The 115,343-nt window shown below is 65.5% G+C and carries 101 protein-coding genes (1 of these 101 running past the window's edge); 61 read left to right on the top strand and 40 right to left on the bottom strand.

Going from position 1 to position 115,343, the window contains the following annotated elements; genetic code table 11:
• The 3 genes in view from VFO25_01595 to VFO25_01585 are tightly spaced (at most 29 nt apart) and all read left to right on the top strand, a layout consistent with a single transcriptional unit that may run on beyond the window.
• Nucleotides 1-43, top strand: partial view of a choice-of-anchor tandem repeat GloVer-containing protein gene (locus VFO25_01595; protein ID HET9341594.1) — the final stretch only. It extends 1,223 nt beyond the left edge of the window; 43 of the gene's 1,266 nt are visible here — the last part of the coding sequence; its start codon lies beyond the left edge, outside the window; the stop codon is at nt 41-43.
• A gap of 1 nt (nt 44) precedes the next feature.
• Nucleotides 45-500, top strand: a complete 456-nt coding sequence (locus VFO25_01590) for a DoxX family membrane protein (protein HET9341593.1) — start codon at nt 45-47, stop codon at nt 498-500.
• Nucleotides 501-529: 29 nt separating this feature from the next.
• Nucleotides 530-886 carry a hypothetical protein gene (locus tag VFO25_01585; GenBank protein HET9341592.1) on the top strand — a complete coding sequence of 119 codons (357 nt, stop codon included), beginning with the start codon at nt 530-532 and terminating at the stop codon, nt 884-886.
• A 25-nt stretch (nt 887-911) separates the two neighbouring features.
• Here VFO25_01585 and VFO25_01580 read toward each other — a convergent pair whose 3' ends face one another.
• Genes VFO25_01580 through VFO25_01555 form a run of 6 tightly spaced genes read right to left on the bottom strand, consistent with a single transcriptional unit; the run spans nt 912 to nt 5,191 of the window.
• A complete protein-coding gene (locus tag VFO25_01580) occupies nt 912-1,529 on the bottom strand; it encodes an ABC transporter permease (GenBank protein HET9341591.1) in 618 nt (205 codons plus the stop codon).
• Nucleotides 1,526-2,518, bottom strand: coding sequence for an ABC transporter ATP-binding protein (locus VFO25_01575; protein HET9341590.1), 993 nt, complete (start codon nt 2,516-2,518; stop codon nt 1,526-1,528). Before VFO25_01575 ends, VFO25_01580 begins: the two co-directional genes overlap by 4 nt.
• Nucleotides 2,515-3,417, bottom strand: a complete 903-nt coding sequence (locus tag VFO25_01570; protein ID HET9341589.1) for a glycine betaine ABC transporter substrate-binding protein — start codon at nt 3,415-3,417, stop codon at nt 2,515-2,517. The genes VFO25_01575 and VFO25_01570 overlap by 4 nt, the downstream gene beginning before the upstream one ends.
• Before the next feature lie 28 nt (nt 3,418-3,445).
• A complete protein-coding gene (locus VFO25_01565) occupies nt 3,446-4,078 on the bottom strand; it encodes an ABC transporter permease (GenBank protein ID HET9341588.1) in 633 nt (210 codons plus the stop codon).
• A 29-nt stretch (nt 4,079-4,107) separates the two neighbouring features.
• Entirely contained in the window at nt 4,108-4,734 is a 627-nt protein-coding gene (locus VFO25_01560; GenBank protein ID HET9341587.1) for a phosphoribosyltransferase family protein, read from the bottom strand.
• A 28-nt stretch (nt 4,735-4,762) separates the two neighbouring features.
• Nucleotides 4,763-5,191, bottom strand: a complete 429-nt coding sequence (locus VFO25_01555) for a PilZ domain-containing protein (GenBank protein HET9341586.1) — start codon at nt 5,189-5,191, stop codon at nt 4,763-4,765.
• 200 nt (nt 5,192-5,391) lie between these two features.
• Between VFO25_01555 and VFO25_01550 the strand changes: the two genes are divergently transcribed.
• A complete protein-coding gene (locus tag VFO25_01550) occupies nt 5,392-7,548 on the top strand; it encodes an ATP-binding protein (GenBank protein ID HET9341585.1) in 2,157 nt (718 codons plus the stop codon).
• Nucleotides 7,549-7,621: 73 nt separating this feature from the next.
• Here VFO25_01550 and VFO25_01545 read toward each other — a convergent pair whose 3' ends face one another.
• The gene (locus VFO25_01545; GenBank protein ID HET9341584.1) at nt 7,622-9,547 is read right to left on the bottom strand and encodes a bifunctional diguanylate cyclase/phosphodiesterase; all 1,926 of its coding nucleotides are present in this window, start codon (nt 9,545-9,547) and stop codon (nt 7,622-7,624) included.
• A gap of 240 nt (nt 9,548-9,787) precedes the next feature.
• Here VFO25_01545 and VFO25_01540 point away from each other — a divergent pair, with 240 nt between their 5' ends.
• The 3 genes from VFO25_01540 to VFO25_01530 are packed head-to-tail and all read left to right on the top strand — an operon-like array spanning nt 9,788 to nt 14,451.
• Nucleotides 9,788-11,698 (top strand): molybdopterin-dependent oxidoreductase, encoded by a 1,911-nt coding sequence (locus VFO25_01540; protein ID HET9341583.1) that lies wholly within the window; start codon nt 9,788-9,790, stop codon nt 11,696-11,698.
• Nucleotides 11,699-11,701: 3 nt separating this feature from the next.
• Nucleotides 11,702-13,600: an NAD(P)H-dependent oxidoreductase subunit E gene (locus tag VFO25_01535; protein HET9341582.1), complete on the top strand. Its 1,899-nt coding sequence runs from the start codon at nt 11,702-11,704 to the stop codon at nt 13,598-13,600.
• Entirely contained in the window at nt 13,597-14,451 is an 855-nt protein-coding gene (locus VFO25_01530) for a 2Fe-2S iron-sulfur cluster-binding protein (GenBank protein HET9341581.1), read from the top strand. Before VFO25_01535 ends, VFO25_01530 begins: the two co-directional genes overlap by 4 nt.
• Before the next feature lie 48 nt (nt 14,452-14,499).
• On the opposite strand, the gene VFO25_01525 is transcribed toward VFO25_01530, so the two are convergent.
• Together VFO25_01525 and VFO25_01520 are read right to left on the bottom strand one after the other, a co-directional pair.
• The gene (locus VFO25_01525; GenBank protein ID HET9341580.1) at nt 14,500-14,742 is read right to left on the bottom strand and encodes a ferredoxin family protein; all 243 of its coding nucleotides are present in this window, start codon (nt 14,740-14,742) and stop codon (nt 14,500-14,502) included.
• On the bottom strand, nt 14,739-15,533 hold the full coding sequence (locus tag VFO25_01520; GenBank protein HET9341579.1) for a type II CAAX endopeptidase family protein: 795 nt from the start codon (nt 15,531-15,533) through the stop codon (nt 14,739-14,741). Before VFO25_01520 ends, VFO25_01525 begins: the two co-directional genes overlap by 4 nt.
• 239 nt (nt 15,534-15,772) lie before the next feature.
• Here VFO25_01520 and VFO25_01515 point away from each other — a divergent pair, with 239 nt between their 5' ends.
• From VFO25_01515 to msrB, 7 genes are all read left to right on the top strand, one after another.
• Complete coding sequence (locus VFO25_01515; GenBank protein HET9341578.1) at nt 15,773-16,978, top strand: MFS transporter; 1,206 nt, start codon at nt 15,773-15,775, stop codon at nt 16,976-16,978.
• A 19-nt stretch (nt 16,979-16,997) separates the two neighbouring features.
• Nucleotides 16,998-17,414 (top strand): hypothetical protein, encoded by a 417-nt coding sequence (locus VFO25_01510; GenBank protein HET9341577.1) that lies wholly within the window; start codon nt 16,998-17,000, stop codon nt 17,412-17,414.
• 14 nt (nt 17,415-17,428) lie between these two features.
• On the top strand, nt 17,429-20,134 hold the full coding sequence (polA, locus tag VFO25_01505; protein ID HET9341576.1) for a DNA polymerase I: 2,706 nt from the start codon (nt 17,429-17,431) through the stop codon (nt 20,132-20,134).
• 85 nt (nt 20,135-20,219) lie between these two features.
• The gene (mutM, locus tag VFO25_01500; protein HET9341575.1) at nt 20,220-21,023 is read left to right on the top strand and encodes a bifunctional DNA-formamidopyrimidine glycosylase/DNA-(apurinic or apyrimidinic site) lyase; all 804 of its coding nucleotides are present in this window, start codon (nt 20,220-20,222) and stop codon (nt 21,021-21,023) included.
• A 140-nt stretch (nt 21,024-21,163) separates the two neighbouring features.
• Nucleotides 21,164-22,384: a S1 RNA-binding domain-containing protein gene (locus VFO25_01495; protein HET9341574.1), complete on the top strand. Its 1,221-nt coding sequence runs from the start codon at nt 21,164-21,166 to the stop codon at nt 22,382-22,384.
• 58 nt (nt 22,385-22,442) lie between these two features.
• Nucleotides 22,443-23,045, top strand: coding sequence for a dephospho-CoA kinase (gene coaE / locus VFO25_01490; GenBank protein ID HET9341573.1), 603 nt, complete (start codon nt 22,443-22,445; stop codon nt 23,043-23,045).
• A gap of 28 nt (nt 23,046-23,073) precedes the next feature.
• On the top strand, nt 23,074-23,565 hold the full coding sequence (gene msrB, locus VFO25_01485) for a peptide-methionine (R)-S-oxide reductase MsrB (GenBank protein HET9341572.1): 492 nt from the start codon (nt 23,074-23,076) through the stop codon (nt 23,563-23,565).
• On the opposite strand, the gene VFO25_01480 is transcribed toward msrB, so the two are convergent.
• The 3 genes from VFO25_01480 to VFO25_01470 all read right to left on the bottom strand — a co-directional run bounded on the left by VFO25_01480 (nt 23,523) and on the right by VFO25_01470 (nt 26,584).
• Nucleotides 23,523-24,323 carry a polysaccharide deacetylase family protein gene (locus VFO25_01480; protein HET9341571.1) on the bottom strand — a complete coding sequence of 267 codons (801 nt, stop codon included), beginning with the start codon at nt 24,321-24,323 and terminating at the stop codon, nt 23,523-23,525. The two genes, msrB and VFO25_01480, sit on opposite strands and share 43 nt — an antisense overlap.
• Entirely contained in the window at nt 24,320-24,883 is a 564-nt protein-coding gene (locus VFO25_01475) for a hypothetical protein (protein HET9341570.1), read from the bottom strand. Before VFO25_01475 ends, VFO25_01480 begins: the two co-directional genes overlap by 4 nt.
• A 111-nt stretch (nt 24,884-24,994) precedes the next feature.
• Nucleotides 24,995-26,584 carry a D-aminoacylase gene (locus tag VFO25_01470; GenBank protein ID HET9341569.1) on the bottom strand — a complete coding sequence of 530 codons (1,590 nt, stop codon included), beginning with the start codon at nt 26,582-26,584 and terminating at the stop codon, nt 24,995-24,997.
• A gap of 130 nt (nt 26,585-26,714) precedes the next feature.
• On the opposite strand from VFO25_01470, the gene VFO25_01465 reads away from it, so the two are divergent.
• Together VFO25_01465 and VFO25_01460 are read left to right on the top strand one after the other, a co-directional pair.
• On the top strand, nt 26,715-27,020 hold the full coding sequence (locus tag VFO25_01465) for a hypothetical protein (protein ID HET9341568.1): 306 nt from the start codon (nt 26,715-26,717) through the stop codon (nt 27,018-27,020).
• Nucleotides 27,021-27,054: 34 nt separating this feature from the next.
• Nucleotides 27,055-28,155, top strand: coding sequence for a bifunctional phosphoglucose/phosphomannose isomerase (locus VFO25_01460; GenBank protein HET9341567.1), 1,101 nt, complete (start codon nt 27,055-27,057; stop codon nt 28,153-28,155).
• Between the two features lie 330 nt (nt 28,156-28,485).
• Here VFO25_01460 and VFO25_01455 read toward each other — a convergent pair whose 3' ends face one another.
• Together VFO25_01455 and lnt are read right to left on the bottom strand one after the other, a co-directional pair.
• Nucleotides 28,486-29,130 (bottom strand): hypothetical protein, encoded by a 645-nt coding sequence (locus VFO25_01455; GenBank protein ID HET9341566.1) that lies wholly within the window; start codon nt 29,128-29,130, stop codon nt 28,486-28,488.
• Nucleotides 29,127-30,689, bottom strand: coding sequence for an apolipoprotein N-acyltransferase (gene lnt / locus VFO25_01450; protein ID HET9341565.1), 1,563 nt, complete (start codon nt 30,687-30,689; stop codon nt 29,127-29,129). The genes VFO25_01455 and lnt overlap by 4 nt, the downstream gene beginning before the upstream one ends.
• Between lnt and VFO25_01445 the strand changes: the two genes are divergently transcribed.
• Complete coding sequence (locus tag VFO25_01445; GenBank protein ID HET9341564.1) at nt 30,688-31,536, top strand: hypothetical protein; 849 nt, start codon at nt 30,688-30,690, stop codon at nt 31,534-31,536. The two genes, lnt and VFO25_01445, sit on opposite strands and share 2 nt — an antisense overlap.
• 19 nt (nt 31,537-31,555) lie before the next feature.
• Here VFO25_01445 and VFO25_01440 read toward each other — a convergent pair whose 3' ends face one another.
• From VFO25_01440 to VFO25_01425, 4 genes are all read right to left on the bottom strand, one after another.
• Nucleotides 31,556-33,904: a hypothetical protein gene (locus VFO25_01440; protein ID HET9341563.1), complete on the bottom strand. Its 2,349-nt coding sequence runs from the start codon at nt 33,902-33,904 to the stop codon at nt 31,556-31,558.
• A 3-nt stretch (nt 33,905-33,907) separates the two neighbouring features.
• Nucleotides 33,908-35,149 carry an LptF/LptG family permease gene (locus VFO25_01435; GenBank protein HET9341562.1) on the bottom strand — a complete coding sequence of 414 codons (1,242 nt, stop codon included), beginning with the start codon at nt 35,147-35,149 and terminating at the stop codon, nt 33,908-33,910.
• Between the two features lie 4 nt (nt 35,150-35,153).
• Nucleotides 35,154-35,672 carry a lytic transglycosylase domain-containing protein gene (locus VFO25_01430; GenBank protein ID HET9341561.1) on the bottom strand — a complete coding sequence of 173 codons (519 nt, stop codon included), beginning with the start codon at nt 35,670-35,672 and terminating at the stop codon, nt 35,154-35,156.
• A gap of 234 nt (nt 35,673-35,906) precedes the next feature.
• Nucleotides 35,907-36,230, bottom strand: coding sequence for a zinc-ribbon domain containing protein (locus VFO25_01425; protein HET9341560.1), 324 nt, complete (start codon nt 36,228-36,230; stop codon nt 35,907-35,909).
• Nucleotides 36,231-36,365: 135 nt separating this feature from the next.
• On the opposite strand from VFO25_01425, the gene VFO25_01420 reads away from it, so the two are divergent.
• The 19 genes from VFO25_01420 to VFO25_01330 all read left to right on the top strand — a co-directional run bounded on the left by VFO25_01420 (nt 36,366) and on the right by VFO25_01330 (nt 57,896).
• Entirely contained in the window at nt 36,366-38,021 is a 1,656-nt protein-coding gene (locus tag VFO25_01420; GenBank protein ID HET9341559.1) for a TlpA disulfide reductase family protein, read from the top strand.
• 219 nt (nt 38,022-38,240) lie between these two features.
• Nucleotides 38,241-38,681: a division/cell wall cluster transcriptional repressor MraZ gene (gene mraZ, locus VFO25_01415; protein HET9341558.1), complete on the top strand. Its 441-nt coding sequence runs from the start codon at nt 38,241-38,243 to the stop codon at nt 38,679-38,681.
• A complete protein-coding gene (rsmH, locus tag VFO25_01410) occupies nt 38,668-39,624 on the top strand; it encodes a 16S rRNA (cytosine(1402)-N(4))-methyltransferase RsmH (GenBank protein ID HET9341557.1) in 957 nt (318 codons plus the stop codon). Before mraZ ends, rsmH begins: the two co-directional genes overlap by 14 nt.
• Complete coding sequence (locus tag VFO25_01405) at nt 39,615-40,052, top strand: hypothetical protein (protein HET9341556.1); 438 nt, start codon at nt 39,615-39,617, stop codon at nt 40,050-40,052. Before rsmH ends, VFO25_01405 begins: the two co-directional genes overlap by 10 nt.
• Complete coding sequence (locus tag VFO25_01400) at nt 40,037-41,845, top strand: penicillin-binding protein 2 (GenBank protein ID HET9341555.1); 1,809 nt, start codon at nt 40,037-40,039, stop codon at nt 41,843-41,845. Before VFO25_01405 ends, VFO25_01400 begins: the two co-directional genes overlap by 16 nt.
• 16 nt (nt 41,846-41,861) lie before the next feature.
• A complete protein-coding gene (locus VFO25_01395; GenBank protein HET9341554.1) occupies nt 41,862-43,328 on the top strand; it encodes a UDP-N-acetylmuramoyl-L-alanyl-D-glutamate--2,6-diaminopimelate ligase in 1,467 nt (488 codons plus the stop codon).
• The gene (murF, locus tag VFO25_01390; protein ID HET9341553.1) at nt 43,325-44,737 is read left to right on the top strand and encodes a UDP-N-acetylmuramoyl-tripeptide--D-alanyl-D-alanine ligase; all 1,413 of its coding nucleotides are present in this window, start codon (nt 43,325-43,327) and stop codon (nt 44,735-44,737) included. The genes VFO25_01395 and murF overlap by 4 nt, the downstream gene beginning before the upstream one ends.
• Entirely contained in the window at nt 44,734-45,456 is a 723-nt protein-coding gene (locus VFO25_01385) for a coenzyme F420-0:L-glutamate ligase (GenBank protein HET9341552.1), read from the top strand. Before murF ends, VFO25_01385 begins: the two co-directional genes overlap by 4 nt.
• A complete protein-coding gene (mraY, locus tag VFO25_01380) occupies nt 45,453-46,442 on the top strand; it encodes a phospho-N-acetylmuramoyl-pentapeptide-transferase (GenBank protein HET9341551.1) in 990 nt (329 codons plus the stop codon). The genes VFO25_01385 and mraY overlap by 4 nt, the downstream gene beginning before the upstream one ends.
• 18 nt (nt 46,443-46,460) lie before the next feature.
• Nucleotides 46,461-47,840, top strand: a complete 1,380-nt coding sequence (gene murD / locus VFO25_01375; GenBank protein ID HET9341550.1) for a UDP-N-acetylmuramoyl-L-alanine--D-glutamate ligase — start codon at nt 46,461-46,463, stop codon at nt 47,838-47,840.
• Nucleotides 47,837-49,069, top strand: coding sequence for a putative lipid II flippase FtsW (ftsW, locus tag VFO25_01370; GenBank protein HET9341549.1), 1,233 nt, complete (start codon nt 47,837-47,839; stop codon nt 49,067-49,069). Before murD ends, ftsW begins: the two co-directional genes overlap by 4 nt.
• Complete coding sequence (locus VFO25_01365) at nt 48,981-50,219, top strand: glycosyltransferase (protein HET9341548.1); 1,239 nt, start codon at nt 48,981-48,983, stop codon at nt 50,217-50,219. The genes ftsW and VFO25_01365 overlap by 89 nt, the downstream gene beginning before the upstream one ends.
• 63 nt (nt 50,220-50,282) lie before the next feature.
• A complete protein-coding gene (gene murC, locus VFO25_01360) occupies nt 50,283-51,701 on the top strand; it encodes a UDP-N-acetylmuramate--L-alanine ligase (protein HET9341547.1) in 1,419 nt (472 codons plus the stop codon).
• A 77-nt stretch (nt 51,702-51,778) separates the two neighbouring features.
• Nucleotides 51,779-53,629 (top strand): hypothetical protein, encoded by a 1,851-nt coding sequence (locus VFO25_01355; protein HET9341546.1) that lies wholly within the window; start codon nt 51,779-51,781, stop codon nt 53,627-53,629.
• A 129-nt stretch (nt 53,630-53,758) separates the two neighbouring features.
• On the top strand, nt 53,759-54,679 hold the full coding sequence (gene murB / locus VFO25_01350; protein HET9341545.1) for a UDP-N-acetylmuramate dehydrogenase: 921 nt from the start codon (nt 53,759-53,761) through the stop codon (nt 54,677-54,679).
• Between the two features lie 68 nt (nt 54,680-54,747).
• On the top strand, nt 54,748-55,671 hold the full coding sequence (locus tag VFO25_01345) for a D-alanine--D-alanine ligase (GenBank protein HET9341544.1): 924 nt from the start codon (nt 54,748-54,750) through the stop codon (nt 55,669-55,671).
• A complete protein-coding gene (locus VFO25_01340) occupies nt 55,668-56,375 on the top strand; it encodes an HAD-IA family hydrolase (GenBank protein HET9341543.1) in 708 nt (235 codons plus the stop codon). The genes VFO25_01345 and VFO25_01340 overlap by 4 nt, the downstream gene beginning before the upstream one ends.
• Complete coding sequence (locus tag VFO25_01335; GenBank protein ID HET9341542.1) at nt 56,376-57,140, top strand: zinc-ribbon domain-containing transport protein; 765 nt, start codon at nt 56,376-56,378, stop codon at nt 57,138-57,140.
• A gap of 42 nt (nt 57,141-57,182) precedes the next feature.
• Nucleotides 57,183-57,896 carry a TIM44-like domain-containing protein gene (locus tag VFO25_01330; GenBank protein HET9341541.1) on the top strand — a complete coding sequence of 238 codons (714 nt, stop codon included), beginning with the start codon at nt 57,183-57,185 and terminating at the stop codon, nt 57,894-57,896.
• A gap of 104 nt (nt 57,897-58,000) precedes the next feature.
• On the opposite strand, the gene VFO25_01325 is transcribed toward VFO25_01330, so the two are convergent.
• Together VFO25_01325 and alr are read right to left on the bottom strand one after the other, a co-directional pair.
• Nucleotides 58,001-59,533 (bottom strand): stalk domain-containing protein, encoded by a 1,533-nt coding sequence (locus VFO25_01325; protein ID HET9341540.1) that lies wholly within the window; start codon nt 59,531-59,533, stop codon nt 58,001-58,003.
• 105 nt (nt 59,534-59,638) lie between these two features.
• Complete coding sequence (gene alr, locus VFO25_01320; protein ID HET9341539.1) at nt 59,639-60,715, bottom strand: alanine racemase; 1,077 nt, start codon at nt 60,713-60,715, stop codon at nt 59,639-59,641.
• A gap of 209 nt (nt 60,716-60,924) precedes the next feature.
• Here alr and groES point away from each other — a divergent pair, with 209 nt between their 5' ends.
• The 4 genes from groES (at nt 60,925) to VFO25_01300 (ending at nt 65,387) form a co-directional block, all read left to right on the top strand.
• On the top strand, nt 60,925-61,233 hold the full coding sequence (groES, locus tag VFO25_01315; protein HET9341538.1) for a co-chaperone GroES: 309 nt from the start codon (nt 60,925-60,927) through the stop codon (nt 61,231-61,233).
• Nucleotides 61,234-61,250: 17 nt separating this feature from the next.
• Nucleotides 61,251-62,894, top strand: a complete 1,644-nt coding sequence (gene groL, locus VFO25_01310) for a chaperonin GroEL (protein HET9341537.1) — start codon at nt 61,251-61,253, stop codon at nt 62,892-62,894.
• 200 nt (nt 62,895-63,094) lie between these two features.
• On the top strand, nt 63,095-63,946 hold the full coding sequence (locus tag VFO25_01305; protein HET9341536.1) for a DUF4097 family beta strand repeat-containing protein: 852 nt from the start codon (nt 63,095-63,097) through the stop codon (nt 63,944-63,946).
• 214 nt (nt 63,947-64,160) lie between these two features.
• Nucleotides 64,161-65,387: an MFS transporter gene (locus VFO25_01300; GenBank protein HET9341535.1), complete on the top strand. Its 1,227-nt coding sequence runs from the start codon at nt 64,161-64,163 to the stop codon at nt 65,385-65,387.
• Nucleotides 65,388-65,444: 57 nt separating this feature from the next.
• On the opposite strand, the gene VFO25_01295 is transcribed toward VFO25_01300, so the two are convergent.
• On the bottom strand, nt 65,445-66,032 hold the full coding sequence (locus tag VFO25_01295) for a DUF4126 domain-containing protein (GenBank protein ID HET9341534.1): 588 nt from the start codon (nt 66,030-66,032) through the stop codon (nt 65,445-65,447).
• Nucleotides 66,033-66,050: 18 nt separating this feature from the next.
• Nucleotides 66,051-67,643: a hypothetical protein gene (locus VFO25_01290; GenBank protein ID HET9341533.1), complete on the bottom strand. Its 1,593-nt coding sequence runs from the start codon at nt 67,641-67,643 to the stop codon at nt 66,051-66,053.
• 134 nt (nt 67,644-67,777) lie between these two features.
• Here VFO25_01290 and ppk1 point away from each other — a divergent pair, with 134 nt between their 5' ends.
• The 7 genes from ppk1 (at nt 67,778) to VFO25_01255 (ending at nt 76,988) form a co-directional block, all read left to right on the top strand.
• Nucleotides 67,778-69,841, top strand: a complete 2,064-nt coding sequence (gene ppk1, locus VFO25_01285) for a polyphosphate kinase 1 (protein HET9341532.1) — start codon at nt 67,778-67,780, stop codon at nt 69,839-69,841.
• Complete coding sequence (locus tag VFO25_01280; protein ID HET9341531.1) at nt 69,732-70,709, top strand: CHAD domain-containing protein; 978 nt, start codon at nt 69,732-69,734, stop codon at nt 70,707-70,709. Before ppk1 ends, VFO25_01280 begins: the two co-directional genes overlap by 110 nt.
• Entirely contained in the window at nt 70,700-71,623 is a 924-nt protein-coding gene (locus VFO25_01275) for an NUDIX hydrolase (GenBank protein HET9341530.1), read from the top strand. Before VFO25_01280 ends, VFO25_01275 begins: the two co-directional genes overlap by 10 nt.
• Nucleotides 71,624-71,718: 95 nt before the next feature.
• Entirely contained in the window at nt 71,719-72,159 is a 441-nt protein-coding gene (locus VFO25_01270; GenBank protein HET9341529.1) for an Hsp20/alpha crystallin family protein, read from the top strand.
• Nucleotides 72,159-74,564 (top strand): endopeptidase La, encoded by a 2,406-nt coding sequence (gene lon / locus VFO25_01265; protein HET9341528.1) that lies wholly within the window; start codon nt 72,159-72,161, stop codon nt 74,562-74,564. Before VFO25_01270 ends, lon begins: the two co-directional genes overlap by 1 nt.
• 106 nt (nt 74,565-74,670) lie before the next feature.
• Nucleotides 74,671-75,897, top strand: a complete 1,227-nt coding sequence (locus tag VFO25_01260) for a glycosyltransferase (GenBank protein ID HET9341527.1) — start codon at nt 74,671-74,673, stop codon at nt 75,895-75,897.
• Nucleotides 75,894-76,988 carry a hypothetical protein gene (locus VFO25_01255; GenBank protein ID HET9341526.1) on the top strand — a complete coding sequence of 365 codons (1,095 nt, stop codon included), beginning with the start codon at nt 75,894-75,896 and terminating at the stop codon, nt 76,986-76,988. Before VFO25_01260 ends, VFO25_01255 begins: the two co-directional genes overlap by 4 nt.
• Nucleotides 76,989-77,140: 152 nt before the next feature.
• Here the strand turns inward: VFO25_01255 and VFO25_01250 are convergent, their stop codons facing one another.
• The 9 genes from VFO25_01250 to selD all read right to left on the bottom strand — a co-directional run bounded on the left by VFO25_01250 (nt 77,141) and on the right by selD (nt 89,807).
• Nucleotides 77,141-79,420, bottom strand: a complete 2,280-nt coding sequence (locus VFO25_01250; GenBank protein HET9341525.1) for an amylo-alpha-1,6-glucosidase — start codon at nt 79,418-79,420, stop codon at nt 77,141-77,143.
• A gap of 8 nt (nt 79,421-79,428) precedes the next feature.
• A complete protein-coding gene (gene pgl, locus VFO25_01245) occupies nt 79,429-80,175 on the bottom strand; it encodes a 6-phosphogluconolactonase (GenBank protein HET9341524.1) in 747 nt (248 codons plus the stop codon).
• Nucleotides 80,176-80,177: 2 nt separating this feature from the next.
• Nucleotides 80,178-81,278 carry a glucose-6-phosphate dehydrogenase assembly protein OpcA gene (locus VFO25_01240; protein ID HET9341523.1) on the bottom strand — a complete coding sequence of 367 codons (1,101 nt, stop codon included), beginning with the start codon at nt 81,276-81,278 and terminating at the stop codon, nt 80,178-80,180.
• Nucleotides 81,263-82,813 (bottom strand): glucose-6-phosphate dehydrogenase, encoded by a 1,551-nt coding sequence (gene zwf / locus VFO25_01235; GenBank protein ID HET9341522.1) that lies wholly within the window; start codon nt 82,811-82,813, stop codon nt 81,263-81,265. The genes VFO25_01240 and zwf overlap by 16 nt, the downstream gene beginning before the upstream one ends.
• Nucleotides 82,814-82,815: 2 nt before the next feature.
• A complete protein-coding gene (gnd, locus tag VFO25_01230; protein HET9341521.1) occupies nt 82,816-83,751 on the bottom strand; it encodes a decarboxylating 6-phosphogluconate dehydrogenase in 936 nt (311 codons plus the stop codon).
• Between the two features lie 28 nt (nt 83,752-83,779).
• Entirely contained in the window at nt 83,780-85,459 is a 1,680-nt protein-coding gene (locus VFO25_01225; protein HET9341520.1) for a hypothetical protein, read from the bottom strand.
• Nucleotides 85,453-86,577, bottom strand: coding sequence for a transaldolase (gene tal, locus VFO25_01220; protein HET9341519.1), 1,125 nt, complete (start codon nt 86,575-86,577; stop codon nt 85,453-85,455). Before tal ends, VFO25_01225 begins: the two co-directional genes overlap by 7 nt.
• An 81-nt stretch (nt 86,578-86,658) precedes the next feature.
• Complete coding sequence (tkt, locus tag VFO25_01215; protein ID HET9341518.1) at nt 86,659-88,671, bottom strand: transketolase; 2,013 nt, start codon at nt 88,669-88,671, stop codon at nt 86,659-86,661.
• A gap of 92 nt (nt 88,672-88,763) precedes the next feature.
• Nucleotides 88,764-89,807: a selenide, water dikinase SelD gene (gene selD / locus VFO25_01210; protein HET9341517.1), complete on the bottom strand. Its 1,044-nt coding sequence runs from the start codon at nt 89,805-89,807 to the stop codon at nt 88,764-88,766.
• Here selD and VFO25_01205 point away from each other — a divergent pair.
• Both VFO25_01205 and VFO25_01200 read left to right on the top strand, forming a co-directional pair.
• Nucleotides 89,775-91,073, top strand: a complete 1,299-nt coding sequence (locus VFO25_01205) for an alanine--glyoxylate aminotransferase family protein (protein HET9341516.1) — start codon at nt 89,775-89,777, stop codon at nt 91,071-91,073. The genes selD and VFO25_01205 overlap by 33 nt on opposite strands.
• Nucleotides 91,074-91,107: 34 nt before the next feature.
• Nucleotides 91,108-92,478, top strand: a complete 1,371-nt coding sequence (locus VFO25_01200) for an Ig-like domain-containing protein (protein ID HET9341515.1) — start codon at nt 91,108-91,110, stop codon at nt 92,476-92,478.
• Between the two features lie 221 nt (nt 92,479-92,699).
• Here VFO25_01200 and VFO25_01195 read toward each other — a convergent pair whose 3' ends face one another.
• The 8 genes from VFO25_01195 to infC all read right to left on the bottom strand — a co-directional run bounded on the left by VFO25_01195 (nt 92,700) and on the right by infC (nt 99,128).
• Entirely contained in the window at nt 92,700-93,230 is a 531-nt protein-coding gene (locus VFO25_01195) for a CvpA family protein (protein HET9341514.1), read from the bottom strand.
• Nucleotides 93,227-95,689 (bottom strand): phenylalanine--tRNA ligase subunit beta, encoded by a 2,463-nt coding sequence (gene pheT / locus VFO25_01190; GenBank protein HET9341513.1) that lies wholly within the window; start codon nt 95,687-95,689, stop codon nt 93,227-93,229. Before pheT ends, VFO25_01195 begins: the two co-directional genes overlap by 4 nt.
• Nucleotides 95,689-96,720, bottom strand: a complete 1,032-nt coding sequence (locus VFO25_01185; GenBank protein ID HET9341512.1) for a phenylalanine--tRNA ligase subunit alpha — start codon at nt 96,718-96,720, stop codon at nt 95,689-95,691. The genes pheT and VFO25_01185 overlap by 1 nt, the downstream gene beginning before the upstream one ends.
• 156 nt (nt 96,721-96,876) lie before the next feature.
• Entirely contained in the window at nt 96,877-96,975 is a 99-nt protein-coding gene (locus VFO25_01180; GenBank protein ID HET9341511.1) for a YqzL family protein, read from the bottom strand.
• A 95-nt stretch (nt 96,976-97,070) separates the two neighbouring features.
• On the bottom strand, nt 97,071-97,850 hold the full coding sequence (locus VFO25_01175; protein ID HET9341510.1) for an RNA methyltransferase: 780 nt from the start codon (nt 97,848-97,850) through the stop codon (nt 97,071-97,073).
• A gap of 40 nt (nt 97,851-97,890) precedes the next feature.
• A complete protein-coding gene (rplT, locus tag VFO25_01170; GenBank protein ID HET9341509.1) occupies nt 97,891-98,265 on the bottom strand; it encodes a 50S ribosomal protein L20 in 375 nt (124 codons plus the stop codon).
• A gap of 31 nt (nt 98,266-98,296) precedes the next feature.
• On the bottom strand, nt 98,297-98,503 hold the full coding sequence (rpmI, locus tag VFO25_01165; GenBank protein HET9341508.1) for a 50S ribosomal protein L35: 207 nt from the start codon (nt 98,501-98,503) through the stop codon (nt 98,297-98,299).
• Nucleotides 98,504-98,528: 25 nt separating this feature from the next.
• Nucleotides 98,529-99,128 (bottom strand): translation initiation factor IF-3, encoded by a 600-nt coding sequence (gene infC / locus VFO25_01160; protein HET9341507.1) that lies wholly within the window; start codon nt 99,126-99,128, stop codon nt 98,529-98,531.
• A gap of 340 nt (nt 99,129-99,468) precedes the next feature.
• On the opposite strand from infC, the gene VFO25_01155 reads away from it, so the two are divergent.
• From VFO25_01155 to VFO25_01130, 6 genes are all read left to right on the top strand, one after another.
• Nucleotides 99,469-101,157, top strand: coding sequence for a methylmalonyl-CoA mutase family protein (locus tag VFO25_01155; protein HET9341506.1), 1,689 nt, complete (start codon nt 99,469-99,471; stop codon nt 101,155-101,157).
• A complete protein-coding gene (locus VFO25_01150) occupies nt 101,157-101,564 on the top strand; it encodes a cobalamin B12-binding domain-containing protein (protein HET9341505.1) in 408 nt (135 codons plus the stop codon). The genes VFO25_01155 and VFO25_01150 overlap by 1 nt, the downstream gene beginning before the upstream one ends.
• An 8-nt stretch (nt 101,565-101,572) precedes the next feature.
• Nucleotides 101,573-103,135 (top strand): glutamate--tRNA ligase, encoded by a 1,563-nt coding sequence (gltX, locus tag VFO25_01145; GenBank protein ID HET9341504.1) that lies wholly within the window; start codon nt 101,573-101,575, stop codon nt 103,133-103,135.
• Nucleotides 103,132-104,472 carry a bifunctional UDP-N-acetylglucosamine diphosphorylase/glucosamine-1-phosphate N-acetyltransferase GlmU gene (gene glmU / locus VFO25_01140; protein HET9341503.1) on the top strand — a complete coding sequence of 447 codons (1,341 nt, stop codon included), beginning with the start codon at nt 103,132-103,134 and terminating at the stop codon, nt 104,470-104,472. Before gltX ends, glmU begins: the two co-directional genes overlap by 4 nt.
• Nucleotides 104,473-104,586: 114 nt before the next feature.
• Nucleotides 104,587-105,807, top strand: a complete 1,221-nt coding sequence (locus VFO25_01135) for a GGDEF domain-containing protein (protein HET9341502.1) — start codon at nt 104,587-104,589, stop codon at nt 105,805-105,807.
• 60 nt (nt 105,808-105,867) lie between these two features.
• Nucleotides 105,868-106,080, top strand: coding sequence for a hypothetical protein (locus VFO25_01130; protein ID HET9341501.1), 213 nt, complete (start codon nt 105,868-105,870; stop codon nt 106,078-106,080).
• A gap of 36 nt (nt 106,081-106,116) precedes the next feature.
• Here the strand turns inward: VFO25_01130 and VFO25_01125 are convergent, their stop codons facing one another.
• Nucleotides 106,117-106,530 (bottom strand): secondary thiamine-phosphate synthase enzyme YjbQ, encoded by a 414-nt coding sequence (locus VFO25_01125; protein ID HET9341500.1) that lies wholly within the window; start codon nt 106,528-106,530, stop codon nt 106,117-106,119.
• 114 nt (nt 106,531-106,644) lie between these two features.
• Here VFO25_01125 and VFO25_01120 point away from each other — a divergent pair, with 114 nt between their 5' ends.
• The 6 genes from VFO25_01120 (at nt 106,645) to VFO25_01095 (ending at nt 115,042) form a co-directional block, all read left to right on the top strand.
• Entirely contained in the window at nt 106,645-110,076 is a 3,432-nt protein-coding gene (locus VFO25_01120; protein HET9341499.1) for a TonB-dependent receptor, read from the top strand.
• Nucleotides 110,077-110,136: 60 nt separating this feature from the next.
• Nucleotides 110,137-111,381, top strand: coding sequence for a M48 family metalloprotease (locus VFO25_01115; protein HET9341498.1), 1,245 nt, complete (start codon nt 110,137-110,139; stop codon nt 111,379-111,381).
• 88 nt (nt 111,382-111,469) lie between these two features.
• Complete coding sequence (locus tag VFO25_01110) at nt 111,470-112,294, top strand: IclR family transcriptional regulator (GenBank protein ID HET9341497.1); 825 nt, start codon at nt 111,470-111,472, stop codon at nt 112,292-112,294.
• 93 nt (nt 112,295-112,387) lie between these two features.
• Nucleotides 112,388-113,509, top strand: coding sequence for a GGDEF domain-containing protein (locus tag VFO25_01105; protein HET9341496.1), 1,122 nt, complete (start codon nt 112,388-112,390; stop codon nt 113,507-113,509).
• On the top strand, nt 113,478-113,954 hold the full coding sequence (locus VFO25_01100) for a GNAT family N-acetyltransferase (GenBank protein HET9341495.1): 477 nt from the start codon (nt 113,478-113,480) through the stop codon (nt 113,952-113,954). The genes VFO25_01105 and VFO25_01100 overlap by 32 nt, the downstream gene beginning before the upstream one ends.
• Nucleotides 113,951-115,042 (top strand): AI-2E family transporter, encoded by a 1,092-nt coding sequence (locus VFO25_01095; protein ID HET9341494.1) that lies wholly within the window; start codon nt 113,951-113,953, stop codon nt 115,040-115,042. The genes VFO25_01100 and VFO25_01095 overlap by 4 nt, the downstream gene beginning before the upstream one ends.
• The last annotated feature ends 301 nt before the right edge of the window (nt 115,043-115,343 follow it).

Genomic DNA, 115,343 nt, shown 5'->3' with positions numbered 1-115,343 from the left:
GCCCTCGGTGCGGACGATGAAGGACGTCATCCGGGCGCACTAGCGTGAAGGCGAACAATGCGCTCGTCCTTCTTCGCTTGTTCCTCGGGGTCACTTTCGCGATAGCGGTCTACCCCAAACTCGCGGCGGGCGCGCAGTATCCGGTGATGCTGCGCGCTTTCCTCGAACGCTTCGCACTCGCGAATGCGCATCCGTTCTACGCCGCGTTCCTCTCGGGGACGGTCCTGCCGCACATCGCCACGTTCGGCGTCCTCATCCAGATCGCCGAGACGTTCGTCGCGCTCGCGCTCATCAGCGGTACGGCGACGCGGCTCGCGGCCGTGGTGGCGATGTTCCTCGTGACGAACTACATGTTCGCCAAGGGTCTGTGGTGGTGGTACCCGTCGAGCAACGACGCCGCGGACTTTATGATCGCATTAGCGCTCATCATCGGCAGCGCCGGGCGGACGTTCGGCGTCGATGCCCTTCTCGCGGAGCGCTTCCCAAAGGTACCTTGGTAGAGTGGGTCGGCGATACGACGGAGGGCCTGGTGAACGCGCGGACGACGTTTCTCGGGAAGCTGCTCGGTATCTATCTCATCATCGTTGCGATCGCGATGGCTGCGAACAAGGTTGCGACGATACAGACGGTGGAGGCGCTCGTCCGCAACGAGCCGCTCGTCTTCGTCTTGGGCCTCATTCTCGTGGCGGCCGGGCTTGCGATGATCCTCAGCCTTGGCTGGTCTTCGGGAGGTGCGCTCCTGATCGTCCTCCGACTCATAAGCTGGCTGACGCTCGCAAAGGGTCTGGTTTTTTCTCGCCGCGCCGGGCTTCGTGCTCTGGGGTTCGCCGTACGAGCAGTATTTCTATGTGCATGGCGATCGCGTTCGCCCTCGGCGCTTACCTGACGTTCGCGAGCTTCAAGGCGCGTCCTTAACGCGGCACCACGTACCGGCGCTCGAGCGCGCGAAGCAAGCCGTCAGCCGCAAGCGCTAGGACCATCGCGGCGATCGCGCCGGTCACGGCTTTCGCGTCGTTGCCTTGATCGATGCCGGCGAAGATGAGCGTTCCGAGGCCGCCGGCGCCGACCCAAGCCGCGACGCTTGCGATGCCGACGATCGATACCGTCGCGACGCGCAGGCCCGCGATGAAGACGGGAGTCGCAAGCGGACGTTCGATCCGCCAGAACAGCTGCCACGCCCCCATGCCGAGACCACGCGCCGCCTCGACGACGCCGCGATCGACGCCCGCGATGCCGGCGGCGACGTTCCGGACGAGTATCATCTGCGCGTACGCCGCGAGCGCCGTGACGGCGGTCCAAAAACCGAGGCCCTCGACCAGGACGAGCACGCCGAGCAGCGCCATGCTCGGGATCGTGTAGATCGCTCCGAGGACGCCGAGGACGGGCGCGCCGACGGCGGGCGACCGCGCGGCGAGAACGCCGAGGGGGATCGCGATCGCAAGCGCGATGACCAGCGACACGAAGGATATGAGCGCGTGCTGGCCGATCGCGAGCCAGACGTCTGGTTGATGTCCGAGGAAATACGTCATCTGCCGCGACCTCCGGCGATGCGCCGCAGCGCCGCGAGCATGTCGTCGACGCCGATGACGCCGACTCGAGCGCCGTCGCGCTCGACGGCGACGTTCGCGTCGCCGCTCTGGGCCAACGCAGAAAGCGCGTCGCGAAGCGTCGCCTCGGATGCGACGGCGGCCTGAGGCTGCGCGCTCGTCGACCCGGACGAGGCGCCGTCGAGAGCGTCGGCCACCGTGACGACCGAGAGCAGCCGAAGCGCATCGTGCGAGCCGACGAGATCTGCGACGAACGGCGTCGCCGGCCGAGCGAGAATAGCGAGCGGCGACCCCGATTGTTCGACGCGGCCATCGCGCATGACGGCGATCGTATCGGCGAGACGCAGCGCCTCATCGACGTCGTGCGTCACGAACAGCACGGTTTTGCCCAAACGTCGATGCAGCGCCGCGAGTTCGTCCTGCAGATGCGTGCGCTCGATCGCGTCGACCGCGCCGAACGGTTCGTCCATCAGGAGGATTGCCGGGTCGCCGGCAAGCGCTCGCGCGAGCCCGACGCGTTGCTGCTGTCCGCCCGACAGCTCGCGGGGAAAGCGGTCCCGATATTCCGCCGGCGGCAGGTGGACGAGGTCGAGAAGTTCGTCGACGCGCGCGGCGATGCGCATGCGATCCCACCCGAGGAGCTCGGGGACGACCGCGATGTTCTCGCGCACACGCATATGCGGGAAGAGGCCGACCGCTTGGATCGCATAGCCGATGCGACGCCGCAGGAGCACCGGCGGCATAGACATGACGTCGACGCCCTCGACATACACATGACCGCTCGTCGGTTCGAGCAGCCGGTTAGCCGTCTTCAGCAGCGTCGTCTTGCCGCTCCCCGACTGACCGAGCAGCACGCAAAACGAGCCCGCGGCCACGTCGAGCGTGACGCCGTCGACGCCGCGCCGTCCGCCGTACGCGTGGACGACTGCGTCGAAGCGAAGCGCCGGCGACTTCGCGGGCTCGCCGGTCACGCGGTAAGTCCGGCCGAGCGGAGGAAGGCGCGCGCGACGTCGGCGGGTTCTTGGTGATCGCCGTCGACGCGCCAATTCAAGTCGCGCATCGCAGCGTCCGTGATGTGCGGCGCGAGCGCGTCGAGCGCCGGCTCGATCGAAGGGAAGCGCGAGAGCGCGTCGTCGCGCACGACCGGTGCGACCTGGTACGGAGGCCAGAAGCGCTTGTCGTCTTCGAGCACGACGAGATGATCGGCGCCGATCTGACCGTCGGTACCGAAGGCGACCGCCACATCGACGTCGCCGTCGAGCAGCGCCTTGTACTTGAGCCCGATCGCGATGTAGCGGATGCTGGCGAACGCAAAGCCGCCGTACGCTTTCTTGAGTCCGGCAAGCCCGTCCGGGCGATCCGTAAATTCCGGAACCGAGGCGAGCCTGAGCTTCGGCGCTTGACGCGATAAGTCTGAGAGGGTGCGCAATCCATACTTCGCCGCGACCGCAGGCGTCGTCGCGAGCGCCTGGCTGTCGTTCATCGGCGCCGGCTTCAACCACGACAGATGGAAGCGCCGCTCGTATTCGCGCTTCACGGTTTCGAAGGTGCGGTCGCGATCCGAAATCGGCGGCAGCTTCAAGACGACGAGCAATGCGGTGCCGGTGTACTCGGGATAGAGATCGATATCGCCTCGCTCGAGCGCAGCCATCGCGACCTCGACGCTGCCGAGATCCAAGCGGCGATCGACGCGCAGCCCGGCGTGCTCGAGCGACTGCGCGTACAGCTCGCCGAGGATGAGCTCTTCGGTGAAGTTCTTCGAGCCGATCTTGATCGCCGCGCCCGCCGGGCGTGCGCAGGCAGCCGGCGCGAGCGCCAAGCCGGCGATTGCGGTGAGCGCGCTTCGCCGGCCGATCCGAAGTGGCGTCATGTGATCACGAGTCCTTTCGATCGCCGGCTCATGCGGCACGCGCAAGGCGTGCGATGCCGCCGAGCACGATCTCTGCGACGAGCGCCATAAGTGCGACGAGGGCGGCGCCCGTCAATAACATCGTGCTGTCGTCGAGCTGCAAGCCGTTGTTTATGAGATCGCCGAGCCCCCCGCCGCCGATGAACGTTGCGAGCGTCGCCGACGCGATGACCTCGACGGCGGCGGTGCGGACGCCGGTCATCGCGACTGGAAAGGCGAGCGGCGACTCGACTCGGCGGACGATCGTCGCTGCGCTCATGCCCATCGCCTTCGCCGCTTCGGTGATGGACGGGTCGACGTCGCGGAATCCGACATATGTGTTGATGATGATCGGCGGCAGTGCGAGCAGCGTCAGCGCGACGAGCGCAGGACGAAAGCCGAGGCCGAGGATCGGAAGCATGAGCGTGAGGACGGCGAGGCTCGGCACGACTCGAGCCGCGCCGGCGAAGGTCACCACCGCCGACGCGGCGCGCCGGTCATGCGCGCACCACAGGCCGAGCGGCACGCCGGCGAGCACCGCGATCGCGAGCGCCGCGCCGCTCAGGCCCGCATGCGTTTGGATGGCCGCGATGATGTCCGCACGGTGGGCCGAGATGAACGTCGCGAACGAGACGGGCGGCATGAGGCGACCGCTTCATGGAGCGCCCGGACTCACCCTCGTCCGACCGAACTTCGCAGCGCCTCGATGACCTGCCGATCGTCGACCTCTCGGAAGTCGCGATAGTATCGCCCGACGGCGAAGTCGCGTTCGCGCGCGGTGACGACGACGGCGACGTCGTCGCACCGTCGACGGATGAACTCGATGGATTCCGCCGGCGCGACGGGTGCGGCACATACGACACGAGCGGCGAGCGAACGGCGGGCGTGGGCGACGGCGCACTTCATCGTCGCGGATGTCGCTATCCCGTCGTCGACGATCACGACGTTTCGCCCCTCGATCGGCACCGGAGATGCGTCGCCGCGCACGCGCAGTTCGAGATCGCGCGCCCGCTTCGTCTGCTCGTCGAAGAGCGGCGCGACCGGACCGCTATAATATTCTTCCGCGTACGGCGCGACGACCGACTCGCCGGACGCAGACACGGCGCCGAGCGCGAGCTCGGGCTGTCGCGGGTGACCGACTTTCCGGATGACGACGACGTCGAGATCGGCGTCGAGCGCGATCGCGACAGCGTGCGCGACGATGACGCCGCCGCGCGCGATGCCGAGGATGAGGGGATCGCGCTCGGACGTGAGCAGCACTGCAAGTGAACGGCCGGCTTCGCGGCGGTCAGCGAACAAGAGGCGGCCTGCCTCTCCAGGCGGAGACTTAGGCGGGTTCGGATTCCGACGAGAACGGCCGCACGCCGAACTGGCGCCCGTACTTCTGATCGTTGATGTACGTGGCGATGCGGTTCTGGTCGTCTTGCGACAACGCGATGAAGCGCAATCCGTAGCGGCACTGGAAGCCGTGCGCGTCGGGTCGGGCGTAGACGACCCGACCATGGACGTCGAATTTATAGCCGATGCCGAGGTTCATCGCCAGATCGATCTGGTCGCCGCCGCGCATGCGGGTGTGGCTGCGGATGCAAGCCCCGCCGGTCGACAGATCCTCGAGGATAGCGGGCTGATCGCCGTCGCCGAGGGCACGGAGCCGCGCGGGAACGCTCACCATGAGACGCGGAGACGAGCGCGGGCTGCGCACGGCACGTGCCGGTGCCCCGCGGAACACGTTCAAGATCGAATCGAAGATCGACATGCGCGGCTCGGGTCTTCCCTCTCTGTCGGTCAGGGGTCGGTCGGTTTTCGCTGTCCGAGGTCGACCGGGTGCGGGCGAACGGCTGATTGTTGATGGGACCTTATGCCCATCGTGATTTCCATCATACTTTGCGGTGGTCGCAGTGTCAAGCAAAGCCGGGAGCGCTGTCCCCGTCCACAGTCTTTGCTGCCGATATATCTATGGATGAAGCACCGCACATCATGCAGCGCGCGCGATCCGCGTTGAGCGCGTCCGCGAGCCGCCAACGGCAAAGCCAACGCCACGGAATAACGATCTCGGCGGTCGCACGCGCCGCGAGCGCTGCTTCATCCGCCGGAGCACCCATCGCGCGCTTGCAGTCGCTGCTCGAAGAAGCGCTATCCGCCACAGGTGCGCGCCGCGGTTGCATCTTCGTCCACGACCGCGTCACGGGCAGCTACGGCATCGTCGCGCACTGCGGCCTACGCGAGGACACGGCATCCGGGTGGAAGCTCTCGCCGCCGACGATAAGCGATGCGTCCTTCTTCGCGCCCGAGCGCTTGCTCGCGGATCAATTCGCGCAGTCCGAGCGTATCGCCAGCGCCGTCGCATCACCCATCACGGCCCGCGGCACGATCGCGGGCGCGCTATGTTTGTTCGACCGCCCGCTCAACGGTTTTGACGTCGACGACGAAGACTTCGTCGTGGCGCTTGCCGCGGTAGCTGCCGGCGTGGTCGCCGAGCTGTCGGAGCGCCGGGAGATCGAGTCGGTCGCGGCCCGCTACGACGAGCAACTGACGGCGGTCAACGAACTTAGCGCCGCACTCGTCGGCGGCACCGATCTTGCGACCGTGCTGCCGGCTGCGGTCCAGACGCTGCTTGAAACGCTCGGCGCTGACGGTGGGCTCGTTTTCGAGCGCTCGACTACGGGCGGCGAGGCGGCCCTCGTCTGTTCGGTCGGCATGACGTCGACCGACGCCGCATCGCTCGCGCAGCGAGCGAACGATCCTCGCGCCGACAGCATCCTGCGGCGCACGATATCGTCCGGCGGCGCCATTTTCGCCGATGACCTGACGACGGACGGGCTGCCCGAATCATCGCGCCGGATCGCGCAGCGTCTTGGCATCAGACAGATCGCGTCGCTGCCGTTGCGCGACGGCGGAAGCGTCATCGGCGTCCTTCAGATATTCAACCGCTTCTCGCGACCGTTCTCGCCGACCGAACGCGAGACGCTTCGCCTGGCCCAAGGCCAATTCGCGATCGCGCTCGGTCGAGCGCGGCTCGTCGATGAGATCTGCGATCAGAAGAACACGCTCGAGCGGGTGCTCGCCGGGACCGCCGACGGCGTCTACGTCATCGATGCGAAAGGCAGGTTCTTGCTTTGGAATGCCGCGGCCGCGCGGATGACGGGCGTCGGACCCGAGGAAGCGCTTGCGATCGGCTACGAGGCGATCGGCGGCGCCGACCGTCAGGGCCGTTCGCTCGCCGACCTCGACCGGCGTGCTTTCGAGTCCGCAGTCGCCGATCCGACGAAGCGCCATAACTCGTTCTCGTATGAGGTCTACTTCGACGCGACGTCGCGCTGGGTCGGCGTTTCGGCATCGCCCTTGCGCGACCACGCGGGTTCGATCGGCGCGATGGTCCACGCGTTCCGCGACGTGACTGCCGCGCGCGAAGTCGAGCAGATGAAGTCCGAGTTCATCAGCACGGTGAGCCACGAACTGCGGACGCCGCTGACGTCGATCAAGGGTGCGACGGCTTTGCTCTTTGATCAGATCGGCAACGATGCCGGCACGACCGGCGAGCTGCTCGAGATGGTGCGCAACAACTCGGAGCGCCTGCTGCGTCTCATCAACGACCTGCTCGACTCGACGAAACTCGAAGCCGGCAAGCTCGCGATCCGGCGCCGCGCCATCGAGGCCAAGCCGCTCCTCGAACGGGCGGTCGCGAGCATGGCAGGATATGCGGAGGAATACGGCGTGATCGTGCGCGCGGACGTCGCGCCCGGTCTCGCTCCGATCGTCGCCGACCCCGATCGCGTCGAACAGATCGTGACGAATCTCGTCTCGAACGCCGTGAAGTTCTCTCATCGCGGCGACGAGGTCGTCGTGCGCGCGTGCGCCGACGGCGATTTCTTGAAAGTCGATGTCGCCGACAGCGGCGTGGGCATCGCTGAAGATGACCTGCCGCGGCTGTTCGAACGCTTCACCCAGCTCGAGCATGGACGACGCACCGGTCCGGGAACCGGTCTCGGCCTTGCGATCTCGAAGGGTCTTGTCGAGGCGCACGGCGGATCGATATCCGTGTCGAGCAGGCTCGGCGAAGGCTCGACGTTCACGTTCGCGCTGCCGTTCGCCAAACGCGCCGAAGACAAATGAGAAGCGGTCGAGACTCGTCTCGACCGCGCATTCATCTTAGGGAGCGGTCGAGATTTATCTCGACCGGCGCGACCTACGCGCGTCTGAAAGCGCCGCCTTCTCTGCTGCCGACGACGACGCGGCCGTCTAATACGAACGCGCTGCCGCGCATCGTGCGCGCCATCCGTTTGTATTGCGCGGCTCGTGCCGCTAGCCCGCCCCCGCCGCTGCCCTGAGCAGCGGTCGCGGTGACGCCCGCGGCGGCGAGCTCGATCTCCGGCGGCGCCGAGCGGACGTCGGCCCCGAGCAGCGACACTTCGCGCTGGATGTAGAGGGCGGCGGCGCGCCGCTCGAATCGCTCGATGATCGCGATGCCCATCGCCTCGACCGTTCGCTCGCTCCCGACGACGACGAAATTGACGCCTCCGAGGTGGCCGACGAGGCCTTGCGGACCTTCGATCTCTTTCGTCACGGTGACGAGGCATTCGGCGAGCGCCTTGATGACCTCGTCGCCGCGCCCGTAGCCGTGGCGCTCGTTGTACGCCCGGAAATGGTTGATGTCGACGTGGAGCAGCGCGTACGGCGCCCCGGAGTTCGCGCGGCGCTCGATCTCTTGCTGGACGAGGGTTCTGCCCGGCAGGCCCGTCAGCGGGTTCGAGTAGCGGTTGACCGATGCTTGGAACTCGGTCATCGTGTGGAGCAGATCGCGTACGGAGACGACGCCCGAATAGACGCCGTTCTCCAAGACGATGACTTCGTCGTAGATCTCCGTCCGGCGGCGATGGACGACCTTGCGGGCGACCTCGTCGATCGAATCCTTCGAGTCGACCGAGAGATACGCGTCGTCCATGACGAGCCGCACCGGCCGCTTCGCGTATATCGAGTAGCCGAATTGCCGCGACAGCCGTTCGTACAGTTTCGTACGGCTGACGAGTCCGACGGGCGCGCCGTACTCGGTGAGCACGACGCTGTCGAGGTCGGGGTTGCGCTCGAATATCTCGAGCACCTCACCGGTGTACGCCGTCGGCATGAGCGCGGGCGCGCGACGCGTGATCGTGTTGACCGCCATGCGCGTCGGCGCGGCGACGACGCGGCTCGCCGACGCTCTCTCGCGGATGAACGCCGCGACTTCCGCCTTCGGCTCGACGAAAGCGGGCGCCGGCCTCGCGAGCACGTGGCCTTGACCGTAGTCGACGCCGATCTCGATGAGCGTCGCGAGCTCTTCGACCGTCTCGACTCCTTCCGCGAGGACGCGCGCATCGATCCGCCGGGCGAACATGATGATCGCGGCGACGAGCGCGTTCTTCGCGCGGTCGCGGTCGATGTCGCGGACGAGCGCCATATCGAGCTTGATGTAGTGCGGCCGGATCTCGGTGACCGCGTGCAAGCTGTTGTGTCCGGCGCCGGCGTCGTCGATCGCGATCTTGAAGCCTTGCCGGCTATAGTGGAGCAGCGTCCGCTTGAAGAAATCGAAGTCCGCGATCGCTTCCTTTTCGGTGATCTCGAGGACGATGCGCTCGCTCGGGAGGTGATGCTGCTCGAGGACGTCATGCGTGAGACCGCCGTGGCGCTCTTCGAGGACGTTCGGACTGATGTTCAAGAACAGCGAGCAGCCCGGCGGCAAACTCGAGGCGCCGCTCAGCGCGCGGAACCGGCAGAGTCGCTCGAGCACCGGGCCGACGCCGCGACGACGCGCGGCTTCGAAGAGCGCGTTCGCGGTCTCGAGGCGCGTACCGATCGGGCCGCGCGACAGTGCTTCGTATCCGATGACGCTCCCGTCACCGAGCGAGACGATCGGTTGATACTCGGTGCGGATGCGGCCTTCGCGCAGGAGCGAATCGAAATCGTCGTCGGAGAGCTCGCCATCGGCAGCGGCATCGGCTCCTGGGAACCGCGGCGGCCGCAAGACATGCGGCAGCACGTCCTCCGGACGCTGCGTAAGACCGCTGCTTTCACCGGTGACGTAGCCGAGCAGACGGCGCAGCCGCGCGCGCACCCGATCTGCTAGCGATTCTTTCACTCGGTCGTTCACCCGTCGATGAAAAAGCCGCACCGTCTAGCGGGCGGCGGGGCATCGTACGCGCGGCCAAAGCGCGCGGATAAGATGGCCCTTATTCGTGGTGCTTCTATGGAAGACATCGGCAAACGGGAGACCTCGCATGAGGCGGACATGGCCGCCGCATCGCGGAACAGGTCGGCGATTTCGGGCGCATATGAGGCGATTCCTGACGTCCGAAACGGCCATCTGAGGTTCGTATCCATGAGGGAAACGTTCGAAAGGCTGCTCGAGCCGCTCGTCCGTGAGGACGGCAGGCTGCGACCCGCGAGCTGGGACGAGGCGCTCGATCGCGCCGCTCGAGGCTTCCGCGAGGTCGTGGCGGCGCACGGACCGGATTCGTTCGGTCTATTCAGCTGCTCGAAGGCGACGAACGAGCTCAACTTCCTCACCGAGAAATTCGCCCGCGCTGTCGTCGGCTGCAATAACGTCGACAGCTGCAACCGGACGTGACACGCTCCTAGCGTCGTCGGTCTGGCGGCGGTGTTCGGTGCCGGCGGCGGCACCAGCTCGTACGAGGAAGTCGAGGAAGCCGACTTCATCTTCTTGTGGGGCAGCAACGCGCGCGAGACGCACCCCATCTTCTTCCATCACGTCCTGAAGGCGGTGCGGCGCGGTGCGAAGCTCGTCGTCGTCGATCCTCGCCGGACGTTCAGCGCGCAGTGGGCAGACACGTGGCTCGGCCTCAACGTCGGCACGGACATCGCGCTCTCCAACGCGATGGCGAACGAGATCCTCGCTCGCGGTCTCGAGCATCGCGAGTTCATCGCCAATGCGACCTCGGGCTTCGACGCATACCGTGGGAGCGTCGCCGCCACGACGCCCGATGAGGCGGAAAAGATCACCGGTGTTCCGGCCGATGCTATCCGACGAGTCGCCGTCGAGTACGCGACCGCGAAGCGGGCGATGATCTGCTGGACGCTTGGCATCACCGAACATCACAACGCGGTCGACAACGTCTTCGCGCTCATCAATCTCGGCTTGCTCACCGGTCACGTCGGCCGTTACGGTTCCGGCTTGAATCCCTTGCGCGGTCAGAACAACGTGCAGGGCGGCGGCGACATGGGCGCGATCCCGGATCGACTGCCGGGTTTTCAAGCCGTCGGCGACGATGCGGCGCGCGGCAAGTTCGAAGCGGCGTGGGGCGTCAAGATCCCGCCGACACGAGGCAAGCGGCTCAACGAGATGTTCGATGCCGTCGAGCACGGCGAGATGCACGCGCTCTACATCGTCGGCGAGAACCCGCTCGTGTCGGAGGCGGATCGACACCGAACCGAAGACTTGCTGAAGCGGCTCGACTGCCTCGTCGTCCAAGACGTCACGCTGACGCATACGGCCAAGCTCGCGCACGTCGTGCTGCCGGCCGCCGCGGGATGGTGTGAGAGCGAAGGCACGGTGACGAACAGCGAGCGCCGAGTGCAGCGCGTGCGCAAGATCGTCGATCCACCGGGTCAGGCGCGTGACGATATCGACATCGTGTGGTCGATAGCTACGCGGATGGGAGCGAAGTGGCCGAAACCGAGCGCGCAATCGCTCTGGGATGAGCTGCGTTCGCTGAGCTCGATGCACGCGGGCATGTCGTATCCGCGGCTCGAGGCGCTCAAGGGCATCCGTTGGCCGTGCTACGACGACCAGCACCCCGGCGAACAATTCCTCCACGCGCGTTTGTGGGAGAAGCCCGCTCGCGGCACGCTTGCTCCGTTCAACGTCGTCATCCAAGACCCGCCGGTCGATGCCATCACAGCGGAGTTCCCGATCATGCTGACGACCGGACGGCGCCTCGACTCGTTCAACTCGGGCGTGCAGAGCGGCGAGTTCGAATCGCCGCTGCGGACGCGCGGCGACTGGATCGACGTCTCGCCGGAGGACGCTGCAATGCTCGGCGTCGCGGAAGGCGAAGAGGTGACGGTGACGTCACGCCGCGGCTCGGTCCGTGCGAATTTGCATATCGACCCGTCACTGCGGTTTGGGCTTGCGTTCTTCGCGTTCCACTACGATTTGCCGGTCAATTTCTTGACCATCGATGCGACCGATCCGAAATCCGGCACGGCGGAGTTCAAGGCGTCTGCGGTCCGTATAGAAAAAGTCGGCGCCGCAGTGCACGCCGGAGACTGAAGTTTGGACATCCATCTCACTGAGGCACGGGCGAGTGCGGAAGAGAAGGCGGCGATCGACGCCGTCTTGGGCGCGCCCACCGGCAGATGGGATGGCGGCGATCGATCGCGTGCAAGCGACGATCACCTCGCTGAGGGCGCCGGCCACGTGGCGCGCGAGCGCAGGCATCTGCTCTTGCCGGCGCTGCACGCGGCCAACGACCGCATCGGCTGGATCAGCGAAGGTGCGCTGAACTACATCTGCGAGCGGTTGACGATTCCGCCGGCGGAAGCGTACGGCGTCGCGAGTTTCTACCACATGTTCTCGCTCAAGCCGCGCCCGAAGAACGTCGTGTTCGTGTGCGATGACATCGCCTGCATGTGCGCGTACGCGGACCAGTTGTGCGACGAACTTACGCAGCAGGTAGGGCCCGAAGGCGAACCAGCCCGAGCGGGTACGCAAGTCTGGCTACGCAGCCCATGCCTCGGATTGTGCGATAGCGCGCCGGCAGCGCTCTATAAGCATAGCGGTGAACGACAGATCGAAGAGCCCCTTCCATTCGCCGCCCCCTCGCTTGTGCGGCGGGCGCTGGATGAGGCGTCGCTGGGGGGACATGGAAGTATTTACCTGACGGACGACGACGCCCGGCTACTTACCCACGACGGGCACTCGGTAAGACCAGAAATGATCGAGCAAGTGCGCGAACGTCTTGGTAAAGTTCCGGCGCACATGTTGCGGCACATGAGGCGTCAGGATCACGCTGCTCTTCGTCGGGCTCTAGCGCTCCCGCCGAGCAATATCATCGAGGAAGTCAAGAAGTCCAAGCTCATGGGGCGCGGCGGTGCGGCCTTCCCGACCGGACGAAAGTGGGAAGCAGTCGCAAATGAGCCAGAACGGCCCCATTACTTGGTCTGCAATGCCGACGAGTCGGAGCCAGGTACCTTCAAAGACCTGCGACTCATGGAGTGGCGCCACGAGAGCCTCATCGAGGCCATGACGATCGCTGGTTACGCTGGAGGCTGCACCAAGGGGTACATCTACGTGCGTTGGGAGTACCCGAACGCAAAGCGGCAGCTTTGGTTTGCGATCCACCGAGCGCGTCAAGCAGGCGCGCTCGGTGAAAACATCTTTGGAAGCGGATTTAACTTCGACATCGAGATAAGGCGCGGTGCCGGCGCGTACATATGCGGCGAGGAAACGGCGCTCTTCAATTCTATCGAAGGCTATCGTGGTGAGCCGCGCAACAAGCCGCCGTTTCCCGTCCAGCAAGGTTTATTCGGAAAACCGACGATAGTCAACAACGTCGAGACGCTGATTAACATACCGGATATCATCCTAGAGGGCGGCGAAGCGTACGCGAAGATCGGTACCAACGAATCGACTGGCACGAAGTTGTTCTGCCTTTCAGGGTGCGTTGCGAAACCCGATGTCTACGAGGTTCCGTTCGGCACGACGTTGCGTGCGCTTATCGATAAGGCTGGTGGCGTGCGCGGCGGACGCACGCTGCAGGCGGTCCTTCTCGGCGGCGCAGCCGGCACATTCTTGACGCCCGATGAGATCGATGTGCCGCTTTCGTTCGAAGGCGTGCGTGCGATCAAGGCGACACTCGGCTCTGGGGTCGTCATGCTTTTCGACGACCGCATCGATCTCCGCAAGATCGTCGCGCGCATCGCGCGCTTCTTCCGCGAGGAATCGTGCGGGCAGTGCGTGCCGTGCCGCGTCGGAACGGTGCGGCAAGAGGAACTGCTCGAACGCCTCGCAAGCGGTGCATCGAACGGCAAGACGCACGCCGAGCGTGCGCTGCTCGGCGAAATCGGGCAAGCTATGCGCGACGCTTCGATCTGCGGACTCGGCCAAACGGCCTCGAGCGCCGTCGAGTCGGCGATCGTGAAGTTCGATCTCTTCGGGACCAAAGCCGGATGAGCGTTCAAGTCGAGATCGATGGTAAGCCGGTCACCGTCGCAGACGGCGCGACGCTGCTCGACGCGTGCAGGCAGGCATCGATCGACACGCCGACGCTCTGCTATCTGGAAAACCTGACGCCTGTCAACGCCTGCCGGGTATGCGTCGTCGAACTCGAAGGCGCGCGCACCCTTGTGCCTGCGTGTTCGCGCAAATGCGAGAACGGGATGAAGGTGAAGACGGACAGCGACCGCGTCCGCTTGAGCCGCAAGATGGTGCTCGAGTTCCTAGCGTCGTCCGTCGACGTTTCGCTCGCGACCGACTTGCAGACGCGGATGAAGCGCTACGACGCCGATCCTTCGCGCTACGGCGAGCGGGCGCAGACGACGCATCAACCGGTGAAGATCGACAACGATCTCTACGTCCGCGACTACTCGAAGTGCGTGCTCTGCTACAAGTGCGTCGAAGCGTGCGGCACAGACGCGCAGAACACGTTTGCGATCGCGGTCGCAGGCCGTGGCTTCGAAGCACACATCTCGACGGAGTCCGACGTGCCGCTCCCCGACTCCGCGTGCGTCTACTGCGGCAACTGCATCGGCGTCTGCCCGACCGGCGCGCTCATGTTCAAGACCGAGTACGACATGCGCGAAGCGGGCACGTGGGACGAATCGAAGCAGACGCAAGGCGATACGATTTGCGCGTACTGCGGCGTCGGTTGCACGCTTACCGTCCACGCACAAGACAATCAAATCGTCAAGGTGTCGTCGCCGCTCGATCACGATGTGACGCGCGGTCACCTTTGCATCAAGGGCCGCTTCGGTTGGCAGTTCGTGGGCAAGAAGGGAAGACCGAAAGACGAACGGTCGAGCTAAAGCTCGACCGCTACATCTTACGATGGTCGAGCAAACGCTCGACCCACCTTATTTGTTGAAATAGTCAGCGTTGATCTTCGTGTATTCCGTCCACTGCTCGGGCACTTCGGTCTCGTTGTAGATCGCGTTTACCGGGCAGGCGGCGACGCAGGCGCCGCAGTCGATGCACGTCGCCGGGTCGATGTACAGCATCTTATCTTCGTCCGTGCCCTTGATGCAGTCGACCGGGCACACGTCGACGCACGACTTGTCCTTGACGGTGATGCACGGCTCGCAGATGACGTAGGTCAAGGTCGCATTCTCCCGGGTTCGTTGTCGCTGATCTCTTGATAAGCCCGCCCTTCTTCTCCCGGCGCACCTTTTGGCCCTACCGCGGACGCGGTCAAGCGAAGACGGCGAGAGAGTAAAGCCGCACCGAAAATATCCTGCATGAAATGCGCGAGCATGCACGGCACGAGCGACCCGCTTGCCAAATAAAGCATGGAATAGAGCAGCCCGGTGATCGCCGTTCCTACCATGCCGATCCGTCCCTGGTACGCGTGCCCGAGCCCGAAAGCGAGCGACGACAAGACGACACCGGCGACGACGCTGTGCGTCAACGCGGCGATCTGCGTCAGCGCATAGCCGCGATAGAGGAACTCCTCGCAGATCGCGGCGGTCGCGGCGACCCCGACGAACCAGCACCAGTCGACTGCGTCATTCGGGATGACGGGGCGGATGGCGCGTGCGTACGAGTCCGATATGTCGCCGCGTCCGGCGCCGCTCGTCGATAGCAGCACCGCGACGATGAGCGGCCCGACAGCATACCAGATGAAGTTCACCGGCGGACGCGCGCCGATATCTGCCGGCGATAGGCCATGGAGCTGAAGCGCGTAGTAAGCGAGCCCGGTCATCGTCCAAAGGACGAGCATCGTTCGCGCGTACCGCGCGCGTTTGCGCGCCGGCGTGTCCTCGACCGATCGTAGACGGGCAGCGACGAGCGCGCCCATCGCTGGAACGGCGATGACGAGCAGCACGAGCACCGCGAACAGCGCGACGCTTTCAGACGGCAGCCAACGAGGGAACCACGAAGCGGCGTTCACTCTGCCTCATTCCAGCGCAGGTTCGCCGCTCCATGCCGAGCTTCGCTCGGCCTACTACATCGGTGAACCGCGAGGCCGCGGCGGTCGAGCTAAAGCTCGACCGCTACAACATTTTCGCGCGGCGTGCGACATCGGGCCAACGACGTGGCGCGCATCTACTACATCTGTCGCGCCGATGTGATGGAGCCAATAGTGACGGTCGAAGGTCGGCACGTCTTTGTCGGCGGAGCATAGATATCATGAAGCGCCGGCCTCTTTCGTTGCTCTCGATAGGGCACCTCGTCGTCGATGTGACGGCCGGCGCCGTCCCTGCCGCGCTGCCGTTCTTGCAGCACGAGTTCGGGCTGTCGTATCTCATGGTCGCGTTCGTCGCGACGACGTACCAGGTGACGTCGTCGATCGCGCAGCCGATTTTCGGCACGTACTCCGACGCCGGCGCGCGGCGCTATCTCATCCCGCTCGGCGTTCTCCTTTCCGCTTGCGGTTTTGCCGCGCTCGGCAACGCGCCGTCGTACGCGCTCATGCTCGTCGCGATCGCGGTGACGGGCATCGGATCCGCCATCTTCCATCCTGAGGCGACCAAGTCGGCGCGCTTCGTCTCCGGTCCGATGCGCGCGACCGGCATGTCGTTCTTCACGATCGGCGGCAACATCGGCGTCGCGCTCGGTCCGCTCGTTTTCACACTGCTCGTCGATTGGGGCGGCTTGCACGCGACCGCGGCCTACGCGATCGCGGGGATCATCGCAGCGCTTGGTGTGGCCATCATCGGGCCATCGATCTCGCGCGCGGAAACGGCCCAAGCGGCCGGCCCGCGGCCGACGTCGGCGGATTCCGACAAACGCGCGATGGCGATGCTCGTCGTCGTGGTCGCGACGCGCTCGATCATCTACAGCGGCATCCTCGTCTTCGTTCCTCTCTACGCTGTGAACGTGCTTCATCACGCGCCGTCACAGAACGGACCGCTGCTCTTCGCGATCCTCGCCGCAGGCGCCATCGCGACAATCGCTGGCGCTGCGATCGGCGATCGCGTCGGCAACAAGCAGACGATGACGATCTCCTTCGCGTTCGTGCCGCCGCTGCTCGCGCTATACCTCGTTTCGCCCGGCCCGATCGGCATCGTCGCGCTCGTCCTCGTCGGTGCGTTCCTCATCGGTACGACGACGATCACCGTCGTCATGGCGCACGAGTTCATGCCGCACCGGATCGCGCTCGCGTCGGCGCTCGTCATCGGCTTCACGTCGGGGATCGGCGGCGTCGCGATCGCCGGTCTCGGACACGTCGCCGATGTCGCGGGGCTCCCAGTCGTTCTTTGGTCGCTCGTCGGCGTCTCGGTCGTCGGCACCGCGTTGACCATGCTCATGCCCGCGAGCTCGCGCCATCGTGCGCCGGAGGACGCCGTCGTGGGCGCACGGAACCTCGCCGCTTCCGTAGTCGAGCACCGTTAGATCAGGAGCAGTCTCCCGCATGTCGGTATCCCGCATCGCCCTCTGGGCGGCGCTTTGCGTCGCGCTCTTACCTGGGTGTCAACTGAAGTCGGCGGCTTCGCCTCCGAACGACTACATCACCGCAGACCCGACGACGTTCGTCATCAAAAACGTGCAGCGTTACAATGATCCGAACGGCAACACGACTGACTCGCTCATCGTCGTCATCCAAGCGACGTACACGAATCCGGAAACGCAGCCCGAGACGATATCACCTGACAAGTTCGCGCTGCTCGACCCGAACCTGATGGCGACGTATCAAGGCTTGTCGGGCGGCGGCATCTCGATCCCGACCATGGCGACCGTCCAACTCGCCGGGGGCAAACCGATGGATATCACGATCGGGTTCCGCGTGCCGGCGGCGATGAGCGCGGCGCGCCTCGTCTACAAGCCCTGAGCGGCAGCTCGCTCATGCCCGAACGACAGCGCGAACCCGAACTTCTGCTCCTCGACGTCTACGCGCTCGTCTACCGCGCGTATTTCGCGTTGCCGCCGCTGACGACATCGGCGGGCGTGCCGGTCAACGCGGTCTATGGTTTCGATCGCATGCTCAACCGCGTCCTCGGCATGGAGCGGCCGACGCACATCGCCGCGTGCTTCGATGCGGGCATACCGCAAGAGCGCTTCGACGCGATGCCGTCGTACAAGGCGCAGCGGCCGGACATGCCCGACGACTTGCGGCCGCAATTCGAGAGCGTGCGAGCGGCGCTCGACGCGTACGGCATCCGCGCGCTCCAGGTCGACGGCGAAGAAGCCGACGATTGCATCGCGACGCTCGCGACACGCGCATCGCGCGACGGCATCTTCACCTCGATCATCACGGGCGACCTCGATCTGCTCCAACTCGTCGACGACTGGGTCACGGTCGTCGTCACCCGGCGCGGCATGACCGACATGACGCGCTACGATACCCAAGCGGTGCGCGAGCGTTTTGGGCTCGATCCTAGCCAGCTTCCAGACTATCGCGGGCTCAAGGGCGATCCATCTGACAATCTTCCCGGCGTACCCGGCATCGGCGAGAAGACGGCGGCCAAGCTCATCGCTCAGTTCGGCACGCTCGACGCGTTGCTCGAACATACCGCCGAAGTGACCCCGAAGCGCATCGCCGGATTGCTCGACCAATACGCCGACCAAGCTCGTCGCTGTCGCGCCGTGTCGACGGCAAAACGCGACCTGCCGATCGACGTCGGTTGGGACGAACTCAAGTACGAGCCGCCGCCGCGCGAACGGCTCGCGAAGTTCTACGAGGCCTTCGAGTTCCGGACGCTCGCCTCTCGTACGCCGAACGGCGAGGCGAGAGGCGCCGATATTGCGGCAGGCACCTCGCCGGCGGTCGCGCCGCTCGGCGTCGAGATCCCGACGCGCTATCGAACGCTTGAAGACGCGCGCGCCGCGGAGGCAATCGACGAACTGCGCAAACAGGCGGCCGTTGGGATCGCGCTCGTCGCCGGTAACGATGGCGCCGCCGCCGGACTAGCGTTTTGCGCATCGCCCGGCGACGCGTTCGTCGTGCCGGAGAGTTCCGCGCTGCGACATGCGGCGACCGTTTCCGCGATGAAGTCGCTGCTCGACGCGAAGGCGCCGCGAAAAAGCGTTCACGATTCGAAGAGTTTTTACGCATGGGCGGACGCCAATGATCACCGCCTCTCCGACATCGGTTTCGACACGATGCTCGGAGCTGGTCTCGTCAACCCGACGCTCGGGGAACCCTCGCTAGCGGAAGCGGCGACGATGAGCGGCGCTGTCGTGGCGCTCGTCGACAAACCGAAGGCGCCCGCGGCTATGGATCTGTTCGCAGCGCCCGCGTCGCTGGACCCGGCGTTCGCGTCGGCCGCCGACGCCGTGTTCCGCGCGGCGCCCGTCCTCGAGCGCATGATCGAAGACGCCGGTGAGAGCTCGCTGCTGCGCGACGTCGAACTGCCGCTCGCTCGCATCCTAGCGCGGATGGAGTCACGCGGCTTCGCGCTCGACCTCAAAGAGCTCGACCGTATCCGCGCCGAGCTCGACGGCATGATCGCTAAAGCGAGCGTTGAGATCTTCGAGATGGCCGGCGAAGAGTTCAACCTCAATTCTCCCAAGGCCGTCGGCGCGATATTGTTCGAGAAGATGTCGCTGCCTGGCGGCATCAAGAAGAAGACCGGCTACGCGACCGGCATCGAGGTCCTAGGACCGCTCGCGGCTGAACACACCATCGCGGCGAAGATCCTCGAGTATCGCGAAGTCGCCAAGCTCAAGTCGACGTACGTCGACGCGCTGCCCGCCCTCGTGAACCCCAAGACGGGCTGCCTCCACACGACGTTCCATCAGCTCGGCGCTGCGACCGGGCGGCTATCGTCGACGAACCCGAACCTGCAGAACATCCCGGTGCGCACGGCGGCGGGCAAAGCGATCAGGCGCGCGTTCGTTCCGAGACGAACCGACATGGCGCTCGTCGCCGCCGACTACTCGCAGATCGAGCTGCGCTTGTTCGCGCACTTGTCGCAAGACGAGAATCTGCTCGCGGCGTTCGCCGAGGGCCACGACGCGCACGCGTATACGGCGCGTCGCATCTTCGGCATTCCCGACGACGCGCCGCTCGATCCCGAGTTGCGCCGCCGCGCAAAGGCGATTAATTTTGGCGTCCTGTACGGGATGGGCAGCTTCGGACTCGCGCAGAGCGCCGGCATCACGCGTGCCGAAGCGCGCGAGTTCATCGCGCAATACTTCGCGCGTTTCCCGCGCATCAAGGGGTACATCGACGCGGGCCTCGCGCAAGCGCGGACCGACGGTTTCGTCACGACGATCCTCGGACGGCGCCGTTATCTCCCCGACCTGCGATCGAGCAATCACGCCGTCCGCGCCGCTGCGGAACGGATGGCGATCAATGCACCGCTGCAAGGGAGCGCGGCCGACCTCGTCAAGCTCGCGATGGTCCGCGTCGCGCACGGCATCGAAGAAGCGAAGGTCGAAGCGAACATGCTCGTCCAGGTCCACGACGAGCTGATCTTCGAGACGCCGACGAAAGAGATCTCGCGGCTGCGTGCCGTCGTCGAGGACGCGATGGAGAACGCCATGTCGCTGCGAGTGCCGCTCGCCGTCCATTTCTCGAGCGGTCCGACCTGGGCGGATCTCGAGTGACTCGCCGAGCTTCGCTCGGCATACCACAAAACGCCGAGCTTCGCTCGGCCTACTACATTCGGATCAAAGTCAGGATGCCGAGTGAATGCCTGAGCTGCCCGAAGTAGAGACGATCGCGCGCGGCCTGGACCCGCTCGTCCGCCGGCGCGCCATCGCGAAAGCCGAGATCCTATGGGATCGGACGGTCGACACGCGAAGCATTCCGCTCGAATCGCTGCGCGGGGATTCGATCGAATCGGTCGGGCGCATCGGCAAGTTCGTGGCGATCCGCTTGCGCAGCGGACGCACGCTCACGGTCCACTTGCGGATGACCGGACGCCTCACCGTCGCCAAGGCGGACGCGCACGTCCCGTACGAACGCCTCGCGCTCGTTTTCGAAGATGGCGACAAGCTCTCGTTCGCGGATGCGCGAAAGTTCGGACGCATCCGTCTGCTCGACGACGTGAGCAGCGACGTCCTCGGCGTCGGCATCGACGCGCTCTCGGAGTCGCTCGATGTCGCGGCGTTCGCGAGCATCGTCCGAAAGCGCAAGACGCCCGTCAAGACGCTGCTCCTCGATCAGCAGCGGATCGCCGGCGTCGGCAACATCTACGCGAACGAAGCGCTCTTCAAGGCGCGCATCCGACCGAGACGACCCGCCGGGCGGCTCACCGAGCGCGAGCGGAAAGCGCTGCTCGCGGCACTGCGCCGCGTGTTGCTCCGCGCGATCGAGTCGCGCGGCTCGAGCGTCGACGACTACGTCGATGCGGAGGGTTTACCGGGCGATTTTCAGAAAAAGCTCAACGTCTACGGGCGTGCCGGCCTACCGTGCCGGCGTTGTCGGACGCCGATCAAGCGCATCGTGCTCGGCCAGCGTGGGACGTTCTACTGTCCCGCTTGCCAGCGATAATCGACGACTCGCACCACATCTCGCCTCGGTGACGACGGACCTCTGAGGGCGGAGCCTTTCGGGTTTCCGCGAATCTAGGTGTCCGCGCCCGACCGGCGGGCATGCCCGAATCTAAAAGAAACCAAGGTGATCTTTCCTCTATGGCTGATACGCACGTGCTCGAACCATCGCAAGCGGAAGACGAATTCGCCCTCGAACAGCGCCTCTATGAGGAGAGCCTTCGAACGCTCGACGAAGGTCAGGTCCTCACCGGCCTGATCGTCGCGAAGACGAACGACGAACTGCTCGTCGACATCGGCGGCAAGTCCGAAGGCATCGTCACATCCCGCGAGCTCTCGCCCGGGATGTCGGTCGCAGACCTCAAGGTCGGCGATACGCTCGAAGTGCTCGTCCACCGCATCGACGGCGACGGCGACGGCACGCTCTACCTTTCCGAAAAACGCGCGCGCGCGCTCAAGACGTGGACGAAAGTCCTCGAAGCGCACGAGCAGAACGAAGTCGTCACGGCGACAGTCACGCAAGTCGTCAAAGGCGGCGTGCTCGTCGACCTCGGCATGCGCGGTTTCGTGCCGGCATCGCAGATCCGCCGTCATCCCGTGGGCAACCTCGACGAGCTCGTCGGCAAACAGTTGCGTCTCAAGGTCATCGACCTCGACCACAAGCGCAAGCGCGTCGTCCTCTCGCAGCGCGTCGTGCTCGAAGAAGAGCTCAACCAGAAGAAGCAAGAGCTGCTCGCGACGCTCCAAGCGGGGCAGATCCGCGAAGGCACGATCGTGCGGCTCGCGGATTTCGGCGCGTTCGTCGATCTCGGCGGCATCGACGGTCTCATCCACAACAGCGAGCTGTCGTGGTCGCGCATCAAGCACCCGAGCGAAGTCGTCAACATCGGCGACAAGGTCCAGGTCGAAGTGATGAAGTTCGACCCCGAAGCGAAGAAGGTAAGCCTCTCGCTCAAGCACTCGCTCGAAGATCCGTGGAAGAACGTGCCCGACCAACTCGTCGAAGGCACGGTCGTCCCCGCGACGCTCATCAAGGTGACGCAGAACTACTTGCTCGTCGAGATCCTGCCCGGCGTCACGGGCATGGTGCCGAAGTCGGAGTTCGACGGCCGCACGCCGCCCGCGACGGGCGAAACCGTCCAGGTCCGCCTCCTCTCGATCAACGTGCCGTCGCGGCGCATCACCGCAAGCGTCACAAAGGCGTCGTCGAACGACGGCGGCAACCCCGAGGTCGCGGAATTCCTCGCGAGCCAGCAGGCGCAAGAGTCGTCGATCGGCGACTCGCTCGAGGCGAACACCACCGAACCGTCGGATGCGGCGGGCGCGCCGGAGCCGCCCGACGCGTCGACCTCCGCCTCGTAAGAGGAGTCGTGGTCAAGCGGTCTGAGGGGCGGCATCACATGCCGCCCTTTTCAGCAGCGTGATCGTCGGCCTTACCGGCGGCATCGGCGCCGGCAAATCGTCCGTGGCGAAGCTGTTGGAAAAGCGCGGCGCGACGATCATCGACACCGACGTCATCGCGCGAGAGGTGGTCGAACCGCCAAGCCCCGTTCTCGATGAGATCGCGCGCGAATTCGGCGCGTCGGTTATCGGCCGCGGCGGCGCGCTCGACCGCGAAGCGCTCGCGCGTATCGTCTTCAACGACGAATCCCGCAGGCAGCGCCTCAACGAGATCACGCACCCCGAGATACTCAAGCGCGTGCTCGCGCGCATCGGCAGCTATCCGCCGTCGGCGGTCGTCGTCGTCGTGGTGCCGCTGCTGTTCGAATCTGGCTTCGATCGCAATTGCAACGCCGTCATCGCGGTGACGGCCCCCGAGCCGGCGCGCATCGCGCGCGTCATGCGACGCGACCACATGGCCGAGGCCGAGGTCCGCGCACGGATGCGCGTACAGTTGCCCGAATCAGGGTACGATGGCAAAGCGACGTGGATCATCCGCAACGACGGCGATGAGATCGCGCTCGACGCCGAAGTAGAAAAGGTCTGGGCGGAGCTTGCGAAGGCATCCGGTCGGGCCGGCTGAACGTATACACGTACGGAGGCGCATGGAAATGGATAGGCGTTCTTTCGTATCGATAGCGGCCCTCGGCGCGACGGGTCTGGCACTCGGCATCCGGGCAAAGATCGCGCGCTCCGCGGACGCTTCGACCGTGCACTACGAAGTCGAGCATACCGATGCCGAGTGGCGCAAGCTCCTGACGCCCGCGCAGTACGCGGTGCTGCGGCAGTCGGGGACGGAATACGCATTCTCGAGCCCGCTCGACGAGGAGAAGCGCCCCGGCACGTACGCGTGCGCGGGTTGTGCGCTCGACTTGTTCTCATCGAAGACGAAATTCGACAGCGGCACGGGGTGGCCGAGCTTCTACGCACCACTCAAGAACGCAGTCCTGACGAGCCGCGACGACTCTCTCGGGATGGATCGGACGGAAGTGCATTGCCGGCGGTGCGGCAGCCATCTCGGCCACGTCTTCGATGACGGGCCGCCGCCGACGGGCCTGCGTTACTGCATGAACGGCGTTGCTTTGACGTTCAAACCGTCGTAGCGACGGCCGTCTTCGAGCAGACGCGTCACCGTCACGAACGTATACCCCTCGGAGCGCAGACGATCGATGATGATCGGAAGCGCTTCGATCGTCCTATACTGCCCGTTGTGCATGAGGATGATGCCGCCCGGCGTCGCCTGGTCGAGCGTGCGCTTGACGACGAGCGCAGGCGAGATGTCCTTCGTATCCTCCGGGCTGTCGCTCCAAAAGATCGTGTCGTAGCCCATCGCATGCGCGAGCGCGACGACCCGATGATCGAAGCGGCCATGCGGCGGGCGGAATAGCTTCAGGGGCGCGCCCACGAACGGCTCGAGCAGAGTCGCGTCCTCGGAGATCTGGGCGGCGATCTGCGGGCCCGACAGCTTCGTCAGCTTGTAGTGATTGAACGTGTGGTCGCCGACCTCATCGTCGTCGGCGACGATCCGCTTGACGAGCTCGGGGAACTCCTGCGACGAGCGGCCGACGAGGAAGAACGTCGCGACTGCGTGCGAGCGCTCGAGCTCGTGGAGGAGCAGATCCGTATAGAACGGATACGGTCCATCATCGAAGGTAAGCGCGATCTCTTTGCGCCGCATCGGAACGCGCCAGACCTCGCCGAGCGGTCCGACCCCGTCGACAGGCGACGTCCGGGAAGTTCCATCGATGCTCGTCACCGGATGCTGTGGCAGCGAGACCGGGCGTTTCGGCGCCGCGTTCGCGATCTGCGGCGCGACGGCGATACTCGCGATGATCGCGACGACGGTCGCGCGACGGATCATCGCGGCACCTCGGGCGCCACCCAGACGCGACCGAACGCGCCGAGGAAACCGAGGTCGGTCATCTGATTTCCGTCGTCGATCTTCTCGTAGACGCTGCGATCGGCGGAGACCGAGAACACCGTGTTCTCGACGGTCGTCGCTTCGGATTGCGGTACTGGCACGGTCGCCCAGATGTCGACATGCTGGACTTCCGGGAAGCGGTCGAAGGTCGTGCGGATAAGCGTGACGGCCTCGGACGCGAGCTCGTCGAGGCTCAGGTCTTCGGGCTCGTGCGGGATGCGGCCGGATATGCGGATCGCCGCCGACTCGTACCCGCCCGCGTCGAACGCGTACACCTTAAGGACGTTGTGCGTCGACAGCGCTTCGTAGGTCGCGAAGAATAGACTGTTTTCGACCGATGGATCGACGCCTTCGATCCACGGCTTGCGCTCCGTCGAAGGCCCGACGGCCGCCGGCTTCAGCGGCAGATGCGCGGCGCTCGTCTCGGACGCGAACGCGCAAGACGTCGCGACAACAAAAGCCGCGAAGCCGGCGATGACGCCCACCCAGATCGATCTCACGTTATGATAACGATTCCTTACTCGCGATAGTCGCGAGCCGCCGGTACGCTCCTAGGACTCATTATAGCGCGAGCCGCCCGCCGGTCAAGGCCGGACGAGCCGGCGAAAAGCCTACAAATCGCGTCCGCGCCGCAAGACACGGCCGCCCTTTGCTCCCGTCGAACGCCCATCGCGTACGACCGCGACGCCATTGACGAAAACGTGCGGCAAGCCTACGGGATACCGGTACGGATCCTCATACGTCGACATATCGGCGATAGCCGCCGGGTCGAAAGCGGCGATATCGGCGTGCCAGCCCTCCTTGAGCTCGCCGCGATCGCGAAGGCCGAGGCGCGTCGCAGGCAGTCTCGTGGCTCGCCGCACCGCCTCTTCGAGCGCGAGCAGCCGCGTATCGCGCACGTAGCGTTTGAAGATGCGCGGGAACGTACCGAACGCGCGGGGGTGCGGCTTGCCGCGCGCGGTTATGCCGCCCACAGAGCGCACGGATGCATCGCTTCCGATCGACGTGTGCGCGTACGACAGCACCGTCCGGACGTCGTCCTCGCACATCGTGAAGAAGATCGCCGCGACTTGCAGCCGCTCTTGCACGAGCAGATCGAGCGCGACGGCGACCGGCCGCCGCTGTTGCGATTGGGCGATCTGCTCGACGGTCATACCCTCGAACCTCCGATTCTTCTCCGTCGCGACCGCCGCGATCATGACGTCCTTCCACCGGTCCGCATATTCGAGCTCGACACGCGCCGCGACGAGCGAGGCATAGCCTTTGTCAGCCAGCCGCGTTGCAACCGCATCGGCCGAGCCGACGTTGACGTCCTTCGGCAAGATGACGTCGAGCCCGGTGCTCGAGGCTTTGTACGGGTACTGATCGAGCACGACGTCGTTGCCGGACGCCCGCGATCGCTCGACGAGCGCAAGGCTGTCATGCACTTTGCCCCAGTTCGCCTTGCCGGACGCTTTGTGGTGCGACAACTGCACGCCGACGCCGGCGCGCGCGCCGATCTCGAGCGCCTCTTCCACCGCCTCGATGAGGTCGCGACCTTCGCTTCGGATGTGCGATGCGTATAGCGGGCTGCCTGCGGCGCGAGCCGCCGATGCGAGCGCCGTCAGCTCGGCGATGTCGGCGAAGCGACCCGGCGGATAGATGAGCCCCGACGAGATGCCGATCGCGCCTTGCTCGCACGCGTCGCGCACGAGATCGCATTCGCGGCGCAGCGCCTCCTTGTCGAGCGGCGTGTCGTCGAGGCCGCCGACGGCCGCGCGAGTCTCGCCGCATCCCACGAGCGTGCAGAAGTTCATCACGGGTTCAGCAGAATCGAGCGCATCGAGAAACGCGCCGATCGTCGACGTCTCTAGATCGAATCCGTACGCCTCTTTGAAACGCTGCTTGCGACTATTGAATTCGTCTTGGGACAGCGGTCCGGGAGATGAGCCGCAATTGCCACCGACTTCGGTCGTGACCCCTTGTCGGATCTTCGCGTCGGCGAGCGGATCAACGAGGAGAATCTCATCGGAATGGCCGTGCATATCTACGAAGCCTGGCGCGATCGCGAGGCCCGTGCAATCGAGGCGTTCCGCAGCGTCGGCCGTAGAACAATCGCCGATGCGCGCGATCTTGCCGTCCTTGAGCGCGATATCTGTATGGTACCCGGGCGTCCCGGTACCATCGACGATGAGACCACCGCGAAGAATGACGTCAAACACAATATGGGACCGATTTCAGCTGCCGGTTTAGCGTCTGCCCTCTCGGGTACACGTACATTGATATCACGCGCGGGCGGTTCCTCGCCCCGCTCGATATCATTACCCTTGTTGCCGTAAGAATAGGTGATTCATGATCCGGACGAAGGAAATAGCCAAGGATCGGCTGGGCGGCGAGATGTCCGTGCGTGAAGCCGGCAAACGTGGCGGCGACGCCGTACGGGCGAAGTACGGTGCGTCGTTCTACGAAGAGATAGGCCGCAAAGGCGGGGAAGTCACCAAAGAGCGCCACGGCGCAGAGTTCTACGAGAACATCGGACAAAAGGGCGGCAATGCGGTCAAGGACAAATACGGACCCGGTTTTTACGAAGAGATCGGGCACAAGGGCGGGCAGAAAGTAAAGCGCCTCATCGAAGAGGCGAAGCGCTCGGAACGTTGACCCTTCCGCCTCCTTCTCTTCCGGATGGAGGCTCATGACGGCTCGACCTGACGGCACCGCTCTCGCGCCCGCTCGCGCGACGGACCCGCAGGATATGATGGGGGCCATCCTCGGCCTCCCGGAGCAGTGCTCGGCGGCTACGATCATCGGATCCACTGCGGATCTGGCGGCCGCCGAGCGCAAGCGATTCGACTCGCTCGTCATCGCGGGCCTCGGCGGCTCGGCGATCGGCGGCGATCTGCTCCGTGCGTGTTATCAGTCCGTGCTGCGCTGCCCGGTCGAAGTCGCTCGCGACTATCATCTGCCGGCGTACGTCGGACCCGATACGCTCGTATTCGCGGCGAGCAATTCCGGAAATACCGAGGAGACGCTCTCGGCGTACGATCAAGCGCGCCGAGCCGGCGCCACGATCGTCGCGTTCACGACCGGCGGCGAGCTCGGAAAGCGCGCGTCGCGCGACGGCGTTTCTCTCGTCACGTTTCCAGGCGGCTTGCAGCCGCGAGCATCGCTCGGCTACGGGTTCATCCCGCTCGTCGTCGCCTCGGCGCGGCTCGGCCTGTTGCCGTCGCCGCTCGTCGATGACATCGACGAGGCGGTCGCGACGATGCGCGGCGTCCGCGATCGGTGCAATCCCGACGCTCCGGGCGATGAGAACGTCGCGCGATCACTCGCGTCGAGTTGGCGCGGCAAGCTGCCCGTCATCTACGGCTCTCAAGGCGAGCGCGGTGTCGCCGCATATCGCTGGAAGACGCAGATAAACGAAAACGCGAAGGCGTATGCGATCTCGAACGTCTTTCCGGAGCTCAACCATAACGAGACCGTCGGTTGGAGCGGCGCGCACGGACAAGGCAATCCGGAGAAGGTGTTGCGCCTTTGCATTCTTCGCGACGACCGCGAACCCGCGCACATAAAGCGGCGTGTAGAGCTCACCAAGAAGATCATCGCCGAGCACGTCGACGGGATCGACGAGGTCTGGGCCACCGGCGAGAGCGCGCTCGCGCGGATGATGTCGCTCATCTACGTCGGAGATTTCGCGTCCTGTTACCTCGCGTATGCGTACGGCGAAGATCCGACACCCGTCAAAGTCATCGATTGGCTCAAGTCCGAACTCGCCAAACCCTACTTCGCATCCTGATAGTTTGGGAGCGGTCGAGATTTATCTCGACCGCCGCGGCCTTTCCAAAATAGCGCCGCGAGATGTCGCGCTCGCGGGGACGCGGCGGAAGTCGGGAAATACTTGCCTTCCGCCGCTCGATTCCGGCGGCTTTCGCCGCCTCCAACGCCCCGCTTAGCGCGACACCCTCGCACCGCTCGGAACGCAAAGTTTGTGTGCGTCGTCGGATGGCCCCAATTGCGGGGCGTCTGAGGCGCCGAGGAGGCGCCGAAGCCGAGCGGCGTTAGGTCAGTTTGCCCCGATTCAAGCCGCGTCCCCGCAAGGGGCCATCCGGCGACGAGCGGATATTCCTTAAGGGCTCGGTGATGGTACGTTTATTGGAGTGGCGATCGGGAGCGGGGCCGCGGAGACGAGCGGGGCCGGCGAGGGAATCTTGAAGTAATCGATCGTCGTGTCGCCGAGCTGCGAAGCGCCGCTTTGCAGATTGACCGTCATGTGGGTCGTGTGCATCGTCGTACCCCGATAGAGGAATGATGTCGGTCCCGGACACGTCAGCATCTGACTCGCCTGATTCCAATACGCGTCGTCGGTTTGGAGATCGTCCGGCAAAGCCTGATCCGACGACCAGACGTGGACGCCGCCCGTCGCGGAATAGTTCTGATTGCGCGAGTCGACCGTGACGAGCCCGGCCTTCAGGCGATACGCAGGGCGGCCTTCACGGAAAAACGTCGCGTTGCGGACGTCATGGTACGTCGTCGTGAAGCCGTCCGGTGAGACCTCGCTATTCGACGCCTCGAAGTACCAGCCGCTCTTGCCGTTTTGTCCTTCGCTGACGATGCCGCGCATGGTGATGAGATTCGCGCCCGGTCCGCTCGGAGCTTCGGGCGTGAGCAAGCCGGCGACGAGCAGGTAGACGAGATACGCGACCACCGCGCCGCCGAGGACCCAGCCCCAAGTGCCTGGCCGGCGCAGAGCCGCGCGAAGCGTTCCGATCACGATCGCCCACGCCTCGAACGCCAGCCGTGCGCGACGCGGCGGCGCGGATAAAGCCCCCACGCAAGCGTGGCTCCCGCGAGCACCAACAACCACCAGATGCCCCAGCGCAAGTAGGGCGCGTCGACTGGCGCGCCGATCTCACCCGCGAGAACGCCCGACGCGCCAAGACCGAGGCTTTCGACGACGCGGCCCTTCGGATCGATGATCTCGGAGATACCCGTGTCACCGCCGCGCACGAGCCAGCGGCCGGTCTCTACGGCGTCGACGATCGACATCTCGGCGTGCTGATACGGTCCGGATGTGTCTCCGAACCACGCGTCGTCCGTGACGACGATCAGCGCGCCGGCGCCGGCGTTCGCGATCTCGCGCGCGTAGGGCGCGAAAGCGGACTCGTAACATACGAGCGGTCCGATGCGCACGCCGGCCGCGTCGAACAGCTCCGGCCCGGTGCCCGACGAGAAGTGCGATGCTTCGGCGAATAGCGGCACGCCGCGCAGCGCGTGTTCGAACGGCAGATACTCGGCGAACGGCACGAGGATGTGCTTGTCGTATTTCTTCACGAATACGCCGGATGGCGATATTTCGAGGACCGAGTTGTAGAGCGTATCCGCTTGCGGCCGATCGATCGCGCCCGCGATGAGCCACACGTCGTTCGCGGTGGCGAGCCGCTCGAGGAACGCGAGCAGCGGCGGGTTTTGAAGCGGGTTCGACGTGATCGCGGTTTCGGGCCAGACGACGACGCGGGCGCCCTGCGCGGCGGCGCGATGCGTCAAGTCGGAATAGACCGCCATCGTGTGTTCGAAAACCGCCGGCGACCATTTCTCTCGCTGCGAAATGCCGCCTTGCGCGACGGCGACGCGAACCGAAGGCGGATCGACGGCGATGCGACTGCGCGCGAGATCCGCCGCGCCGACAATCGCCACGATCGCTGCGATCGCGACGATGCCGGCGGTACGTCCGTTTCGAGAACCTGCGACGATTCCGAGCAGCGCCGAGTTGCACAGCGCGATGATCGCGCTCATCGCGTAGACGCCCCCAAAAGCCGCGACGGGCAGAAGCCACTGCGCATGGGCGCCGACGAGCCCGAGCTCGCCGAAGGGAACGCCCGACGCGCCGCGCGTCCGCACCGATTCGACGAGCAGCCAAGCAGATGGAAGCGCGAAAACGGCCGTCGCACCGATCTCGCCTTGGCAGACGAGCGACGTGAGCGCACCGACACCTGCGAACGACAGGCCTTCGAGCGCGGCGAGCAAGACGCCGGCGAGCAGCTTCCACTCTCCGATGTAATCGCCGAGCGAGTTCGTCATCCACAAACACATGACGAAGAAGAAGATCGTTCCGCTCAGCCAACCGTCGAGGAACGCGCGCTTCCAGGACGACTTCGACCACGACCAGAAGAGTGGTGCCAACGAGACGAGCGCGAGCGCGCTCACGTCGAGTTTCGGGTAAGCCATCGACAGGGCGAGCGGCGGCACGATGGCGACCCCAAGGCGGAGGAGCATGCCGGCTCTCGCCGGCGCTGGGCTCCCCGCGAACAGCTCACGGGTCACAGAAGACATGCGCGTATCGTTCCGGTCGATAGGATTGGGGCTCGGCGCCGCGGTCGCGGCGGTCGTCCTTTCCTTCACCGCGTGCGGGCGCGGTCCCGTCGAGCCTATCGGGTTGCCGACGGTACCGACGATCACGCTCGAGCTCTTCGTCCAGGGCGCGATCGTGCCGAGCGAAGGCGACTACATCTTCGTCCTCAACGCGAACACCGGCGTAGCCCCGAATTTCGTCAACATCAACGTCAAAGCGGGCGAACAACCCGGCGAGCCGACCATCCTCGAAGCCTACGGGTTGCAGCCCCCTCCGTTCACCCATTGGGATCAAGCACTCGTATACGGCGATGCTCCGAGCGGGCTGCCGAACTGCGTCCTCGCTCCGGTCGGCACGTTCTTCTACTGCTACAAAGCGGTGAGCCAGAACGGCGGTCAGATAACGATCAGGTTCATCCCCATCGTCATGACGCCAGGCACGTTCACGTTCAACCCGTCCGGCAACGGCGGTTCGGGCGTCGGCAATGCGATCATCTTGCGGCTCCCGCTTTCGTGCTTGTCGATTTTCGCCGGCTCCAACACGCAGTCGTGCGACACGGTCACTTCGAACGTCACGCAGATCTACGTCAACCTCATCACGCTCGACTCGTCCGGCGTAGCACAAGACCAGCTCGCGTGCCTCTCGGGTCAGCTTTTCCCAGTCGACGTCACCGTCTCGAACACACAGGTGTTCACGAAGTCGACCACCTGCACCGGGCCGCCCGACGGAAATCAAGACCTCAACATCACCGGCGGCTTGGTCCAGGTGCAGATTCCCGGATCGAAACCCTCTCCGAGTCCAAGCCCGAGCCCAAGTCCGAGCGCGTGAAGGTGGCGTACACACGTCGCTACTGAGAGCCGAAGCTCTGCGGCAGCAGTGATCCGCCTTGGTTGGTGAAACCAAAGGTGACGCCTTCGCCAGGGAACGCGAGTAGGCTTAGGCTCAGGTCGACCTCGTGCAGCGGCTGCAGATACGACACGCGCACGAGATAACAGTTGTTGACGTTATGGGTCAGATAGTAGTTCTGGCCCTGCAGCCCGTGCAGCTTGAAGTCGTAGTTCGCGAGCATCTGGAAGTAGTCGTCCTTGCCGACCGGCGTCTGCAGCTGGATGCTCATCGGTGAGAAGCCCGTACCATGCGGATCGAAGCTCGTGCCGAGCGTCAGCGATGCGAACGGACCGGGCGTCGTCGTCAGCTGATATGCGATCGAGCCTTGGAAGTGCTGGAGCACGTCGTACGTCGACGACGCGGTGAAGCGGTAGTAACTGCCGTTGTACACATCGAGCGCTTCGGTGTACGTGTTCGACGATACGTCGCCGTCGAATGATTCGAGCGGCGTGAAGCCGCGGATGCTGTTCACGGCGTAGCCGAACGTCGTATCCGCGTGCGTGCCGTAGAGCGTATGGACCGAGAAGTCGTCGCCGAAGAGTCCACGCAGGTCGCCCGTGCCGTACGCGTCCTGACGAACCGTCGCCGAGGCGGTGAGATCCGTGTTCCCGCCGATCCGGAACAGTGCGTCCCCGAGTTGGACACCCGCTTCGAGACGCGATGTCTCGACGTGCTGCGTCGTGAAGCCGAATGTCTCGAACGGGTCGTCGTAGACGCCGCCGATGAGCGTGATATCGACCGGGATGCGCTGGTCGATCTCGAACGGGTGCGCGTTCAGCGTCAGTTCGGGCAGCTTCTGGAAGGCGGGGAGGTCGGTGCGGATGCCGCCGAGGTTCGCGTACTGATAGCCGTGGCTCGTCTCGATCGTGAGATCGCCGTCGAGCGCACGTCCGCCGAAGTGCGTGTCGGTGTTGAAACCGACCGAGTGCGAGAACGACGAGCCGAGTATGTGCGTGTTGTTCACCGAGATGTTGAACTGCTGGCTGAGGAATTCCGAGAACTGGATCGTGTGGCTGAAGAGCAGTCCGAGCGACGAGTTGCCGCCGCTGTTCTGGAACGTGAGGCCGTAGTTCGTCTGCGTCCGTGCTCCAAGATGCGCGAGCGAGACGTTCGCTTCGGTCTGCGGCGGGATGTTGCCGGTGACGAACGACTGACCCGAATATCCGAAATTGACCGTCGCGTTGAGGTGAGCTCCTAGCGGCTCTTGCGCCGACAGGCTGCTCTGGAACGTGCTCTTCTGTCCGGTGAGCAGCTGCTGCTGCGTGTTGCTCCGCAAGTCATACAGCGTGATCGTCGCCTGACCGCGGCCGTCTTGCCGGTAGAGATAGAGGTCGGCTCCGAGCCCGATGCCGACCTTTTGGTAATAGTCGACATGGTACGTGCCGTAGTAGTACGGGCTGCGGTAGAAATTGATGAACGTCTTGACGAACCAGCCGAAGGTCGAATTGTAGCCGACGCGCGGTGCGAGCGCTTCCGGATGCTGCGCCGACGCCTTCGAGAGCGGGATGACGAGGATGCCGAGCGCGGCGACGAGATACTTGCCGAGGTAGAGGTGCGAGTTGTGCGCGATGATGCGGTCGCCGGGCCGCACCTCGATCTCGTTGCCGGTGATGTGATACGCGACGTGGCTCAAGTCGCACGTCGTTATCCAGCCGTCCTCGAGGATCGTGTGGCCGTCGCGATACGACGTCGCCTTCTTGGCCTTGTAGTAGACGTAGCCTTGTATCGGCTCGCCTTGCGCGTAGAGCGACGAGCTCTGGCCGACGACGTCGGTCATCGAGACGTGGCCGTCGACGGTGTCGTAGTCGAGGGTTTGCGCCGTCGCCGTGTCGCCGTTCGCATCGACGAAGTGGACGTGTCCGGTCGCACTGATCACTTTGGTCGAGGCGTGGTAGACGGCTTGATCGGCGATGATGTCGACGTCTGCGTACTTGATGTCGACGTGCCCGAGAGCGGTGATATCGCCGGTCGGTCCGCCGTTGCCGAACATCTGATCCGCGGTGACCTTCGCCGAGCCTTGCGGCAGCGGCAACGTCGTCGAGGTCGGACCAGGCGACGGCGCGACCTCGCCCGACGGAAGCGGCGACGGGATCGGCAACGGTGAGTGGTAGATGGTGGGGATGTCGTCGGCCGGAGTCGCGTACGGATTCGCGTAGAAGGGCAGCGCGCTCGCGCCGGGCGACGGCATGGGATCCGCTACCGCGGGCGTGCGGCCCGCTTGCGCGACGAGAAAAATCCCCACGAGCCACGCCGCGGCGACGATTCCGCCGACTCGGGCGGCTCGGTCAGACGAGCGACCGAAGGTCAACCTTCAGCGCTCTTCTCGAATCAGGAGCGCGAGACCGATGACGCCGAACAGGATGTTCGGGGTCCATGCTGCGAGCCACGTCGACATGATGCCGTTCTTCCCCATCGCATTAGTGGCAGCCATGAACAAATAGTAGACGACCATCGCTGCGATCGTCATGAGAGCCCCGACGGCCCGGCCGTGCCGGCCGAAGCGCGCCGCGAGCGGCAACGCCATGATGACCGCGATGAAGCTCGCGGCCGGCATCGCGAATTTTTCCGCGAGCACCATCTCGTCCTGACGCGCGTCTTCGCCGCTCGATTTTTCCGCGTCGACCTGCTGCTTCAGCTGTTTCGAGTTCATCTCGAAAGCCGTCAGTTGACCGCCGTACAGCGCTTGCGTATCGCCGATCGGGATATCCATCTCCTTGAAACGTTGCTGCGCGTTGACGAGCCCATCCTTGCCCGTGTGGCTCTCGACGCCATCGTACAGCACGATCTTGTTCCCGGCCTGCCGCGCCGTCTGCGCCGTCCATCGGATCGGGAAGTACCCGGCCTGCATGACGAATATCTGAACGTCGTGCATGAGGCCGGTGGCCGAGTCGACGGAACCGACGAAGAGCGTGTACTGCTGCGAGCCGTTCGTCGTCTTGATTATCTGATTCGGCGCGATGATCGGCTGGCTCGAATGGTAGGCGATCTGGCGGAAGACGACGTCTGCTTGGCGCTCGGACGGCGGAGCGAGGTTCTCGTTGACGAGGAACGCGAGCCCGAACATGATCGCACCGACGACGTAGCCGGGCAATGCGATGCGGTGGAGCGGCACGCCGCTCGTACGCAACGCGGTGAGCTCGTGATCGCCGGCGAGCCGACCGAAGCCGAGCATGACGCCGCACAGCGTCGAGAACGGAAGGACGAGGTACATGAGCGCCGGCAGCTGGAGAACCAGCCAGCGCATCGTCATGTCGACCGGGATGCCCTTGCCGAATATGAAGTCGGCCGCGAGGTAGAGCATGTTGACGGTCATGAACAGCGTGATCGCGATGAAGCCGAATGCGAACGGGCCGAGCATCTCCTTGACGATGTATTTGTCGAGGATCTGGAGGCCGAACGAGAATCCGCGCCGGCGTACCTGCGGCTCCGGTTCCCAATGTCCGCCCGATAGCCAATCGAGCCGATCGGCCGCGCCATGGCCGATGTCGGCCGGCTCGGTCACCGGGCGCAGGCTTGTCGCGAACGCCGGACGGCCGGGGCGGGCGCTATCCATGAGCTTACGGATGCGACGACGAGGCGCGATAGAGCGACGTCACGTCGCGCACGTACGCCTGCGTTTCTGCGAACGGCGGAATGCCGTGATATTTCGCGACCGCGCCGGAGCCGGCGTTGTACGCGGCGAGCGCGAGGCGGACGTTCCCGCGATACTGACGGAGCAGGTCGGCGAGGAGCGCCGTGCCGCCTGCGACGTTCTGCGCGGGATCGAACGGATCGCTAACGCCGTACGCGTCGGCCGTGCCGGGCATGAGCTGCATCAGTCCCATCGCGCCCGCGGACGAGATCGCCGACGGATCTTCGCCGGATTCTTGATGGATGACCGCGCGGACGAGCTGCGGATTGACGCCGTGCTCGGCGGACTGTTGCGCGATGATCGAGTTGAGAACGGATGGCGCGATCGAGTGCGGTCCGTCGCCGAACGGAAGAAAACCGCCGCCGCTGCAGCCAGCCGCGGCCGTCGCGAAGATGATGACGAGGCTGACGACGGTGGTCCGGCCCGAAGATCTCGTGGACGCCATCCGGGTGGCAACTCCTGTCCCAATGTGCGGTCGATTCGGCGGCGTCGACCGCCCCGAAACGTATAGCAATAGTATCGGCTAACCGTCGCCCCGAAAAGGGACTTTCGGTGAGAGCAAGGTCCCGGCCCCCCGCACGGGCTGCCGCACGGCTGGTAGCCGAAGCCGAAAAGACCGCATATAAACGGCCGAGAGATGTGACCTGGAGCGCGCCCCAGCGATCAGGGGCGGATCAGACTACACTCGCGCGCGCCTGCCGGCGACAGTCCGGTAGCAATCCGGGCAATAAACCGGCTTGTCCGGGCGCGGCGAGAACGGCACTTGTGTCGCGGCGCCGCACTGCGTGCATACGGCGTCGTACATCGCCCGCTCGCCGGTCTGGGAACCGCGATCGCGCTTGCGGGCCTGACGGCACGCGGCGCATCGGGTCGGCTCGTGCTCGAAGCCCTTTTGCGCGTAGAAGTCCTGTTCACCGGCGGTGAAGATGAACTCCGCACCGCAGTCCCGGCAAATCAGGGTTCGGTCTTGATAAGCCACTAGATATTCCTCGAATTCCGCCATTTGGAAACGCAAGAATTGGCCGCGGCCAATGACGGATGGCCGCAAGCGGTAGGATGACTCTAGCATGCCGCCTCCTGAAAAGCAACCACACCGGGCGCGAGGCCGCGCCCTCTCGTCGCCGAAACGAAGCGCACTATGAACGCATCGATCGCCCGTCGGCTCGCGCCGGCATTCGTCCTCGCGCTCGCCCTTGCCGTGCCCAAGCCGGCCTGGGCAGCCTCGCCCGGCATCGGCACGCTCGCGCCGGACTTCAAATTGCAAAGCACGAGCGGCCACACGATGTCGCTCTCCGATCTGCGGGGTCACGTCGTCGTGCTGAACTTCTTCGCGACGTGGTGTCCGCCGTGTCGCGCAGAGACGCCCGATCTCGTCGCCGCCGCGAAGAAATATTCGGGCAGCGACGTCGTGTTCTTCGGCGTCGACGACCGCGAGCAGATGCCGCTCGTGCAAGTGTGGGCGAAGGGCAAGGGCGTCCGCTTCCCGCTCGTCATGGATTCGACAGGTTCCGTCGAAGAGATGTACGACGTGCGTGCGATCCCGACGACGTATATCTTGGACCGCAACGGCGTCATCCGCTACCGGCAGCTCGACCAGTTGGAATCGTCGACGCTGACCGGCGCGCTCGACGCGGTCGTCGCTGATAGGCCGGTGCCCGAGACGAAGATCGCGCAGTCCTTCGACGACACCGCGGCGTCGTCGCTGGCGACGGTGCGAGCTGCGCTCGCCGCCGGCAACCCGGCCGATGCGATCGATGCCGGCAAGAAGGGCTCGGACAAGCTCACGTCTATCCAGAGCGGCGACGGCTCTTCTTCCATAGATTACTTCAAAGCCACGCAGGAGCTCGACGCGCTCTACACGGCGCTCGGCGATGCGTACGACGCGCGGGCGAAGACCGAAACGGGCGCCCCCGCAAATGCGGATCTAGCGCAAGAAGCGCTCCAGCGCGGACAGGTCGCCGAAGATCGGGAGCAATTCGCGCAAGCGTACGCCGCATACGGTCAGGCCGTTACCCTCGATCCGTCGACCGCGAGCGACGCGTACAACGGGCTGTATCTCGCCGCGGTCGAGATGAAGGATCACGATAAGGCTGTGGCCGCGGGCAAGGCGCTTGCCGCTGCGGTGCCCGACGATCCGGAAAGCTGGATGACGCTGACCTCAGCCGACCTCGGGGCGAAAGACTATCCGGACGCGCTCGACGCCTCATCGCACGCGCTGGCGCTTGCGAGCGCGGCGTACGCGAAGAAGCCGACCGATGACAGCGCGAAGCACGAACTCGCACGCGCTTGGCTCAAGTTCGGGCGCGCGGAGATCGCCGCGGGTAACAACGCGGCGGGCCAGGCGATGATGCTTGACTCTGCGGCGGCCCAGCCTAACTCGATGGTCGCCGAAGAGGCGAACGAGCAGTATGCGGCGCTCGAGCCGGCGGACATCGCGATGACTATTTCCGGCGCCTCCGCCGCGCACGCGCTGAAGGCTTCGCCCGCGAAGCTCTGGGTGCTCGTGAAAAATCCGTCGTCAGTGGCGCGGTCCGTCAACCTCGCCGCGACCGGACTTCCGGACCACTGGCTGCTCTCGTTCTGCTACGCAAAAGTGTGTCAGCCGTTCAAGAGCACGATCAACCTCGCCGCCAACGGATCGATGCGCGTCGAACTGCAAGTCGTGCCGCTGGCCGATAGCGGCGGCCCGTGGTCGATGCACGTGAAGGCGGACGGCGGTTCGACCGCGTCGGTCACAATCGCGTCGAAGACCGCGAACGCGATCGCAACGGTCTCAGCCAAGCCCAGCACCTAGCCACATAACAGAGGGAGCGGTCGAGATTCATCTCGACCGCCGCGGCCTCGAAGTACGATTCCAAAAAGGGAGACGACCGGCTAACGCGGGTCGTCTCTCTGTAAGATCGCGGCGGTCGAGCTAAAGCTCGGCCGCTACACTCATTAAGTTTTGACAATCCGCCGATTATTGGAGTATAGTGGGTGAAAGTGGCTCAAAGTGGGGTCTGGTGCACCTTCGATGACCGCTCTCCCGAAGTTTACGGGACAGTTCGAACACTCCCTCGACGACAAGGGCAGGTTGACCATTCCCGCCCGGTTGCGGGGGCGTTTGGGCGACCACTTCGTGCTGACGATCGCGCCCCCGGAGTTGTGCCTCGCGCTCTATCCCGAGCCCACTTGGTCGGAGTTCTGCACTAAGCTCGAATCGGCGACGCGCAAGGATGCGCGTTACCGGAGCTTCGTCCGCCATCTCTTCGCGAACACCGAGGAGGTGTCGCTTGATGCTCAAGGCCGTGTCGTCGTGCCTCAACCGTTGCGCGACTATGCGGAGATCGACAAGGACGTCGTGCTCGTCGGCACGTTGACGCGTGTCGAAGTGTGGTCGGCGCCCGCTTGGCGGAAGGCCGGCGGCGCGCCCGACGGCATGGCGGATCTGATGACGGAGCTTGGACTTTACTAGCCATGCTCCGGTCATGCTGGAGGAGAGCGTCGATCTCGTCCTCTCCGAGCGCGCGCTCGGCAGCGGAGCGACGATCGTCGATGCGACCTTCGGCGCGGGCGGCCACACGAAAGAGATATTGTCGCGGCAGCCTTCCGGCCGCGTCATCGCGCTCGATGCCGATCCGGCGGCGGTCGTGCGCGCGGTCGAACTATCGAGCCGGTACCCGGGCCGCCTGACAGCGGTCCACTCGAACTTCGCCGATCTCGACGAGGCGCTCGAAGAGCTCGGTGTGGACGGAGTTGACGGCATCCTGTACGATCTCGGGCTCTCGTCGATCCAGCTCGCAGACGCCGAGCGCGGTTTCTCGTTCGCCGGCGACGAGCCGCTCGATATGCGCTTGGATCCGACGACCGGCGACCCGTCGGCGGCCGATCTGCTCAACACACTGTCCGAGCGGGAGCTCGCCGACCTCATCCATGCAAACGGCGACGAACGTTTCGCGCGCCGCATAGCGCGCCAGATCGTCACGCGCCGCGCGCGATCGCCGCTGCGCAAGACGTCGGATCTCGTCGCTGCCATTCTCGCGGCGCTGCCTCGCAACGCATCGCGCGGCAAGATCCATCCGGCGACGCGCACCTTTCAGGCTCTGCGGATGGCGGTCAATCACGATGTCGAGCGGCTTGAGCGGAGCCTCGCCGCGGCTGCGCGCCGTCTGCGTCCGGGCGCACGAGCCGTCGTCATCAGCTACCATTCCGGAGAAGACCGGTCGGTGAAGCGCACCTTCCGCCGCTGGGAACACGACGGTCTCGCGACCGTGATAACGCGCAAGCCGATGACGCCGACGGTCGAGGAGACGAAAGCGAATCCGCGCAGCAGGAGCGCGAAGCTGCGCGCCGCGGAGCGGCTTTCCGCGCAGACAGAACCGCCGCACGAGATCACGGAGGATCGAGGATGGCGCTAGCAGCTCGCGTCTATCAGCACGACGATCTCCCCGATCGGCCGTCGACCAAACCTCGCCCGCGCGTCATCCGAAAGACGCGGCTCGTCAAGGTCCGTCTCGACCGGACGGTGCGGCTCGGCCTTCTCGTCGCGCTGCCGATCGCGCTCATCGTCACGTACGTCTGGCTGACCGCGCAGCTGACGGCTCAAACCTACAGGCTGCACGACGACCAAGCATTGCGCAACGCGCTCGTCCAGCGCGACAACGAGCTCCGCCAGCAAGTCGCGCAGCTCGAATCGCTGCCGCGCCTCGAATCCGCCGCCGCGAAGCTCCACATGCACGTGCCGCAGAGCGTCGCGATCGTCGCGCCCTCACACGCTGCCACGACGAAGACCGCGACCTCGATCGCAGCCACGATCGACGGGCTACGCAAGTGGCTCCACATCTAAAGGATAAAGAACGCGTCAGGCTGCGGATCCGCTCCGCGGTCGTCTTTTGGACGTGCGCGGCGATCGCCGCGCTCTTGCTCTGCCGCCTCTACGGCGTCCAAGTCCGCGACGGCGCCGCTCTCGCGGCCGGCGCGGGCGACGAACACCAGTCGACCATCGCCGTCGACGGCAAACGCGGCGACATCGTCGATCGTTTCGGCGTACCTTTCGCGACGGATCTTCCATCGTCGGCGATCTACGCCCAGCCTACCGACGTGGAGAATCCGAAGAAGGCGGCTGCAGAGCTTGCGCCCGTGCTGCACGAGCAGCCGGCGGGAATCGAGTCGGCGTTGACATCGAAGGAATCGTTCGTCTATCTGAAGCGTGACGTTCCGAAGGACGTCGCCGCCGCCGTCGATCACCTCGATCTTCGCGGCGTCGCGACGAGCGACGAACCTCTCGGTCTGCGCGTCGATCCGCAGGGAAGGATCGGGTCGACGGTCGTCGGTTTCACCGGCGTCGACAATCAAGGCCTTGCCGGCATCGAGTACGCGTTCAACGACGTGCTGCGCGGCAAGCCCGGCCGGATCGTCGAGAGCACGGACAACGCCGGCCGGCCGATCCCGTTCGGCGGCCGCGTCGTCCAGCCGGCCGTCGTCGGCGACACGGTCGTCCTCACGGTCGACCGCATGCTCGAGTTCGAAGCCGAGGCCGTCATCAGATCCGTCGTCGAGAAATACGATGCTCAGGACGGGTGCGCGATCGTGCTCCGGGCGCAGACCGGCGAGATCCTCGCGCTCGCGAACTATCCGAACTACGATCCCAACGATTTCAGCGCATCGCCAGCGACGTCGTGGTCCGACCGCGCCATCGCCGACCCATACGAGCCGGGCTCGACGTTCAAGCTCATCACCGCGACCGCCGCGCTCGACTCGGGCAAGGTGTCGCTGACCGACACGTTCCCGGCGCTCGACGCGATCGAAGTCGGCGACCGAATCATCCACAACGCCGACGACGGGTTGATGGCATCCGGGCACAGCGAAGAGACGCTCGACGACATCATCGCGTACTCGCACAACGTCGGCGCCGCCGAAGTCGCGATGCGCGTCGGCAAACAGACGATGTACGACTACATCCGGCGCTTCGGTCTCGACGAGCCGACCGGCGTCGATCTTCCCGGCGAGAGCGGCGGACTCGTCGGCACGCCGGACACGTGGTACGGCTCGCGTCTCGCGACGATCGGCTTCGGACAAGGCGTGTCGATCACGGCGCTCCAGCTCGCGCGCGCATACGGCGCGATCGCGAACGGCGGAGAGCTCATGCGTCCGCTCATCGTGCGATCGCTCGTCGCGCCGAACGGCAAGGTCATCAAGACGTATGCGCCGCAACAACAGGGTCGCGTCATGAACGTCCAGACGGCGGCGGAGCTCTTGAAGATGCTGCGTGACGTCTTCGCGCACGGCACCGCGAGCGCGATCACTATGCCGGGCTATGCGCTCGCCGGGAAAACCGGCACCGCGCAGATGGTCGTCGACGGCTCGTACGTCCTCGGCGCCTACACCGCGTCGTTCGTCGGAATCGTTCCCGCCGATCGGCCGCAGTACGTCATCCTCGTCAAAGTGGACAGGCCCGTCGGCGCCTACTACGGCAGCATCGTCGCGGCGCCCGCATTCCGCGACCTCGCGAGCCGCGTGCTTTGGCGCGAAGGAATCCTTCCCAAACGCCCGAGCGTCTCGATCGACGATCCCGACGCGCGCGCCGTCTCGCCCGCCGCGGGTGCTCCCGCCGCGCGAGGGATTGCCCGCGGGCACTAGTTAAATGACCCCGAACATGCCGAAATCGCTGGCGGAACTCATCGCCGGCGCCGGCCAAAGCTCCCTATCCGGCAACCCCGACGTCACCATCGCTTCGATCGCCGTCGATTCGCGCCGCGTGGAGCCCGGCGCGCTCTTCGTCTGTCTTCGCGGCGCACGCGATGACGGTCACGCGCACGTCGCCGAAGCGGTCTCGCGAGGCGCCGTCGCGGTGCTCGCCGAGCGACCGATCGCGGTGCCCGCAGGCATCGCGCTCGCGCGCGTGCCAGATGCCCTTGCTTCGCTTTCGCCGATCGCGGCGACGCTGTACGATCGTCCTTCGGAGAAGCTCACCATCGTCGGCGTCACCGGCACGAACGGCAAGACGACGACGACGCACTTCGTGGAATCGATCGTGGCAGCGGCGGGGCGGCCATTCGGCCTCGTGGGGACGCTCGGCGCTCGCCTTCGCGGCGTTTTCGATACCCAACTCGAGAACACGACGCCGTTCGCGCATGAAGTGCAGCGGCTGCTTGCCGAGTTCCGCGACGCGGGCGCCGAAGGCGCGGTGCTCGAGGTGTCGAGCCATTCGCTGAAGCTCCATCGCGTCGATGACGTCGCGTTCGATGTGGCGACGTTCACGAACCTCACCCAAGACCACCTAGACTTCCATCCGACGTTCGACGACTACCGCGCGACGAAGCGCCGTCTTTTCGAGATGACAAGCAAGAGCGGCGGAGTCGCCGTCCTCAATGCCGACGATCCGGCGTTCGAACTGCTCGGCGCGCCGGTAGCGCGGCGCATCACGTTCGGCGTAAGCAATAGATCGGCGACGCTTCACGCCTCCGACATCGAGCTCGACACACGCGGTTCACGCTTCACGGTCGGCGCGGTGCGGCCGGCGCGTTTTGAGATCCGGCTGCCTGGACCGTTCAACATCTCGAATGCGCTCGCCGCGATCGCGACTGCGGTCGCGCTCGACGTCGACGTCGAAGCGATCGCGCAAGGGCTCTACGAACTCGAAGCGGTGCCTGGGCGCATGACGCGCGTCGAGGCCGGTCCGATCGGCGTCTTCGTCGACTACGCGCACACGCCCGACGGGCTCGCGAACGTGTTGCGCGCCGCGCGCGCGATCGCGACCGGGCGGCTGATCTGCGTCTTCGGCTGCGGCGGCGACCGGGATCCGCTCAAGCGGCCGCTCATGGGCAGGATCGCGCGCGAAGCGAGCGACGTCGCGATCGTCACGTCCGACAATCCGCGCTACGAAGATCCGGCGAAGATCATCGACGAAATCGTCGCCGGGATGGCGGGCCCGGGCGGCGCCTATGAAGTCGAGCCGGATCGCGAGCGCGCCATCGAGCGCGCGATCGCTGGCGCGAAGCCCGGCGACGTCGTCGTGATCGCCGGCAAAGGGCACGAGGCGTACCAGCTCGTGCGAGACGAGCGCCGTCCGTTCTCCGACGTCGCCGTCGCTCGCAGCGCGATCGCGAAGGTACGCGCGTGAGCCTGCTGACGATCGAGCGCTTCGCGCGCGTCGCGAGCGCGCGCTACGAACCTAGCAAAGCATCACACGACCGGCGCCTCACGGAAGCGGCGTTCGCGCCGTCGACGGATTCGCGAACTATCCAGGCCGGCGAAACGTTCGTCTGCCTGCGCGGTCCGAACCACGACGGGCATCGCTACGCCGACGTAGCCGCGCAGCGCGGGGCGATCGCCGTCGTGGCTGAAGAGGGCGCGTCGCTGCCGTCGGGCGTGGACGCACCCGTGCTTCGCGTCGCCGACACGAAGCGCGCGTACATGGCGGGCGCCTCCGAAGCGCGTTCTCGGGCCAAGCGTTGCACCGTGGTCGGCATCACCGGCAGCGTCGGCAAGACGACGGTCAAGTCGATGTGCGCGCAGCTGTTGCGCGAGAACCGCGCGACCATCGAAACGCCCGAGAACGAGAACAACGAGCTCGGTGTCAGCAAAGCATGCTACGCACTCGACGATTCGACTCGCGTTGCGGTCATCGAGATGGGAGCGCGCGCGCCGGGAGAGATCGCGGAGCTCGTCGACGTCGCGCGGCCGGACATCGGCGTTTTGACGAACGTCGGCGAAGCGCACCTCGAATTCTACGAAAGCCGCGAACAGCTCGCGCGGACGAAGTTCGCGCTCTTCTCGCGCGGCGCGAAGGCGGTGCTCAACGCGGCCGATGAGTGGTCGCGACGTTTGGCGCCCGAGTCGGGGGTCGAGCGATCCGCGGTGTGGGTGCGTCTGTGCGGCGACCCGCGCACGCAAGGACTCACGTTGGAGGCCGGCGTGCCCAAAGACGGGGCGGTCCCGCTCACATTTGGATCATCGCACGCCCTCGCGCGGTGGCGGCTCGTCGGCGAGCATCATCTTCGCGACGCGCTGCTCGCGGCGGGCGCTGCGATCCTCGCCGGTATGACGTTCGAGGAGGCGGCTGAACGGATCGGCGCTCTCGCGCTGCCGGCGGGCCGCTTCGAACAGCACGTCCTGGCAAGCCGCGCGATTGTCATCTACGACGCGTACAACGCGAGCCCGACGTCGGTCGCATCCGCGCTCGATGCGTTCGCGGAAGTGCCGGCGGCGCGGCGGATCGCTGTCCTCGGAAGCATGGCCGAGCTCGGCGCAGATGCGCCGGCGCAGCACGAAGTGACGGGTGCGACCGCGGCTCGATCCGGCATCGATGCGCTCTACTGCGGCGGTGTTTTCGCCGAGCGGCTCGCAGCTGGCGCTCGTGGTGCGGGGATGCCGCCCGATCGCATCTCCGTGTTCGCCGACAACGCCGGCGTCGCGGCGCGTTTGCGGGGACTGATCGGCGACGGTGACGCGGTGCTGCTCAAAGGTTCGCGCGTGCAGCGGATGGAGGAGATCCTCGCCGCGCTGCTCGGCGACGGCGAAGCATCGTGAACAGGCGCACGTTCGTCGTCGACGTCGAAGGGCTGCCGCCTCGGATCGTCGCGCTGCCGGTGCGGACCCCCGTCGTCCGGAGCGGCGATGATCTGCCGTCGCTCGTGGCCGGCTGCGTTCGCGGCATCGCATCGCCAGAGGACGTCGTCTGCATTTCCGAGACCGCCGTCGCGATCGCGCAGGGCAGGTCGATCGCAGCAGAGGCGATCCGCCCGACGATGCTCGCACGCATCTTATCCGATCGCGCCGGGCCCTACGCGACCGTCAGCCAGCCCGAGTCGATGCAGCTGGTCATGGACAGCGCGGGGACGCTGAAAGTGCTCGCTGCCGTGGCGGTGGGCGCGGCAGGCCGCCTCATCGGCCGTCGCGGCGATTTCTACCGCATACTCGGACCGACGATCTCCCAGATCGACGGCTACACCGGCACGATGCCGCCCTACGAGCGCCATATCGTCCTCGGACCCATCGATCCGGCCTCCCAAGCGACCGCGATCGCGGCCGCATGCGGCGCGCACGCGGCCGTCGTCGACGCGAACGATCTCGAGACGGTCGCGATACTCGGCGCGAGCGCCGGGGTCGACGAGGATGCGATCTGCGCGTGTCTTCGCTCGAATCCGCACGGCAACGGCGACGAGCAGACCCCGATCGTCGTGCTCAAGTATCGAGCGGCCACAGGTTCGCCGCCCGCAAGTCCACTCGTGCGAGCGGCGGCGCGATGACGTCGACCATCTGGCCGTTCGGCGCGGGTTTCATCGCATGCGCCATCATCGTGCCGTACCTCATCCAATGGCAGCACGGACGGCACCTCGGCCAGCAGATCTACGAAGACGGGCCGAAATCGCACGCCGCCAAGCAAGGCACGCCGACGCTCGGCGGGCTCGCGTTCATCGCCGCCGCGGCGCTCGGCCTCATCTTCACGAGCGGTGCCAACGACGCGAAGCTGTTCGTCCTCGCTGCGGGCGCCGGTGCGATCGGCGCCGCCGATGACTTCATCATCCTCTTCCGCCGGCGCGCGCTCGGCCTGAAGGCGCGTTGGAAGTTCGCGCTCCTCGCGCTCCTCGCCGTCGGGTACCTGTACTGGCTGCAATCGGGAACCGCCCCGCTTGGGTACGGCGAGGTTTGGTTCGGCACGATCGGTCTCGTGCTGCCCTCCTGGATCTGGTGGGTGCTGTCGCTCTGTGCGATCGTCGGCGCGGCGAACGCCGTCAACCTCACCGACGGCGTCGACGGGCTTGCGACGGGCACGGCCCTCGCACCGCTTCTGCTTTTCGGACTTGCGGCGCTGAGTTCGGTGACGCTCGCCGTCCTTGGCGCGTGCGTCGCCTTCCTCTGGTTCAATCGTCATCCGGCGAAGATCTTCATGGGCGACGCGGGGTCGCTGCTGCTCGGCGCTTTGCTCGCCGGCGCGGCGATCCAAAGCGGGTTGCTGCTTCTGCTACCGCTCGTCGGACTCGTCTACGTCGTAGAAGCGCTCTCGGTCATGGCACAGGTCGTCAGCTTCAAGCTCACCGGCAAACGCATCTTCAAGATGAGCCCGCTCCATCATCACTTCGAGTTGTCGGGCTGGAACGAGCGTTGGATCACCGCGATGTTCGTCACTGCGTCGGTCGTGATGACGCTCGCGGTGATGGTAGCCATCATCGCGACGAAGAATTTCATCGGCCCGGACGTGTTGCCGCCCGGCGGGTTGAGGCCGTCGCCATGACGAACGCTCGAGCACAGGATGTTTAACGACTCGGACTCCGTCCTCGTCATCGGAGTCGGGCGCAGCGGCATGGCCACCGCAGAAGTGCTGCGCAGCCGCGGCATCGCCGTCGTCGCGTACGACGACAGGGAAGCATCGAAGCTTCGCGACCGGGTCGACTCGCTCAAGCGGATCGGCGTGCCGCTCATCGGACACGCCGAACTCGACCAAGCCGCTCGCGCCGCGACCGCGGCCGTCCTCTCACCCGGCGTGCCGTTCACGAATGCCGCAGTGTTGGCGGTCCAGCGCCTCGGCGTGCCCGTCTACGCGGAGATCGAGGTCGCGTATCGTATCTGCGCCGCCCCGATCATCGCGATCACAGGCAGCAAAGGCAAGTCGACGACCACCGCGCTCGTCGGCCACATCCTGCGGACCGCCGGCATCGGCGCGCGCGTCGGCGGCAACATCGGCGACCCGCTCATCTACGAAGCGGCTCAGGCGACGCCCGACGAGTGGGTCGTCGCCGAGGTCTCGAGCTTCCAGCTCGAAGGCATCCGCGAATTCGCGCCGCGAATCAGCGTGCTTCTCAACATCACGGCAGACCATCTCGACCGCTATCCTTCGATGGAGGAGTACGCCGAAGCCAAGTATCGCATCTTCGCGAACCAACGCCCCCAAGACGCGTTCGTCGGCAACGCCGACGACAAGTATTGCGCGCGACTCCGAGCCGGCGCGCGCTCGATCCCGAGCGCGCAGCACTGGTTCAGCGCGGCCGGCGATCCGACCGCGGAGATGTCGCTTAACGACGGTGCGATCGTACGCCGTTCCGGTCGGAGCCGCCGACGAACGACGCTCATCACCACGGACGAAATGCGCCTGCGAGGCGCTCACAACGTCGAAAATGCGATGGCCGCGTCGCTCGCGGCGCTGCTTGCGGGAACACCGGCATCTGCGGTTCGCACCGGCCTACGCTCCTTCGCGCCGCTACCGCATCGCCTCGCGCCGGTCGAATCCGATGACGGGATAAGCTGGGTCGACGACAGCAAAGCGACCAATCCGGATGCGGTCGTCAAAGCGCTCGAATCGTTCGACGAGCCGATCGTCCTCATCGCCGGAGGCCGCGCGAAGAACACCGACTTCGCCGCCCTCGCGAACGCCGCGTCGGAGCGCGCAAAAACCGTCATCCTCATCGGCGAATCGGCCAAGGAGATCGGCGCGCAGCTGAGCGGCGTCGACGTCATCTATGCCCGCGCGATGAGCGAGGCGGTCGAGGCTGCGGCTCATGCGGCCTCTCCAGGCGACGTCGTCTTGCTCTCGCCGGGATGCGCGAGCTTCGACATGTTCGACAGCGCGGAGCATCGCGGCGACGTCTTCGCCACGCTCGTCCGCGATCGGCGCCACGGAGTCGCAGCGTCGTGAAGAAGCGGCGCGGTCCGGACCTCGGCCTGCTTGTCATCACCGGCTTGCTCGCGACCATCGGCGCGATCATGGTCTACTCGGCGTCGTCGGCCGATGCGTATCGCACGTATCACGACGCCGCGTACTACTTCAAGCGCGAGATCGTTTGGCTCGGCGTCGGGATCGTGGCGCTCATGATCGGCGCGCGCATCGACTACGCCAAGCTCCAAGCGGGAGCGTACTGGATATTCGGCATCGCGGTCGTGCTCTTGGGAGCTGTCCTCGTGCCGCATATCGGCACCGAAGAAGGCGGCGCGCAGCGCTGGTTCGCGTACGGGCCGATCTCGTTCGAGCCGTCGGAGTTCGCGAAGCTCGCACTCGTCGTGCTCCTCGCGCGCATGTTCGCGGATCGCGATGACGGCGCTCGCTCGTTCCGCCGCGCCGGCGCGCCGGCGCTCTTCGCGGTCGGCATCGCGTTCACGCTCGTCTTGCGGCAGCCCGATCTCGGCACCGCGTCTCTCTTCGTCATCACCGCGTTCGTCGTCATGTTCGCAGCCGGTGCGAAACCGATGCACCTGTTGCTCGAGGCGGTCATCGCTGTGCCGGCGATCGCTGCCTTCATCTTCTCGAGCGCGTATCGACGCGATCGCTTCACCGCGTTCCTCCACCCGTTCAACGATCCGCAAGATACGGGTTACCATATCATACAGTCGCTCTACGCGCTCGGATCCGGCGGCGTCTTCGGCGTCGGGCTCGGGCAAAGCGGACAGAAATTCGGTTACCTGCCCGAGCCGTACACCGATTTCATCTACTCGATCATCGGCGAAGAACTCGGCTTCATCGGCGCCGCGGCGGTGCTGCTGCTATTCCTCGCGCTCGCGTATCGCGGCGCGCGGATCGCCGCGGCGGCCGAAGACCGCTTCGGATTCTATCTCGCGACCGGCATCACCGCATCGATCGTCTTGCAGGCGTTCGTCAACATCGGCGTCGCGACGTCGATGTGGCCGGTCACGGGCGTTCCACTACCGTTCATCAGCTATGGCGGCACGTCGCTCGTCATGAGCCTGTTCGGCATCGGGCTTCTCGCGAGCGTGTCGCGAGGCAGGGCGAAAGCGTCGTACGGCGCGGGCAGCGACGATCTCCATCGACGAGGTGCATCGAGTGCGCATCCTTCTCGCCGGCGGCGGCACGGGGGGGCATCTCTACCCCGCGCTGTCACTAGCCAGAGCGCTCTCCGGCGCGCCCGCTGACCCCGGGCTCTGCTCGCCGCGAGCCATACCCGTCGCACCCGGCACGCCGATGCGCTTGTCGCTCGACGCGCCCGGCGATGCCGGACCCGAACTGCTGCTCGTCACCGATCGCACGGAGATCGGCGATCGCATCGCCAGCGAGTTCGAGGTGCCGATCGTCTCGGTCGAAAGCAGGCCGCTGTCGAGATCGTCGCTGCGCGCCGCGGCAGCCGGCCTCTTCGGTAACGTCCGCGGCGTGGCGCAGTCGATGCCCATCGTCTCGTCGTTCCGGCCCGACGTCGTCATCGGCGCCGGCGGCTACGCCTCGTTCCCGGTGATCGCCGCGGTCGCGATGCTCCGAACGACCGGCCCGCTGCGCCAGACGCGCATCGCCGTCATGAATCCGGACGTCGCGCCGGGCCTCGCGAACCGCGCGCTCGCCAAGATCGCGGACGAGGTCTGGTGCGCCTATGCCGCGACCGCGGAGTTCTTCGGACGCAAGTTCGTCCTCACGGGGACGCCCGTACGACCGGAGTTCTACGATCTGGCGCGACCCGAGGATGCGCGCAAGCGTCTCGGGCTCGCGCCCGGCAAGAAGACGATCCTCGTGTTCGGCGGCAGTCAAGGTGCGCGGACGATCAACGTCGCTGCGAGCGCGCTCGTGTCGCGCCGGCGGCTCCCGCCCGATTGGCAAGTGCTCCACATCGCGGGCGAACGCGACCACGAGTGGATGGCGGCCGAACGCGGTGCCGAGCCGAACGCCAACGGCTACGTCCTGCTCCCGTATCTCGCCGAGATGGCGCTCGCGTATGCCGCTGCCGACATCGCGGTCTGCCGCGCGGGCGCATCGACGCTCGCCGAACTGTCGACCGCCGGGGTGGCGTCGATCCTCGTACCGTACCCGCACGCGGCCGAAGCTCACCAGCATAAGAACGCCGTCGCGTTCGCCGACGCCGGGGCGGCGCTCGTCATGGACGACGCGGAACTCGACCCGGACGCGCTCTACTGGAAGCTCATCGAGGCGATGGACGCGACCCGGCTCGAGACGATGCGCGAAGCGGCGCATGCGCTTGCCCGCCCTCGCGCGCTCGCCGACATGGTCGAACGGATCTTGATGGGCCGCATCGGCAGCGGCGATGCGAACGCGGCTGCGACCGAAAGCACACGCTGACGGGGATCACGCTTCGACGACCGGCAAGGTGAGCAAGGCCATCAGGCCAATATGACCATATAGATGAAGCTTCATCGCAAAGTCCACTTCGTCGGCATCGGCGGCGTCGGTATGAGCGCGATCGCGCGCGTGCTGCTCGCGATGGGCGTCTCCGTCAGCGGTTCCGATCTCAAGACGACGTCGACCCTCGAGAAGCTCAGAGGTCTCGGCGCCGACGTGCGGCTCGGTCACGCGTCCGACAACATCAAGGGCGCGGACGCGGTCGTCATCTCGTCTGCGATCCCGGCAGATAACCCCGAGGTCATCGCCGCGCAGCGCGCAGGCATCCCGGTCATGCAGCGCGCTCAGATGCTCGCCGAGATCATGACCGACAAGCGCGGCATCGCGGTGTCCGGCACGCACGGCAAGACGACGACGACGTCGATGGTCGCGTCGGTCCTCGACGCGGGCGGACTGAACCCGACCGTCCTCATCGGCGGCGAAGTGAACGACATGGGCGCGAACGCGCGGCTCGGCGCGGGCGACGTCGTCGTCGCGGAAGCGGACGAGAGCGACGCATCGTTTCTGCGACTGACGCCGTGGTGCGCGGTCGTCACGAACATCGAGAACGATCACCTCGGCTACTATCGCGATCTCGAACACCTCATCGAGACGTTCTCTGCGTTCGTCGGACGCGTGCCGGAAAGCGGCGTCGTCATCGCATCGGCGGATTGTCCGGCGGTTCGCGAACTCGTGCGGCGCTTCAACGAATCGCCGCGGCTGCTCGGCGATCCGCGCATGGTGACGGTTGGCTTCGATACGGCAGCGGACGTGCGGCCCGACGTCGTGCGCCTCGCGGATTTCGGATCGACGTTCACCGTCGAGCAGCGCGGCGTCCGTCTCGGCGATATCGCCCTTCGGGTGCCGGGCCGCATAAACGTCTGCAACGCGCTGAGCGCGATCGCTGTCGGCTTGGAGTTCGGCGTCCCGTTCGAAGCGATCGCTCGAGCGCTCGGCCGCTTCCGCGGCGTCGCGCGACGCTTCCATATATTGTACGAGAGCCGAGACGCGATCGTCGTCGACGACTACGCGCACCACCCGACCGCCGTCCAGGAGACGATCGCCGCCGCTCGCGCCTACTGGCCTGGCCGGATCGTCGTCGCGTTCCAGCCACACCGGTACAGCCGGACGGCCTATCTCTTCCGCGATTTCGCGCAGGCGCTGCTGGGCGCAGACGTCATCGTCGTGACGGACATCTACGCGGCCGGCGAGGTGCCGCTCCCGGGCGTGCGCGCCGAATCGATCGTCGAATGCATACGCGATTTCGATCCGTCGAAGCCCGTGTCGCATCTGCCGAAGCCCGCGGATGCTTTGGCGTACCTGCAGCGCTCGATGCAAGGCGGCGACCTCATCCTGACGCTTGGCGCCGGTGACATCGGCGGCGTCGCACACGAGCTCGCCGCGGGGATGTCCGCGGCAGACGCGGGCGTCGGATCCGTCTGACGCGTACGGCCCGCTCGCTCCCGTCGCGTCGCATTCTCGAGGCGCTCTACCTGGCGATCATCGCGCTCGCGTGCGTCATGGTGATCCGGGCGTTTTTCGGCGAATACGCCTTCGACGATTCGTTCATCGGCTACGACACGGCGTCGGATCTCGCGTCCGGTCAGGGATTCTCGTTCGATCCGGGCGAGCGCGTTCTCAGCACATCGGCGCCGCTCGCCGTGTTGGTCTACGCCGGGCTCAACGTCCTCACGCACGTCGACGTCGTCACGATCGCGCAGATCTTCGCGGCGCTGGCGTGCCTGTTGATCGGATTTGGCACGTACGCGCTCGTCCGGACGCTTGCAGCGCCTGAGGGCGCGCTCGCCGCGTCGCTCACGCTGCTGTGCGCGCCAAGCATACTGCTCCTATGGTCGCACGAGACGTATCTATGCGTGGCGATGGTCGTCGGCGCGTTGCTTCTGCTCAGAGGTGGTCGAGCCGTCGGCGCGGCGATCGTTCTCGGGCTCGCGACGCTCATGCGCCCCGAAGCATTGCTCGTCGCGCCGTTGGCGGCGCTCGGCGTGTTCCGAACTAACGGCACGAACGCCGGCCTGAAGTTCGTCGCCGTCGCCCTTGCCCCGTTCGCTGTGTGGTGCATCGTGGCGACCGCATACTTCGGTTCGCCGTTCTCGCAGAGCATCGCGGCGAAGCGCGCCGAGCTTTCGTACAATATCGTCGGTCCGTACCTGCACGGACTCGTCGCGCTCGCGGGCCAGGCGTACGGTCTCGGCGGCGGCGCAGGAAGTTGGCTCGCGCCGCTGCTTCTCGTCGCGTGCATCGCGGCCGCCGTCGCAGCCTGGGCAGGCTCTTGGATCGACGGCGCGCCTTGGTATGTGGGCGCTTGGGCGCTGGCATACACTGCGCTTTACGCGTTTATGCGCGTGCCGTTCTTCCTTTGGTTCACCGTCCAGTTGGCGGTGCTCGCGGCGGTCTGCGCGTCGCTCGGCTGGCCGCGCGACTCGGACGGCGGCCCCGCGCGGAGATCGTGGGTGGGCGTCGCGCGCGTGGCGTCGCTGTGCATCGTCGCGGTGAATGTCTGGTTCATGATCTCCGCGACGACGAAGCCGGTCCGCATGTTGAGCCTCGGCGCGACCGTCGTCATGCCGCTGTTGAGCGACAGCGCCTACCGCGAGCTCGGCGAGTGGCTCGGAGCACATACGGGACCCGCCGACACCATCGCCTACCCCGAGATCGGGCAGCTGCGCTACTACTCCGGCCGCCCGATCGTCGATTACGAGGGACTGACGAACGCGGGCGTCGCGCCGCACCTCGCGCTCGGCGACGGGATCTGGGCGTTCAAGCAGTACCGGCCGACGGTCTACGTCGACAACGCCGCGTGGCACGCGTTCGTCGATCCGCTCGAATACGATTGGTTCGATCGCGCCTACCGGCTCAGCGATAGTCCGCCCATCACTCGCTTCCCATACGCGGTGCGCTTCGACGTCTACCGTCTCGCGCAGCCCGACGCGATCCCGCTGCCTGACGGATTGGACATCGCCGCGCGAGTCATGCCGCCGGGGATCGACCGCAAGCACGACTTCCGCATCGAGTTCACGCCGAGCAGAAACGATCTGGACCAGATCGAGCTTCGCGTGGTCGCTCCTCGCGGATGCGCACGCGGATATCTGAGCCTGCTCGAGACCAGCGGAGCAGGTCTCGCCGCTCGTCCACTCCGTATCGAAGCGTCCGAGAGGCCGCAACGCATATCCCTAACGTTCCCGCCGCTGCGCGACTCGGCCGGCCGGTCGTACTTCGTCGACCTCGACCGCTGCACGAGCGTCGATCTGGCTCCGCCGGTCGAACTGCGTCACGTAGCGGCGCTCGATTTCGGCGATCCGCAAGCGAGCGTCGGGCCGCCAGCGCTCGCTTTGTCCGTCTACGAGTTGTGACGCAAACGCCGCCACGACGATCGACCGCCGCGGCCTATCAAGATGACTGGGAGCGGTCGAGATTCATCTCGACCGCCGCGGCCCAACCATCGGAAAGAGTTGACCTATGTCGACGCCTAACATCGGCGGGTGACCACTTCGCCGTCAGTGCCGGGCAGCGCGCCATCCGCGGAGCAGATCGCAGCGCTCGCGATCGTCATCGGGCCGAGTCTCAAGACTGACGAGCCGATGGCCCCGAAGACGTCGATGCGCGTCGGCGGTCGCGCGGCCGCGTATGCGGAGATCCGCGATCCGCGCTACCTCGTCGCGGCGCTTTCCATCTGCGCCTCCGAGAACGTCGCGTGGACCGTCATCGGGCTCGGCTCGAACCTGCTCGTCCGCGATGAGGGCTTCAACGGCTTGATAGTCCGGCTCGCTGGCGACTTCACGAAAGTGACCGTCGACGGTAACCGGGTCCGGGCAGGCGGCGCTGCGCCGGTCGTCTCGCTTTGCCGCGAGGCGGCGAAGCACGGATTGAGCGGAGTCGAAGGCCTCGTCGGGATTCCCGGCACGGTCGGCGGCGCGGTTCGCATGAACGCCGGCACCGACGTCGAGATCGGCGATGTCGTCGACCGCGTCGAGGTCGTCGTGGCGGGTGAAAAACTCCAGACCTTCACGAGACCGGAGTTCGCGTACCGCCGGTCGTCGCTCGACCGCAGCGCCGTCGTCTGCGCCGCCGAGATGGTGCTCACCCCAGGCGACACGCGCGAAGTTCAGGCGGAGCTGAGAAAACGGATCGACCGGCGCAACGCGACGCAGCCGCTCGAGCTGCCCAACTCGGGGAGTATCTTCCGCAATCCGCCGGGCGACTACGCGGCTCGCCTCATCGAGACCGCGGGCTGCAAGGGATGGCGTGTCGGCGCGGCCGAGGTGTCGACGAAACACGCGAACTTCATCGTCAACCGCGGCGGCGCGACGTGCGCGGATGTCCTCGCGCTTATCGAACGCGTGCGAGGGGCCGTCCGCGAAAAGCACGGCATCGAGTTGGAGACCGAAGTCCACGTCCTCTGACCGCGCTCGCCAAAATTTCTTAACGCAGGTTCGGCGTCGGCAACTCCCTAAGGACTTCTCCCGTGTCCATGTCACACGTCGTCGTTCTCATGGGCGGCGCTTCGGCCGAGCGCGAGATCAGTCTTCAGACCGGCGCGGGCGTCGTCGCGGCGCTCGATTCGCTCGGATATCGCACCACCATCATCGACCCAAGCGACGATCTCGTCGATCGCCTCCGCGCAGCAAAGCCGGATGCGGTCTTCAACGCGCTTCACGGCGGCGCGGGCGAGAACGGCACGATCCAAGCGCTGCTCGATTGGATGGAACTCGGCTACCAGGGCTCGGGCATGCGCGCGAGCGCGGTCGCGATGGACAAATGGATGACGAAAGCGGTCATGCGGGCGTCGGATCTGCCGACGCCGCGCGCCGTCGTGATCGACGCGAGTGACGTGCCCTCGACGCCGCCTAAACGGCCGGGTGTGCCGTGCGTCGTCAAGCCGCTCGCGGAAGGATCGGCCGTCGGGGTCACGATCGTTCGCGATGAATCGCAGTGGGCGGGAGCTGTGGCTGCCGCGCGAAGCGTCGCCGATCGCATGATCGTCGAGGCGTACGTGCGGGGTCGCGAGTTCACCGTCTCGGTGCTCGGGTGCGACGCGCTGCCGGTCGTCGAGATAGCGCCGTCGGACGAGTTCTATTCGTACCACGCGAAATATACGGCGGGCGCAAGCCGGCACACGGTGCCCGCCGATCTCGATGTGCCGATCGCGGCTCGGATGCAAGAGTATGCGTTGCGCCTGCACGACGCGCTCGGCTGCCGGGACTACTCCCGCATCGACGTCATGATGGACGCGACCGACGAGTCGCTCTACCTGCTCGAATGCAATACGCTGCCGGGTCTCACATCGCTGAGCTTGTTCCCTGAAGCAGCCGCGGCGGCGGGCATCCCGTACGAGTCGCTCGTCGAAAGGCTGACGCGCTGCGCGCTCTCGCGTCAAGGGATAAGCGCCCGATGATCCGCAAGGCTCGCCGTCCTTTGCGCGCCGCACTATTCGATCTGGACGGCACGCTCATCGACTCGACCGAACTCATCATCGAATCGTACTCGCACACGTATCGCGCGCACGGGCGCATCATGACGCGCGAGCAGATCGAAGCCGACCTCGGCCTGCCGCTGTACGATACGCTCGCGCGCTACTTCCACGGCGACGATCTGAAAGCCGCGACCGCGACGTATCTCGACTTCAATCTCGCGCGCCACGACGACGACGTGCGCAACATGGCGGGCGTCGTCGACAGCGTGCGGCGCCTGCGCGCGGGCGGGTTGCGACTCGGCGTCGTGACGTCGAAGCTGCGCGATACGGCGCGACGCGGACTCGCGCTGTGCCGGCTCGACGGCATGTTCGAGCACATCGTCGCGAAAGAAGACACCTCGCGACACAAGCCGGATTGCGAGCCGCTCATCTATGCGCTCGCGCTCATGCAGGTCGACGCGGCTGAGACGGCCTACGTCGGCGACTCGCCGCTCGACGTCGAAGCGGCGGACGGCGCCGGCGTCCGCTCCATCGCGGCGCTCTGGCGCCCGATCACCGAAGACGCGTTCGGCACGCGCGAGCCCGACGCGTTCGCGCAGACTCCGGCAGAAGCTGCCGATATATTGGAGGCATGGCGCGACGGCCTCGAGTGGGGCCGCGACGCCGGCAGTCTGCGAGGGGCGTAAATGCCGGGCGGCTCGGATTTCATGGGCGATGTCTTCCGCTTCGTCGGCGACGTCCTCAACATGCTCTTCAAGCTCGACACGCAGAGCAACCCGCGCATGACGATCTGGACCTCGGACAGCATCAGCGGCGATACGATCGTTACGACCCCGCTGCCGATCGACACGTCGATGATGCCGCAACCGACCGGCGCCCAGCGCACGCATGACGAGGTCGCGACGCTCCAGCAGATCGATCCGGATTTCAACGAGATCGAGTTCCTCTCGATGGCGACCGCCCAGTATAACGCGTACGTCGCGGCCGACGGCGCGATGGACCCCGACGCACTCGCAGCGGTGGCGACGCCGGCATTCGCCGACTGCTATCGAAAGGAGGTTGCCGATTGGCGCGCGGCCGGGCTGCGTCGCGTCGTTCGCGACATGACGACGATCGGTTCTGCGATCATAAAAGTCTCAGTCGACGGCACCCGCCAGGCGGTCATCGTCCGGTTTTCGACATCCGGCGTCCGCTTCACCCAAGATGCAGATTCGGGCGTCGCGACCGACGGCAGCGCGAGCTCGACGACGTTCTCGGATTTCGTCACCTTCGTCCGCCCGCCGGGAACGACGACGCCGAAGAGCGCAGGCACCGGCGGCGCGACCCATTGCCCCTCGTGCGGCGCGCCGACCACCGCTGGGGCAGCGAAGTGCCCGTTCTGCGGCACGCAGTTGACCGGCACCGGCGGTACCTGGCTGCTCGATCACGTCAGCGCATCAGCGTACACGTAGCCGTAGGTCATGGGCAGTCTCATTCGGTTAATCCTTCTGGCCGTGATCGCGATCTATAAATTCGTCACCGAACGATCATCCGACGGGCAACACACGTGGTTCTTCAAGGATCCGGCCAAACTCGATCCTGATTTCTCGCCGACCGCTCAGGCGTGGACCGTTGCGCCACCCCCGTCGATCCAGGATCGAGTGCACGATGAAGTCACAGGACTTCAGCAGATCGATCCGGATTTCAACGACCTGCAGTTTCTCGCGCAAGCCGCTGCCTCTTATCAGACGTACCTCGCGTGCGACGCGGACATGAACGCTGACGGCATGACCGCGATCGCGACGCCACAGTGCGTCGCTGCGTATCGCGCGCACGTCGCCAACTGGAAGAGCGCCGGACTGCGCCGAGTCGTGCGCGATACGAAGATGGTCAGCTCTGCGATCATCAACGTCATGCTCGATGGCCTAAGACAAGCGATCGTCGTGCGGGTCGTCTCTACCGGCGTACGCTTCACCCAAGATATCAAAACGGGCGCGGCTGCGGTGGGGAACCCGCAGTCGGACTACTTCACCGAATTCGTGACATTCGTTCGACCGCCGGGTACGACGACCCCGAAGAGCGCGGGCGCCGGCGGAGCGACCCATTGCCCGTCGTGCGGCGCGCCGACCGCGGCCGGCGCTGCGACGTGCCCCTTTTGCGGCACCCAACTGACCGGCACCGGCGGTATTTGGCTGCTCGATCACGTGAGCGCGTCAGCCTATACGTAGTTTACCGAATCAAATTAGATCCGCGAGACCGCGGCGGTCGAGATAAATCTCGACCGCTCCCTTGCGACCGTAAAGGTCGGCCGCTCCATCTGTTTTCGATTCCGCTATTGCGGAGGTTTGCGCGGGATGACGACCGGCGCCGGCACTCGAGGGATCACGACCGGCGTCGGCGGCGGCATCACGATCGGGTGACCGATCGGGATCATCGGACGTCCGACGAGCGCAGGCTGCGGCGGAAGCATGCGCGGTATGGTCGTGATGCGAGGCTGACTGCGGCGCGCGACTGGCATCATCGTCCGAACGGGCACACGAACGCCGTGCAGCACCGTCATCGCAGAACGGCGCGAGATGATAGTCGCGCGCTCGACGCGGTTGAACGCGACCAACGAACGCGGCGTCATCGGACGGTTGACGAGTTGGCTGCGCACCGCGAAATGCAGCGATGCGGGCAGCGTCTTGCGCGTGCCGTCGATATGCAGCGGGGCGGTCGCGTGCGCGATGACTGAGCGTCCATCCGAGGTCGTGAAGTGTGCGGCGACGACGGCATTCGGTGACAACACGCCTTGCGGCACGCTGAACGATCCCCAGAAGAAACCTGGGCAGCCGAGCCACGGCGTCATGACGAATTGACCCGGCACGCCGGAGAGCGAGAAGAAGCCGGTACCGTTCGGGAAGAACGGGCTGAAGAACACGAACACGATCGGCTGACCGAAGACGAAGAACTGCGGGCCCGGCGCGAACACCGAGAAGCCGGGCGGGAAGAATCCGAAACGCGAATAGCCGAACATCGGCGCGTTGTAGCCGACGACGGACGAGACGTAGTCCGTCGACGAATACGATTGTATCCTGAACGACCACTGCGAGTCGAACGGCGTGCCGTCGTCGGATTGACCGCTGACATCGACCGTATGCGTGCCGCCGGTCATCTGATCCGTCGGCGTGTAGGCGATATAGGCTGACGATACCGTCGACTGATCGGTCACGTCGACGCCGTCGACGACGACGCGTACCGTCGCCGGATCGACCGCGGACGAGCCGCCGCCGAGGCGAGCGTAGATCTGCGGATAGTCCGTGCCGATGAGCGCGTTCGGCGATGGCTGCTGGCCCTCGACCGTCGGCGCGGTGCCGGTCGTACCCGATGCACCGTAATTAGAAGCCAGCGATGTGGACGCGTACGGCGGTGTTCCCGGACCCGCCGCGACGAAGTTGCCCGGACTCGCGCCGCTGACGATGACGACTTCGTTCGACGACGCGTCGTAGTCGACCGACACACCGAGCGCTTGAGCGACGAAACGGAGCGGCACCTCGACTCGGCCCGCGATCTCGCGCGGCGGCGTCTCGAGCGCGACGCGCGCGCCGTTCACCCATCCGACTGGATCATCGACGACGACCTTCACGGTTGTTCCGTCGCGCTGGGCGATCGCGGCATTGTCAGTCGCGTCGTAATCGACGCGTGCGCCGAAGCGCTCGAAGACGCCGCGCAGCGGAACGAGGACGTGGCCGTCGATGACGACCGGCGGCACGTCGGTCTGCACCGTATAGCCGTCGACGATGATCGTGGGTGCGTCGGCGAAGGCCGGGCACGCGAAAAGCGCGAGCGCGAACAGCGCGACGATGGGGATGCAGGTGCGGCGCATGGCGATCACCCGATGGGGAAGGTGTGCCCTAACCCTGATGATTCGGCAGCGCTCCCGTGACCCCCGCTCGCGCAAATTTTCAGTTAAGCCGGCAGCCCCGGCCTGTCACACGTAGACGCGGTCGAGCGATTCAGGAAGGCGGGCTAATACTTCGTAGGCGATCGTGCCGGCGGCTTGTGCGACGTCATCGATGTCGAGCTCCGCGACGTCGCCGCGCACGACTTGGGGCTGCACGTCGGTGACGTCCACCATGCACGCGTTCATGCAGATGCGGCCGGCGATCGGAGCGCTCGCATTGCCGAAGCGGACCTTCAGCGCGCCGTTGCCCGCGGCACGAGGAAGTCCGTCGGCATAACCCAGAGGCAGCACGGCGATCGAGCTCGGGCGTTTGGCGACGAACTCGCACCCGTAACCGACCGTCGTGCCTTCGGGCACGTCGCGCACTTGCACGACCGGTGCGAACCAGCGCAACGCATGCTCGATCGTGAGGCCGCGCGCGGAATCGACGGTGCGCACCGCCTCCGAGGGCCAGTAACCGTACAACGCGATGCCGCAGCGCACCATGTCGAGCCGCGTCGCCGGCCACATGATGGCAGCCGCGCTCGCGGCGATATGCCGCAGCGCCCCCGCGGGCGCTCGCACCGCGAGAAGCCGCTCGAGCTGCGACGTCGTGAATCGCTCATCGAGGTCTTCAGCATTCGCGAGGTGCGAGTAGACGCCGGCGATCCGCACGCCCGCGGATTCGCACAGTTCGATCGTGTTGCGCGCGCCGGTGGCCGTGCCGCCGAAGCGCCCGACGCCCGTGTCGATCTTGACGTGGACGGCCGCGCCCTTGCGGTAGCGGCTCGCGTCGAGATCGTCCGTAAGCGCGAGCTCGACGGCGAGCCCCGACAACCGCTCGATGTCGGCGTCTTCCTGCGGGCCTAGGACGATGAGGGGCGCGGCCACGCCGGCCTCGCGCAACTCGAACGCCTCGGCCGGGGTGAAGACGCCGAGTCGCAGTCCGCCGATTCCGGCCTCGGACAGCGCTTTGCCGACCGGGACAAGGCCGTGCCCGTAAGCGTTCGACTTGACGACGGCGCAGAGCGCCGAAGGGGCGACTCGAGCCGCGAGGGCGCGAGCGTTGGCGAGAAGCGTGTTCGGGCTGACCTCCAGCCAGGGCCGGGTTTTCGAGCCCGTCACGCGAGCATCCGACCTCCGCCGCAGGACCCTCTTGTCAAAGGGGCACGCAAAGGCTATAATTCCCCTAGCACTCAAGTGCCAAGACTGCTAACGCGAAAAACGCCCCGTCCGGGGCGGCATTTCCGAGAAGCAATTGTTCGTTTCGCCGCGTCGCCGGCCCCGCCGGCGCTATCAGCGTCGTCACCGACACATAAGGAGGGTTCAATCCCGTGCCAACCGCGACGAAAGTCGATATCAAACCGCTCGGTGATCGCGTCGTCATCGAGAGCGTCGAGCAAGCGCCGACGTCCGCAGGCGGCGTCATCCTTCCCGACACGGCCAAAGAGAAGCCGCAGGAAGGCATCATCCTCTCGGTCGGGCCCGGCCGCAAGACCGACAAAGGCGAGATCATCAAAATGGATGTGAAGGCCGGCGACCGCGTCATCTACTCGAAGTACTCGGGGTCGGAGATCAAGATCGAAGGCAAAGAGTACCTCATCATCAGCGAAAAAGACGTTCTCGCGATCGTCAATCGTTAAGGAGCAATCGAACACACATGGCTGCCAAAGAATTGCTGTTCGACGAGCATGCGCGGCGCGCCTTAGAGCGCGGCGCGAACCAGCTCGCCGACGCCGTCAAGGTCACGCTCGGCCCGAAAGGCCGCAACGTCGTCATCGACAAGAAGTTCGGCTCGCCCACGATCACCAACGACGGCGTCACCGTCGCGAAGGAGATCGAGCTTCCGAATCACTTCGAGAACATGGGCGCGCAGCTCATCAAGGAAGTCGCGTCGAAGACGAACGACACCGTCGGCGACGGCACGACGACCGCGACCGTCCTCGCCCAAGCGATCTTCCGTGAAGGCCTCCGCAACGTCGCCGCGGGTTCCGACCCGCTCGCGATCAAGCGCGGCATCGAGACCGCCGTCGACAAGGTCGTCGAGGCGCTCAAGAAGATGAAGCATCCGGTCGAGACCAAAGAAGACATCGCGCGCGTCGCGTCGATCTCGGCGAACGACCGCTCGATCGGCGACATCGTCGCCGACGCGATGGACAAGGTCACCAAGGACGGCGTCATCACCGTCGAAGAGTCGCGCACGACGAAGACCGAGCTCGAACTGAAGGAAGGCATGCAGTTCGACAAGGGCTACATCTCGCCGTACATGGTGACGGACCCGGAGCGCATGGAAGCGACCCTATCCGATCCGTACCTGCTCATCACGGAGCGCAAGGTCTCGGCGATCGCCGACATCCTGCCGCTCCTCGAGAAGGTCGTCCAGGTCCAAAAGCCGCTCGTCATCATCGCAGAAGATGTCGAGGGTGAAGCGCTCGCGACGCTCGTCGTCAACAAGCTGCGCGGCACGTTCACGTGCGTCGCGGTGAAGGCGCCAGGCTTCGGCGATCGCCGCAAAGAGATGCTCAAGGACATCGCCATCCTCACGGGCGGCACGGTCATCTCCGAAGAGCTCGGCCTCAAGCTCGACAAGGTCACGATCAACGAGCTCGGCAAAGCGCGGACGGTCAAGATCACGAAGGAAGAGACGACGATCGTCGACGGCGCCGGCAAGAAGGACGAGATCAAGGGCCGCATCGAGCAGATCAAGCGCCAGATCGAAGATACCGATTCCGACTTCGACCGCGAGAAGCTCCAAGAGCGCCTCGCCAAGCTGTCGGGCGGCGTCGCGGTCATCCAAGTCGGCGCGGCGACCGAGACGGAGCTCAAAGAGAAGAAGCATCGCATGGAAGACGCCGTCTCGACCGCGCGCTCAGCGGTTGAGGAAGGCATGCTTCCCGGCGGCGGCGCGGCGCTCGTGCACGCGCTGAAGACGCTCGAGACGCCGAAGAACGGTCACCCGTCCGACGAACAGGTCGGGATCAACATCGTCCGGCGCGCGCTCGAAGAGCCGCTCCGGCAGATCGCGCAGAACGCGGGCCATGAGGGCTCGGTCGTCGTCCAGAAGGTCAAGTCGCTCGAAGCGAACCACGGGTTCGACGCCCTCACCGGCGAGTATGGCGACATGTTCAAGAAGGGCATCGTCGACCCGCTCAAGGTGACGCGTTCGGCGCTTGAAAACGCCGCCTCGATCGCGGCGCTGCTCCTCACCACAGAGACGCTCGTCTCCGACAAGCCGGAAGAGAAGAAGAACGGCGGCGGCATGCCGCCCGGCGGCGGCGGGATGGGCGGATACGACATGATGTAGTGGGCCCGAGCCCACCTACACGTGACGGGGCCTGAGCAGACCGCTCGGGCCCTTCTTCTTTGGAGCGGTCGACCTTTACGGTCGACCGCCGCGGTCTCGACCGCCGCGGTCTCGACGGACGCGGCCGTTCGCACCGTTGCGCGCGGGTCGCGGGACGCCAGGGGTGAAACATTCGCGCTGGTGGAGGCGTACGCAAAGCCATGAAAGCCATCGCGATCGTGGCCGTTGCTGCCGTCGCTCTTAGCGCGCTTGTCGCGCGGGCCGGCGCATGGCCCATGCAGACGCAGACCGACACGAAGACGTACGACGTCGACTCTGACGCGCAGATCGCCGTCGACGCGACGGACGCCGACGTCAGCATCAAAGGTTGGAATTCGAGCAAAGTCGAGGTCGTGACGAAGAAGACCGCTTGGTCGAGCGGCGATTTCGCGCGCATCGATTCGACGGTCGACGCGACCTCCGATCACGTGTCGGTCTCGGAGAACGCTCGGACGGATTGCGACAACTGCGGCGTATCGTACGAACTGCGGGTACCGGCCGGCGCACACGTCACGGTATCGACTGCGAGCGGCGACGTCGACGTGCGCAGCATCGCAGGACCTGTGCATATCGACGCGATGAGCGGCGACCTCGAGATACATGACATCGGCGGTCAAGTCTATGCCAAGACGCGGAGCGGCGACATCAGCATGTCGAACGTCGCGTCGTCCGTAGCCGCATACGATTCGTCGGGTGACATCAACGCGGAGAATCTCACGAACGACACGTCGCTCGTGTCGGATTCCGGCAGCGTCGACGCCGCCTTCGACAGTCTGACGCACATCCACGAGGTACGGATCAAAAGCGCAAGCGGCGACGTTTCGATCACGGTCCCGCGCGGTGCCGGCTTCTCGATCGACGCGTCGACCAGTTCGGGTTCGATGGACAGCAATCTCCGGGTGCCGATCCAAGAACGCGATTCCGGAGCGACCGTGCACGCGCAGGTCGGCAGCGGCGGCGCGGCGGTACAGCTCGAGACCGCGAGCGGCGACATCCAAGTCACGATGCGCTGATGTGGTATGCGGAGCGCAGCTCGGCACCACACATTGTACTGCATCACATCGCGCTGCTTCGTCCCACAAAAGGAAGCAAGCTTAGGCGCGCGAACATCGCAACTATTATGGAGACCCCTCTCACGGCGTAGCGCGATCTAGCGCACGCATCAGATTCATCGGTCGGCCTAATCGGGTCGACCTTTCGCATCCGCACTACCGAGGGGTTTCTCCGATGTCAACCGTCGCCCGCGCTCAGGGCATCTTCGCGTCTCGCACGTTCAGCCTGTTCTACGCCGGCCAAGCGCTCAGCTACGTCGGAGATGGCCTGCGCACGCTCGCGATCCCGCTGCTCGTCTATCACCTGACCGGCTCCCCGCTGTCGCTCGGGGTCTCGTACGCGCTCGAGTTCCTCCCGTTCGCGCTGTTCGGCCCGATCGGCGGCGCGCTCGCCGACCGGCTCGACCGGCGCCGGATGATGCTGCTCTGCGATTTCATCCGCTTCTTGGTCCTCGCGCTGTTCGCGCTCGCGTACGCGCGCGGCGTGCTGACGTTGCCGTGGCTGTACGCCGGCATCGCGATCATCGCCACATGCGCAGCGTTCTTCATCGGCGGACAATCGCCGAGCATTCCATTCTTGCTCGGCAAGGATCGCGCGTCGCCGGCCGTCGCAGCGCTCATCGCCGCCGAGCAAGGAGCGAACCTCATCGTGCCGCCCATCGGCGGCGCGCTGTTCGCGCTCGTCGGTCCGCTGCCCGAGTTAGCGATCAACGCGTTCACGTACCTAACGTCGCAGCTGTCGCTCTACGTGTTACCGACGCTCGGTCCAGACGTACCGGGTCGGATGCCTACGGTGCGAGAGCTCGTTGCGGACGTCGCCGAGGGGTTCCGCATCGTGCTGGCGGACGACGCGATGCGCGCCGTCGCAATGCTCAGCGGAGCGCTCAACTTCTTCGGCATCATGGCGTTCGCCGTGATCATCCCGTTCTTGGAGCGCGATCTCGGCGCTTCGACGCAGCAGGTCGGGCTCGCGTTCGGCGTCATCGCCGCAGGCTCGGTGGTCGGGTCGCTGATCGCCGGCCGTTACGGCATGCGTTGGCCGTTCGGCAAGGCGCTCATAACCGCGTACGCGATAGACGCCTTCATATTCTTACCGGTCGTCTTCGCGCACGAGCTGTGGTTCGGGGTCACGTTCTTCGCGTGCGCAAGCGCGTGCGGCTCGTTCGAGATCGCGCAGATCGTCGCGTGGCGCATGCGCGTCGCGCCCGAGGACAAGGTCGGTCGCGTCTCGGCGTCCGTGCGTCTCATCGCGCTCATCGGGCTCGTGCCGGGGACGCTCATCGGCGGATGGATCGCGCAAGTGTACGGCGCACGCGACGCGATGATCGCCTCGGCGATCGGCTGGACCATCGCAGCCCTCTACGCGGCCGCCATCAAAGCGCTCCGGCACGAGGCGCGCTAGGCCGAGCTTCGCTCGGCCGGTCGAGATAAATCTCGACCGCTCCCTGGTCCTTTGACGTTAGCGGTCGCGGCGGGGGGCGAGCGCGCGGACGCGGGCGACGGTGCCGCGCGCCACGACGACGAGGAAGACGACGAACGCGAGAGCGACGATCGCGGCGGCGATCGGCTTGAAGAACGCGAGGAACAATCCGCCCGCGGTCACGCCGTCTTCGAGGAAGCTGAGCGCGGTATTGCCGAGCCCGGCCGTCGTCACGGTCGATGCGACTCGCGCGGTCGATGCCGACCCGTGGACGATGAGCGCGTTGAGGCCGCCGGCCGCCATCATCGCGTAGAGCTCCGCGCTGTTCGACGGGTGGACAGTCGCGCCGACGAGGATCGCGGCGGCGACGGGTCTCGCGACGAAATACACGGCCTGCATCGCGTGATCGACGCCGGGGAACTTGTCCGCGAGCATCTCAAGCACTGCGAAGACCGCGAGGACGATGGTCGCCGTGTCCGACCCGAGCCATGCGAACGTCGCGCTCGGATGGATCCAGCCGAGATGGACGGCGACCGAGGCGACGAGCATCGTCAAAAATCCGCGCAATCCGGCGGTCGTCGTCAGCGCATACGCAAGCGCGTACTGCGCGGTCGGGTCAAACGACATGCAAGGCCTTCCGCAGGACTAAGGGGGTCCCAGCGAGGTCGTGCTGACGACGCGCGTGCCGTCGTAGCCGATCGCGGTCACCTGGATGTAGAGCGAGCCGCGATAGTTGCGGGGCAGCGAGAGCAGCGCTGCTTCGCGGCGGCCGACGACTGTCTGCGCGACGAGCGTGCTCCGATCGTCGAGCAGCTGGATCTGCGCGCGCGCCTGCGCGTACGAACTCCAAAAGACGTGCACCTGACGTCCGCCGCGCATGTACTCGGCGCCGACGTCGCCTAGTTGGACAAGCGCGGATCGATCGAGCGGCGAGACGCGGGGGGCAGAGGCGCGCTGCGTCTGTGCCGGCGGCTCGTGCGACTGCGGAGCGCTCGTCGCGCTCGATGTCGTCGCGGCGCCTTGCGAAGGCACGGTCGTGGTCGAATCGTTTTGCACCGTGCCGGCGACCGAAGCGGTCGTCGCATGCGAAGATGGCTTCTTCGGCCGCGCCTTAGGCCTGTGAACGGGCGGCCCGCTCGGGATCGCCTTCGACGCGATCGGCACCGGAGCGGTCGAGACCGCCGAAGTGCCGGGCGACGTCCGCATGATCCAGACGAGCGCGATGGCGATCGCACTCACCGCAAGCGCGATGAGGAGCAGCGTGCTCGGCGAGATCGCGATTGTCTCCCGATCGACGGGCCGCGCGTGCGACGGCGGAACTTGGGCGGGCTGCGCTGGGTGTGTATCATGACCGGCAGGCTGCGCGCTGCGTGGTGATGCGACGACCCCTGCTTCCATCTCGGCCTGCTCGATGCGCGCGTTGTGCGATCCGGTAGCCGGCGCTGCGGGCAAGGGCTCGGGTAACTGCGTCGCGGCAAGCGGCGACATCGCCGGCGCGCCGCCGGGCTGCGTGAACTTCGGCGGCGGCGGACGGCGCGCGATGAGGGGCGATTTGTCCGCATCGGTGAGATACGGCTCGATGTGGTGTTGGACGAGATCCCAGGGAGCCGTCGCCGAGCGGCGTCCGTGTGTCACCGGCACGGCGACTTCGATCGAGCGCGGATGGTTCCAACCTTCCGGATCACGCGACGAACGATTCCAGATGATCGGCACGTCGAACGTCGACGACTCGCCGGGGCCGAGCGAGATGCGCTGCTTCTCCGGAAAATGGAGCGACGGGTGCGGTGTGAACTCGGGTTCGAAGACGCCGGGCATCGAGCTGATGCTCCGCACGGCGCACGAGAGCATGAAGCCGCGCAGACCGCCGTCGCCGCCGATCTCATCTTTCCACGCGAGCGAGACGCTGCAGTCGGTTGCGGTGGCGGCGACGAGATCGCTGACGAACGTCGCGATGACGGTGCCCGCCGCGTCGCGCGCGGTGACGACCGCCTTGCGATCGCGAAGCGTCAGCCACTCCGGCTTGAATGCGACGGACACGTTTCGAGACTCGCCGCCCTTGAGCGTGAGCGACGATGGAGTGACCGCGCCGGCGTCAGTCGGCTCGTCGAGCGTCAGCTTGCACAGCACGGCGTGATCCGACTCGTTCGCGACGGTCAAATCGTACGAATTGGAAGACCCCGGCACGAGATACCACCTGCCGGTCCTATCGGCCGCCGTGATCACGAGGCTCGAACTCATGCCACTCTCCTGATACGGTATATCGACCCGGTCAGGGCGCACCACCATCGTAGCCGCGGCACGGTTGAGAAATGATTAAGAAAACCACCTCGCCAAGGAGTGGCGCCCGTCACGCGCCCAAGACATCGGGTCCCGTGAACAATTTTTTGAATCGCGAGCTGTCGTGGTTGGACTTCAACTGCCGCGTCCTCGCCCTCGCGGAAGACCCGACCGTGCCGCTGCTCGAGCGCGTCAATTTCCTCGCGATCTTCAGCCGAAACCTCGATGAGTTCTTCCAGATCCGCGTCGCGGGCCTCAAAGAGCAACTCGGAGCCGGGCTGGCGTCGACCGCACCGGACGGCCTCGCGACCACAGAGGTTCTTGACACCATCCGCGTCCGCGTGCAGGACATGGTCGCCCGCCAAATGCGTGCTTTCGCCACCGACATCGTCCCAAGCCTGCGCGCCGAAGGCATCCGTCTAGTCGACTACGACGCGTTGTCGCACGAAGAGATCGCGTACCTCGACGGCTTCTTCGAAGAACGGCTATTCCCCGTGCTCACGCCGCTCGCAGTCGATCCCGCACATCCGTTCCCGTTCATCTCGAACCTATCGCTCAATCTCGCGGCCGTCGTGGGCGATCCATCGAGCGACGAACCGCGCATCGCGCGCGTGAAGGTGCCGCCGCTGCTGCCGCGATTCGTCGCGATCCCCGACTCCGGCGCGTTCGTAGCGCTCGAACAGATCATCGCTGCGCATCTCGCGACGCTCTTCCCGGGGATGAAGGTATTCTCGCGTCACGCGTTTCGCATCACGCGCAACACCGACTTCACGCTCAACGAAGACGACATCGAAGATCTGCTCGTCGCGGTGGAGACCGCCCTTCGCCTGCGACGCAGGTCGCCGCGCGCCGTTCGCCTCGAGACGGACGCGGCGATGCCGGCGGACGTCCGCACGCTGCTGCTCGACGAACTCGAGCTCGCAAACGACGACGTCTACGAGATCGACGGTCTGCTCGACCTGACGGGTCTTGCGGAGCTCGTCAAGCTGCGACGTCCGGATCTCAAGTACGAACCGTGGATGCCGATGACGCAGACTCGGCTCGCGCCGCCGGAAGCCGGCGCGCGAACGGATCTCTTCCGCGCGCTTCGCGCCGGCGATATCCTCGTCCACCATCCATACGATTCGTTCTCGACCTCGGTCGAGGCGTTCATCGAGCAGGCGTCGATGGACCCGGCCGTTCTCGCGATCAAACAGACCGTATACCGCACCTCGACTCCCGATAGCGCGATCGCGCGCTCGCTCATGCGCGCGGCGGAGTCCGGCAAGCAAGTCGTCGCGGTCGTCGAGGTGACGGCGCGGTTCGACGAAGAGACGAACATCGCGTGGGCCCGCGCTCTCGAAGAAGCGGGCGTCCACGTCGTCTACGGCATCGTCGGCCTAAAGACGCATGCGAAGTGCGCGCTCGTCGTGCGCCGCGACGAAGACGGGATCAGGCGGTACAGCCACGTCGGCACGGGCAACTACAACCCGACGACGGCAGCGCTCTACGAAGATGTCGGCTTGCTCTCGTGCGACGCCGACATCGGCTCGGATCTGACGGACCTCTTCAACTTCCTCACCGGCTACAGCAAGCAAAGCGCGTACCGCAAGCTCGTCGTCGCGCCGGTCGGCATGCGGACGGCGATCCTCGGTCTCATCCGTTCGCAGATGGAAAGACGCGAGGGCGGCCGGATCACGATGAAGGTGAATAACCTCGTCGATGCCGAGATCATCAACGCGCTCTACGCCGCGAGCAACGCCGGCGTCGACGTCGACCTCATCGTCCGCAGCATCTGCTGCCTCCAGCCGGGTGTGCCGAACCTATCCGAACGCATCAAAGTGCGGTCCATCGTCGGACGGTATCTCGAGCACTCGCGGATCTTCCGCTTCGGTAAGGACTCGCGAGAAGCGGTGTACCTCATCGGCTCGGCGGACCTCATGCCGCGCAATCTTGACCGCCGCGTCGAAGCCGCAGCCCCCGTCACCGACCCGGCCCTGCAGCAGCGCCTGAGCGAAGTGCTCGACATCGAGCTGAGCGACGACTGCGAGGCATGGCATCTCGGGCCGGATGGCACGTGGCGATACGACGGAACGGGCGGCGCGCGTCGCCATCCGCAGCGCGTGCTCCAAGAGCTCGCGCTCGCGCGGTCGCAGGCGCACGTTGAAGCCGCAGGCTGAGCCGTCGCCGCGAACGCCGATGGCCGGTCTCGCCGTCCGGCGTGCGATTGCGGCGTCGGTGAAGCGTCTGCTCGAGAACGAATCAGGGGCGATCTCGGGTCGCGGCATCGAGCCGGTCCACCAAGCTCGAGTCGCCGTCCGGCGGCTGCGCTCCGACTTGCGGACCTTTCGCGAACTCGTCGATGCCCGATGGAGCGGCAAGCTCCGGCAGGAGCTTCGATGGCTTGGGGGCGAGTTGGGTGCGGTGCGTGATCATGACGTCTTCCTTTCGAGACTTCGCGCTGCGGCTGCGCGATCCGGGGGTGCCGGCGACCCGAACGTCGCTGCGCTGATTGCCGCCGCCCGCAAAGCGCGTTCGGCCGCGCGCGCTCGAATGGTAGAGGCGCTGCGATCGGCCCGCTACGCGCGTTTGCGCGCGCGGCTCGAACTCGCGGCCCGATCGCCGCGACTCACGCTCGCCGCTCGCCTGACCGCTTCGCAAGCGCTTCCGCCCATCATGAAGCGACGCAAGAAGCGGATCAGGAATGCGGTCGAAAGTCTGCCGGCGCGACCGGCCTTCGCGAAACTGCATCGGATCCGCATCCTCGCCAAGCGTTTGCGCTACGCGGCGGAGGCAGTCGGATTCGTCGCGGGCGCGCGAACAAAGACCGTTGCCAAAGCCGCAGAACGACTGCAGGATGTGCTCGGCGAGCTGAACGACGCGGTCTTCGCCTGCAGGCTTCTGCGTCGCCTGCGTTCGCGCCGCGAGCTGGCGCTGGCTGCGAACGCGATGCTCGCGCTCGAGATCGAAGCGGTCTCCCGCGCACGCGCCGAATGGGAGCCCGCCTGGCAGAAGGTCAGCGCGGCGGAGTTGCCGGCATGGCGGTGAACGGCGTCGTCAGAGCGGCGGGCGGCGTCGTCGTGCGCTCGCGACCCGACGGTTCGCTCGAGGTCGCAGTCGTGCATCGGCCTTCCTATGACGACTGGACATTGCCGAAAGGCAAACTTCAAGCGGGCGAACGCGAGGAGCACACGGCCCTTCGCGAAGTCGAGGAAGAGACCGGCATGCGCTGCCGGCTCGAGCGCGCTCTCGGCTCGACGAAGTATAAGGATCACAAAGGTCGTCAGAAGATCGTCCACTACTGGGTGATGCGTGCGCTCGACGGGCACTTCAAGGCGACCAAAGAAGTCGATCAGCTCCGCTGGGTGCACGTCGCCGAAGCCGGTGACATCCTCTCGTATCACCACGATCGCCAGCTGCTGCTCGAAGGCCTCGAAGGTCATGGCGAAGACGCTGTACCCGGCGGCCGCGAGGGCAAAGTCACGATGCGAGGCCGCACTTCGGGAGCGATCTATCTCGTGCGCCACGCGAAGGCCGGCAGCCGCGCGCAGTGGGAAGGTCCGGATGAATCGCGGCCGCTCTCGAAAAGCGGCAAGCGCCAGGCGGACGCGCTCGTCGACCGGCTCGCCGCTTTCTCGATCGCTCGAATCGCGTCGAGCCCCGCAGCGCGCTGCGTCGAGACCGTGGAGCCGCTCGCGAAACAGCGAGGCTTGACGGTCGAACGCGTCGATGCACTCGTCGAAGGCAGCGATGGCGACGACGTGCTCGACTATATCTCTTCGCATGCGGACCCGCCGACGGTCGTCTGCACGCACGGCGACGTCGTCGGCGACGTCTTGACTCGCCTCGTCGATCAAGGTCTCGCCGTGGAAAGCGATGCGCGTTGGGAGAAAGGGTCGGCCTGGGTGCTCGACTTCGACGGCGAATCCTTTCTTTACGGGCGATACCTCCCGCCACCATAACTTTCAGAAAACCGGGGAGCGGTCGAGATTTATCTCGACCGGCCGAGCGAAGCTCGGCGGAAGTGGGCTGTCCCGCGTCGAAGTCTGTTGCTTCGATGTATCCAGACGAGCTTTTCCGCGAGTTCGACCGTCTCTTCGCCGAACTCAGCCTGCCTATAACGAGCCACGCCCGTCGCGGATCGTTCAACCCTAACTGCGACGTTTTCGTGACCGACCGCGGCCGTACGATCGTCGTGCGCGTCGAACTCGCCGGGGTTTCGCGCGAGAACATCAAGCTCGTCGTCGAGGGCGCCAACCTATACCTCGCCGGAAAGCGCGACCTCGACGTCAGGCGCACCGAGAGCGTCGTCCGAAAAGAGATCGAGTACGGTTACTTCTTGAAGAAGGTCCAGCTGCCGTCGCCGGTCGTCGTCGATGCCGCCAAGGCGGAGTACCACGACGGCATCCTCACGGTCAAGCTGCCGGTCGCAGACGGGTCGCGCCTGCTGCCGATCGACCGCACGGAGATCCGCATGGTCGTCCGAGGTCGCGCGTGATGGCTGAGAACGTGCGCGAGACGAGCAGCATCCCGTCGGAGCTCGCGATCCTGCCGCTGCAGGAAGCCGTGCTCTTCCCGAACACCGTCATGCCGCTCGCGGTGACCAAACAGCACGGCATCAAGCTCGTCGAAGACGCGCTGAAGAACGGCGTGCCGGTCGGCGTCGTCGCGCTCAAGGAAAAGGATGCGTCGCCGCCAGGTCCCGAGGACGTCTACACGGTCGGCACGGTCGCGATCATCCAGAAGATGATCAAAGTGCCGGACGGCACGCTGCGCTGCATCATCTCGGGAACGGTGCCGTTCAAGATCGACGAGTTCACGCAAGCGCAGCCATACCTCGCCGCGAAGATCGACTTGCTCGACGAGAACACGCTCGAAAGCGACGAGATGACCGCGCTTTCGCGCAATCTCGCGTCGCAGTACACGAAACTGCTCTCGTTCTTGCCGTCGGCGCCGAAAGAGCTCGAGCTCGAAGTCAACAACATCAGCGATCCGAATCTGCTGTCGTACTTCATCGCGTCGACGATGCGGCTCGAGACGTCCGACAAGCAGATGGTGCTCGAGGAACGCGACACGCTCGCGCGCCTGCGTATGCTCACGGCGTTCCTCACGCGCGAGCTCGAGGTGCTCGAACTCGGCCACAAGATCCAGAGCGACATCCAAAAAGAGATGGACAAGAACCAGCGCGAGTACTACTTGCGCCAGCAGCTCAAAGCCATCCAAGACGAGCTCGGCGAAGCCGATCCGACCCAAGCAGACGTCAACGAGCTGCGCGAGAAGATCGTCGCCGCGAAGATGCCGCCCGACGCCGACAAGGCGGCGATGCGCGAGCTCGACCGTCTCGGGAAGATCCCCTCGGCGAGTCCCGAGTACTCGGTCATCCGCACGTACCTCGATTGGCTCGTGACGCTGCCGTGGGCGGTGACCACCGAAGACAGCCTCGACATCGCCAAAGCGCGCAAAATACTCGACGAGGACCACTACGACCTAGAGAAAGTGAAGGACCGCATCCTCGAATATCTCGCGGTCCGCAAGCTGAAGAACACGCTCTCGGGACCGATCCTCTGTTTCGTCGGACCGCCCGGCGTCGGCAAGACGTCGCTCGGCAAGTCGATCGCGCGCGCCATGAATCGCAAGTTCATACGCTTGTCGGTCGGCGGCGTCCGCGACGAGGCGGAGATCCGCGGTCACCGGCGCACGTACATCGGCGCGATGCCCGGCACGTTCATCCGCGCGATCCGCGATGCGGGCTCGGCGAACCCGCTCATCATGATCGACGAGATCGACAAGGTCGGCGCCGATTTCCGCGGCGATCCGTCGTCCGCGCTGCTCGAAGTGCTCGACCCGGAGCAGAACAACTCGTTCCGCGACCACTACCTCGACTTGCCGTTCGACCTGAGCAAAGTGCTCTTCATCGCGACCGCCAACCAGCTCGACACGATCTCGCCTCCGCTGCGCGATCGCATGGAGATCCTTTTCCTCTCGGGTTACACGCAGGCAGAGAAGGTCGCGATCGCGCGCAAGTACCTGCTGCCGAAACAGCTCGAGGCGAACGGCCTGACGGCCAAGCAGTGCACGATCACTCGCGACGCGATCGACGAGATCGCGGCGAACTACACGCGCGAATCGGGGGTGCGCAATCTCGAGCGCGAGATCGCGACGATCTGCCGCAAGGTCGCGCGCAAGGTCGCGTCCGACCCGAAGTTCGTAGCGCGCATCACGGGGTCGAACGTCTCCGATTATCTCGGCAAACAGCGCTACTTCGGCGAGATCGCCAAACGGACGGCGGCGAAAGGCGTCGCGACCGGGCTCGTCTGGACACCTGTCGGCGGCGACATCTTATTCGTCGAGTCGACGGTGATGCCGGGCACCGGCAAGCTGACGCTTACCGGCCAGCTCGGCGACGTGATGAAAGAGTCGGCGCAAGCCGCGCTCTCGTTCCTGCGCAGCCGCTCCACCGAACTCGGCCTGTCCGACGAGTTCTTCAACAAACACGACGTGCATATCCACGTGCCCGCCGGCGCCGTGCCTAAGGACGGCCCATCCGCGGGCGTCGCGATCGCGACGTCGCTCGTCTCCGCATTCACCGGCAGACGGGTCGACGCGAGCGTCGCGATGACGGGCGAGATCACGCTGACCGGCCAGGTGCTGCCGATCGGCGGCGTCAAGGAAAAGGTGCTCGGTGCGAAGCGCGCCGGCATCAAGCGCATCGTCCTTCCGAGACGCAACGAGCCGGACGTCACCGAAGACGTTCCGCGCGAAGTCGCGAAGAGCTTGAAGTTCGTCTACGTCGAAGATCTCTCCGATGTCCTTGCCGTCGCGCTCGGCAAGCCCATCATCAAGGCGGTCGAATCCCATAACGGCCGCCGCAACGGCAAACAGCTGCCCGCAGCAGCACGCTGACCGCGCTAGGGCCCCATCGTCCCGTCCCATACTAAGCGTATTGGGACGCCAGATTCGTGGGTATAAGAACGGCAGTCCGCCTGATTCATCCCTTCATGGAGATCGCATGATCGTTCGCCCTTACGACAACGTCACTATCCGAGCATCGGAAAATGGCAGCGCGCATCCGCGTGTGCTGTTCCTAGGTTCGTATCCGCCGCGCGAGTGCGGCATCGCGACGTTCGTGGAAGACGTGCGCGGTGCGTACGACGCGATGACGGGCCTGGTCAGCGACGTGATCGCTATGAACGACACCGGCGAGCGCTATCTTTATCCGAGCTGCGTCATGGACACGATCGACCGCGACGACCTCGAGTCGTACTCGCGTGCGGCAAGATCGGCGAACGCCTCCTCAGCCGACGTGGTGAACATCCAACACGAATACGGTTTGTTCGGCGGAGAACGAGGGTCGTATCTGCTCGCGTTCCTCCGCGATCTCCACCGTCCGATCGTCCTGACGCTTCACACGACGCTGCCCGACCCCGACGAGGCGACGCTGCGCGTCACGCGCGAGCTATGCCATCGCGCCGACCGCGTCATGGTGCTCACAGAGGCGAGCAAGACGATCCTCACCGCGCGGTACGGCGTCCGTCCGTCAAAGGTATGCGTCGTCATGCACGGCGTCCCCGACGTCGCGCCGGTTCGAGGACCTCGCTGGAAGCGTCCATTCGGCCTCGAGCACGACACGGTGCTTTCGACGTTCGGGCTGCTTAGCCGCGGCAAAGGCATCGAGACGATCATCGACGCGATGCCCGCGATCGTGGAGCGCCATCCGAAAGCGCGCTACGTCCTTTGGGGACAGACGCACCCGTCGGTGAAGCGCCACGAAGGCGAACGCTACCGCACCGGCCTGCTCGAGCGGGCGCAAGCGCTCGGCGTCATCGATCGCGTCTCGTTCGTCAACCGTTACATGACCGACGACGAGGTCGTCGGCGCGCTCCTCGCGACCGACGTCTACGTCTCGACTTCCCTCGATCCGCATCAATCGGTGAGCGGCACGCTTTCGTACGCCGTGGCTTGCGGACGAGCCGTCATCGCGACAGAATACCTCTACGCGAAGGAGCTGCTCGCCGATGGGCGCGGCATCACGGTGCCGTTCCGCGATCCGCATGCGCTCGCGACGACCGTCGACGACGTGCTCCGCAACCCGGGCCTGCGCGCATCGCTCGAGTCGGCCGCGTACCGCTTCGGCCGCCGCATGACGTGGCCGCGGATCGCGGCCGGCTATCGTCAGGCGTTCGCCGATTCGCTGCTCGCAGGGCTCGACATCGCGGCCGCCAGCCTAGGCGCATGACCCCGACCGACGTCGCCGTGCAGGCGCGAGTCCATCTCGAGCACCTCCGGCGCCTTATGGCGCCGGCGGGCATCGTGCAGTTCGCCCGCGGCGAATCGCCGGATCTGCGATCGGGTACGTGCCTCGATGACAACGCGCGCGCGTGGCTCGCAGCGGTCCACGTCATGACCCGCTCGGACGCACCGGCGTACGCGCGCGAGATCGGCGATAGGGCCGCCGCTTTCGTCACTGCGGCGCAACGTGACGACGGCTGGTTCCATAATATGGCTGACATCGACGGCCAGTATCTCGACGTCGTCGGTTCGGAAGATTCGATCGGACGCACGATTTGGGCGGCGGGCACGGCAGCGCGCTGCTCGACCGTTCCGGAGTGGCGCGAGGCTGCGATCGGCCTGCTGGAACGAGCTTTGCCGGTCGTCGACGAGCTGCGCGTCACGCATGCACGCGCCTACGCGATCCTCGGCATGAGCGCGGCGCTCGCGCCGGAATCGGCGTGGCCGCTGCGAGCGGCCGGACCCGCCTTGCCAACGTCGCTTCGAGGACGGCTGAAGGACGTGTTCCTTCGCCTCGCGTCTTCGATGCTCGTCGCCCATCGCGCGAACGCCACCGCCGACTGGCCGTGGTGGTCGGATACGCTGACCTGGGGTAACGCGCGCCTGCCGGAATCGATGCTGCGCGCGGCCATCGCGACCGGCGACAAGAAGATCGAAAAGGCCGGCATGGCCGCGCTCGACTTTCTCGCATCGGTGACACAGCCGGACGATATGTTCGTGGCGATCGGAAACGACGGCTGGTACCGCCGCGATGGGCATCGCGCGATCTACGACCAGCAGCCGCTCGAAGCGTGCGGCATGGTCGATCTCTGGCACGCGGCGTACACGCTCTCAGGCGACGCCGCCTATCTCGAGCGCGCACGCACGGCCTACGACTGGTTCCGCGGCAACAACACCGAAGGCTTGGCAGTCGCCAACACGGAGACCGGCGGGTGCTGCGACGGCCTCTTGCGCGGCGAGCTCAACGGCAACCAAGGCGCCGAGAGCACGCTCTCGTACGTCCACGCAACGCTCGTCATAAACGCCGCCGCTCAGTAGGGCGATCTCAACCTAAGAGAAGATGTAGAGGTCGAGCTTTAGCTCGACCGGAGACGACCTTACACCGGGAGCCGAGCTTCGCTCGGGCTATTACATTTCCGTTGAGGAAAGGCCGCGGCGGTCGAGATGAATCTCGACCGCTCCCGGATCTGCTAGCGGGCGGCGAGTTCTTCGACGGATGCGCGGCCGGCCATGCGAAGCGAGATCGCTTTGCTGCCGCCTTCGGGCAACGAGATGCGGTGTGTCTCTTCGCTGGACGTCAGCGGAGGCGAGATCTTCAGCGTGAACGATCCGGCGCCAGCTGTGCCGATGAAGATCGCCACGCGCTTTCCTTGACGCAGCGCGACGGAGAACGGCGCGTCGCATTCGATGAAGCGGCTGACGTCCTCGTCGTAGACGTCGATCTTGCTGCGCGACCTGACCGCCATGTTCGCGTGGAGGCGGCGGCGGTGATAGAACATCGACAGGCGGCCGCCCATGACCGGCACGTCGCGCGCGCCGATCCACGACCAGTCGGCCGGGATGTGCGGATTGATGCGCAAGCCCTCGATCGTCGGCTCGAAGCCGAGCAGCCCTTCGTACACGGTCCACAGATACGTCGGGGGCATCCATGGGCTCATCGCCATGCCGCGGCTCTTGAACGAATCTCCGGACAGGCGCTCTGGGAAGAGGCCCGGCACGACGTTGTAGTAGGCGCGCGGATTATCGACTTCGCTGATCCGCCAGATGTTGCGCAGCGCCGAGGCGAGCCGGCGCGGCGAGTAGTAACGGCCGCCGAAGCCGACCCATGCGGTCAGGTTCGGCCACACGCCGCCGAGCAGTTGGATGCCGTAGTCCGGATCGTATTCGTCTTGGTGCTTGCCGACGGTGCGCACGCCGAACTGCGTCCAAAACTCGGGCGTGTAGAGCAGGTCGAGCACTTTGCGCCTTCGCTGTTCGTCCGCTACGCCGAAGAGCACCGGAAAGATCTGGTCGCCGGTCAGGTCGTGATGCTTCTCGCCCTCCGGATCGATGTTGAGCAGATAGAGCCCGGTCTTCTCGCTGACGAGCCTCGTGTTGATGGCGTCCTTGAGCACATCGGACGCCTCGGCGTAGCGCTCCGCGTCCGCTTCGGCACCCATGAGGCGAGCGAGCTGCGCGCCCAAGCGCAACGCGTACGCGCACTCGGCGTTGATCTCCGTCACCCAGCCGGAGATCTGCCCCTGCGGGATGATGTTGCGCCAGCCCGAGATGCCCCAGACGTTCGACTCGCGCGAATCGGAGAAGACGAGCCCGTCGACCATCTGCGCGAGGATCCATTCGATCGCGTTGCGCGTCATCGGCCAAGCGCGGTCGAGCGCCGACCGGTCGCGCGTCACCGCGAAGTGGTGGTAGACGGCGCCGACGATGAGCGGGGTGTCGTCGTTGATGTTGAGGTCGTAGTCGGATCGCGTCGGCGGATCGGCGCACGCGTTGATGAACTCGGTGATCTTGCCGCCGGGCTCGATGCCGAACGCGGCGACGAGATCGAGCATTCCGCGCGAGAAGTCGGGCGTGATGTAGTCGGAGCCCGTCACGAACCACGCCACGTCGCGCGTGACGACGATGTCTTGCGAAGGATCGTTCGTGAATCCGAAGCCGGACGGGAAGCGGTGCTCGACGCGCACCGTGTTGATCTTCGCCCAATCGAAGGCGCGATTGATCGCCGCTTCGGGCGTGCGTACGACGCCGTTGCGATGGACGCGCTCGTACTCCGCCTCGGTCTTCGCGAGCGCTTCACCCGAGCGCGGTGCATGCCGATACGTCTTGATGGCGTCGTCGTAGCCGCGATGGCTGAACGCCATCGATATCTCGAGCGCCGCCTTCGCGCGTGCCGGCACTTCGATCCGGTACGTCCGTTGAAAGCCGCGATCGGTGAGATTCGTCGACGCGGGCTCGGCGTCGGCGCCGAACACGCGGACCTCTTTGTCGTTGCCGACGGTGGCGCTGACGATGACACCGTCGATCTCTCGGTGCGCGACGCGTTTGTTGCGCTGGGCCATCTCAGGTATCTTGTACATGCCGGGCCAGACGAACGCTGGGAAGTGCACGTCGCAGACGACGGTCGCCGCGAGCGGCTTGTCGGTCGTGTTCTCGAACGCGATCGGCATGTGCATGATCTGGAGCAGATCATCGCGGACGGGGAGGAACGCGAGCTTGCGGATGTTCAGACCGGCGCAGCGGTAGGTCGTGTCCTGATATGCCGGCGCGTGCGTCGTCTCGACGGCGGTCGCGCGCTCGCGATCGACGGAGAACGTCGTCACCCAGCGGCCGCAATAGATCTGGTTGTCGACCGCGCTCCACAAGCCGCCGACGTCGGAAAGCGACGTCAGCTTGAGGAAAAGCTCCCAATTGCCGAGGTTTGCGCCCGTGAGCAGCCGCTCCGGCGGATACGTGTACGAGTTAGCAGGCACGGAGTTCCTTATCCGTCGGTCAGCGATGAAGCCGGGAGGTTCGCGGCGGCCGCGGAGTCGACCAGCCAGACGAGCTCACCGTCGGTCGGCGCGATGCCTTGGGCGGGATAGCGCCGCACGTCCTTCTCATTCCCGAGAACGTTCGCGAGAATGTCCGATTTGTCCGCGCCTTCGACGAGAAAGATGATGCGGCGCGCGGCATTGATCGCAGGATATGTGAGCGTCAAGCGCCACGGCGAAGCGACAGGCGCGCTCACCTGGTTCGCCGCGCACCACACGTCGGTGACTCCCAAAGCAGCGGTTCCCGGAAAAAGCGATGCCGTGTGGCCATCCGTGCCGAGGCCGAGGAACAGGAGATCGAAGACCGGAGCACCCGCGCCGAAGAACGCGCGCAGCTCGGCGTCGTATGCAGACGCACCGGCCAAAGGATCGAGCTCGCCGCGCATCCGGTGGACGTTGCCCTTCGGCACCGCGATCTTCGATAGCAGTGCGTTGCGCGCCATGCCGTAGTTGCTGCTCGGGTCGTCAGGGGCGACGCAACGCTCGTCGCTCCAGAAAAAATGGATCGACGGCCAATCGAGGGTGCGAGTCGCGAGCGTCTCGAGCATCGCGTGCGGCGTCTTGCCGCCGGAAAGAGCGACGGCGAACCGCGCTCGTTCGTGCAGCGCAGCCGAGGCCGACATCGCGAACTCATCGGCGGCGCGCTTGGCGAGGAGTAGCGGATCCGCGACTTTGACGACCCGCGTCGCGCCCAAGCCTATCCGACCTCCAGCGCCGCCTCGAGCACCGGATCGGGCGACATCGAATCGATGCAGCTGTAGAGCAGGTCGGCCTCGTCTTCCGGGTCCGGCTCGAATCGCCAACGCCGCATCGGAACGCCGCCGGCGCCGAACGCCGTCGCGTCGATGCCGACCTTATCGCTCTTCCACTCGATAGAGACGCCCGCTCGGGATGCCGACGACCGCAGGCGCAGCGCGACGATCGCGCCGTGCGTCGCCCAATCGCTCGGCACGCCGCTCAGATCTCCGTGGCCGGCGATCGCGGGCATGCGGCTGACTATCCAACCGGCGAGCAGCAGCGACCGGGCCGAGGGCGGAGAATCGCCGCCTTGCGGTCCGAGCGAAAACTCGATCTCGCTTTTGTCGATCGACGGCAGGAACGCGAGCACGGCGGGATCGTCGAAGCACGCCGACAGCGTCGAACGCCACGTCGCGATGCGGTACCAATTCATGTCGGCGATCGGCGCGCGATGACGCGCACGGTCGCGTCCATCCGAGCGCGCTCGACGATCGCTCCAAGCAAGCCGATGGAGCGTATCGAGGGCCGCCGGGCCGTCTCCGAAGCGGATAGAGTCGACGACGATCTTATCGGCGAGCGGTGCGAGCCCTCTGAACAAGCGGCTGAGATATGGCGAGTCCGATCGCCACCACAGGGCGACCGGAAGATCGGCGACGAGCAGCGCGAGTACGGTCGAAACGATCCTCGCCGAGGCATCCGGATTGCCGCGCAGGACGATCTGTTCGCTGCAGACCTGGCCGCAATCGGAGCATTCGACGTCGACCCACGTCTGCACGCGATCTGCAGGCGCGCCCGAGTCGAGCGTGACGAGCAAGACGCGCATCGGATGTGAGGCTTCGAGCGCACGGATCGCCTCGGCGACCTGCATGATCTCCGACGCGCGCTCGACGTAGACGACGAGATTGAGCGTGCAGGCGCGCGACGGCGCTTCGCCCGCAGCCACGCCGCTGTCGGCGAGCCGTTTCGTCAGTTCGGCCTCGACCTGCGCGGGTGCGACCGGCTTGAGCCCATCGAACGCCGGCGCCGCGACGCCGTCGCCGCGTTTCACAGCCTGCGCCATTGACGGCCGTCGCGCTCGATGAGCGCGTCCGCCTCGGCCGGTCCCCACGTGCCGGCGGCGTAATTCGGAAACACGGTGCTGCGGTCGGTCTGCCACACGGCGAGAACGGGATCGATAAGCGCCCACGCCGCCTCGACGCCGTCGGCCCGGTCGAACAGCGTCTGATCGCCCTTCATGCAGTCGAGGATGAGACGCTCGTACGGCGAGGCATCCTCGCGGCCGAACGTCTCGCCGTAGCCGAAATCCATGTTGACCGATCGGATGCGCATACTTGGCCCCGGCACCTTGGCGCCGAACCGAAGCGTGATCCCCTCATCGGGTTGGATCCGCAAGGCCAGGACGTTCCCCGAAAGCTCGTCGACCTGGCTCTTGCGGAACGGGAGATGCGGCGCGCGCTTGAACTGGATCGCGATCTCTGTGAGCCGCTTCGGCAACCGCTTGCCGCTGCGGACGTAGAAGGGCACATCTGCCCAGCGCCAGTTGTCGACGAAGAAGCGAAACGCGCCGTACGTCGGGGTGATCGAATCCTTGGCGACGTTCTGCTCGTCGCGATACGCCGGCACGTCGTCGCCGTCGACGAAACCCGCGCCATACTGGCCGGGAACGCACGACGCACGAAGATCTTCGACTGGGATCGGACGAATGGCTTCGATGACCCGGATCTTCTCGTCGCGGAATTCGCGCGCGTCGAACGTCGTCGGCGGCTCCATCGCGACGAGCGACAAGAGCTGGAGCGCGTGGTTTTGGATGATGTCGCGCACCACGCCGGTCTCTTCGTAGAAGTTGCCTCGCCCCTCGATCCCGAGGCTCTCGGCGACGATGATCTGCACGTGGTCGACGTAGCGGCGGTTCCAGATCGGCTCGAAGATGCCGTTCGCGAAGCGCAGGACGAGGATGTTCTGGACGGTCTCTTTGCCCAGGTAGTGGTCGATCCGATAGACCTGGTCTTCGGAGAGATACTTGAGCAGTTCCGCGTTGAGCAGCTTCGCGCTCGCGAGGTCGCGACCGAACGGCTTCTCGACGATGATCCGGACGAAGCGATCGGCGGAATCGGCGGCGGCAAGTCCGGCATCGTGGAGCTTCTCGACGATGTCGCCGAACAGACTCGCCGGCGTCGCGATGTAGAAGATGAGGTTGCCGCCGGTCGCATATTCCTTGCCGTACTTTTCGATCGCGGCCTTGAGCCGGTCGTAGGAGGCCGGATCGTGAAAGTCTCCGCCGACGTAGTGCGTGCGCTCGACGAGTCGCGCGAGCACCGCATCGTCTTTGACCCGCACGTCGCCGCTCGTTGCGACCGCGTTGCGCAGTTTGTCGCGGAACGATTTCTCATCGAGCGAGTCGCGGGCGAAGCCGATGACCGAGAACGAGGGCGGCAAGAGGTCGGCTTGCGCGAGATTGTAGATCGCGGGCAGCAGCTTGCGATTCGTGAGATCGCCCGACGCGCCGAAGATGACGAGCTGGCATGGAGCCGTCGCGCGATCGGTCCTCAGCCCTTCGCGGAACGGATTGACGAGGTCGGCGGGCGTCGTCGCCATCCTTACGCCTTCGCCTTGCCGTCGCCGGCGGCTGCCGGTTCGGCGTAGACCGCATGGCCGCCGAACTGGTTGCGCAGTGCCGCGATGACCTTGGCCGAAAACGAATCTTCCTGGCGCGAACGGAATCGCATCATGAGCGATAATGCGATCGTCGGTGCCGGAACCGCGAGGTCGATCGAGTCCTTGACCGTCCACCGGCCCTCACCGGTGTCGTCGACGTAACCCTCGATCTTGTCGAGCTTCGGATCGGCCGCAAAGGCGAGCTCCGCGAGCTCGAGCAGCCACGAGCGGACGACGCTGCCCTGGTTCCACAAATGGGCGACCTTGCCGAGATCGATGCCGTCGCCGAACTCCGACGCTCGGATGAGCTCGAAGCCTTCGCCGTACGCCTGGAGCATCGCGTACTCGATACCGTTGTGGACCATCTTGACGAAGTGTCCGGCGCCCGGCGGCCCGACATAGAGGTATCCGTCTTTCGGCGCGAGGGTGAGGAAGATCGGTTCGAGGCGTTTGCAGGTGGCGGCCACGCCGCCGACCATGAGGCAATAGCCGACCTTCAGGCCCCACACACCGCCCGACGTGCCCGCGTCGACGAGGTCGACGCCCTTGGTCTTCAGCCGCTTCGCCTGCTCTTGTCCATCCTTCCAATACGAGTTGCCGCCATCGATGACCGCATCGCCGGGCGAGAGCAGATCGCCGAGCTTGTCGATCGTCTGGATCGTCGGCGGTCCCGACGGCACCATCACCCAGACGGCGCGCGGCGGCGTCAGCGCCTTGACGACTTCTTCGAGCGACGCGCAGCCGGTAGCGCCCTTGCCGACCGACGCTTTGACGGCGTCGGCGCTGCGATCGTAGACGACGACCGAGTGGCCACCTTCGAGCAGGCGCTCGACCATGTTCGCGCCCATCTTGCCGAGGCCGATCATCGCGATCTGCATTGAAACGTTCTCCTGGATACGCGGCGTTTTACGGCGCCGGCGCTAGGTGAGGTGCGATCTTGTCGACGGTCTTCGCGAACGCCCCGAGACCGGCGTCGATATCGTCACCGAGGTCGATCGAGATGACCCGGCGGCCGTGAGCCTTCAGCGACTGCAAGTCGCCGAGGGATTGCGCCGCGATGAGCGTGCCGAAATCGAAGGGAGCACCCGGGATCGCGACGCTCCCGCCCTCGGTTCCGACGAGCTGCACGAAGACGCCGGTGTTCGGTCCGCCTTTGTGGAGCTGGCCGGTCGAATGGAGGAAGCGCGGCCCGTAGCCGAACGTCGTCGCGGCGTTCGTCGCGTCGCGCAACGCCGCACGCGCACGCTGTACGACGTTCGTGCGGGCCTGCGTCGGCATGACGAACGCGTGGAGCGCGAGGTAGTCGCCTCGGCGCAGCTGACCGACGTGCTGCGCGAGCGCCTTCTCATCGGTCGGCGCGATGCGCGAAGGATCCGCTTTCACGCCTTCGCCGAGGATCCGGTTCGTGTTGTCCTTGCTCTCTTGCACGTTCGGCTCGTCGAAAGAATCGATGCCGAGCAGCGCACCCGCGGTCGCCGTCGCGAATTCCCAGCGGAAGAATTCCTCCGCGACGTCGAGCGGATCGCGCAGGTGGATGCGCGTCACCGGATGCCCGGCTTCCTCGAGCGAGCGGCACAGCGCCTCATGCGCGCTGTCGTCGCCGCACTTGATCGAGACGAACGAGCGGTCGTCACCGTATGCGCCGGGCGGTCCCACAGGCTCGTCGGCGATCGGGATGAGACCTTTGCCTTCCTTACCTGTGCTCTCGGCGATGAGCTGCTCGAGCCACATGCCGATCGTCGCGATCTGCGGCGAGGCGAGGAACGTGATCTTATCGCGGCTGCCATGGAACGCCGCCTGCGCGAGCGCGGTGCCGAGCGTCGCCGCGGGATGGCGGTCCGCCATGACGCCGACGGCGCACGCCTGAGCCATACGGAGCGCGCGCGTCAGAAGGCCGGCCACGTCGACCCCGGCGACGGCGCCGGGAACGAGTCCGAAATACGAGAGCGCAGAGTACCGTCCGCCGATGTCCGGCGGATTTTCGAAGACGCGCCGATAGCCGCGATCACGCCCGGCGGTAGCCAACTTCGTACCGGGGTCGGTGATGCACGCGAACCGCTTCGCCGCTTGCTCGGACGAGCCGAACGCCGCGGTCGCCTTCGCCAGGAAGTACTCGGCGAAGCTGTGGCTCTCGAGCGTCGAGCCCGATTTGCTCGCGTCGATGAAGAGCGTCGCCTTGACGTCGATCTGCTTCTCGACCGCCGTCACGGCGGCAGGCGACGTGCTGTCGAGGACGATGAGCTCCGGGTAGCCGGAACGCACGCCGAAGGTCTCGCGCAACACGATCGGGCAAAGGCTGCTGCCCCCCATGCCCATGAGGACAGCGTGCTTTATGCCGTCGCGATGCACGGAATCGGCGAACCCCACGATGTCGTCGAGACACGCTTCCATCGTCTCGGGGACCGTGAGCCAGCCAAGGCGGTTCTTGATGACCTTCGCGTGTGCGGCGTCGCCGGGCTTCCAAAGATCGGGATCGTGTTGCCAGACGCGGGCGACGAGCCGTTCGTCGTCGAGCCTGGTGAGCGCGCCGCGAAGGTCGAACGCGTCGAAACCCGCGAGACGCTGCCGGTCTATCGCGTTTAGCACAGCGCCGCGACTTTGTCTTCGAGGACCGAGAACAGCTCCTGATACGACTTCTCGAACGAGACGAGGCCGTCGGCGAGGAGCTTTTCGGTCACATCGGCGAGCGAGATCCCGAGCGATTCGAGCCGCGCGATCGTGGCATCCGCCTCGTCGTAGCCCGCGTCGAGCGTCGCGGCGACCTTGCCGTGATCTCGGAACGCGTCGATCGTGGCGGGCGGCATCGTGTCGATCGTGTCCTCGCCGATGAGCGCTTCGACGTAGTAGGTGTCGGGATACTTCGGATTCTTCGTCGACGTGCTCGCCCAGAGCGGGCGCTGACGGCGGGCGCCGGCCGCAGCGAGCGCCTTGAACCGGTCCGATTCGATCGAATCCTTGTACAGGCGATAGAGACGTTTTGAATTCGCAATAGCGACCTTGCCGAGCAGCGACTGCGCGGCCGATGTACGGCCTGCTTCCGCACCGTCCGTCATCGCGGTAAGGCGCTTGTCCGTCTCCGTGTCGACGCGGCTTACGAAGCACGACGCGACCGACGCCACTTGCTGAAGCGGCAGACCCTTGTTATGGCGGTCCTCGAGACCGCTCATATACGCGTCGATGACCTTCGAGTAGTACTGCTCGCCGAACATCAGCGTGATGTTGATGTTGAGCCCCTGTGCGATGAGCCGCCGGATGACGGGAATACCTTCATCCGTCGCCGGCACTTTGACCATGAGGTTCGGGCGGTCGACGAGCGACCAGAGACGCAGGCCCTCTTTGATCGAGGCGTCCGTGTCTTTGGCGAACTTCGGCGGCAGCTCGATCGAGACGAACCCGTCGCTGCCCTTCGTCGAATTGTAGAGATCGCGAAAGACGTCGCACGCCTCGCGGACGTCGTCGGTCGTCAGCACATCGTAGACATCGGCCGGCGTCTTCTTCGCCGCGACGAGCGTCTTGACGGCGTCGTCGTAGTCGTCGCTCTCCGCGATCGCCTTCTCGAAGATCGTCGGATTCGACGTCTCGCCGCGTAAGCCGTCGACGTCGATGAGCCGGCGCAGCTCACCGCTGCGGGTGAACCCCCGGCGGATGTTGTCGAGCCAGAAGCTCTGTCCGAACTTGATGAGGTCGTTCAACGGACTAGGCATTTGCTAACCTCGAAGTTACTTGGGAGCGGTCGAGATTTGTCTCGACCGGCCGAGCGCAGCTCGGCCCTGCAAACCACGGCCTCAAAGGAGCGATCGCGCGCGTTCGGCGACGCGCTCGGGCGTGAATCCGAATTCCTTGAAGAGCGTCTCCGCAGGCGCCGACGCGCCGAAGCGGTGCATTCCGATCACGGCTCCCCGATCGCCGACGTAGCGCTCCCAGCCGAAGACGGATGCGGCTTCGACGGCGACGCGCGCATGGACCGTGGGCGGGAGGACGTCGTCGCGATACGCGCTTTCCTGCGCGTCGAAGATCGACCAGCACGGAAGACTGACGACGCGCGTCGGGATGCCGTCTTTCTGGAGCAGATCGCGGGCGGCCATGCAGACATGCACTTCCGAGCCGGTGCCGATGAGGATGACGCGCAAATCGCCTCCGCTTTCGCGTGCGAGCGTGTAGCCGCCGCGCGCCGCGCCGGCGACCGATGCGGCAGCGTAGACCGGCAGCTTTTGGCGCGTGAACGCCATCCCGACCGGCCCGCCCTTGTGTTCGACGGCGATACGCCAGCAGATGACGGCTTCGTTCGCATCGGCGGGGCGCATCATCGTCATGTTCGGGATCGCGCGCAGACTCGCGACCTGCTCGATCGACTGGTGCGTCGGACCGTCCTCGCCGAGGCCGATGCTGTCGTGCGTCCAGACGTAGATGGGATTCGCGCCTTGCAGCGCGGCGAGGCGGATCGTCGGACGCATGTAGTCGGAGAAGATAAGGAAGGTGCCGCCATACGGGCGCAAGCCGCCGTGGACCGCCATCCCCGTGAGCGCCGCTCCCATCGCGTGCTCGCGAACGCCGAAGCGAAGATTGCGTCCTGCGTAGTCGGTCGGCTCGAAGTCGCCGCAGTCTTTCACCGACGTCTTGTTCGACGTCGCAAGGTCGGCGGCACCGCCGATGAGCGCCGGCACCGTGAGGGCGAGCGCGTTGATCGCCTTCTGCGATGCGTCACGAGTCGCGACCGCACCGTCCTCCGGTTTGAAAACAGGCAGGGTGTCCGCCCAACCTGACGCGAGTTTTCCCGCCTGCTCGTCGAGGAATTGCTTCGCAAGCGCCGGGCGTTTGCTTTGATATGCGTCGAAGGCCGCTCGCCATTTCGACTCGAGCTCTGCGCCGCGCGCGATCGCGGACCTGAAGTGAGCGAGGGCATCGTCCGGTACGAGGAACTGCGCGTCGGGATCCCATCCGTACGTGAGCTTCGCGGCGCGCACTTCGTCGGCGCCGAGCGGCTCGCCGTGTGCGGCGGACGTATCCTGCTTGTGCGGCGCGCCGTAGCCGATGTGCGTGCGTACGCGGATGAGCGACGGCCGCGGATCCGCCTTTGCGGCGACAAGCGCCTGGTCGATCGCATCGATGTCGTTGCCATCAGCCACGAACTGCGTGTGCCAGCCGTATGCGTCGTACCGCTTCTGCACGTCTTCGTTGGTGAACGAGAGACTCGTCGGGCCGTCGAGCGACACGAGGTTGTCGTCGTAGAGCACGATGAGCCTACCGAGCTGGAGATGTCCGGCGAGCGACGACGCCTCCGACGCGACGCCTTCCATCATGTCGCCGTCGCTCGCGATGACGTACGTGCGATGGTCGACGATCGAACCCTCGGCGTTGTTGAAGCGCGCGGAGAGGATGCGTTCGGCCATCGCAAGACCGACGGCGTTGCCGACGCCTTGGCCGAGCGGACCCGTCGTCACCTCGACGCCCGCTGTGTGGCCGCGCTCGGGATGCCCGGGTGTCTTCGACCCCCACTGGCGGAACTGCTTGAGGTCGTCGAGCGTCAGGTCGTAGCCGGTGAGGAAGAGCAGCGCATAGAGCAGCATCGACCCGTGGCCGGCCGAGAGGACGAAGCGATCGCGATCGACCCAATCGGGGTTGCGCGGATTGAACCTGAGGTGGCGCGTCCACAGCGTATATGCCATCGCGGCGGCGCCCATCGGCATACCGGGGTGGCCTGAGTTCGCCTTCTGGACCGCATCGATGGCGAGCGTGCGGATCGTATTGACGCAGAGCAGGTCGAGCGACGGCGAAGCGACGGCGGTTGGCGATCTCACTCGTTGGCCTCCGGGAACGTGTCGTGGGTGGGTCCCGCGCGACGCGGACGGCGTCCTTGGGCGATCCGCAAAGCGGTCCCTGTGTCGCGCCGCTAGCGCACTTTCAGGCCTTGCTCACTCGTGATACGGCCGACGACGGCCGCTCGGTTCACACCGCCACGGACGAGTTCGTCGAGCAACGCACCGGTGCGTTCCTCGGGCACCGCGATGAGCAAGCCGCCGGACGTCTGTGCGTCGCAAAGAACGAGCTGAAGCGCCTCGGGCACGGATTCGAATGACGAGCCCAGCGCGAGCGCGCGTTCGAGATTCGACTTCGAGCCCCCGGGCGCGTGACCGAGCGCGGCGAGTTCGAGCGCGCCGGCGAGGAGCGGCACCGAACGAGCATCGATCGAAGCGCCGACGCCCGACCCGTCGATCATCTCGCGCAGATGGCCGACCAAGCCGAAGCCGGTGACGTCGGTCGCGGAATCGATGCCGACCGAGAGCATCGCCTCGCAAGCCGCACGATTGAGCGTCGTCATGCTTTCCACAGCCGCCGCGAGTTCCGCATCGCCGATCGCATCGCGCCGCCGAGCCGTCGTGATGATGCCGGTACCGAGCGGCTTCGTCAAGACGAGAGCGTCGCCGGCCCGCGCCGTCGAGTTGCGCACGATCTTGTCTGGGTGGACGAGGCCGATGGCACAAAGGCCGTACTTCGGCTCCGGGTCCTTCACCGTGTGACCGCCGATGATCGCGATCCCCGCTTCGCGCGCTTTCGCAGCGCCGCCGGCGAAGATCGCCCCGAGAACGCTCTTGTCGAGTCCCCTCTCGGGGAAAGCCGCCACCGCGAGCGCCACGACCGGTTTCGCACCCATGGCGTAGAGATCGGAAAGCGAGTTGGCGGCGGCGATCGCGCCGAACGTCGCCGGGTCGTCGACGATCGGCGTGAAGAAGTCGACCGTCAGCGCGAGAGCGGTATCGGACGCGATGCGATAGACGCCCGCGTCGTCGGACGTTTCGAATCCGACGAGGACGTTGGGATCATCGGGCGGCGGCATGACGCGCAGGACCTGCGCGAGGACGCCCGCGTCCATTTTGGACGCTCAGCCTGCGCAGTCGACGACGTGCGTCAGGCGAGCGATGTCGGATGCAGACATGACGTCGATTGCTTTGGTGCGCCGACGAAGGCGACCTTTGGTGCGGACAAGAACGATGCGCGCGCGAGAGGTGCGAACGACGTGTCAGAGATCTTGTTGATTCCGGGTCCGGTCGCCGTTTCCGAAGACGTGCTCGCCGCCGCTGCCGCGCCGATGCAAAACCATCGCGGCCCACGCGCGCGCGCCTTATACGAACGGCTCTACGAGCGTTTGCGCGAGATTCTCCAAACATCAAAGCGCATCGTGCTGCTCGGAAGCTCCGGGACCGGCGCGCTCGAGTCGATCGTGGTCAATCTGTTCTCTCCCGGCGACAAGCTGCTCAGCCTGAGTGTCGGATCGTTCGGCGATCGGCTCGCCGCGATCGCGCGAGCATACGGCGGCGACGTCGAATCGATGTCCGAGCAATGGGGTTGGGGCAACGACCCACAGCGGCTTCGCGATCGGCTTCGAGCGGATACGGCGGGTGTGATCAAGGGCATCCTCATCACTCACAACGAGACGTCGACCGGCGTCGGCAACGACCTCGAAGCGCTCATGAAGGCGAAAGGCGATCATCCGGCTCTCACGGTCGTCGACTCCGTCAGCGGCGCCGGCGCGGTCGAGCTGCGTACGGATGAATGGCGCATCGACGCGCTTGCGACCGCCTCGCAAAAGGCGCTCGCGGCCCCTCCCGGCGCGGCGATCGTCGTCCTGAGCGACCGCGCGTGGCAAGCGGCCGAGCAGGCCAAGATGCCGCGCTTCTACCTCGACCTTCTCAAGGCGCGCAAAGCAGCCGACGACGGCGCGACCCCCTGGACACCCCCTGTCCCGATACTAACGGCCCTCGAACGGGCGTCCGATAACTACTTGAAGGAAGGCCGCGAAGCCGCGCATGCGAGGCATGCGCGCTATGCCTCTGCCGTCCGTGCCGGGTGCATGGCGGTGGGGCTGACGCTCTTCGCGCAGCCGCGTTGGTACTCGCAGACGGTCACGGCCGTCCGAGTGCCGGCGGGTGTCGAAGCCAAGGCACTTCTCAGCCGCCTTCGAGAGCGCTACGGCGTCGTCGTCGGCGGCGGACAACAACAAGTGGAAGGCAAGATCTTCCGCATCGGCAACATGGGAGCGCTCGCAGAGCGCGATCTGATCGGCGCGATGGGAGCGCTGGAGTTGGCGCTCGGAGACTTGGGCGTGAGAGTGGCGCTGGGATCGGCGAGTGCCGCGACAGCGCGCACCCTCGCCGGCGCGGACGGGAGCGTCCGAGCGGCGACAGCCAGGGCAGCGATGTAGCCCGATCGGTTCGACTGGGGGAAGGGACTCTTCGGTGAGACTTATAGTGAGCGTTCGTGCGCTGCAGCGTCTTGCGGCGTGCGTCATCGGATTGGCGATCATCGGCGCGGTCGCGGCGCCCGCATCATCACCGGCGCGTGGCGACGGTACGACGGCCATCGCCGTCCAATCGTTCTCGAACGAAGCCGGCGCAAGCGGCACCATCGCCACCGACTTCAGCAACGCCGCGTATCGCGCAGTATCGTCGACTTCGGGGTTTTCGGCGCGCGGCGGCGGCCCGCTCGGTCTTCCGAAGACGTTGACTGACGATCCGTTCGTGGGTGCGCTGAGCAGCGCAGCTAAGGTGGGCGCGGATGAGCTGCTTCTCGGCAGCATCGTCCAAACATCCGGCGGACAAGTGTACTACCGCCTGTCGCTCTATCGCGTCGCACCGATGGCGTTCATCAGCTCGCAGGTGTTCTCGCAGCCGTATCCCGGCAACGCCGGTTCGCTCGCTGCGGGGATCTCGAGCAACCTCGCGGCGCTCGCCGCCGGTCATCGCGGCATCGGCACGATCTACTCGACGACGACGGGCGCGAGAGCCGACTTGGGAACCGAAGATGGGTTCTCGCTCGGCGACACGTTCACGGTCACGCGCAACGGCCAGCAGATGGCGGGTGCGACTATCACGAGCATCACCGATGACGACGCGCTGGTGAGCTTCTCGAACGCGGTTCCCGGTTATCAGCCGCAAGTCGGCGACGCGCTGACGAGCACGAAGTCGATGGCACCGCTTCCGGCGCAGCACTCGCGCGGCGGCTTCAACGTTTTCGCGTTGCTCGCAGCTGCCGGCGGCGCACTGCTCGCGATCGGCCACCACGGTCAGCCTGGCGCGTTTTGCGCGACCTGCGTCGCGCCGTCGCCGAGCGCCGGGACTTTTGCCATCACCGGATTCGCGCCGAATGGCGAACCTCCGACCGGCACTATCACGTTCTTCTTTTCGCAGCCGGTGAACACGACATCGCAGACCGGTATTACCGGTAATAGCACCTACGCGTCGTTCACGCTCCAGCCTGGCGGCGCCGGCGCTACGACGCCCCCCGCTCCGCTTTCGTCCTTCGGCCAAGTATCGTTCGACCCGACCGGCACGGTGATGACCCTCGGCGAGCAGGGGTCGGGTTTGGTCCAAGGCGAGGGCTACCAGATCACATTCACGACCCTCGTCACGGACACGTTCGGTCAAGCGCTTCCCTCAGACTTCACGACGGGCATGAAGATATTCTCGATCTTCCATCGCGCCGTCAGGGTGAACCAGCCGAAGAGCGGCCCCGTCGCCGTACCCGTCACCCCAGGCAAGCCGGGCAATCCGAAGAATCCGCCGCCGGGACCAAAGCCACCGCCGGCAAACCCACCGATCCCACACTAGTCGAAAACCGTGCCACCAAAGAGCACGCCGGACCAAGGTCCGGCGCTCTTATTTTCCCACGGGAAGCGTCTCGATCTTTGCGCGCGTTGTCGCGAGAGGATCTCGCCCTAAGCGGGTGTTTTGAGGCCGCGAGAGAGTTAGTCTCCCGCATCTCTGTGTTCACACTCAGGCAAAACCGCGGCGGTCGACGATAAACGTCGACCGCTCCCACCCCTATGCGCCTAAAGTCGATGATGTTTGAGGATCGACGAGGCGACGACGCGGACCGAGCGCGGCAGCGCGCTCTCGAGCATCGCATACGCGGGCGTGTCGAGGGAGTCGATGGCTCTCGCGCTCGGTGACGAGCGCATCGCGGTGCGAACCTCGGCCGACATCGGGAAGAAGAGCGCGACGAACAACAGAAACCACAAGAGCAGAGCGGATTTCGCCGCCGCGACGATTCCGCCGCCGATGCCGCTGACGACCTTGATGATCGGCAGCGATGCGAACTTCTCGAGCACCCATCCGCCGGCGCGAACCGCGGCGAAGACGACGAGGAAGAGCAGCCAGAAGCCGATGAGGTGCGCGACGGAGACCGAGACGCCGAGCTGCACGCCGAGCGCATCGGAAAAGGGTCCCGCGAACGCACCGGCGAGCACCCATGCGATGACGATCGCCGCGAGGCCGATGAGTTCGCGGACGACGCCCGCTCTATAACCGCCCCAGAACGCCACGGCCAGCGTCAGGAACACGAGCGCGTCGATCCAGTTCACGTCGCTGGACCGCGAAGTTCCGCGCCGAACCTGTCGCGCAAGAGAGCGACCGCGCCGGCGACCGACGCATCGGCCTGCGCATCCGTGATCGTCGTATCGTGACGCCGCAGCCAGATGGCGAGCGCGATGCTCTTCTTGCCGGGCGCGATCTGCGGACCGACGTATTCGTCGAAAGCGGCTACCCGCTCAAAGGCGTGGATGCCCGCGCCGACGATCGCATTCATGAGATCGCCTGCGGTGACGTCGAGCCCGACGACGACTGCGATGTCGCGTCGCGTGCCCGGGAACTTCGGCAGTGGAGCGAACGGCAACGCGGGTCGGATGTGAGGCAATTCTTCCATATAGAGCATGAACGCATACGTGGTCGCCGGGAGTTCGTACGCATTCGCGAGCCGCGGATGGATCCGCCCGAACTTCGCGACCGTCTTGGCCCCGATCCTAAGGTCCGCCGATGCGAGCGGATGGAGGTAATGGCGCGGCGCTGGAATGGTGTCCGGCACCACGCCAGCCAGTTCGGCGACGAGCTTTTCGGCATCGCCCTTTACCGCGAGCAACTGCCGGTCGAGCGCGCCGCTGGAGTCCTCGCTGCCGAACACCGCGAGACCGCAGAGCGACGGCCACTCGACCACGCCGTTGTCGACGTACATGCCGTCGTGCGAACGCGATGCTCCCTTTTCGTCCGAAGGATCAAGCGCACGAAAGACGTGGCCGACCTCGAACAGACGAAGCGATCCGTTCGCACGAGGCCACGCGCGGCTCGCTGCCGACAGCAGTCCAGGCAGCAGGCTCGGCCTGAGAAAGCGCTGATCGTCCGAAAGCGGATTGTCGACGGTCGCAAGACCGGTCCAAAATGGGAGCCCTGAACGCTCCCACGCTTCGATGACGCGCGTGCCTTGCAGGGCGATCGACACGATCTCTAAGTACCCGAGCGCCGCGCTCGAGCGCGCCAGCTCGCGGTCTTGATCGAAGAGGGAGTCGTCGACGGTCTGCGGCGCAGCGACCGACCGGCGCTCGGCGATGCCGTCATAGCCGATGCTGCGAGCGACCTCCTCGACGATATCGACCTCTTCGACCAGATCGGGCCGCCACCACGGTGTCGTGACGACGAGCGAACCGGCTCGATTCTCGACCTCGAGTCCGATCGGCTCGATCGCCGCGACCATCTTCGCGGTATCGTAATCGGTGCCAAGTAGAGCATTCGCGCGCGCAGGCCGCAGCGAGATCGTCCGCGCCGCGCCGGGTCGTTCGCCGGCCTCGACGACGGCACTCGGCTTAGCGCCGGCGGCGATGAGCACGTCGGCGGCGCGCCGACGGCCGAGTTCTGGCAGTTCGAGCGGCAGATTGCGTTCGTGCCGCATGCCGCCCTCAGTCCGAAGGCCGAGCGCGATGGCGGCGCGGCGAATGCGAGGACCGACGAAGTTCGGCGATTCGAGGAAGACATCGGTCGTCGTCGGCTTGACGCTCGCATCGCGCCCGCCGAATATGCCTGCGATGCCTACGAGGCGCTCACCGTCAGCGATGACCGGTGTGCCGTCCGGCAACGCCCGATCGATGTCATCGAGCGTGACGACACGTTCGCCCTCACGCGCGGAACGCGCGATGATGCGGCCGCCTTTGATGAGCGATGCGTCGTAGAAATGAAGCGGCTGACCCGTCTCGAGCTGGACGTAGTTCGAAACGTCGACGATCAAATCGATGCTTCGGACGTTAGCGGCGTGAAGCCGCAACGTCATCCAAAGCGGCGCACGGCGGTTGACTAGGCCGGTGAACAGCTGCCCGATGAGCCGGCGGCATACCGCCGGATCGCCGATCTCGACCCCGATGGGAGATCGATCAGGCCCCGTGCCGTCGCCCCAAATCGGCTCCGAGAAACGGGCCCCGAGGCCCGCGGCGGCCTCGCGTGCGAGTCCTATGACGGAGAGGCAGTCGGCGCGGTTGCTCGGCACGTCGACGTCGAGCACGGCGTCGCCGAAGCGAACGGTCGACCAAAACTCGGCGCCGACCGGCGCATCGGCGTCCATGATGAGGATGCCGTCGTCGAATTCGCCCGGCAGCGCGAGCTCGTTTGCGGACGCCATCATGCCGTTCGACTCGATACCGCGCAGCTTTGCCTTGTTGATCGCCTTCGTCTCGGGCTCGCCGTCGGGGCCGGCAGCACCGGTGTAGACGATCGATCCGACGAGCGCGATCGGCACCTTGTCGCCGACCGCGACGTTGCGCGCCCCCGTGACGATCTGGAGCGCGCCCGAGCCTCCGACGTCGACCGTACTCACTTGGAGCTTGTCGGCGTCCGGGTGCGGCGCGAGCGTCTCGATGCGACCCACGACGATGTTCTCGGGCACAGGCTGCGGCTCGATTCCGTCGACCGTGAAGCCGCGCGACGTCAAAACATCGGCGATTTTCTGCGGGGTCGCGTCGGTCGCGACGAAATCGCGCAGCCACGAAACGGGAAGCCGCATCAGCCGAATTGCTCCAAGAAGCCGAGATCGTTCTCGAAGAAGACGCGGATGTCGTCGATGCGATGGCGCAGCATCGCGATGCGGTCGAGCCCGAGGCCCCACGCCCAGCCGGTGAATTCCTCGGGATCGTAGCCGGCTGCTCTCAGCACGTTCGGGTGCACCATGCCGCTGCCGCCCATCTCGAGCCAACCCGATCCTTTGCACGTACGGCACCCGGCGCCGTCGCAGGCATGACATGAGACGTCTACTTCCGCCGACGGTTCGGTGAACTGGAAGTATGACGGCCGAAAGCGCGTGCGCCGATCCGCGCCGAAGAGATGCCTGCAAAGATCGGTCGCGAAGCCCTTGAGGTGGCCGAACGTGACGCCGCGGTCGACCTGCAGCCCTTCGATCTGATGGAACATGAACGAATGGCTCGCGTCGAGCGCGTCGCGCCTGTAGACCTTGCCCGGTGCGAGCACGGCGATAGGCGGCGGATGCGCGAGCATCGCGCGGATCTGCATCGGCGACGTGTGCGGCCGCAACAGTCCGCCGCGCGGCAGATAGAACGTGTCCATGTTGTCGCGCGCCGGATGATCGGCCGGGATGTTCAGCGTCTCGAAGGCGTGGTATTCGTCTTCGACCTCGGGCCCGGTGAGTATCGCGAAGCCGCGCGATCCGAAGAAGTCGACGACGGCGTCGAGCGTGTGACGCAGAAGGTGAAGGCCGCCCGCGTGCGGCGGTATCGCCGGAAAGGTGACGTCGTAACGGTGGGAGAGGGCCAGGTCGAGACTGGCGCCCTCGACACGTCGTCGCGCTCGGTCGAGTTCTTCTTCGATCGCCCGCTTCGCGTCGTTGACGTGTTGGCCGAACTCGGCTTTTTCATCCTTGGGGATCTTCGCGAGTCCCGCCATGAACTGCGATAAGCGGCCGCCCTTGCGGCCGAGCACTTCGGTCTTGAGCGCGTCGATGGCGTCGACATCGTTCAGCCCCGCCGCGCGCGCGCGGACTTCGGCGACGAGCGCTTCGAGTTGGTCGCTAAGGTCGCTCACGTGGCGTTTCCGGTCGGAATCGAACGCCCCGCCATCATGGCCGGTCGTCCGGGGAACGAAATGGGCCGCATCGCTGCGGCCTCGATTTCCTTTACGATAGAGCGGTCGACCTTGTAGCGGTCGAGCTTTAGCTCGACCGGAATCGACCGCCTTGGATCAGTGGGAACCCTGGGGGACCATCCGCTTATAGAGCAGATAGGCCTGGATCGAGCCCGTGGACTTGAAGAATTTCCAGAACACGTCAGGAGAGAGCATCGCAGACGCTGGCCTCCTTCATCCGTTTCGTGGATCGCTACGCACGAGTATAGCAAAAGACTTCGATTGAAACAAGTGCGCGCGGGGCTTGACATTTACGTAGCGCTCGTTCTCGCGCGGGCGATCTCATACAGCACGATTGATCCGGCGACCGCGGCATTGAGCGACTCGGCCCGCGGCGTCTGCGGAATGCCGATCCGAGCCTCGATGGCATCGTCCGGCACGCCCGTCAGGCCGTGGCGCTCGTTTCCGACGAGCAATGCGACCCGTCTTGGCAGTGTGACAGTGCGCACGTCGGGCGCGCCCGCTTCGGCAGCGACGAGCGAGATCTTCGCCGCGGCGAGCGCATCGCCGAGCTTGCTCCACTCGTCGTAGCAGATAAGGGGGATGTGGAACATCGACCCGAGGGATGCCCTCGCGACCTTCTCGTTGTAGGGGTCGACGCCGGCGGATCCGCAGCAGACGGCCGCCGCGCCGAACGCCTCGGCGGAGCGGATCAACGTACCGGCGTTTCCCGGGTCGGCGACGTCGTGCAGGACGAGGACGATGCACGGTTGCGACGCGTCGCCGGTGATCTCGATGAGCCGACTCGGCTCCTGATCGAAGAACCTAGCGACCGCAACGACGCCCTGCGGCGTTTTGGTCTGGGCGAGCGCATGCATCGTGCGGTCGTCGACGGCCATGACCTCGACGTGCCGCGAGCCGGCCATCGCAGCGATCGCGGGCGGAAGCGTCACCCGCGAATCGACGAAGATCCGATCGAGCGTGACTGCCGGCGCAGCGAGCGCCGCCTCGACTGCGGTCGGGCCCTCGACGAGAAAGCATCGCTGTTCACGGCGATGCTTCTTCAGATGGAGGCTTCTCGCGGCGCGCACCGATGGATGGTGAAAGCCCGCGGTTGGGAAGGCCAGCGGTTTAAACTCCTGCCGCGGCCTTCGGCTGATGCTTCTTCGCGATCTCCAATAGTTTGGCGAACGCAGCCTGGTCATTGATGGCGAGATCGGCGAGCACCTTACGGTTGATCGCGAGACCTTCTTTCTTGAGGCCGCTCATGAGGCGGCTGTAGGAAAGGCCTTCTTGGCGTGCCGCCGCGTTGATGCGCGTGATCCACAGCGCGCGGAAATCGCGCTTGCGAACTCGCCGGTCGCGGAACGAGTAGATGAGCGAGTGGAGCAGCGCCTCGTTCGCAGCTTTGTAAGTCGTGCCGCGGGCGCCGCGAAAGCCTTTGACCGCTTTGAGGACCTTGCGTCGCTTCTTCAGCGATATCATCCCGCGTTTGACGCGTGCCATTTCGGGTTCGTCTCCTTCGTCGAGTCGTGCGCTATTGCGAGTAGGGCAACTGGCGCTTCAGGCGTGCCACGTCGGTCTTGTCGGCGACGACCTGCTTGCGGAACTTGCGTATGCGCTTCGGCGACTTCTTCGTGAGGATATGGCTGCAGCCCGAGAACTGTCGCTCGCGCATGAACTTGCCGGTTCCGGTCACCTTCACGCGCTTCGCCGCGCCCTTGTGCGTCTTGAGTTTCGGCATCGGTTTCCTCGTCGTCTGACTGTCTTTAGATCGTCGCGTCGCCCGCTTCGGCAGCCGCGATCGGGTGATGGTTCGCCGCATCCGCCGCGGCACGGGCCGCCGCCTTGGCCGCCGCTGCCTGGACGATCTCGTGGCGCGGCGATAGGATCATGAACATGTTCCGGCCCTCGACGCGCGGCTCGCGTTCGACGACGGCGATCTTCGTCGTGTCGGCGGCGACGCGATCGAGCAGTCGTCGTCCGTGCTGCTGGTAGGTGATCTCGCGACCGCGGAACATGATGGTCACTTTCACTTTGTCGCCGCCTTGCAGCAGCCGCTCGGCGGTGCGGAACTTCACCAGGTAGTCGTGCTCCTCGATCTTCGGCCGGAGCTTGACTTCCTTGAGTTCCATATGGTGCGCTTTCTTGCGCGCCTCTTTGTCGCGTTTGCTTTGTTCGTATTTCAGTTTGCCGAAGTCGGAAAGCCGGCAGACGGGCGGGACCGCGTTGGGCGAGACCTCGATGAGGTCGACGCCGCGCTCGCGCGCGAGCGCGAGGGCCTCGAAGGTCGCCATTACTCCCAACTGAGCGCCGTCGTCCGCGATGACGCGGACCTGTGGTGTACGTATCTGCTGGTTGACGCGCAGTGGCTTGCTAATCTGGTGCGTGCTCCTTCCTGGTGCTGTCGAGCCGGGCTCGACCTGCGGACGTAAAAATAGCCCGCTTCGTGCAGGCTACCCGATGAAAGACGTCAGTTGAACGATTGAAGATGCGTTCTGCCTTCGTCTTTCGGACCGATCTGACTGCCTGGAGGCGCCGAACGGTGCGAAGGGTAGTCGCGCTACCGGTGCATTATACCAATGAACGGCAGTAGGGTCAACGCTGGAGGTCGGGACCTCGTCCGCAGGCGCGACCCAGCCTCTGGCCGAAGAAAGCGGGACAGGCGGCGGTGCGCCTCTCAAAGCTATATCCAAGGAAGATACCGACGTGGCGAAGTTGATCGGCGGCGAGCCGGATTCGAAGAACGGCCAGGCGCCAAAGGGTGACAAGGCTCTTTGGGAAGCCCAGTTCGAGTCGGCAGCCAAGCTGCCGGGCGCGAACGACCGGACGATTTCCGACCATCCCCTAAAGCCGATGTATGACCCTGAGGACGTAAAGGGCATCGACTACGCAACAGAGGTCGGCTACCCGGGCCAGTTTCCGTACACGCGCGGCATCCACCCGACGATGTACCGCAGCCGGCTTTGGACGATGCGCCAGTTCGCCGGCTTCGGCACGGCGACGCAGACGAACGAACGTTACAAGTTCTTGCTGTCGCAGGGCCAGACGGGTCTCTCGGTCGCGTTCGACATGCCGGCGCTCATGGGCTACGACTCCGATCATCCGCGCGCGCTCGGCGAGGTCGGCAAATGCGGCGTCGCGATCGCGACGCTGGCGGACATGCAAGACCTCTTCGCCGGCATCGACCTCGGCAAGATCACGACGTCGATGACGATCAACTGCACGGCTCCGGTCGCGCTCGCGATGTACATCGCGACGGCCGAATCGCAGGGCGTGCCGCAAGAAAAGCTCGGCGGCACGCTCCAGAACGATATGCTCAAGGAGTATATCGCGCAGAAGGAGTGGATCTACCCGCCCGAGCCCTCGATGCGCATCATCACCGACATGATCGCGTATTGCTCGAAAAACGTGCCGAAGTGGAACACGATCTCCATCTCGGGCTATCACATCCGCGAAGCCGGATCGACCGCAGCGCAAGAGCTCGCATTTACGCTCGCGGACGGATTCGCGTACGTCGAGGCGGCGGTGAAAGCCGGGCAAGACGTCGACGAGTTCGCGCCGCGCCTTTCGTTCTTCTTCAATTCGCACTCCGACTTCTTCGAGGAGATCGCGAAGTTCCGCGCAGCGCGTCGCATTTGGGCGCGCCACATGCGCGATCGGTATCACGCGAAGAACCCGCGTTCGTGGACGCTGCGCTTCCACACGCAGACCGCAGGCTGCTCGGCGACAGCTCAACAGCCCGAGAACAACATCATGCGCACTGCGTTCCAAGCGATGGCGGCGGTGCTCGGCGGCACGCAATCGCTTCACACGAACTCGCTGGACGAAGTGCTCGCGTTGCCGACCGAGAAGAACGTCCAGATCGCCCTGCGCACGCAACAGGTTCTCGCGTACGAAACGGGCGTGACGAACGTCATCGATCCGCTCGGCGGCTCGTACTTCGTCGAAAAGCTCACCAATGAGATGGAAGAAGCAGCCGAAGACTACTTCCGCCGCATCGACGAGCTCGGCGGCGTCATCCCGGCGATTCACGCCGGCTTCTTCCAAAAAGAGATCGCAGACGCGTCGTATCGCTATCAGCGCGAAATCGAGAACGGCGAGCGGATCATCGTCGGCGTCAACGAGTTCATCGTCGAGGAAGAACAACAGATAGCACTGCTCAAGATCGACCGCGAGATGGAGCTGGAGCAGTGCCGGCGCGTCAAGGAGTTCCGCGCAGGCCGTGACGGAAGCGCGGTCGAGTCTTCGCTCGCGGCGTTCAAGCGCGCGGCCGAAACCGATGAGAACCTCATGCCGCACTATCTCGATTGCGTGCGAAAGAAGGCGACGCTCGGCGAGATCTCGGAAGCGCTCGTGCCGATCTTCGGCCGCTACCGCGAGCCGGCGTTCATCTGATGCCGCGACCGATCCGCATCCTCGTAGCAAAAGCCGGGCTTGACGGCCACGACCGCGGCGCGAAGGTCATTGCGCGCGCGCTGCGCGATGCCGGATTCGAGGTCATCTACACCGGCTTGCACCAGACGCCCGAGCAGGTCGTCGAGGCGGCGATCCAAGAGGACGTCGACGGCATCGGACTCTCCGTGCTCTCCGGCGCGCACATGACGCTCTTCCCGCGCATGAAGCAGCTGCTCGACGAGCAGAACGCCTCCGACATCATCCTGTTCGGCGGTGGTACGATCCCGAACGAGGATATCCAACCGCTGCTCGATGCAGGCGTCGCGGCGGTTTTCACGCCGGGCACGCCGATCGCGACGACGATCGACTTCGTGCGCAAAGCCTGCGGGAAGCGGGTCGAGGCGTAACTTCTGCCTTGAAGACCGAACGCGTGCGGGTGCGGTTCGCTCCGAGCCCGACCGGCTTTCTCCACGTCGGCGGGGCGCGAACAGCGCTCTTCAATTGGCTTTTCGCGCGCCACCACGGCGGCGCGTTCGTCCTCCGAGTCGAAGACACCGATGCCGCGCGCTTCAAGCCGGAGTTCACGGCCGGCATCTACGACGCGTTGCGCTGGCTCAAGCTCGACTGGGACGAGGGTCCTGATGTCGGCGGTCCGCACGCGCCGTACGTGCAGAGCGAGCGACGCGAGCTTCATTCGCAGGCCGCTGCGAAGCTCGTCGCCGACAGGCGCGTCTACGAATGCTTTTGCGTCAAGCCTATCGCAGGCTCGACCGAACCCGATGACGAGTCGGCCGACGACGAACCCGACGACGACCTGGGTGGAGCGGTCGACCCCGGTCGAGCTAAAGCTCGACCGCTACAAGACCGGGCTGCGCCGGCCTGTACGTGTGGCGCGCTCACGGATGCCGAGCGTGCGAAGCTCCGCGCAGAACGCGGCGGGGCGGCGCTCCGCTTCCGGGTCGACCCGGCGCGCGCCGTCACAGTCAACGACGTCATCCGCGGCGACGTGACGTTCCCCGCCGGCACCATCGGCGACTTCGTCATCGTCAAGAGCGACGGGGTGGCGCTCTACAACTTCGCGGCCGTCATCGACGACCACGCGATGGAGATAACCCACGTCATCCGCGGCGAAGAGCACCTCGCGAACACGCCGAAGCAGCTGCTCTTGTACGAAGCGTTCGGCTGGGAACCGCCTGTCATGGCGCACCTGCCGATCATCCTCAACGAGCAGCGGCGTAAGTTGAGCAAGCGCGACGGCGCGACGTTCGTCAACGACTATCGCGAGCTCGGTTACCTGCCCGAAGCGCTCGTCAACTTTCTCGCACTTCTCGGCTGGTCGCCAGGTGAGAACCGCGAGATCATGCCGCTCGAGGAGATCGTGCGGGCGTTCACGCTCGCCGACGTCGTCAAACATCCGGCGATCTTCGACCTGAACAAGCTCGGCTGGATGAACAAGGAATACCTCAAGAACGAACCGCTCCACATCGTGGCCGATCGCGTCGCCGCGCTCTTGCGCAAGCGCTTGCCGTCGGCGACTCGAACCGATCCAAAGCATATCGAGCGCGTCACCGGACTGCTCGTCGATCGTGTGCGCACGATCGCCGATGTCATCGACCTCGGCGCGTACTTCTTCACGGACACACCCGTCGATCCGACGCCCGAGGCGCTCGAGAAGCACTGCAAGGCACCGGAGGCGGTCGAGCGGCTTCGCGCCGTTCGCGATGCGCTCGCGGACGCGCCCGGATTCGGCGAAGCGGACATCGAAGCCGCGATCCGTGGGCTTGCGGAAAAACATGGAGTCAAAGCGGCTTCGTTCATCCATCCGCTGCGCGTCGCGTTGACCGGGCAGGCGGTGAGCCCGGGCATCTTCGAGGTGACGAGCATCGTCGGACGGCAGACGAGCCTCGCACGGATCGACGCGCTGCTCGAGCGGCTGTCGTCGGCAAAGCCAGCCGCCGCGTCGGGTACGTCCGCGTGAAGACGCGCGCGATCATCATGGCTGCCGGTAAGGGCACGCGGATGAAGAGCCGCACGCCGAAAGTGCTTCACGAGCTGTGCGGCAGGCCGATGATCGAGCACGTCCTCGACGCCGTGCGTGGCGCCGGCGCTGACGAGATCGCGGCGGTCGTCAGCGACGAGCTGCGTCCAGCAGTCGAGGCGCTCGGCGTCGCCTGCGTCGTCCAAGAGCCGCCGAACGGCACCGGCCACGCGATGCAGCTCGCGATGGCCGCGTTGTCAGAATCGGACGGACAAGTCCTCGTCGCCAGCGGCGACATGCCGCTCGTGCCCGCTTCGCTCCTTCGCGACGTCATGTCGGCTCGCTCGGCGAGCGGCGCGCCGGCTGCGCTCGTGAGCGCACGCGTCTCGCTGCCGACGAATTTCGGCCGCATCGTGCGCGAGAACGGCCGGGTGGCGCGGATCGTCGAGAACGTCGATGCGTCGGAATCCGAGCGCGCGATAGACGAAGTGAACACCGGTATCTACTGCTTCGATGAGCGCTCTCTGCGCGACCATCTCCGGCGGCTGAAGCCCGACAACAAGCAGGGCGAACTGTATCTCACCGACTGTATCGCGTCGATCGTCGCCGATAAAGGTTTGGTCGAAGCCGTCATTTGCCGTGACGCCCGGCTCGTCATGGGCGTCAATAACCGGGTCGAGCTTGCCGCAGCGCGCGCCGTCATGCAGCGTCGCATCCTCGATGAGCTCATGCTCTCGGGCGTGACGATCGTCGATCCGTCGACGACCTACGTCGACGCGCAGGTCGCCTCCGGCAACGATACCGTCATCTTGCCGAACACGCATCTGCGCGGGAAGACGAGGATCGGCATGGGCTGCGTCATCGGTCCCGACTCGATGCTCGACAATGCAGAAGTCGGGGATCGGGCGCAGATCTGGTATTCGATCGTCCGCGACAGCTCGATCGGTGCCGGCGTCACCGTCGGACCGTTCGCGCACATCCGCATGGGCGCCCAGATCGCGGATGATTCGCGGATCGGCAACTTCGTCGAGCTGAAGAAGACGATCATGGGGAAAGGCGTGAAGGCGCACCATCTATCGTATCTCGGCGATGCGGAGATCGGCGCCGAAGCGAACATCGGTGCGGGTACCATCACGTGCAACTGGGACGGCAAGAACAAGAACAAGACGAAGATCGGGCGCAAGGCGTTCATCGGTTCGAACTCGTCGCTCGTCGCGCCGGTGACCATCGGGGATGAGGCGCTGACCGGAGCCGGTTCTGTTGTCATCCGCGACGTGCAGGCGGGTGAGCGGGTCGCGGGTAACCCCGCGAAACCGCTGAAGCCCAAAGACAAATAAGGATTGAGGGGAGCGGTCGAGATTTATCTCGACCGCCGCGGTCTAGCTAAGAGAGATTGGGAGCGGTCGAGATTTATCTCGACCGCCGCGGTCTCCCGAGTCGGATGGGAAAGCGTGAGCATCTCCCAGTGGGTGCTGACGATCGTGACCGTCGCCGGCGCGGCGGCTATCGTCATGCTCGCGTTGCGCAATCGCTCGCTCGCGGCGCGCGCCGTCGCAGCAGAGCGACGCTTCGATCTCCTACAACACCTCGTGCCGTCGCTCACCGACGCCGTCACCGATTCGACCGCTGCGACCTGTGCGCGCATCCTCGACCGCCTCGGCGTCTTCGTACCGTCGCAGACGATGCTCTGCTTCTACATCGACGACGGCCGCCTCGTGCTTGGCGCGCGCGCCGGCGACGGCTACGCGCGCTTCTTGCGCGAAGGTTCATCGTACGAGGGCGCTTCGATCATCGAGATGGCACGCGACGCGAAGACGTCGATCGCCGTCGGACCGACGCGGCTCGACATCCCGGCCGACGTTGAAGTGCTCGATGCGTCATCGCAGCCGTGGTCCGACAAGGTCGGACCGGCCGCAGGCAGCCGCGACCGCGTGTGGGCGCTCGCAGTTCCGCTCGTCCGCTCTCGTGGACGCGGACTATCGCCGGAAGTCATCGGCGTTCTCTACGTCGAGCGCGTGCTCGACGCACCGTTCGCGGCGGACGACCTGCGGACGGTGCTCACCGTCGCGCGGCTCGCGTCCGATTCGCTCGAACGTGCGCGCTTCGCCGACGTCGTCCGACGCGATTCATCGGTCGACGGCCTTACCGGGCTCATGACGCCGATCGCGTTTCGCAAACGGTTGCGCGATGAGGTCGCCGCGAAGCGCGACCTCGCGCTGTTCTTCGTCGACACCGATCGATTCAAGCTCTACAACGACACGTTCGGTCACGCCGCGGGCGATAGGTTGTTGCGCTCGCTGGCCGCGCTCTTCGGGGACATCGCGGACAAGAGCGGCGGCTTCGCCGGTCGCAACGGCGGCGACGAGTTCTGCATCGCGCTCGTCGACCGTACGAAAGATGCGGCCGTCGAGATCGCCGAACGCGTCCGCGCGAACGTCGACGCGACGGGATTCGGCGAAGCGGTGAAGATCACGGTGAGCATCGGCGTCGCGCACTACCCGGTCGACGTTCCGAGCGACGATCGCCAGCCCGCCGATAGACTGCTAGAAGTGGCCGACGGTTTGATGTACGAGGCGAAGCGATCCGGACGCAATCGGATCGAGTTCCTGCGATTTCGCGCGCAACCGCGATACGCCGGTCATCCTGGCGAGGGTCCGATCCCGCGACGATAGGGCTCGCGCGAAGCTCGGTTGAACGTCGCGCCTCGATCCGAACTTAGCGGGAGGTTGCCCTTGTCTAACGGTGGTGATGCGACGGTCGTCGAATATGCTGCTTCGATGCGTGCGTGCAAGATGCAGATGAGCGATGGCACGACGCTTACGGGCGTCATCGTCAAGTCGGGATCGGCGTGGCAGATCTGCAAGGCGAAAAGCGCCACGGGCGATTGGGTGAACTGCACGACCTTCGATCCGGATAGCGTCGTCTCGATCGTACCAGCCGGCTAAGCTCGCACGGCGAAGCCGCTCACAATCATCTCGGATTCACTCCCCTAGCGCCTTGAAGAGGACGCGCTTCGGCCGTTTGCCGTCGAATTCGCCGTAGTGGACGCGCTCCCACGGCCCTAGATCGAGCTTGCCGTCGGTGACCGGCACGAGCACTTGATGGCCGAGGAGCATCCGCTTGAGGTGCGCATCAGCGTTGTCCTCGCCTGTCTGATGATGCCGATAGTCGAGGCCGTGCGGCGCGAGCTTCTCGAGCCACGCCATGATGTCGTGCCAGAGGCCGGCTTCGTGATCGTTGACGAAGACGCTCGCGGTGATGTGCATCGCGCTGACGAGCACGAAACCGTCACGCAACCCGGCGCTCGCACGGACTTTCTCGACGCGGTCGGTGATGTCGATGATCTCGTAGCGGTTTTTCGTGTTGAAGGTGACGTATTCGGTGTGCGCGATCATCGCCGGCCTCCAATGATACTGCCGTAGGACAATACCGTTCGAACAAGAACGTCCCACGCATTCAACGGGCGCCGACGTATTCCGTCGTCCGTCACGGTAGAAGGGGAGTTCGTCATGCGTGCATATCGAGTGCGGCTTTCCGCTTTCGCGATAGCTCTTTGCGCGACCCTGGCGCTCGGCGCACCGGCACTTGCCGGTACGACCGGCGCTATCGGCGGGCACGTCGTCGATTCCGCGACGCAGCAGCCGATCGCAGGCGTCAAGGTCTCGATCACGTCGCCATCGCAAACCGAGGCGACGACGACCGACGCGACCGGATCCTACGCGTTTGTCTCGCTCGCGCCCGACACGTACACAGTCACGGCGTCGCTAGCGGGGTATGACTCGACGACGCTTCCCGGGGTCAACGTACTCGTCGACCAAAACCAGACGCTGACGATCGCCCTCAAAAAGACCGCCGCCGTTATCGGCCGCGTCTCCGTCACGGGAGCCGGAGGACTCGTCCGCGCAGGCGTCACGAGCAATGTCTACTCGGTGAGCGGCGCGCAAGGACAAGCCGCCTCTGCTCTCGCGGGCGCAGGCAACCTGAACACCGCATACGGTCAGATGGCCTCGGTGCCGGGCGTGTCCGCAGTGCAGGGCCAGCAAGGCTGGTACCAGCCGATCTACATCCGCGGCGGCGATCTCGACCAGGTCGGTTGGGAGTTCGACGGCATCCCCGTCAACAGGACGTACGACAACGCGCCGCAGACGTTCTTGTCGAACCTCGGGCAGCAAGAACTCCAGGTCTACACGGGCGGGACGTCGCCGAACGCCGACGCATCCGGCATTGCCGGTTACGTCAATCAGGTCATCAAGCGCGGAACGAATCCCGGCTTCCAGACGCTCGACTTCGGCATCGGCGGACCCACGCAGTACAACAAAGTGAGCTACGAGGTCGGCGAAGCGACGCCGGACCAGCGCTTCTCGTACTACATCGGCTCTGCTTATGTCCGTCAAGGCTATCGGTATATCGACCAATTCAACGGCGCGAGCTTCATCAACCAAGGGTTTTTCTACCCGATCAATACGACGTACTTCGGCAATAGCTCGAACGTGTTCACGCCGGGCAACGCATACGGCATCGCCGACACGGAAGACCACGAGAACGTCGTCAACATCCACCAACGCGTGGGGGCGTCGGACGACGTCCAACTGCTCTACATGACGAGCTACCTGTGGAACGACTACTACAGCTCGCAGAACGATCTCGGCGGACCGCAGTTCCTCCTGAACAACAGCGCCTCGACGACGTTCGGCGACGGCTTCGTATACACCGGGCCGATGATGCAGGCGCCGAACCTCAACGACGTGACCCAGTACCTGTTCCCGAGCACGCCGCACGCGTTCGGCGCGCCGGTGCAGCCGTTCACGCGCGACTCGAACTCGAACTCCGACACGATCATGAAGCTTCAGTACCAGCACAATTTCTCGACGAGTTCGTACCTGCGCGTCTTCGGCTTCGGCGACTATTCGAACTGGTTCATCCACGGCCCTGAGTCGCAAGCGCTTTTCTGCTGCTACGGTGCCGAGCTCGCCGACTACGAGCTGCCGTCGCACCAATACGGCGGCGTCGCGGATTACTCGACCCAGCTCAACGACAAGAACTTGCTGACCGTGTCGGCGCTCTACGAGACGACGCGCATCCAGCGCTACACGACGACCGGCAGCTTCCCGGGCGAGAGCAACCCGGCGATCACGAGCGACGTCATGAACGGGAATTGTTTCGACCCGTACAACGGCGTCCAGGTTTTCTGCGTCGCGCCGAACCATCTGCCGACCTATCGCGGTCCGTATATCGACCAGTTCGGCAATCAGGTGCAGGGGACGTCTGTCGGCCCATGCCTCGTCGTCCCGTGCAACGATCCGCTGACACTCGATGTCAATCCCGTGGTCGGTCAATGGCTCGTCACGGAGAGCGGTTATCGCGCCAACTTCAACAAAGTGAATCCGGTCTTCACCGCGCTCGGCTTGAACGACACGATCAAACCGACGGATAGGGTGACGATCAACGTCGGCGCGCGCGTCGAGAACTACAAGATCAATCTCAACGACAGTACGACGAATCCGTCGCTATACGGCGCGCGCGCGTTCTGGTATCACGCGTACAACAACGAGTTCTGCTTCGGCCCCGGCTACATCCAGCCGCTCCAGAAGACGAACTCGCCGACCGACACGTGTTCGGCCGACTGGCCGCTGACGACGGCCATGAACGAGGTCAACACGAATCCGAGCTCGTTCTCGCACACCGAATTCCAGCCGCGTTTCGGCGTGTCGTTCCAAGCCGACCAGGACAACGTTCTTCGATTCTCAGCCGGCATCTACTCGCGTCCGGCAAGCACGCGAGAGGCGTCGTGGAACGTCGTCGAACAGAACTTGCCGGCGTTCCTCGGCATCAACTTCGCGCCGTACGGCGAGTTCACGCCGAACCACGACGTGCGGCCGGATCGGTCGACGAACTTCGACCTTTCTTGGGAACACCGCTTCGCGGGGAGCGATGCGAGCTTGCGCGTCACACCGTTCTATCGGAGCACGCAAGACCAGGTCCAGCAGACGATCGTCAACGCGATCTCCGGCCTCTTCGCTTCATTCAATACTGGTCGTCAGGTTTCTGACGGCGTCGAGCTGGCGATCCAGAAGGGGAGCTTCTCGCGCGACGGCTGGGCGGCGAGCCTCGCATACACGTACACGCACAGCCAGATCAAGTACAACGACTTCTCCAACGGCCGCAACGTCATCGACAACATGAACGCGTACATCCAGCTATACAACTCGTTCACGGGCGGCTGCGTCGGCGCGACGCCGTCGAGCAACCCGACGTCGACGTGCGGCGTCTTCGGCGATCAAACGGCCGGGAGCCCGTATCTCGGCGCGAAGGCGCAGCCGCTCCTCGATCGCAACGCCTGGTACGCACCGTACGACCTCATCCCGGTTCCCTGGGCAGCCGGCAACGGCTATGAAGTGCCGAACACGGCGACGTTGCTCGTCAACTACAAGCAAGGCCCGCTGACGATCACACCGAGCTTCATCTACAGCTCCGGATCGGTCTACGGGTCGCCGTTGTCGTGGAACGATGACATCACGGGCACCGAGCACTCGACGATCTTCCCGAACCAGCTCGCCGGAAGCATCCCGCTCATGATCCCGGACCCGTACACGGGCAAGTTCGACAATTTCGGCGACTTCAAGCAGCCCTCGCGCTACACGCTCAACATGTCGCTCGGATATCAGGTCGGTCCGCGCACGCACGCGTTGCTCACCGTGTCGAACATCATCGACCGGTGCATCCAGCGAGGCTACGCGTGGGATTACGCCAACGTCTGCGCGTACTCGACGCTGCCGTCGAGCTTCCTGACGCCGACGGGCGGCACGGTCGCGAACGCGCACAACAACGGGCCGATCCAGCTCGCGTACCCGTACGCGATGTGGCTCAACAACAACAACACCGGTTTCGTCGGCGTCAAACTGCCGATCGAAGCGACGTTCGACCTCCAGTTCAAGATCTGATCTACGATCGATGTAGCGGTCGAGCTTTAGCTCGACCGGCCGAGCGAAGCTCGGCGAAAAGTGGCGGCGGTCGACCATAAGGTCGACCGCTCCATTTTCATCAGTAAAGGTCGAGCGCTCGTTCTTGTCTCATCTCAACGCATGACGCCGCTCGCGCCGGATGTCCAGCAGATACTCGACTCGATCTATCCGCCCGCCCGCCAAGCGCTCGCGGCGCAGCTGTCATCGCTCGAGCTGAAGATCTTCTTCGCAAGCGCCGCCGCCGAGCTCGTCCTCCTATTCGGCTTCTACTACAGCGCGCTGTCGGCGCGTCTGCGAACGGCGCTCGAGGCGCGCATCAAACGTCCGCTGCTCGCGACAGCTGCTTTCCTCGCGATCGTCTACGTCGGCTTCGCCGTCGTCATGCTGCCGCTCGATTGGTATGCAGGGTTCATCGTCCTGCACGGATATGGTCTCAGCCTCGAGACTCCGGCGACGTGGTTTCACGACTGGGCGGTCGCAGGGGCCGTGACGCTCGTCGTCGTCTTTGCGCTCGGTTTGCCTTTTGGACCTCTCGTCCGAAGGCTCGGAGCGCGCTGGCCGCTCGTCGCGATCGCCGTCGCGGCGCCGCTCATCGTCCTCGGCAACGCCGTTTTCCCGGCATACATCGCGCCGCTCTTCAACACGTACACGCCGCTGCCGCCCTCGCCGCTGACGAAGTCGATCCTCGATCTCGCAGCGCAGCAAGGCATCAGCGCGTCGGCCGTTTACGAGTACGACATGAGCCTGCAGACGACGGAAGGCAATGCCTACGTCGCGGGCCTCGGGCCGACGGCGCGCATCGCAGTGGGCGACAACCTATTGAAGGATCTCAAGCCGGACGAAGTGCTCTATGTCGTCGCCCACGAGATGGGGCACTACGTCCTGCACCATATATGGTGGGGATCGCTCTACGGATGGCTCGGCTCGATTGTCGCGATCCTGTTTCTCGCGCTCGCCGGGTCGTCGCTCGCGCGCCGCGGCGCGCCCCGACTTTCACGCGGCATCGACGATCCGGCGGCGATACCGATGCTCGCCGGGCTGCTGCTCGCGTTCGCGCTGGCGACCCAACCGGTCGCCAACGGCATCTCGCGCAACATCGAGCACGCCGCCGATGCGTTCGCCGCCGCTCACGTCCACATCGATCATGCAGGCGTTCGCGCGTTCGCACGCCTCGGCTCTGAAGGGCTCTCGGTCGTCCACCCGTCACCGATCATCGTCTGGTATTTCTACACGCATCCACCGCTCGATGCGCGCATCGCATATGCGGCCGCGGCCGAGAAATAGTCGGGACATTGACGGCTTGACAGGTTTTTGTCAATAGTGCTAGGATGCTTCCACATCCCAAAAAGATGCCGCGAAAGAAGCGGGCCGCATGGATATTCCGGTCGACGAAGTGACGGGCGACCGCTCCCGGCGGGAACGGACCGGCGTACAATCTGTAGAGCGCACGCTCGACATCCTCGAATCGCTCGTCGAATTCGGCACTGAAGTAGGGCTGGTCGAGATCAGCCAGGCGGTCAACTTGCCGCTCGCGACCGTCCACCGGCTTCTCGGCACGCTCATCCAGCGCGGCTATGTCAAGCAGAACCAGCACAACCGCAAGTACTCGCTCGGCTTCCGCGCGCTGCAGATGGGTCACGACATGCGGCAGCGGTTCAGTTTGCGGCTCGAAGCGCGTCCGTTCTTGCAGCGCCTCGTCCAGCGCGTCGGCGAAAGCGCGAACCTCGCGGTGCTCGACGACGGCGAAGTGGTCTACATCGATCAGGCGCAATCGTCGCGCATCTTGCGCATGTTCACTCAGGTCGGCAACCGCTTGCCGGTGCACTCTACCGGAAGCGGCAAGGCGCTGCTCGCATACCTACCATCCGACGTCGTCACCGGCATCCTCCGCCGCTTCGGCCTCACCGCTCGTACGCCGCACACGATCACCGACTCGAAACAATTCCTCGACGAGCTCGCGAAGACACGCGAGCGAGGCTTCGCGCTCGACGACGAGGAGCAAGAAGAGGGAGTCCGCTGCCTCGCCGTGCCCGTGCGAGACGCTTCGGGGCAGGTCGTCGCCTCGCTCAGCGTGTCTGGACCCGTGACGCGCCTCAACGACGAGCACGTCGGCGCTGTCACACCCGAGCTCATCGACTGCGGTGCGAAGCTCTCGACGCGCCTCGGGTACGCAGGCGAGCCGGCTTCAGTCCGCTAGAACTTCCTCCATCCGCTTCGAGGATGCGTCGTGCCGGTCGTCACAGATGGCCGCGCCCGGTTTACCGCGTAATCCTGCGGTAAGAAGGAAGTGATGGCGAAAAAACGGTCCGCACCATCGGAGCTGGACGAACTCGACTTGCGCGCGCGCATCGCCGCGCTCGAGACGACGAACGCGCATCTCGCGACCAAAGTCGCCGAGTTGTCGTTCCTCTCGACGGCGGCAGAGCGGCTGTGCACCACGCTCGACCGCGACGAGATCGCGCGTATCGTGCTCGATTGCACGTCGGTCGCCGTCGAGCAGCGGCAACGCCCCCGCTTCGTCATCGTCCGCGCCGGCAACGCCATCGCGCTCGCCGGCGTCGCGTCGCTTGCGGAGCCCGAAGCAGCCGAGGCCGTACGCACGCACGCAGCCGACATCGAGCGGCTCCTTCGCGCCGGCGACGCCGCATCGCTCGGCGGCTACCTGCTCATCCCGATCCCAGGCGATCGCCAAGAGCCGGCCCTCGGCGCGATCGTCGTCGCGGTCGACGGTCACCCGCCGCTGAGCCGCGATGCGATCAGGCGACTCATCCGGCTCTCGGCGCTGGCGGGCCGCGGTTTGACGAACGCGCGGATGCTCGCGCACAGCATCGCGGCGGGCGTCACCGATGAATTGACCGGCGCGTTCAACCGCCGCTACTTCGAGCGCCGCCTTGCCGACGAGCTGAAGCGGGCGCGCCGTCTCGGCGACAAGTTGAGCGTGCTGCTCTTCGATCTCGATCACTTCAAATCGATCAACGACATCCACGGTCATCCGTCCGGCGACCGCATGTTGTGCGCCGTCGCGGACGCGATCAGTGGTTCTGTTCGCGACATCGACGTCGTCACTCGCTGGGGAGGCGAAGAGTTCGCCGTCATCGCGCCCGGCAGCGACGGTGATGACGCGGTGAACATCGCCGAGCGCGTCCGCCAAGCCGTCGGCGAGCTCTCGCTCCAACTGCTCGACGGCTCGAAGATCGGCGTGACCGTTTCGTGCGGCATCGCGTGGGTGACGGCCGACATCCATACGCCGGCGCAATGCGTCGCGGCGGCAGACCGCTGTCTGCTCGAAGCGAAAGCGGCAGGACGCGATCGCGTCGTCGCACTGCGCGATGCTCCCGCACATCAAGGTCGAGCCGCCGATGCTCACGAACGCAATTCGCGTGAGCATCGAGGTGCGGCGCGCCGCTCCTGACGACGAGGCGTTCATCACAGCGCTCGGTTCGTCGTGCGCGACCACGAGCGTCTCACGCATCCGGCACGTCAACGCCGACACGGCAGCGCTCTCGTTCCGCCGGCTCCTCATGTTCTGCCGCGAGCGGCCCGGAACGATCGATCTCATCGCCGCCGTCGACGGCGAACGAGCCGGCTTCCTCATCCTGCTCACAGACGTTCCAGATGAAGTGACGCAGAGCGATCAGGCGTTCGTCGCGTTCATGGCGGTCGCGGAGCCTGTGCGCCGCACGGGCGTCGGGCGCGCGCTTCTGAGGGCGGCGGAGCATGAGGCAGGACGCCTCAAACTGCCGCACTTGAGCCTTATGGTGAGCGCGGACAACGCCGCGGCGCGCTCGCTCTACGCGCGCGCCGGCCTCGTCGAAGAGCGCCTGCTCCTCACGAAGTTGGTCGAGGCAAGCGCATGAACGAGATGCGCGCGCCGGAGGTCGTCGAGCCGCGCCGGTCGCCATGGCGCACGGTCATCATCCTCGTCGTGCTCGCGGCGCTCGTCTATTTCCTGACGCTGATCCCGAGGACGGTCGAGGTGTTCATCGTCGCGACGCTCATCGCGTACGGCGTCAACCCGATCGTGCGGCGGCTCGTGCGGCGCATGCCGCGTCCGGTGGCTATCGGCCTCGTGTACGCGGTGCTCGTCGCGGTCGTCGTCGTCGCGATCGTCGTCATCATCCCCGATACGGTGAATCAGCTGCAGGTGTTTTTCAGCAACGGGGGCACGTACGTCACCGGTGCGCAGAATATGCTCACCTCCCTGCAGCACTACATCGACGTGCACATCGGCTCGAAAGTGCTTCCGCCCCAATTCCAGGACATCGAAGGGCGCGCCGCGACCGAGATCGCGACGCTGCTCAACGCGGGGATCGCCGGATTGGGGAGCATCGTGCTCGGCATCGCGAACATGCTCGTCATCGGCATCACGGGCGTCGTGCTCTCCTATTTCTTCCTGTCGCACAGCGACGAGATACGCGACTCGTTCTATAGTTTGTTCCCGGAGCGCGCGCAGGACACCGCGCATCTATTCGCGCGCGAGGTCTCGCACGCCGTCGGCGGTTTCATTGTCGCACAAGCAGCGTTGTGCGCGTTCACGGGCGTCGCGACGTTTGTCGTGCTTCTCATCATCCGTTCGGATTACGCACTCTTGCTCGGCGTCATCACCGGCGTCATGTACGCGGTGCCGTACCTCGGGATCATGGTGGCGCTTTTCTGCGGCGTCATCCTCGGCGCGCTCCAGTCGTGGCCGATGGCCATCGGTACGGCGCTCGTCATCTTCATCATCACCCGGATCGCAGATCTCGTGCTCGTACCGAAGGTCATGGCTGAAAGCGTCGGCGTGTCGCCGATGGCGATCATCTTCGCGGCCTTCGCCGGCGGCGAGCTCTTCGGCCTCTGGGGGCTCGTCCTCGCCATCCCCGCCGCCGCGATATTCAAAGTCGCGTGGCGCGTCTGGCTGCACCCGTGGCTCACCGGCCGCCAACATCCCACCGTTAAGACGTGACAAAAAATTAGGATATAGCGGTCGACGTTTACGTCGACCGCCGCGGCCTCGCTCGACGGTAGCGGTCGACGTTTACGTCGACCGCCGCCGTCGTCCAACTTCAAGGTCGTCTTCGGTCGAGCTGAAGCTCGACCGCTACAAAGTGTGAACGCAAGGCCGTGGCGGTCGAGATAAATCGGCGCTTCAGGCTTTCTGGTGGCTCGGCGATAGGTCGAGGCCGCCGCAATGGAAGTAGATGGCCTGGGCAAAGCGTGCTTCGTTTCGGAAGCCGCGGGCCTGGTATTTGACCCATTGGATCTTG

The organism is Candidatus Eremiobacteraceae bacterium (assembly GCA_035710745.1).
Taxonomy (GTDB): domain Bacteria; phylum Vulcanimicrobiota; class Vulcanimicrobiia; order Eremiobacterales; family Eremiobacteraceae; genus JANWLL01.
This window is presented reverse-complemented; position numbering and strand designations above follow the sequence as displayed.

Coding starts and splice junctions, on each gene's coding strand:
- VFO25_01580 (HET9341591.1), bottom strand. CDS start 1,529: ATGACGTATTTCCTCGGACATCAACCAGACGTCTGGCTCGCGATCGGC.
- VFO25_01570 (HET9341589.1), bottom strand. CDS start 3,417: ATGACGCCACTTCGGATCGGCCGGCGAAGCGCGCTCACCGCAATCGCC.
- VFO25_01565 (HET9341588.1), bottom strand. CDS start 4,078: ATGCCGCCCGTCTCGTTCGCGACGTTCATCTCGGCCCACCGTGCGGAC.
- VFO25_01555 (HET9341586.1), bottom strand. CDS start 5,191: ATGTCGATCTTCGATTCGATCTTGAACGTGTTCCGCGGGGCACCGGCA.
- VFO25_01550 (HET9341585.1), top strand. CDS start 5,392: ATGGATGAAGCACCGCACATCATGCAGCGCGCGCGATCCGCGTTGAGC.
- VFO25_01530 (HET9341581.1), top strand. CDS start 13,597: ATGAGCGTTCAAGTCGAGATCGATGGTAAGCCGGTCACCGTCGCAGAC.
- VFO25_01515 (HET9341578.1), top strand. CDS start 15,773: ATGAAGCGCCGGCCTCTTTCGTTGCTCTCGATAGGGCACCTCGTCGTC.
- VFO25_01510 (HET9341577.1), top strand. CDS start 16,998: ATGTCGGTATCCCGCATCGCCCTCTGGGCGGCGCTTTGCGTCGCGCTC.
- polA (HET9341576.1), top strand. CDS start 17,429: ATGCCCGAACGACAGCGCGAACCCGAACTTCTGCTCCTCGACGTCTAC.
- mutM (HET9341575.1), top strand. CDS start 20,220: ATGCCTGAGCTGCCCGAAGTAGAGACGATCGCGCGCGGCCTGGACCCG.
- VFO25_01495 (HET9341574.1), top strand. CDS start 21,164: ATGGCTGATACGCACGTGCTCGAACCATCGCAAGCGGAAGACGAATTC.
- msrB (HET9341572.1), top strand. CDS start 23,074: ATGGATAGGCGTTCTTTCGTATCGATAGCGGCCCTCGGCGCGACGGGT.
- VFO25_01480 (HET9341571.1), bottom strand. CDS start 24,323: ATGATCCGTCGCGCGACCGTCGTCGCGATCATCGCGAGTATCGCCGTC.
- VFO25_01465 (HET9341568.1), top strand. CDS start 26,715: ATGATCCGGACGAAGGAAATAGCCAAGGATCGGCTGGGCGGCGAGATG.
- VFO25_01460 (HET9341567.1), top strand. CDS start 27,055: ATGACGGCTCGACCTGACGGCACCGCTCTCGCGCCCGCTCGCGCGACG.
- VFO25_01445 (HET9341564.1), top strand. CDS start 30,688: ATGCGCGTATCGTTCCGGTCGATAGGATTGGGGCTCGGCGCCGCGGTC.
- lnt (HET9341565.1), bottom strand. CDS start 30,689: ATGTCTTCTGTGACCCGTGAGCTGTTCGCGGGGAGCCCAGCGCCGGCG.
- VFO25_01435 (HET9341562.1), bottom strand. CDS start 35,149: ATGGATAGCGCCCGCCCCGGCCGTCCGGCGTTCGCGACAAGCCTGCGC.
- VFO25_01430 (HET9341561.1), bottom strand. CDS start 35,672: ATGGCGTCCACGAGATCTTCGGGCCGGACCACCGTCGTCAGCCTCGTC.
- VFO25_01425 (HET9341560.1), bottom strand. CDS start 36,230: ATGGCGGAATTCGAGGAATATCTAGTGGCTTATCAAGACCGAACCCTG.
- VFO25_01420 (HET9341559.1), top strand. CDS start 36,366: ATGAACGCATCGATCGCCCGTCGGCTCGCGCCGGCATTCGTCCTCGCG.
- mraZ (HET9341558.1), top strand. CDS start 38,241: ATGACCGCTCTCCCGAAGTTTACGGGACAGTTCGAACACTCCCTCGAC.
- VFO25_01405 (HET9341556.1), top strand. CDS start 39,615: ATGGCGCTAGCAGCTCGCGTCTATCAGCACGACGATCTCCCCGATCGG.
- VFO25_01395 (HET9341554.1), top strand. CDS start 41,862: ATGCCGAAATCGCTGGCGGAACTCATCGCCGGCGCCGGCCAAAGCTCC.
- mraY (HET9341551.1), top strand. CDS start 45,453: ATGACGTCGACCATCTGGCCGTTCGGCGCGGGTTTCATCGCATGCGCC.
- murD (HET9341550.1), top strand. CDS start 46,461: ATGTTTAACGACTCGGACTCCGTCCTCGTCATCGGAGTCGGGCGCAGC.
- murC (HET9341547.1), top strand. CDS start 50,283: ATGAAGCTTCATCGCAAAGTCCACTTCGTCGGCATCGGCGGCGTCGGT.
- VFO25_01355 (HET9341546.1), top strand. CDS start 51,779: ATGGTGATCCGGGCGTTTTTCGGCGAATACGCCTTCGACGATTCGTTC.
- VFO25_01345 (HET9341544.1), top strand. CDS start 54,748: ATGTCACACGTCGTCGTTCTCATGGGCGGCGCTTCGGCCGAGCGCGAG.
- VFO25_01340 (HET9341543.1), top strand. CDS start 55,668: ATGATCCGCAAGGCTCGCCGTCCTTTGCGCGCCGCACTATTCGATCTG.
- VFO25_01335 (HET9341542.1), top strand. CDS start 56,376: ATGCCGGGCGGCTCGGATTTCATGGGCGATGTCTTCCGCTTCGTCGGC.
- VFO25_01325 (HET9341540.1), bottom strand. CDS start 59,533: ATGCGCCGCACCTGCATCCCCATCGTCGCGCTGTTCGCGCTCGCGCTT.
- groL (HET9341537.1), top strand. CDS start 61,251: ATGGCTGCCAAAGAATTGCTGTTCGACGAGCATGCGCGGCGCGCCTTA.
- VFO25_01305 (HET9341536.1), top strand. CDS start 63,095: ATGAAAGCCATCGCGATCGTGGCCGTTGCTGCCGTCGCTCTTAGCGCG.
- VFO25_01300 (HET9341535.1), top strand. CDS start 64,161: ATGTCAACCGTCGCCCGCGCTCAGGGCATCTTCGCGTCTCGCACGTTC.
- VFO25_01295 (HET9341534.1), bottom strand. CDS start 66,032: ATGTCGTTTGACCCGACCGCGCAGTACGCGCTTGCGTATGCGCTGACG.
- VFO25_01290 (HET9341533.1), bottom strand. CDS start 67,643: ATGAGTTCGAGCCTCGTGATCACGGCGGCCGATAGGACCGGCAGGTGG.
- VFO25_01280 (HET9341531.1), top strand. CDS start 69,732: ATGGCACGTGGCGATACGACGGAACGGGCGGCGCGCGTCGCCATCCGC.
- VFO25_01275 (HET9341530.1), top strand. CDS start 70,700: ATGGCGGTGAACGGCGTCGTCAGAGCGGCGGGCGGCGTCGTCGTGCGC.
- VFO25_01270 (HET9341529.1), top strand. CDS start 71,719: ATGTATCCAGACGAGCTTTTCCGCGAGTTCGACCGTCTCTTCGCCGAA.
- lon (HET9341528.1), top strand. CDS start 72,159: ATGGCTGAGAACGTGCGCGAGACGAGCAGCATCCCGTCGGAGCTCGCG.
- VFO25_01260 (HET9341527.1), top strand. CDS start 74,671: ATGATCGTTCGCCCTTACGACAACGTCACTATCCGAGCATCGGAAAAT.
- VFO25_01255 (HET9341526.1), top strand. CDS start 75,894: ATGACCCCGACCGACGTCGCCGTGCAGGCGCGAGTCCATCTCGAGCAC.
- VFO25_01240 (HET9341523.1), bottom strand. CDS start 81,278: ATGGCGCAGGCTGTGAAACGCGGCGACGGCGTCGCGGCGCCGGCGTTC.
- zwf (HET9341522.1), bottom strand. CDS start 82,813: ATGGCGACGACGCCCGCCGACCTCGTCAATCCGTTCCGCGAAGGGCTG.
- gnd (HET9341521.1), bottom strand. CDS start 83,751: ATGCAGATCGCGATGATCGGCCTCGGCAAGATGGGCGCGAACATGGTC.
- tal (HET9341519.1), bottom strand. CDS start 86,577: ATGCCTAGTCCGTTGAACGACCTCATCAAGTTCGGACAGAGCTTCTGG.
- pheT (HET9341513.1), bottom strand. CDS start 95,689: ATGCGGCTTCCCGTTTCGTGGCTGCGCGATTTCGTCGCGACCGACGCG.
- VFO25_01180 (HET9341511.1), bottom strand. CDS start 96,975: ATGCTCTCTCCTGACGTGTTCTGGAAATTCTTCAAGTCCACGGGCTCG.
- rplT (HET9341509.1), bottom strand. CDS start 98,265: ATGGCACGCGTCAAACGCGGGATGATATCGCTGAAGAAGCGACGCAAG.
- rpmI (HET9341508.1), bottom strand. CDS start 98,503: ATGCCGAAACTCAAGACGCACAAGGGCGCGGCGAAGCGCGTGAAGGTG.
- VFO25_01150 (HET9341505.1), top strand. CDS start 101,157: ATGCCGCGACCGATCCGCATCCTCGTAGCAAAAGCCGGGCTTGACGGC.
- VFO25_01125 (HET9341500.1), bottom strand. CDS start 106,530: ATGATCGCGCACACCGAATACGTCACCTTCAACACGAAAAACCGCTAC.
- VFO25_01120 (HET9341499.1), top strand. CDS start 106,645: ATGCGTGCATATCGAGTGCGGCTTTCCGCTTTCGCGATAGCTCTTTGC.
- VFO25_01110 (HET9341497.1), top strand. CDS start 111,470: ATGGATATTCCGGTCGACGAAGTGACGGGCGACCGCTCCCGGCGGGAA.
- VFO25_01105 (HET9341496.1), top strand. CDS start 112,388: ATGGCGAAAAAACGGTCCGCACCATCGGAGCTGGACGAACTCGACTTG.
- VFO25_01095 (HET9341494.1), top strand. CDS start 113,951: ATGAACGAGATGCGCGCGCCGGAGGTCGTCGAGCCGCGCCGGTCGCCA.